This is a genomic window from Kitasatospora sp. NPDC101183 (assembly GCF_044767945.1).
In the GTDB taxonomy this organism is placed as follows: domain Bacteria; phylum Actinomycetota; class Actinomycetes; order Streptomycetales; family Streptomycetaceae; genus Kitasatospora.
Window position 1 is genome coordinate 1 of the sequence record NZ_JBIWOW010000001.1, and the last position, 111821, is coordinate 111821.

Annotated in this window: 102 protein-coding genes and 2 pseudogenes (1 of these 104 running past the window's edge); 43 read left to right on the forward strand and 61 right to left on the reverse strand. The window is 73.4% G+C overall.

Going from position 1 to position 111821, the window contains the following annotated elements:
• Nucleotides 1-130 precede the first annotated feature (130 nt).
• Nucleotides 131-1567 carry an MFS transporter gene (locus ACIRRS_RS00005; protein WP_402962394.1) on the reverse strand — a complete coding sequence of 479 codons (1437 nt, stop codon included), beginning with the start codon at nt 1565-1567 and terminating at the stop codon, nt 131-133.
• 276 nt (nt 1568-1843) lie between these two features.
• Nucleotides 1844-2602 (reverse strand): class I SAM-dependent methyltransferase, encoded by a 759-nt coding sequence (locus tag ACIRRS_RS00010; RefSeq protein ID WP_402962397.1) that lies wholly within the window; start codon nt 2600-2602, stop codon nt 1844-1846.
• 211 nt (nt 2603-2813) lie between these two features.
• On the opposite strand from ACIRRS_RS00010, the gene ACIRRS_RS00015 reads away from it, so the two are divergent.
• The 3 genes from ACIRRS_RS00015 (at nt 2814) to ACIRRS_RS00025 (ending at nt 8576) form a co-directional block, all read left to right on the forward strand.
• Nucleotides 2814-3842 carry a tetratricopeptide repeat protein gene (locus tag ACIRRS_RS00015; RefSeq protein ID WP_402962400.1) on the forward strand — a complete coding sequence of 343 codons (1029 nt, stop codon included), beginning with the start codon at nt 2814-2816 and terminating at the stop codon, nt 3840-3842.
• A 135-nt stretch (nt 3843-3977) separates the two neighbouring features.
• Nucleotides 3978-5711, forward strand: a complete 1734-nt coding sequence (locus ACIRRS_RS00020) for an RNA ligase family protein (protein ID WP_402962402.1) — start codon at nt 3978-3980, stop codon at nt 5709-5711.
• 36 nt (nt 5712-5747) lie between these two features.
• Entirely contained in the window at nt 5748-8576 is a 2829-nt protein-coding gene (locus ACIRRS_RS00025) for an RNA repair domain-containing protein (RefSeq protein WP_402962405.1), read from the forward strand.
• Between the two features lie 28 nt (nt 8577-8604).
• Here the strand turns inward: ACIRRS_RS00025 and ACIRRS_RS00030 are convergent, their stop codons facing one another.
• Nucleotides 8605-9402 (reverse strand): hypothetical protein, encoded by a 798-nt coding sequence (locus tag ACIRRS_RS00030; RefSeq protein ID WP_402962407.1) that lies wholly within the window; start codon nt 9400-9402, stop codon nt 8605-8607.
• A 105-nt stretch (nt 9403-9507) separates the two neighbouring features.
• On the opposite strand from ACIRRS_RS00030, the gene ACIRRS_RS00035 reads away from it, so the two are divergent.
• The 3 genes from ACIRRS_RS00035 (at nt 9508) to ACIRRS_RS00045 (ending at nt 12993) form a co-directional block, all read left to right on the forward strand.
• Nucleotides 9508-10149, forward strand: coding sequence for an ArsR/SmtB family transcription factor (locus ACIRRS_RS00035; RefSeq protein ID WP_402962410.1), 642 nt, complete (start codon nt 9508-9510; stop codon nt 10147-10149).
• Nucleotides 10150-10319: 170 nt separating this feature from the next.
• Complete coding sequence (locus tag ACIRRS_RS00040) at nt 10320-11594, forward strand: MFS transporter (RefSeq protein ID WP_402962412.1); 1275 nt, start codon at nt 10320-10322, stop codon at nt 11592-11594.
• Between the two features lie 91 nt (nt 11595-11685).
• Nucleotides 11686-12993, forward strand: coding sequence for a hypothetical protein (locus ACIRRS_RS00045; protein WP_402962415.1), 1308 nt, complete (start codon nt 11686-11688; stop codon nt 12991-12993).
• 113 nt (nt 12994-13106) lie between these two features.
• On the opposite strand, the gene ACIRRS_RS00050 is transcribed toward ACIRRS_RS00045, so the two are convergent.
• From ACIRRS_RS00050 to ACIRRS_RS00075, 6 genes are all read right to left on the reverse strand, one after another.
• Nucleotides 13107-13859: a maleylpyruvate isomerase family mycothiol-dependent enzyme gene (locus tag ACIRRS_RS00050; protein WP_402962417.1), complete on the reverse strand. Its 753-nt coding sequence runs from the start codon at nt 13857-13859 to the stop codon at nt 13107-13109.
• 126 nt (nt 13860-13985) lie between these two features.
• On the reverse strand, nt 13986-14780 hold the full coding sequence (locus ACIRRS_RS00055) for a putative protein N(5)-glutamine methyltransferase (protein WP_402962420.1): 795 nt from the start codon (nt 14778-14780) through the stop codon (nt 13986-13988).
• Nucleotides 14781-15073: 293 nt separating this feature from the next.
• Nucleotides 15074-17143, reverse strand: coding sequence for an NAD-dependent DNA ligase LigA (ligA, locus tag ACIRRS_RS00060; protein ID WP_402962422.1), 2070 nt, complete (start codon nt 17141-17143; stop codon nt 15074-15076).
• A 266-nt stretch (nt 17144-17409) separates the two neighbouring features.
• A complete protein-coding gene (locus tag ACIRRS_RS00065; RefSeq protein WP_402962425.1) occupies nt 17410-18234 on the reverse strand; it encodes a BTAD domain-containing putative transcriptional regulator in 825 nt (274 codons plus the stop codon).
• A 207-nt stretch (nt 18235-18441) separates the two neighbouring features.
• Nucleotides 18442-19110, reverse strand: a complete 669-nt coding sequence (locus tag ACIRRS_RS00070) for a ScbR family autoregulator-binding transcription factor (RefSeq protein ID WP_402962427.1) — start codon at nt 19108-19110, stop codon at nt 18442-18444.
• Between the two features lie 313 nt (nt 19111-19423).
• Nucleotides 19424-19900 (reverse strand): RidA family protein, encoded by a 477-nt coding sequence (locus tag ACIRRS_RS00075; protein ID WP_402962430.1) that lies wholly within the window; start codon nt 19898-19900, stop codon nt 19424-19426.
• Between the two features lie 204 nt (nt 19901-20104).
• Here ACIRRS_RS00075 and ACIRRS_RS00080 point away from each other — a divergent pair, with 204 nt between their 5' ends.
• Nucleotides 20105-20758 (forward strand): C40 family peptidase, encoded by a 654-nt coding sequence (locus tag ACIRRS_RS00080; protein WP_402962432.1) that lies wholly within the window; start codon nt 20105-20107, stop codon nt 20756-20758.
• Nucleotides 20759-20761: 3 nt separating this feature from the next.
• Here ACIRRS_RS00080 and ACIRRS_RS00085 read toward each other — a convergent pair whose 3' ends face one another.
• Nucleotides 20762-21241, reverse strand: coding sequence for a MarR family winged helix-turn-helix transcriptional regulator (locus ACIRRS_RS00085; RefSeq protein WP_402962435.1), 480 nt, complete (start codon nt 21239-21241; stop codon nt 20762-20764).
• Nucleotides 21242-21334: 93 nt separating this feature from the next.
• On the opposite strand from ACIRRS_RS00085, the gene ACIRRS_RS00090 reads away from it, so the two are divergent.
• Nucleotides 21335-21745: a VOC family protein gene (locus tag ACIRRS_RS00090; RefSeq protein ID WP_402962437.1), complete on the forward strand. Its 411-nt coding sequence runs from the start codon at nt 21335-21337 to the stop codon at nt 21743-21745.
• On the opposite strand, the gene thrS is transcribed toward ACIRRS_RS00090, so the two are convergent.
• Nucleotides 21739-23016 (reverse strand): threonine--tRNA ligase, encoded by a 1278-nt coding sequence (gene thrS / locus ACIRRS_RS00095; protein ID WP_402962440.1) that lies wholly within the window; start codon nt 23014-23016, stop codon nt 21739-21741. The two genes, ACIRRS_RS00090 and thrS, sit on opposite strands and share 7 nt — an antisense overlap.
• Nucleotides 23017-23217: 201 nt before the next feature.
• Entirely contained in the window at nt 23218-23958 is a 741-nt protein-coding gene (locus ACIRRS_RS00100) for a leucine-rich repeat domain-containing protein (RefSeq protein ID WP_402962442.1), read from the reverse strand.
• Between the two features lie 153 nt (nt 23959-24111).
• Between ACIRRS_RS00100 and ACIRRS_RS00105 the strand changes: the two genes are divergently transcribed.
• Complete coding sequence (locus ACIRRS_RS00105) at nt 24112-24885, forward strand: alpha/beta fold hydrolase (protein ID WP_402962445.1); 774 nt, start codon at nt 24112-24114, stop codon at nt 24883-24885.
• Between the two features lie 45 nt (nt 24886-24930).
• On the opposite strand, the gene ACIRRS_RS00110 is transcribed toward ACIRRS_RS00105, so the two are convergent.
• Nucleotides 24931-26292 carry a serine hydrolase domain-containing protein gene (locus ACIRRS_RS00110; RefSeq protein WP_402962447.1) on the reverse strand — a complete coding sequence of 454 codons (1362 nt, stop codon included), beginning with the start codon at nt 26290-26292 and terminating at the stop codon, nt 24931-24933.
• A gap of 266 nt (nt 26293-26558) precedes the next feature.
• Here ACIRRS_RS00110 and ACIRRS_RS00115 point away from each other — a divergent pair, with 266 nt between their 5' ends.
• The 4 genes from ACIRRS_RS00115 (at nt 26559) to ACIRRS_RS00130 (ending at nt 31826) form a co-directional block, all read left to right on the forward strand.
• Nucleotides 26559-29282, forward strand: a complete 2724-nt coding sequence (locus ACIRRS_RS00115; RefSeq protein ID WP_402962449.1) for a DUF6493 family protein — start codon at nt 26559-26561, stop codon at nt 29280-29282.
• A 121-nt stretch (nt 29283-29403) separates the two neighbouring features.
• Nucleotides 29404-30432, forward strand: a complete 1029-nt coding sequence (locus ACIRRS_RS00120; protein WP_402962452.1) for a hypothetical protein — start codon at nt 29404-29406, stop codon at nt 30430-30432.
• A 10-nt stretch (nt 30433-30442) separates the two neighbouring features.
• Nucleotides 30443-30748, forward strand: coding sequence for an antibiotic biosynthesis monooxygenase family protein (locus tag ACIRRS_RS00125; RefSeq protein ID WP_402962454.1), 306 nt, complete (start codon nt 30443-30445; stop codon nt 30746-30748).
• A 127-nt stretch (nt 30749-30875) separates the two neighbouring features.
• The gene (locus ACIRRS_RS00130) at nt 30876-31826 is read left to right on the forward strand and encodes an SDR family NAD(P)-dependent oxidoreductase (protein ID WP_402962457.1); all 951 of its coding nucleotides are present in this window, start codon (nt 30876-30878) and stop codon (nt 31824-31826) included.
• 39 nt (nt 31827-31865) lie between these two features.
• Here ACIRRS_RS00130 and ACIRRS_RS00135 read toward each other — a convergent pair whose 3' ends face one another.
• Complete coding sequence (locus ACIRRS_RS00135) at nt 31866-32354, reverse strand: carboxymuconolactone decarboxylase family protein (protein WP_402962459.1); 489 nt, start codon at nt 32352-32354, stop codon at nt 31866-31868.
• Between the two features lie 98 nt (nt 32355-32452).
• Here ACIRRS_RS00135 and ACIRRS_RS00140 point away from each other — a divergent pair, with 98 nt between their 5' ends.
• From ACIRRS_RS00140 to ACIRRS_RS00150, 3 genes are all read left to right on the forward strand, one after another.
• Nucleotides 32453-33397, forward strand: coding sequence for a pirin family protein (locus ACIRRS_RS00140; protein WP_402962462.1), 945 nt, complete (start codon nt 32453-32455; stop codon nt 33395-33397).
• Nucleotides 33398-34032: 635 nt separating this feature from the next.
• A complete protein-coding gene (locus ACIRRS_RS00145; protein ID WP_402962464.1) occupies nt 34033-34539 on the forward strand; it encodes a hypothetical protein in 507 nt (168 codons plus the stop codon).
• Nucleotides 34540-35023: 484 nt separating this feature from the next.
• Nucleotides 35024-35521, forward strand: coding sequence for a DUF6000 family protein (locus ACIRRS_RS00150; RefSeq protein WP_402962467.1), 498 nt, complete (start codon nt 35024-35026; stop codon nt 35519-35521).
• Here ACIRRS_RS00150 and ACIRRS_RS00155 read toward each other — a convergent pair.
• A pseudogene (locus ACIRRS_RS00155) lies at nt 35474-35860 on the reverse strand (IS701 family transposase); the annotation flags it as partial. The gene ACIRRS_RS00150 and the pseudogene ACIRRS_RS00155 sit on opposite strands and share 48 nt — an antisense overlap.
• Nucleotides 35861-36017: 157 nt before the next feature.
• Here ACIRRS_RS00155 and ACIRRS_RS00160 point away from each other — a divergent pair.
• The 3 genes from ACIRRS_RS00160 (at nt 36018) to ACIRRS_RS00170 (ending at nt 37317) form a co-directional block, all read left to right on the forward strand.
• Nucleotides 36018-36362, forward strand: coding sequence for a hypothetical protein (locus ACIRRS_RS00160; RefSeq protein ID WP_402962469.1), 345 nt, complete (start codon nt 36018-36020; stop codon nt 36360-36362).
• Nucleotides 36363-36615: 253 nt separating this feature from the next.
• Nucleotides 36616-37044 carry a DUF5959 family protein gene (locus ACIRRS_RS00165; RefSeq protein ID WP_402962472.1) on the forward strand — a complete coding sequence of 143 codons (429 nt, stop codon included), beginning with the start codon at nt 36616-36618 and terminating at the stop codon, nt 37042-37044.
• Nucleotides 37045-37098: 54 nt separating this feature from the next.
• Nucleotides 37099-37317 carry a PQQ-binding-like beta-propeller repeat protein gene (locus ACIRRS_RS00170; RefSeq protein WP_402962474.1) on the forward strand — a complete coding sequence of 73 codons (219 nt, stop codon included), beginning with the start codon at nt 37099-37101 and terminating at the stop codon, nt 37315-37317.
• 137 nt (nt 37318-37454) lie between these two features.
• Here the strand turns inward: ACIRRS_RS00170 and ACIRRS_RS00175 are convergent, their stop codons facing one another.
• Nucleotides 37455-37832 carry a beta/gamma crystallin domain-containing protein gene (locus tag ACIRRS_RS00175; protein ID WP_402962477.1) on the reverse strand — a complete coding sequence of 126 codons (378 nt, stop codon included), beginning with the start codon at nt 37830-37832 and terminating at the stop codon, nt 37455-37457.
• 231 nt (nt 37833-38063) lie between these two features.
• Between ACIRRS_RS00175 and ACIRRS_RS00180 the strand changes: the two genes are divergently transcribed.
• Nucleotides 38064-38486 (forward strand): DUF5959 family protein, encoded by a 423-nt coding sequence (locus tag ACIRRS_RS00180; protein WP_402963521.1) that lies wholly within the window; start codon nt 38064-38066, stop codon nt 38484-38486.
• A gap of 306 nt (nt 38487-38792) precedes the next feature.
• On the opposite strand, the gene ACIRRS_RS00185 is transcribed toward ACIRRS_RS00180, so the two are convergent.
• The 4 genes from ACIRRS_RS00185 to ACIRRS_RS00200 all read right to left on the reverse strand — a co-directional run bounded on the left by ACIRRS_RS00185 (nt 38793) and on the right by ACIRRS_RS00200 (nt 43337).
• Nucleotides 38793-41030, reverse strand: coding sequence for a serine/threonine-protein kinase (locus ACIRRS_RS00185; protein ID WP_402962479.1), 2238 nt, complete (start codon nt 41028-41030; stop codon nt 38793-38795).
• A 195-nt stretch (nt 41031-41225) separates the two neighbouring features.
• Complete coding sequence (locus tag ACIRRS_RS00190; protein WP_402962482.1) at nt 41226-42263, reverse strand: hypothetical protein; 1038 nt, start codon at nt 42261-42263, stop codon at nt 41226-41228.
• The gene (locus ACIRRS_RS00195) at nt 42239-42628 is read right to left on the reverse strand and encodes a hypothetical protein (protein WP_402962485.1); all 390 of its coding nucleotides are present in this window, start codon (nt 42626-42628) and stop codon (nt 42239-42241) included. Before ACIRRS_RS00195 ends, ACIRRS_RS00190 begins: the two co-directional genes overlap by 25 nt.
• A 121-nt stretch (nt 42629-42749) precedes the next feature.
• Nucleotides 42750-43337, reverse strand: a complete 588-nt coding sequence (locus ACIRRS_RS00200; RefSeq protein ID WP_402962488.1) for a hypothetical protein — start codon at nt 43335-43337, stop codon at nt 42750-42752.
• Nucleotides 43338-43407: 70 nt separating this feature from the next.
• Here ACIRRS_RS00200 and ACIRRS_RS00205 point away from each other — a divergent pair, with 70 nt between their 5' ends.
• On the forward strand, nt 43408-43710 hold the full coding sequence (locus tag ACIRRS_RS00205) for a hypothetical protein (RefSeq protein WP_402962491.1): 303 nt from the start codon (nt 43408-43410) through the stop codon (nt 43708-43710).
• A gap of 438 nt (nt 43711-44148) precedes the next feature.
• Here ACIRRS_RS00205 and ACIRRS_RS00210 read toward each other — a convergent pair whose 3' ends face one another.
• Entirely contained in the window at nt 44149-45033 is an 885-nt protein-coding gene (locus ACIRRS_RS00210; RefSeq protein WP_402962494.1) for an LLM class flavin-dependent oxidoreductase, read from the reverse strand.
• A 378-nt stretch (nt 45034-45411) separates the two neighbouring features.
• On the opposite strand from ACIRRS_RS00210, the gene ACIRRS_RS00215 reads away from it, so the two are divergent.
• The gene (locus ACIRRS_RS00215; RefSeq protein WP_402962496.1) at nt 45412-47409 is read left to right on the forward strand and encodes an alkyl/aryl-sulfatase; all 1998 of its coding nucleotides are present in this window, start codon (nt 45412-45414) and stop codon (nt 47407-47409) included.
• Nucleotides 47410-47717: 308 nt separating this feature from the next.
• Here the strand turns inward: ACIRRS_RS00215 and ACIRRS_RS00220 are convergent, their stop codons facing one another.
• Nucleotides 47718-48347: an SDR family oxidoreductase gene (locus tag ACIRRS_RS00220; protein ID WP_402962499.1), complete on the reverse strand. Its 630-nt coding sequence runs from the start codon at nt 48345-48347 to the stop codon at nt 47718-47720.
• Nucleotides 48348-48515: 168 nt separating this feature from the next.
• Nucleotides 48516-48944 carry a hypothetical protein gene (locus tag ACIRRS_RS00225; RefSeq protein ID WP_402962502.1) on the reverse strand — a complete coding sequence of 143 codons (429 nt, stop codon included), beginning with the start codon at nt 48942-48944 and terminating at the stop codon, nt 48516-48518.
• 37 nt (nt 48945-48981) lie between these two features.
• On the opposite strand from ACIRRS_RS00225, the gene ACIRRS_RS00230 reads away from it, so the two are divergent.
• The 4 genes from ACIRRS_RS00230 (at nt 48982) to ACIRRS_RS00245 (ending at nt 53133) form a co-directional block, all read left to right on the forward strand.
• Nucleotides 48982-49815, forward strand: coding sequence for a helix-turn-helix domain-containing protein (locus ACIRRS_RS00230; RefSeq protein WP_402962505.1), 834 nt, complete (start codon nt 48982-48984; stop codon nt 49813-49815).
• Between the two features lie 89 nt (nt 49816-49904).
• Nucleotides 49905-50264 carry an ArsR/SmtB family transcription factor gene (locus ACIRRS_RS00235; protein WP_402962508.1) on the forward strand — a complete coding sequence of 120 codons (360 nt, stop codon included), beginning with the start codon at nt 49905-49907 and terminating at the stop codon, nt 50262-50264.
• 110 nt (nt 50265-50374) lie between these two features.
• Nucleotides 50375-51745 carry an MFS transporter gene (locus ACIRRS_RS00240; protein WP_402962511.1) on the forward strand — a complete coding sequence of 457 codons (1371 nt, stop codon included), beginning with the start codon at nt 50375-50377 and terminating at the stop codon, nt 51743-51745.
• 230 nt (nt 51746-51975) lie between these two features.
• Nucleotides 51976-53133 carry a hypothetical protein gene (locus ACIRRS_RS00245; RefSeq protein ID WP_402962514.1) on the forward strand — a complete coding sequence of 386 codons (1158 nt, stop codon included), beginning with the start codon at nt 51976-51978 and terminating at the stop codon, nt 53131-53133.
• 265 nt (nt 53134-53398) lie between these two features.
• On the opposite strand, the gene ACIRRS_RS00250 is transcribed toward ACIRRS_RS00245, so the two are convergent.
• Both ACIRRS_RS00250 and ACIRRS_RS00255 read right to left on the reverse strand, forming a co-directional pair.
• Nucleotides 53399-54298 carry a siderophore-interacting protein gene (locus ACIRRS_RS00250; RefSeq protein WP_402962517.1) on the reverse strand — a complete coding sequence of 300 codons (900 nt, stop codon included), beginning with the start codon at nt 54296-54298 and terminating at the stop codon, nt 53399-53401.
• A gap of 59 nt (nt 54299-54357) precedes the next feature.
• Nucleotides 54358-55200 carry a helix-turn-helix domain-containing protein gene (locus tag ACIRRS_RS00255; protein WP_402962520.1) on the reverse strand — a complete coding sequence of 281 codons (843 nt, stop codon included), beginning with the start codon at nt 55198-55200 and terminating at the stop codon, nt 54358-54360.
• A gap of 210 nt (nt 55201-55410) precedes the next feature.
• Between ACIRRS_RS00255 and ACIRRS_RS00260 the strand changes: the two genes are divergently transcribed.
• Nucleotides 55411-56874, forward strand: coding sequence for an MFS transporter (locus ACIRRS_RS00260; RefSeq protein ID WP_402962523.1), 1464 nt, complete (start codon nt 55411-55413; stop codon nt 56872-56874).
• A 120-nt stretch (nt 56875-56994) separates the two neighbouring features.
• On the opposite strand, the gene ACIRRS_RS00265 is transcribed toward ACIRRS_RS00260, so the two are convergent.
• The 8 genes from ACIRRS_RS00265 to ACIRRS_RS00300 form a co-directional block, all read right to left on the reverse strand.
• A complete protein-coding gene (locus tag ACIRRS_RS00265) occupies nt 56995-58578 on the reverse strand; it encodes an AMP-binding protein (RefSeq protein ID WP_402962526.1) in 1584 nt (527 codons plus the stop codon).
• A 144-nt stretch (nt 58579-58722) separates the two neighbouring features.
• Nucleotides 58723-60576 (reverse strand): gamma-glutamyltransferase family protein, encoded by a 1854-nt coding sequence (locus ACIRRS_RS00270; protein ID WP_402962529.1) that lies wholly within the window; start codon nt 60574-60576, stop codon nt 58723-58725.
• A 40-nt stretch (nt 60577-60616) separates the two neighbouring features.
• A complete protein-coding gene (locus ACIRRS_RS00275; protein ID WP_402962532.1) occupies nt 60617-61120 on the reverse strand; it encodes an NUDIX domain-containing protein in 504 nt (167 codons plus the stop codon).
• Between the two features lie 163 nt (nt 61121-61283).
• Nucleotides 61284-61979, reverse strand: coding sequence for a DUF1062 domain-containing protein (locus tag ACIRRS_RS00280; protein ID WP_402962535.1), 696 nt, complete (start codon nt 61977-61979; stop codon nt 61284-61286).
• Nucleotides 61980-62242: 263 nt separating this feature from the next.
• Nucleotides 62243-62476, reverse strand: coding sequence for a serine protease inhibitor (locus tag ACIRRS_RS00285; RefSeq protein ID WP_402962538.1), 234 nt, complete (start codon nt 62474-62476; stop codon nt 62243-62245).
• A 112-nt stretch (nt 62477-62588) separates the two neighbouring features.
• A complete protein-coding gene (locus ACIRRS_RS00290) occupies nt 62589-64577 on the reverse strand; it encodes a LamG-like jellyroll fold domain-containing protein (protein WP_402962541.1) in 1989 nt (662 codons plus the stop codon).
• Nucleotides 64578-64737: 160 nt separating this feature from the next.
• Nucleotides 64738-66270, reverse strand: coding sequence for a DEAD/DEAH box helicase (locus ACIRRS_RS00295; RefSeq protein WP_402962544.1), 1533 nt, complete (start codon nt 66268-66270; stop codon nt 64738-64740).
• A 372-nt stretch (nt 66271-66642) separates the two neighbouring features.
• Nucleotides 66643-66846, reverse strand: coding sequence for a cold-shock protein (locus ACIRRS_RS00300; RefSeq protein WP_030918248.1), 204 nt, complete (start codon nt 66844-66846; stop codon nt 66643-66645).
• 508 nt (nt 66847-67354) lie between these two features.
• Between ACIRRS_RS00300 and ACIRRS_RS00305 the strand changes: the two genes are divergently transcribed.
• From ACIRRS_RS00305 to ACIRRS_RS00315, 3 genes are all read left to right on the forward strand, one after another.
• Nucleotides 67355-67588, forward strand: coding sequence for a hypothetical protein (locus ACIRRS_RS00305; RefSeq protein ID WP_402962546.1), 234 nt, complete (start codon nt 67355-67357; stop codon nt 67586-67588).
• A gap of 500 nt (nt 67589-68088) precedes the next feature.
• The gene (locus ACIRRS_RS00310) at nt 68089-69726 is read left to right on the forward strand and encodes an alkaline phosphatase family protein (protein WP_402962549.1); all 1638 of its coding nucleotides are present in this window, start codon (nt 68089-68091) and stop codon (nt 69724-69726) included.
• Nucleotides 69727-70068: 342 nt separating this feature from the next.
• Nucleotides 70069-70578, forward strand: a complete 510-nt coding sequence (locus ACIRRS_RS00315) for a hypothetical protein (RefSeq protein WP_402962552.1) — start codon at nt 70069-70071, stop codon at nt 70576-70578.
• Here the strand turns inward: ACIRRS_RS00315 and ACIRRS_RS00320 are convergent.
• Genes ACIRRS_RS00320 through ACIRRS_RS00335 form a run of 4 tightly spaced genes read right to left on the reverse strand, consistent with a single transcriptional unit; the run spans nt 70547 to nt 75304 of the window.
• The gene (locus ACIRRS_RS00320) at nt 70547-72034 is read right to left on the reverse strand and encodes a GMC family oxidoreductase N-terminal domain-containing protein (protein ID WP_402962554.1); all 1488 of its coding nucleotides are present in this window, start codon (nt 72032-72034) and stop codon (nt 70547-70549) included. The two genes, ACIRRS_RS00315 and ACIRRS_RS00320, sit on opposite strands and share 32 nt — an antisense overlap.
• Complete coding sequence (locus ACIRRS_RS00325; protein WP_402962557.1) at nt 72031-72432, reverse strand: hypothetical protein; 402 nt, start codon at nt 72430-72432, stop codon at nt 72031-72033. The genes ACIRRS_RS00320 and ACIRRS_RS00325 overlap by 4 nt, the downstream gene beginning before the upstream one ends.
• A complete protein-coding gene (locus tag ACIRRS_RS00330) occupies nt 72429-73847 on the reverse strand; it encodes an aspartate aminotransferase family protein (RefSeq protein WP_402962560.1) in 1419 nt (472 codons plus the stop codon). Before ACIRRS_RS00330 ends, ACIRRS_RS00325 begins: the two co-directional genes overlap by 4 nt.
• Nucleotides 73844-75304 (reverse strand): NAD(P)/FAD-dependent oxidoreductase, encoded by a 1461-nt coding sequence (locus tag ACIRRS_RS00335; protein ID WP_402962562.1) that lies wholly within the window; start codon nt 75302-75304, stop codon nt 73844-73846. Before ACIRRS_RS00335 ends, ACIRRS_RS00330 begins: the two co-directional genes overlap by 4 nt.
• A gap of 312 nt (nt 75305-75616) precedes the next feature.
• Between ACIRRS_RS00335 and ACIRRS_RS00340 the strand changes: the two genes are divergently transcribed.
• The 3 genes from ACIRRS_RS00340 to ACIRRS_RS00350 all read left to right on the forward strand — a co-directional run bounded on the left by ACIRRS_RS00340 (nt 75617) and on the right by ACIRRS_RS00350 (nt 78749).
• Nucleotides 75617-76516 (forward strand): LLM class flavin-dependent oxidoreductase, encoded by a 900-nt coding sequence (locus ACIRRS_RS00340; RefSeq protein ID WP_402962565.1) that lies wholly within the window; start codon nt 75617-75619, stop codon nt 76514-76516.
• A gap of 149 nt (nt 76517-76665) precedes the next feature.
• Nucleotides 76666-77994: a hypothetical protein gene (locus ACIRRS_RS00345; RefSeq protein ID WP_402962568.1), complete on the forward strand. Its 1329-nt coding sequence runs from the start codon at nt 76666-76668 to the stop codon at nt 77992-77994.
• 302 nt (nt 77995-78296) lie between these two features.
• Nucleotides 78297-78749 (forward strand): hypothetical protein, encoded by a 453-nt coding sequence (locus ACIRRS_RS00350; RefSeq protein ID WP_402962570.1) that lies wholly within the window; start codon nt 78297-78299, stop codon nt 78747-78749.
• Nucleotides 78750-78812: 63 nt separating this feature from the next.
• Here ACIRRS_RS00350 and ACIRRS_RS00355 read toward each other — a convergent pair whose 3' ends face one another.
• The 7 genes from ACIRRS_RS00355 to ACIRRS_RS00385 form a co-directional block, all read right to left on the reverse strand.
• On the reverse strand, nt 78813-79523 hold the full coding sequence (locus ACIRRS_RS00355) for an alpha-ketoglutarate-dependent dioxygenase AlkB family protein (RefSeq protein WP_402962573.1): 711 nt from the start codon (nt 79521-79523) through the stop codon (nt 78813-78815).
• Entirely contained in the window at nt 79520-80071 is a 552-nt protein-coding gene (locus tag ACIRRS_RS00360; protein WP_402962576.1) for a hypothetical protein, read from the reverse strand. Before ACIRRS_RS00360 ends, ACIRRS_RS00355 begins: the two co-directional genes overlap by 4 nt.
• Nucleotides 80068-80370 carry an Ada metal-binding domain-containing protein gene (locus tag ACIRRS_RS00365; RefSeq protein ID WP_402962578.1) on the reverse strand — a complete coding sequence of 101 codons (303 nt, stop codon included), beginning with the start codon at nt 80368-80370 and terminating at the stop codon, nt 80068-80070. The genes ACIRRS_RS00360 and ACIRRS_RS00365 overlap by 4 nt, the downstream gene beginning before the upstream one ends.
• A 9-nt stretch (nt 80371-80379) precedes the next feature.
• Nucleotides 80380-81090: a 2OG-Fe(II) oxygenase gene (locus ACIRRS_RS00370; protein WP_402962581.1), complete on the reverse strand. Its 711-nt coding sequence runs from the start codon at nt 81088-81090 to the stop codon at nt 80380-80382.
• A 375-nt stretch (nt 81091-81465) separates the two neighbouring features.
• On the reverse strand, nt 81466-81834 hold the full coding sequence (locus tag ACIRRS_RS00375; protein ID WP_402962584.1) for an SgcJ/EcaC family oxidoreductase: 369 nt from the start codon (nt 81832-81834) through the stop codon (nt 81466-81468).
• Nucleotides 81835-81883: 49 nt separating this feature from the next.
• Nucleotides 81884-82591, reverse strand: coding sequence for an SDR family NAD(P)-dependent oxidoreductase (locus ACIRRS_RS00380; RefSeq protein WP_402963524.1), 708 nt, complete (start codon nt 82589-82591; stop codon nt 81884-81886).
• A gap of 237 nt (nt 82592-82828) precedes the next feature.
• Nucleotides 82829-83725: a LysR family transcriptional regulator gene (locus ACIRRS_RS00385; protein WP_402963527.1), complete on the reverse strand. Its 897-nt coding sequence runs from the start codon at nt 83723-83725 to the stop codon at nt 82829-82831.
• Between the two features lie 121 nt (nt 83726-83846).
• Here ACIRRS_RS00385 and ACIRRS_RS00390 point away from each other — a divergent pair, with 121 nt between their 5' ends.
• The gene (locus ACIRRS_RS00390; protein WP_402963530.1) at nt 83847-84137 is read left to right on the forward strand and encodes a muconolactone Delta-isomerase family protein; all 291 of its coding nucleotides are present in this window, start codon (nt 83847-83849) and stop codon (nt 84135-84137) included.
• Nucleotides 84138-84181: 44 nt separating this feature from the next.
• Here the strand turns inward: ACIRRS_RS00390 and ACIRRS_RS00395 are convergent.
• Nucleotides 84182-84349 (reverse strand): annotated as a pseudogene (locus tag ACIRRS_RS00395) (Ada metal-binding domain-containing protein); the annotation flags it as partial.
• 32 nt (nt 84350-84381) lie between these two features.
• Nucleotides 84382-85107 (reverse strand): 2OG-Fe(II) oxygenase, encoded by a 726-nt coding sequence (locus ACIRRS_RS00400; protein WP_402962586.1) that lies wholly within the window; start codon nt 85105-85107, stop codon nt 84382-84384.
• A 320-nt stretch (nt 85108-85427) separates the two neighbouring features.
• Between ACIRRS_RS00400 and ACIRRS_RS00405 the strand changes: the two genes are divergently transcribed.
• A complete protein-coding gene (locus tag ACIRRS_RS00405) occupies nt 85428-85568 on the forward strand; it encodes a hypothetical protein (RefSeq protein ID WP_402962589.1) in 141 nt (46 codons plus the stop codon).
• Between the two features lie 148 nt (nt 85569-85716).
• Here ACIRRS_RS00405 and ACIRRS_RS00410 read toward each other — a convergent pair whose 3' ends face one another.
• The 3 genes from ACIRRS_RS00410 to ACIRRS_RS00420 form a co-directional block, all read right to left on the reverse strand.
• Nucleotides 85717-86229, reverse strand: coding sequence for a hypothetical protein (locus ACIRRS_RS00410; RefSeq protein ID WP_402962591.1), 513 nt, complete (start codon nt 86227-86229; stop codon nt 85717-85719).
• 14 nt (nt 86230-86243) lie between these two features.
• Nucleotides 86244-86453: a hypothetical protein gene (locus ACIRRS_RS00415; protein WP_402962594.1), complete on the reverse strand. Its 210-nt coding sequence runs from the start codon at nt 86451-86453 to the stop codon at nt 86244-86246.
• Between the two features lie 189 nt (nt 86454-86642).
• Nucleotides 86643-87368, reverse strand: coding sequence for a class I SAM-dependent methyltransferase (locus tag ACIRRS_RS00420; RefSeq protein WP_402962597.1), 726 nt, complete (start codon nt 87366-87368; stop codon nt 86643-86645).
• A 235-nt stretch (nt 87369-87603) separates the two neighbouring features.
• On the opposite strand from ACIRRS_RS00420, the gene ACIRRS_RS00425 reads away from it, so the two are divergent.
• Nucleotides 87604-88938, forward strand: coding sequence for a lipase family protein (locus tag ACIRRS_RS00425; protein WP_402962599.1), 1335 nt, complete (start codon nt 87604-87606; stop codon nt 88936-88938).
• Between the two features lie 23 nt (nt 88939-88961).
• Here the strand turns inward: ACIRRS_RS00425 and ACIRRS_RS00430 are convergent, their stop codons facing one another.
• From ACIRRS_RS00430 to ACIRRS_RS00450, 5 genes are all read right to left on the reverse strand, one after another.
• On the reverse strand, nt 88962-89636 hold the full coding sequence (locus ACIRRS_RS00430) for a polysaccharide pyruvyl transferase family protein (RefSeq protein WP_402962602.1): 675 nt from the start codon (nt 89634-89636) through the stop codon (nt 88962-88964).
• Nucleotides 89637-89875: 239 nt separating this feature from the next.
• Nucleotides 89876-90583 (reverse strand): DUF4232 domain-containing protein, encoded by a 708-nt coding sequence (locus tag ACIRRS_RS00435; RefSeq protein WP_402962605.1) that lies wholly within the window; start codon nt 90581-90583, stop codon nt 89876-89878.
• 174 nt (nt 90584-90757) lie between these two features.
• On the reverse strand, nt 90758-91786 hold the full coding sequence (locus ACIRRS_RS00440) for an alpha/beta fold hydrolase (protein WP_402962607.1): 1029 nt from the start codon (nt 91784-91786) through the stop codon (nt 90758-90760).
• An 11-nt stretch (nt 91787-91797) separates the two neighbouring features.
• On the reverse strand, nt 91798-93078 hold the full coding sequence (locus ACIRRS_RS00445; protein WP_402962610.1) for an esterase/lipase family protein: 1281 nt from the start codon (nt 93076-93078) through the stop codon (nt 91798-91800).
• A gap of 129 nt (nt 93079-93207) precedes the next feature.
• A complete protein-coding gene (locus ACIRRS_RS00450) occupies nt 93208-94677 on the reverse strand; it encodes an MFS transporter (protein WP_402962613.1) in 1470 nt (489 codons plus the stop codon).
• 136 nt (nt 94678-94813) lie between these two features.
• Between ACIRRS_RS00450 and ACIRRS_RS00455 the strand changes: the two genes are divergently transcribed.
• From ACIRRS_RS00455 to ACIRRS_RS00475, 5 genes are all read left to right on the forward strand, one after another.
• The gene (locus ACIRRS_RS00455; protein ID WP_402962615.1) at nt 94814-95785 is read left to right on the forward strand and encodes an Lrp/AsnC family transcriptional regulator; all 972 of its coding nucleotides are present in this window, start codon (nt 94814-94816) and stop codon (nt 95783-95785) included.
• Nucleotides 95786-95908: 123 nt separating this feature from the next.
• Nucleotides 95909-96304 (forward strand): hypothetical protein, encoded by a 396-nt coding sequence (locus ACIRRS_RS00460; protein WP_402962618.1) that lies wholly within the window; start codon nt 95909-95911, stop codon nt 96302-96304.
• 77 nt (nt 96305-96381) lie between these two features.
• Nucleotides 96382-97098, forward strand: coding sequence for a hypothetical protein (locus ACIRRS_RS00465; protein ID WP_402962621.1), 717 nt, complete (start codon nt 96382-96384; stop codon nt 97096-97098).
• Nucleotides 97099-97138: 40 nt separating this feature from the next.
• Nucleotides 97139-97450 carry a hypothetical protein gene (locus ACIRRS_RS00470; RefSeq protein WP_402962623.1) on the forward strand — a complete coding sequence of 104 codons (312 nt, stop codon included), beginning with the start codon at nt 97139-97141 and terminating at the stop codon, nt 97448-97450.
• Between the two features lie 14 nt (nt 97451-97464).
• Nucleotides 97465-98202 (forward strand): hypothetical protein, encoded by a 738-nt coding sequence (locus ACIRRS_RS00475; protein ID WP_402962626.1) that lies wholly within the window; start codon nt 97465-97467, stop codon nt 98200-98202.
• Between the two features lie 21 nt (nt 98203-98223).
• On the opposite strand, the gene ACIRRS_RS00480 is transcribed toward ACIRRS_RS00475, so the two are convergent.
• Together ACIRRS_RS00480 and ACIRRS_RS00485 are read right to left on the reverse strand one after the other, a co-directional pair.
• Nucleotides 98224-101040 carry a tetratricopeptide repeat protein gene (locus ACIRRS_RS00480; protein ID WP_402962629.1) on the reverse strand — a complete coding sequence of 939 codons (2817 nt, stop codon included), beginning with the start codon at nt 101038-101040 and terminating at the stop codon, nt 98224-98226.
• Between the two features lie 11 nt (nt 101041-101051).
• Nucleotides 101052-101369 carry a trypco2 family protein gene (locus tag ACIRRS_RS00485; protein ID WP_402963533.1) on the reverse strand — a complete coding sequence of 106 codons (318 nt, stop codon included), beginning with the start codon at nt 101367-101369 and terminating at the stop codon, nt 101052-101054.
• A gap of 174 nt (nt 101370-101543) precedes the next feature.
• Between ACIRRS_RS00485 and ACIRRS_RS00490 the strand changes: the two genes are divergently transcribed.
• The gene (locus ACIRRS_RS00490; protein ID WP_402962631.1) at nt 101544-102455 is read left to right on the forward strand and encodes an aminoglycoside phosphotransferase family protein; all 912 of its coding nucleotides are present in this window, start codon (nt 101544-101546) and stop codon (nt 102453-102455) included.
• A gap of 14 nt (nt 102456-102469) precedes the next feature.
• Here ACIRRS_RS00490 and ACIRRS_RS00495 read toward each other — a convergent pair whose 3' ends face one another.
• From ACIRRS_RS00495 to ACIRRS_RS00505, 3 genes are all read right to left on the reverse strand, one after another.
• Nucleotides 102470-103159: a hypothetical protein gene (locus tag ACIRRS_RS00495; protein ID WP_402962633.1), complete on the reverse strand. Its 690-nt coding sequence runs from the start codon at nt 103157-103159 to the stop codon at nt 102470-102472.
• Nucleotides 103156-105321 carry a hypothetical protein gene (locus tag ACIRRS_RS00500; protein ID WP_402962636.1) on the reverse strand — a complete coding sequence of 722 codons (2166 nt, stop codon included), beginning with the start codon at nt 105319-105321 and terminating at the stop codon, nt 103156-103158. The genes ACIRRS_RS00495 and ACIRRS_RS00500 overlap by 4 nt, the downstream gene beginning before the upstream one ends.
• A 70-nt stretch (nt 105322-105391) precedes the next feature.
• A complete protein-coding gene (locus ACIRRS_RS00505; RefSeq protein ID WP_402962638.1) occupies nt 105392-106240 on the reverse strand; it encodes a hypothetical protein in 849 nt (282 codons plus the stop codon).
• 310 nt (nt 106241-106550) lie between these two features.
• Here ACIRRS_RS00505 and ACIRRS_RS00510 point away from each other — a divergent pair, with 310 nt between their 5' ends.
• Entirely contained in the window at nt 106551-107942 is a 1392-nt protein-coding gene (locus ACIRRS_RS00510) for an FAD-dependent oxidoreductase (protein WP_402962641.1), read from the forward strand.
• A gap of 44 nt (nt 107943-107986) precedes the next feature.
• On the opposite strand, the gene ACIRRS_RS00515 is transcribed toward ACIRRS_RS00510, so the two are convergent.
• Complete coding sequence (locus ACIRRS_RS00515) at nt 107987-110800, reverse strand: hypothetical protein (RefSeq protein WP_402962644.1); 2814 nt, start codon at nt 110798-110800, stop codon at nt 107987-107989.
• A gap of 459 nt (nt 110801-111259) precedes the next feature.
• Nucleotides 111260-111821: the 3' portion of a response regulator gene (locus tag ACIRRS_RS00520; RefSeq protein ID WP_402962646.1), read on the reverse strand. The gene runs 98 nt beyond the window's last position; 562 of the gene's 660 nt are visible here — the last part of the coding sequence; its start codon lies off the right edge, out of view; it ends in the stop codon at nt 111260-111262.

A 111821-nucleotide genomic window follows, 5' to 3' on the forward strand; every position in this document is an offset into this window, starting at 1 on the left:
CGCGCGGCCCCCCGGGGGGTCTTTTAATGTGTTATCCCCCCCCCCCCCCCCCCCCACCCCCCCGGGGGGGGGGGGGGCCCCGGCCCCCGCCCCCCCCCCGGGGGGGGGCGCCCCCCCCCCGCCGCGGCGGTCAGACACCCGCGGGCTGCTGGGCCTCTGCGGCAGCGGGAGCCTTCGCCGAGCGGATGGTGACCGCCGCGGCGAGCGCACCGACCAGGGCGAGGGCGGCTGCTCCGAGGAAGGCGGCCGAGAATCCGTCGGTGAGGGCGGCGGCGTCCCCGGTCTCCCGGGAGCCGTGGGCGGCGGCGAGGGCGGTCATGGCGGCCAGGCCGAGCGCGGAGCCCACCTGGTAGCCGGTGTTGACGATGCCGGAGGCCAGGCCGCCCTCCTCGGGCCGGGCGCTGGAGAGTGTCATGCCGAGCGAGGGGATGAAGGCCAGCGACATGCCGACGGCCGCGAGCAGTGAGGCGGGCAGGACGTCGACGGCGAAGCTGCCGTCCGGCCGGGCGAAGGAGAGCCAGAGCATCCCGCCCGCCAGGGCCGCCAGTCCGGCGACGATCAGCGGCTTGGGCCCGAAGCGGGCGATCAGCCTCGGCGCCAGCACGATCATCATCACCATGATCGCGGCGGTCATCGGCAGCAGCGCCGCGCCGGAGGCGAAGGCCTTCAGGCCGAGCACCTGCTGGAGGTAGAGGTTGAGGAAGAACCACATCGGGATCCACGCCGCGGCCATCAGGAACTGGGCGAGGTTCGCACCGGCCAGCCCCGGGCTGCGCCAGATGCCCGGGCGCATCAGCGGCTCGCTCCGCCGGGTCTGGATCGCGACGAAGGCGGCGATCAGCAGCACGCCGACGGCGAGGACGAGCCAGGTGCTCGCGGAGCCCCAACCCGTCTCCGGGGCGCGGACGATGGCGTAGACGGAGGTGGCGAGCCCGGCGGTGACGGTGATCGCGCCGAGCCAGTCGACCGAGCCCCGGCGGGCCTCGGCAGCGGGCATCACCCCGGGCGACATGATCAGCACGGCCAGCGCCACCGGGATGTTGACGAAGAACACCCACTCCCAGCTCAGGTACTGGGTGATGACACCGCCGAGGAACACCCCGGCCGTACCGCCGGCGGGCGCGGCGGCGCCGTACAGGGCGAAGGCCTTGCCCAACTCCTGCGGCCTGCCGCCGAAGAGCGTCATCAGCAGAGTGAGCGCGGAGGGCGCGATCAGCGCGGACCCGGCGCCCTGGAGGGCGCGGCCGGCGAGTTCGACCCAGGCGGTTCCGGCGAGGCCGGCGGCGAGCGAGCCGATCCCGAGGACGATCCAGCCCGCCGCGAAGACCCGCTTGGCGCCGAGGAGGTCGGAGAGGCGACCGCCGAGGAGCAGCAGCCCGCCGAAAGCGACCACGTAGGCGTTGAAGACCCAGGACAGGTTCTCCGGCGAGAAGCCGAGCGCGGTCTGCATCTTCGGCAGCGCCACGCCGATGATCGAGGTGTCCATGATCACCATGAACTGGGCGAGCGCGATCAGCCCGAGCGCCGTCCAACGGCGCGGTGAAGGGGGTGCACTGAGGTCGGACACGGCGGACTCCTCCATCTGACGTGATACCGGGGTGGGGTATCTCCTCGACGCCAGGAAACATACCCCCAAGGGGTATGCCGCACAACCCTTCTCGACTACCCCATGGGGGTATCTGCAGGAGGCGGGACCGGCCGGGAACGCCGAAGCGGCCGGTGACCGGTCGTCACCTGGTCACCGGCCGCTTCGCCACGCCGGAGTCCCCCGCCTCAGCGGCGGCGGGAGCGGCGACCGAGCTCGGAAGGGTCTCCGGGCGGTCCTCGTCAGGTCCTCACGGCTTCAGTCCGTCCGGCCGGCCCCGCCCGCGTCGCGCAGGGCGGACGCACCGAGCACCACCCAGCGGCCCGGCAGCTCGATCCGGTCGCCGTCCGAGGTGAACTCCGTGGTGAGCAGCGGCATTTCGCCGGATGCGAGGACGGTGAGCCCCGCCGCGCGGAAGAGGCCGGCGAAGGCCGTGTCGGCGACCTCCGCCGGGGCCAGGCCGTGGGCGAGGACGGGGCGCAGCTTCGGGGGCGGTCCCGCCGGGCCCCGGGCGAGGCCTCCCAGGACGGCCTTGGCCGACTCGGCCAGCTCGAAGACGAAGGCCCGGCCGCGCTCTCCGAGCAGGTGGGCGACGGCGTCCGCGACGGGCTGCCGATCGGCAGGATCGCTCTGGTGGATCACCCCGCGCACGTACACGTTGGCGTCGCCCAGCCGCCCGTGCAGGGCGCGGACGGCCTCGGGGTCGGTGGCGTCCAACTGGGCGAACTCGGCCCGCCCGGGCCCGTCCGCGCGCCGGGACAGTTCGACGGCGGCGGCGGAGAGGTCGACGCCGACGGCGCGCGGGAACCGTTCGGCGAGGAAGCGGGTCTGGCTGCCGTTCCCGCATCCCAGGTCGACGAACGGAAGTTGACGGTCCGTCAGATACGGTACGAGCAGGGCGAGATGGCGCCGCACGGTGAGCTCCGGCTCCGCGTCCCAGATCACCGATCCGGGCTCCTCGGGCGCGTCGCGCCAGAAGCCCTCCCAGGCGTCCCTGTACCGATTCGTCACGCTCATGGCCGAAACCTCCGGATGTCGCGGGCAGTGTCGGTTTCGTGCCTATCGGCACCGGCCCCGCAGGGCAAGCACCCCCGCCCGGGCGAGGAGAGGTTTTCAACACCGTTCGCAGCCGGGCGGGTTACGCTACGACCTCGCCGAACGGGTGAGTTCACCAACTGATCCCGCGCCCTGGGGCGTTCGGCGCCGTCGACCTTCGGGAGGGAAGCCCGTGCAGGACCGCACCACCTCGGACGAGCAGTTCGCCAAGGACCTCGCCGGTCTGCTGGCCGCGCCGCACACCGTGCCGTTGGGGCTCAAGCCCGGCATCCCGTGGTTCGACTTCGACCTCGCCTTCGAACTCGGTCTCGGCTATGCCAACCGGGGCGAGATCGCCGCCGCCGAGGCCGTCGCCGCTGCTGCGCTGGCCTCCCCCGGGGCGAAGCTCCAGGCGGCGGGCCATCTGCTGACCGCCGTGGTGCACATGAGCCGGGGCCGGTTCCGCCGGGCCTGGTCGGCGGCGGGGAAGGCCGCGAAGGTCACCGACCCGGATGTGGCCGCCGAGGTGGCCTTCGTCCGGGGGTGCTACCACGAAGGGCGCGGGAACCACCGGGACGCGAGCCGCCAGTACGTGCTGGTCACCGACTCCGGGCGGCCCCGGACCTTCGCCCGGGCCGCGCTCGCCATGGGCGGGATGCTGGCGCGCGAGACCCAGGGCTGGGACCAGGACGCCTTCGACACCCTCGACACCGCCGTCGCCACCGGCTTCGCCGAGGTCGTCGGCCCGGCCCTGCTCACCCAGGCGCTGATGGCCGACCGCGTCGGCGACAAGGACCTCGCGGAATCCCGCTACCGCGAGGCCACCCGCTCCCCGGTGCCGCAGACGGCGGCGCAGGCCGCCTTCCACCTCGGCGACATGCTCCGGGCCCGCGGGGAGACGGACGGGGCCCGGGCGCAGTTCGCCGCCGCCGCCCGGTCGAGCTCCCCGGAGTTCTCCGGGAAGGCCGCGCTGGGCCTGGGCATCCTGCTCATGGAGGCGGGCGAGAGCGCCGACGCCCTCGAGGTCTTCACCTTCGCCTCGAACTCCGCCTACGAGCCCGCAGCGGCGCGGGGCCACTGCCACCTCGGCCTGCTGGCGATCGACGCGGGGGACCTCGTGGGCGGCGAGCGCCACCTCAAGATCGCGCTCAAGCACAAGGACCCGCAGGTCAAGGCCGCGGCCGAGACCGGGCTCACCCAGATCCGCGCCGCCCGCCGGTAGCGCCGCGCCCACCCCGGCGCCCCGCCCGACGCCCGCCACGGCGCCCCGACCGGCGCCCCGGGTAATTCGCTGGTGGGGCCACTCGGGCGGCTCCTACAGTGACGGCGGATCACCAAGCCGACCGGGGAGCGGACCATGCGCGTGCAGTACCCGCGGACGCCACACCTGCCCTGGTCCCCGGGCGCCGCGGCCGACGACGTACGGGCGGGGGACGTCACCGGTCTCGCCGGCGCCGAGGTCGTCGTCACGCTCAAGCTGGACGGCGAGAACACCACCCTCTACCGCGACGGCCTGCACGCCCGCTCCCTGGACTCGGCGCACCACCCCTCCCGTGCCTGGGTGAAGTCCCTCCAGGGCCGCATCGCCCCGCGGATCCCCGCCGGCTGGCGGATCTGCGGCGAGAACCTGTTCGCCCGGCACTCCATCGCCCACGACGACCTGGAGAGCTGGTTCTACGGCTTCTCGGTCTGGACGGAGCGCGACACCTGCCTGGGCTGGGACGACACCGTGCGCCTCCTGCGCCGCGTCGGCGTCCCCGCTCCCCCGGTGCTCTGGCGCGGCCGCTACGACGAGAAGGCGCTGCGCGCGCTCACCGCCGCCCTGGACCGGGAGCGGCAGGAGGGGGTCGTCGTCCGCACCGTCGACGGCTTTCCCCGGGCCGAGTTCGGCCGGCGCGTCGCCAAGTGGGTGCGCCCGGACCACGTCCGCACCGACACCCACTGGATGCACGCAGGCGTGGTGCCCAACGGGCTCGCCCCGGCCGCCGCCCTGTGGGCCGTACGCTCCGGCGCGCGGCCCGATCCGGCGGCGCTGGCCGAGGCGCTCGACTGCCCGGAACTCCCCTTCTCCGGCGCAGAGTTGGACGAGGCCTCGGACCGGCTCGACGAGCTCGGCCGCACCGGCGACGCCCGCCTGGCCGGAGTGCTCGCCACCGGGCTGCGCACCGCCCGGCGCCCGCAGCTGGCGGCCCGGCTCGCCGGCCCGCTCGGCCTGCCGCTCGCCCGCCGGGTCGCCGACCTGGTCGCGCTCCATCCGGGCCTGCACCAGCCGTACCCGGACGAGGAGCGCCGCGCCGGGCTGGCCCGCCTCGCCGAGGCCGCCGACCTCGGGGTGCTGCACGCCCTCGCCGCGACCGCCGCCGACGGCGAGGAGCAGCGCGAGCTGGTCGCCTGGTCGCGGCTGCACGCGGAGGACGCCGGGCTGCTCGACCCCGACGGCGGCCCGCCCGAGCGCCTGCGCGCGCACCTGCGCGAGGCGCTGGCCGGCCTCGCCCCCGAGGCCGCCGACCGCTGCCTGGCCCAGGCCCGCGAGGCGTTCGGCCTCGGCCGCGTCTCCACCGGGGAGGAGGCCGTGGCCGCCACCTGGCGCTGGCGCGAGGGCGCCTTCCCCCGGCTGGTCCACCTCACCGGCCCGGCGGGCAGCGGCAAGAGCACCTTCACCGCCTCGCTCGCCGGGGTCGACGCCGTCGTGTCGCTGGACGAGCTGCGCGGCGGCCGGGGCTCGCGCTCCGACCAGCGCGACAACGCCGAGGTGCTGCACGAGGGCCTGGAGCGGCTCTCCGCCGCACTCGTCCCCGGCGCGACCGTCGTCTGGGACGCCACCTCGCTGACCCACCAGCAGCGCTCACTGGTGCACGGCGTCGCCCGGCGCCGAGACGCCCTGGTGACCCAGGCCGTCCTGGTCGTCGACGAGGCCGAGTTGCGGCGCCGCAACGCCGTCCGGCCGCATCCCGTCCCGCCGGACCTCCTACTCGCCCAGACCCGCCGCCACCAGCCGCCCTACCCCGGCGACGCCCACCGCACCTGGTACGTCGGCGCCGGTGGCACCGTGGAGGACACGGCGGGGTCGCTGGACGCCGAGCCCGCCTGAGCCGCACCCGAACCCGTCCGACCCCCAGGAGCAGCGATGCGTCCCATCGAACAGATCTGCCGGCGCATCCGCTGGGACGCCCGCTTCGACCCGGCGCGCTTCGTCCTCGGCGTGCTGCAGCGCGGCGGCGGCGTCAAGCGCGCCCCGCTGGAGGCCTTCACCGCCGCCGGGGACATCCCCTGGCACCGGGTGCGGTTCGTCGAGGCGGACGACGTCCGGGTGTGGGACCGCGACACCGGCGTGGACGACCTCGACCGCACGGAGGCCGGGCGGTGCACCGACCCGCACGGGCTGCCCTCGCCCTTCTTCACCGCGACCGCCCCGCACGCCTGGCGGCCCCGCGTCGGCTGGGGCCCGGCCGCCGACGCCGCCGACTCCTCCGACGCCTCAGATTCCTCCGACGCCGGTCACGGCCACCGGCTGCGGGTGGTCACCTGGAACACCCTGTGGGACCGCTACGACGCCGAGCGGATCGCCACCGCCCGCCGACGGCCGCTGCTGCTCGCCGCGCTGGAGGCGGCCGACGCCGACGTGATCGCCCTCCAGGAGGTCGAACCGGCGCTGGCCTCCGCGCTGTCGGCCGCGCCCTGGGTCCGGGCGGGGTACGTCCTGCACCTGGGCCCACTGGAGCCGGACGTCGACCGGTACGGCCTGCTGCTGCTCAGCCGCCTGCCCGTGCTGGCCGCCGGGCAGCACGCGCTGGGCCCGCACAAGGCGGTGGCCGCCGTCACCGTCCGGGCCGCAGGGGCACCGCTGACCGTCGCCGCCGTCCACCTCAGCAGCGACCACTCGCCGAACGGCGCGGCCCGGCGGCAGGCCGAACTCGCCCGGCTCGCCGAGGGGTTCGCCGGGGTGGAGGGCGAGCTTCTGCTGCTCGGGGACTTCAACGACGGCCGCTCCGGCCCCGAGGGCCCCGCCGCCGCCCTCGGCCTGCTCGACGCCTGGTCGCAGGCCCACGGCCCCGGGGACGACACCCCGACCTTCGACCCCTCGCGCAACCCGCTGGCCGCCGTCTCCTCCCTCAGCGGCCGCGCCGCCCGGCTGGACCGGGTGCTGCACCGCGCGTCACGCACCCGCGTCACCTCGGCCGTCCTGCTCGGCGACCACCCGGACGAGGACCGGCTGCACCCCTCGGACCACTACGGAGTGGCCGTCGACCTCGCCTTCGACGACGGCCCGGGCGCGGAGGCGCTCGACGCCGCGCCGAGCGCCCGTACGGCCGTCGCCTGGCTGCCGCCCGAGGAGCCGTGGCCGCCGATCCAGCGCCTGCGCGCCGCCCACGACCCGCAGGTGCGGCGCTGGCCGCCGCACGTGAACCTGCTGTTCGGCTTCGTCCCCGAAGCGGATTTCGACCGCGCCGTTGCTCTGCTGGGCCGGGCCGCCGCCGAGGTGGCGCCGTTCACGGCCCGGCTCGACGGGGTGCACAGCTTCGGCCACCGCGAGGACGCCACCGTCTGGCTGGACCCGGCCGCCGACTCCGCCGAGCCGTGGGCCGCGCTGCGGCGGGCGCTGGAGCGCCGCTTCCCCCGCTGCCGGGGCCGTGCCGAGGGCTTCACCCCGCATCTGACGCTCGGCCGCAGTGCCGACCCGCAGCGCGCGGCCGCCGAGTGCGCGGCGGCGCTCGGGGCGGTGACGGCCCGGGTCGGCGAACTCGTGGTGCTCTCGCGCCGGGGCGAGGAGCCGATGCGCCCGCGCGCCGTGGTCTCCCTGGGCACCGGCGAGGTCCGGACACTCGACGGGGAGTCGGGCACCCCTCCGGACCGTGAGGCCCCCGAACGCACGGCCGCCGCCCGGGAGTTGGCCGAGCGGATCGCGGCGGCGCTGCCGGAGGGCATGGTCCGTACGGTCGGCTCGCGGCGGCTGGGCTGCCAGCTGGACGGCGGCGACATCGACCTGGTCGCGGCGCTGCCCGGCACCGTCGACCTGCCCGCCCTCCGCGCCCGGGTGGCGGCGGCGCTTCCGCAGGCCCGGGAGCCGAGGGAGGTGCGCGGCGCCCGGGTGCCGGGGCTGCGGCTGGAGGCGGAGGGCCTGACGGTGGACCTCGCGGTGGTCCCCACCGGCGCGCTCGACCCTGCCCTGGCCGTCGAGCGGCGCTCGGAGCTGGGCGAGGCGGCGGCCGTGGCGCTGAGCGCCGTCTCGGACGCGGAGGCGATCCTGACGGCCGTCGGGGAGCGGCACGCGGCCTTCGTCCGGCTGGCCCGCCAGGTGAAGGCCTGGGCGCGGGCACGCGGCCTGGACTCGGCCCCGTTCGGCCAACTCCCCTCCCTGGCCTGGTCGGTGCTGGCCGCCCGGACGGTGCTGGACGCGGACTCGCCCCACGGGGACCTGTTCGCCGCCTTCGCGGAGACCTGGGCGGGCTGCGACTGGCGCCGTCCGGTCGGCCTGGACGGCGACGCGGCGGAGCGGGAGGCCGACGGCCTGACCGTCCTCACCCCCTCCGCGCCCGTCCGCAGCTGCACAGCGCAGGTCGGCGCCGACCTGAGGGAGCTGCTCGCCGAGGAGCTGTACCGGGCCTGGCTGCTGGCCACCGAACACCCCGACCCCTGGCCCGAGTTGCTCACCCCACCGCCGTTGCACCGGCGACACGCCGCCTGGGCCGTGGTCGCCGCCGACCCGGAGTCGGTCGGCCCGGCCCGGGGCCGGATGCGGGCCCTGCTCACCGCCCTGGAGGAGGCCGGCACACGCCACCTGCACGCCTGGCCCCGCCCGTACCACTCCGGCGGCCGGGCGCACTTCGCGATCGGCCTCGGCCCCGACCCACTCACGCCGCACCGCCTCGCGCCGATCGCCCGCGCCTGGTCGCGCGGCCTGCCCGGCGTCGACGTCACCCACGCCCCTGGCGGCTCGGTGCCGACCCTCGCCTGACTCGACGCGGGACCGGTCCGGTCCGTCGTCAGGGCGCCCAGGGCAGCCGTACCGCCTCGATCTCGGGGTCGTTCAGCAGCGCTTCGGCGAGGGCCGGGGGTCCGGCGACCTTGGTCGCCCACAGGTCGTAGTCGGTGCACGCGACCCAGGAGCGGTCCTCCGCCCAGAGGTTGGACGGGCTGAACGGGGCCTCGGGATTGTCGTAGAGAGCCGCGGCATCGCCGAGGCGGCCGGCCCGCACATGGAGGTTGTCGAAGTCGAAGGCCCCGAGCATCAGCGGGTTGTAGTAGGCCAGGCAGCGGGTGTCCGGCCCTGCGGGGGCGCGCTCGGCGAGGATGCCGACCAGGCGGTTCCAGGTCTCACGGTCCAGGCTTCCCTCGGTGGGCGGGACGATGCCGAGCGGCCAACTGCCCTCCTTCTTCGCCGAGGGGAAGCAGCGGTACGAGGGCAACAACCCGTCGGGCACGACGGGATCGCCGGTCCGCCGGGCGAGTTCCGCCCACCGCAGCCGCCGCCAGCCGGGGCCGGGGTGCTCGGCCCGGCCGAGGCCGCCTCCTGTGGCGATCCCCACTTCGAGGTCGATGCCCGCCACGGTGTCGGGCTGGATGCTGCCGTCCGCCAGACCCGCCTGGCGGTACTCGTGGTACGAGACCTCGGCCGGCCCCCGCTCGTGCTCGTACATGGCGTTGAGCACCCAGACGGCGTCGGGCAGCGCGGGCGGCATGAACCCGGTCGTGCCGTCGCCGCACAGCTCCACCAGCCAGTCGGTCGCACCGGACGGCGCGAGCGGCCACAGATCTGACAGCGGATTCGGCTCCTCGGACATGCGGTCATGATCCCATTCGGGTCGGCCGGCCTCCGTGCGGGGGCCACTCCCGAAAACTCTGAAAATTATATTGCGCAACTTTTCTTTCGGACCTACGGTTGTGCCATGCCCGCCGAGCCGAACCCGCAGCCCGAACCACAGCTCGATCCGAAACCGGACCCCCGGCCCGATCCGCAGCGGATCACCGACCTGACCCGACTCAAGGCCTTCACCAACCCCCTGCGGATGCAGCTCTACCGGCTGCTCTTCGCCGCCGGCTCCGCGACCGCCTCCCAGCTCGCCGAACAGATCGACCAGGCGCCCTCACTGGTCAGCTACCACCTGCGCAAGCTCGCCGAACTCGGCTTCGTCACCGAGGCCCCCGGGCGCAGCGGCGACGGCCGCGAGCGCTGGTGGCGGCTCCCCGACGAGGAGGGCTGGAGCTTCCGCGACTCGGACTTCCGGGGCTCCCCCGAGGGCCAGGCCGCCGTGGAGGCGGTCGGCCTCGCCCTCCTGGACACCCGCATCGCCCAGTACCGCGCCTACCTCTCCCAGGCCCCGGCCTGGAGCGCCGAGTGGACGGACGCGGCCTTCGCCTCCGAGTGGATGGCCGAGCTCACCGCCGCCGAACTCGACGAGATGGGCGCCGAGTTGAACGCCCTCGCCCGGCGCTGGCGCGAACGCGGCCAGGCCGCCCGGGAGTCCGGGGACACCGAAGGCCGCGAACACGTCTCCCTCCACCTGTACGGCTTCCCGTTCCGCCCCTGACCAGCCCCCGCTCCTGACCAGCCCCGCTCCTTCACGGCCGCCGGAAGGCCGTCCCCCGCGCCGCGTGACGCCCCCGCGTGCCCGGACGGCCTCCGGCCGCGCCCTTCCGCACACCGCACGGCACAGCACCTCCCCCTGCCCGGTCCCGCCCCGACCACCCGGAGTCCGCCATGCCCGCCATACCCGCCACGGCCGCCGACACGGAGACCGCCGCACCCCTCGCCCCGCCCGCCCACCGCGACGGCAACGTCCTGCGCTGGCTCGCCGCCTACACCGTCTCCCTCGTCGGCGACGGCATCTACTTCCTCGCTCTCGGCTGGTCCGCCCAGCGCGCCGGGAGCCCGGCCGAGGTCGGCCTGGTGATGGCCGCCGGAGGCGTCCCCCGGGCCGTCCTGATGCTCGGCGGCGGCGTGATCGCCGACCGCTTCGACCCGCGCCGGGTCATCCTCGGCAGCGACGCGCTGCGCTGCGCCCTCATCCTCTCGGTGGCCGCCGCCGTCGCCCTGACCACGCCCGCGCTCTGGCTGCTGGTCGCGGTGGCGCTGGTCTTCGGCGCCGTCGACGCCCTGTTCGTCCCGGCCGTCGGCGCCCTGCCCGCCCGGGTCACCAGCCCCGACCAGCTGGCCCGCGTCACGGCCCTGCGCTCGCTCGCCATGCGCATCGGCCAGATCGCGGGCCCCCCGATCGGCGGACTGGCCATGGGCCTCGGCGGCCCGTCCGCCGCCTTCACCACCGCCGGCGTGCTGTTCGCGCTCTCCCTGCCGCTGCTGCTGACCGTCCGGATCCGCCCGCTCGACGCCCCCGCCGAGGCCGCCCGCGCCACCGGCACCGTGCGCTCGGACCTCGTCGACGGGCTGCGCTACCTGCGCGGCCACCGTCTGATCGGTCCGCTGATGCTGGCCGGCGGCATCTCCGAGCTCTGCCTCAACGGCACCCTGAACGTCGGCATGGTGCTGCTCAACGCCGAGCGCGGCTGGGGCCCGTCCGGGTACGGCTGGATCATCGCCGGGTTCGGCGTCGGCGCCTCCGCGAGCGCGGCCCTGCTGGCGCTGGCGGGCTGGGTGCCGCGGGCGGGGCTGTCCCTGTCCGTCTCGCTGCTGGTCGCCAGCGCCTCGGCGGCCGGGCTGGGCCTGGTGCCGAGCCTGTGGGCCGCGGTGGCCCTCGCGGTGACGGCGGGCCTGGCGGCGGGCACCTTCGGCAGCCTGTCCAACACCCTCGTCCAGACCTCGGCCGACCCCGCCTACCTGGGCCGCGTCGTCTCCGTCCTGATGCTGAGCTCGCTCGGCCTGGCCCCGCTCGCCTACCCGGTGGTCGGTGCGGCCATCGGCGCCTGGGGCTCCGCGCCGGTCTTCCTCGCCTGCGGGGCCTGCGGCTGCCTGGGCCTGGTCTTCCTGCTGGCCTCCCCGGCCGTACGCCGCGCCGAACTCCCCCGCCGCGCCCGATGATGGAAGAAGAGAGCGCCGTCGGCACGGATTCAGGTGGCTCTCCTCCAGACTCCGCGTCGGGCGCGCCGGCGAGATGAGAGGAGAAGATCTCATGGGTGCGACCCTCTTCCAGATACCGGTCGATTCACTACCGGACGGTGCAGGTGCCCTCGCGGCGAAACAGAACGAGGCCCAGGTCCTCGCGGACAAGCTGCTCACCGCCACTCAGGCCGCCGGTGATCCCGGAGTGTCCGGCATCGGGTCCGCCGCGCACGAGGTGGTGGCCGCGATCGGGCAGGGGGACTCGATGCAGAGTGTGCAGCAAGCGGCGAGCAACCTGCACGACCGGCTGGGGCAGAACACCGCGACTCTCGGCACCCAGGCCACCCAGGTGATCAACAGGTCGGAGAACGTCCTGTCGTCCATCTCCGACGCCGTCACGTCGATCGGCGCCGTGCACGACAGCACGAGCGCGGCGGTCGCGCTGAACAAGACCTCGACCGCGCTGGACGGGACAGCCGCCCTGTCAGGCATCATCGGCCTCATCGTGGTCGCGGCGGGGTTCCCGCCCGCAGGTGTGGCCATCGGCTCCGTCACCGGTGTCATCGCGGGCATCAGCTTCGTCGTGCGGAAGGTCTCCGACGCCATCGCGCCTTCCGCCCAGGACGGCTCCGGGCCCAGCTCGGCCGAGGTCCAGCAGCTGGACGCCGAGGTCATGGCCGCGGTCGCGGACGCCAAGGCGGCGGGCGACAAACTGACCACGGACATCGGTGAGCTGTCGGCACAGATCGACGCGATCGAGAAAGCGGTGAAGGACGCGGCCGCGGGCACGAACCCGGACGGGACCGGCAGCAGTGGCAGCGACGGCCCTGGCGGAGGCGGCAGCAATGCCCCCGGCGGAGGCGGAGACGACACCGGAGGCAACAACCCCTCCGACGACGGCAGCAACACCGGCGCCTCCACCGATTCGCCGGCGCCGACCAGTGACAGCGCTCCCACCGGTGGCGGGGACACGGGCGGCACCACCGGCGCCGGTGACACCCCCGGCGGCGAGCCCACCGGCACCGGCGGGAGCGACAGCGGCGGGAGCGCCGGGGGCGAAGGAGAAGCCGGCGGGGGCGGGGCCGGAAGCGAAGGCGCGGGAGGAGGCGCCGAAGCCGGAGGCGGAGGTGAAGGCGCGGGCAGCGGAGGAGGCGCCGAAGCCGGAGGCGGAGGGAGCGGCGGAGGGGGCGGCGGCGGAGGGAGCGGCGGAGGGGGCGGCGGCGAAGGCGGCGGCGGAGGGAGCGGCGGAGGGGGCGGCGGCGAAGGCGGCGGCGGCGAAGGCGGCGGCGGCGAAGGCGGCGAAGGGGGCGGCGGCGGCGGGATTATCGAGCCCGGATTCGGCTCGACGATCACCCCCATTGAGGAGCATCCCGAATAGACCAGGTCAAACAGCCGGACGGCCGACACCAGCCTCGCCCGGCAAGGCCGCCGGATTCCTCATCCTGCGCAGGAAGTCGGCCGGGCCGACCTCCTGCGCACCGTCAGCGCGTCCTAGAACGCCGAGTTGGCGAACCACAGGTCCAGCAGTTCCCCGTCACCGGACACGGTGACCCCCTGCGCCGAGCGGTCGAGGCGGCCGTAGAGGAGGAGCAGCAGGTCGGCGGCAGTGGCCGCGACGGTGGCGGCGGCGGCTCCGTCGCTCGTGTCCAGGCCGAAGCCGTCCGGGCGCAGGCGGACCAGCCAGTCGCCGTCCCCGTCCGTGCGGGTGAAGCGGATCGCGCGGTGCTCTGCGCGCAGTTCGGCCGTGCGCGGGGCGAAGGAGGCCGCGTTGGGCAGGTTCGTCAGGAACTCGTCGACGCCGTCGGCCGCGAGGGCCGGGTCGATGTCGGCCTGCAGGCCGAGCGCGAGTTCGCCGTCGACGCGGTGGACGAGGGTTTCGAAGAGCATCCGGCGTACCCAGAACCGGGCGTGCTGGTCGACGCCCCAGGCCCACATCGGCGCGTCGAGGTCGATCGCGGCGAACGCCGTGTCGGCCTCCGCCGCAGCCTCGGCGAGCCACGCCGGGTAGTCCTCGGCCTGCTCGGGCAGCTTCAGCTCGACGCGGCGTTCGGTGGGCGGCTGCTGGATGCGCTGGAGCAGCAGGGCGGTGAACCAGCGCTGGACGCTGCCGGCGTGGCGGACGAGGTCGATGAGGGTCCAGCCGGGGCAGGTGGGGACCGAGGTGGCCGGGTCGGCCGACCGTACGGCGGCGACGAACCGGGCGGTCTCGGCGGACACGGCGGCGACGTGCTCGTTCTGGTGCATGTGAGGGCGCTCCTGGGCGGGCGTGGTGTGCGCTTGCACGCATGGACGTTTCATGACGTGAAGCAACGGCGACGCTAGGGCTCAAAGGTTGAGCCTGTCAAACATCCACCCACGCCCGCCCCCGGCTCACGGCTTCCGGGCGACGACCACCGTGGCGTCCAGCTCCTCCTCCTGGGCGGCCTCCGCGCTCAGCCCGGCCTCCCGGGCCACCGACAGCGCCCACGGCAGCTGCCGCTCGCTGGTCTCGAACAGCAGCGCCCCGCCCGGGGCGAGCCAGCGCGGCGCGTCGGCCGCCACCCGGCGCAGCACGTCCAGCCCGTCCGCCCCGCCGTCCAGCGCCGGGCGGGCCTCGTACAGCCGGGCCTCGGGCGGCAGCAGCTCGATGTCCCCGGTGGGGACGTACGGGACGTTGGCGAGCAGCACGTCGACGCGACCGAGCAGGTCGTCGGCGGGCAGGGCGTCGAAGAGGTCCCCCTCGTACGCCCGGCCGGCGACGGCGGCGAGGTTGCGCCGGGCGCAGCGGACGGCCGCCGGGTCGACGTCGGCCGCGTACAGCCGTACGGGGTGCGGTGCGGCGTGGGCGACGGCCGCGCCGAGGGCGCCGGTGCCGCAGCACAGGTCGACGACCACGGCGCCGGGGGTGGTGAGCGCGGTGGCGGTGGCGGCGAGGAACTCGCTGCGGCGGCGCGGTACGAAGACGCCCGGGTCGACGGCGATCCGCAGACCCGCGAACTCGGCCCAGCCGACGACGTGTTCGAGCGGCCGCCCGGCGGCGCGGTCGCGGACCATGGCGGCCAGTTCGGCCGGGGTGGAGGCGGAGGAGAGCAGGATGCGCGCCTCGTCCTCGGCGAAGACGCACCCGGCGGCGCGCAGGCGGGAGACCACGGAGGATCGGAGGGCGGAGGAGGAGAAGACCGGCACAGAGGACCCCTTGGGGAGATCGGGAGGAGGCGATGTGGAATCCGCCAGGGCTCCCGTCAGGGCCGTCGACGCGTCGGCGCGCGCACGCTAGGCGTGTACGTCGCCCACGCGGCCGCGCTCCGGGAGCACCCGCTCGGACGTTCCGTTGATGGGGCTCACCTCCTTCGGTCGCGGTCGTACTCGGCGCCGGACACCTTACCTCATGTCCGGCGCCGATGATCAAGCCCTCGAACGGGCCCGATCGAACGAGCCGATCGGACGGGCTGCTCGGGCGAGCCGCTCAGGCCAGCTGCTCAGGCCAGCTGCTCGGCGACCAGCTCAGCGAACTCCTCCGGGCTCATGACCTGTACGCCCAGCTCCTCCGCCTTGGCCCGCTTGGATCCCGCCTTCTCGCCCGCGACCAGCAGGCTGGTCTTCTTGGACACCGAGGAGGAGGCCTTGCCGCCCGCGCGTTCGATCAGCTCGTTCATCGCGTTGCGGGAGAGCTCGGCGAGGGCGCCGGTCATGCTGCCGGTGACGACGACGCTCCGGCCGGCCAGCGGACCGCCTCCGGTCTCCTCCGTGGGTACGGTGGCGGCGGAAGCGGAAGGGGCCGGGGCCGGGGCGGCCGGCTCGGTGACCTGGGTGCCCACGCCCTGCTCCGCGAGGCGGTCCAACAGCGGCGCCACCTCGGTGAGTTCGGCCAGGACCATGGCCGCCTTCTCGGGGCCGATGCCGTCCACCCCGGCGAGCCCCTCGGCGTCGGCGGCGCGGATGGCGGCCATGCTGCCGAAGTGCGCGGTGATCCGGCGCGACATCGTGCGGCCCGTACCGCGGATGCCGAGAGCGCAGAAGACCCGGTTGAGCGGCCGGGTGCGGGCCGTCTCGATGGCGGCGAGCAGCTTGTCGGCGCTGGTCTCGCCCATCCGGTCCAGGGTGAGCAGCTGCTCCCGGGTGAGGGTGAAGATGTCGGCGAGGTCCGCGACCAGGCCGGTCTCGACGAGCTGGACGGCCCGGGTGCCGCCGAGGCCCTCGATGTCCAGCTGGTCGCGCCCGGCCGCGTAGATCACCGAGGCGACGGCCTGGCAGCCGCGCCCGCGCACGCAGCGCCAGCGCTGCTCGGAGGTGTCGATGGCGTCCCCGCAGCGGGGGCAGACCTCGGGGAAGGCGATGGGCTCCTCGGCGCCGGTGCGCTCCTCGACCAGCGGCGCCTCCACCCGCGGGATCACGTCACCCGCCCGGTAGACGAAGACCTGGTCGCCGATCATCAGGCCGCGCCGCTCGATGTCGGCGGGGTTGTGGAGCGTCGCGTAGGTGACGGTGACGCCGTCGATGACGACCGGTTCGAGGACGGCGCGGGGCGCGATGATGCCGGTGCGGCCGACGTTCCACTCCACGCCGAGCAGCCGGGTGACCTTGTGCTGGGCCTGGAGCTTGCGGGCCACGGCCCAGCGCGGCGCCCGGGAGCCGGAGCCGGCCGCCTCCTGGTCGGCCACCGCGTCCGCCTTGATCACGACGCCGTCGATGCCGAAGGGCAGCGCGGCGCGCAGGGCGGCGATATCGTCGACGCGCTGCTGCACCTCGGCGAGGGTGGCGCAGCGCAGGGGCGCGGCCTCGGTGGTGGCGGCGGTGTTGGCGCCGAGTTCGGCGATCCGCGAGAGCAGGGCGGCGTGGTCGAGGCCGGGCAGGCCGTGGGCGTCGTAGCCGAAGAAGGTGAGCTCGACGCGGTAGGCGCGGTCCTTGGCGCGGAGCGTCCCGGCGGCGCCGCTGCGCGGGTGGGCGAAGGGGGTGGCGCCGTGGGCGGTGCGGGCGGCGTTGGCCTGCTCGAACTGCTCCTGGGTGAGGAGGACCTCGCCGCGCAGTTCGACGTCCACCGGTTCGGCCAGTTCGGCGGGCAGGCCGAGCACCGCGTCGGCGGCGGCGGTGATGTCCTCGCCGGCCAGGCCGTCGCCTCGCGTGAGCACCTGGGCGAGGCGGCCGGCGCGGTAACGGGCGGCGACGGCGAGGCCGTCCAGCTTCGGCTCGACGCACCAGGCGGCGACGGGGCGGCCGAGGCGGCGCTCCAGGCCGGCGGCCCAGGACTCCAGCTCCTCAGCGGAGAAGACGTTGTCGAGCGAGAGCATCGGGGTGCTGTGCGGGACGTCGCCGACCGCCGCGCCCCCGGCCACCTTGCCGGTGGGCGACTCGGGCAGCACCTCGCCGGGGTGGGCCTGCTCGTAGGCCTCGACGGCCCGCACCAGGGCGTCGTACTCGTCGTCCCCGAGCGGCGTGGAGCCGTCGCCGTAGTACGCCGCGGCCGCCCGTACGGCGGTGGCGACGGCGTCGGCGTACGCCTCGGGGGAGGACAGGACTGCGGTGGCCACCTGGGCGGATGCGTCGTTCATACCGTCATCATGACGACCGCCACCGACAATTCCGCCCGAGCGCGGCCGGACCGCCGCGCCGGCCGCCCCGGGCTCTCCGGGCTCTCCGGGCTCTCCGGGCTCTCCGGGGCGGCTGGTGTCAGGCGGGCCGGGGTGACGGGAGCGGGTGCGGTAGGCGCCGACACGGTCGAAGTGCGCAGCCCCCGACTCCGACCTGCCCCCGTGACGACCGGCGGACGTCCTGTCCCCTGTCCCCCGCTCCCCCACGCGCCCGGGTCGACCGGCTGCTACCCGACCCGGCTCAGCCCGTCCGCCCGACCCGCCCGGGCGGCGGGTTCGCGCTCGGGCCCGGCGAGCAGGATCGCCCGCTGGAGGCGCCGCAGCCCGTTGCCCGGCTCCATGCCCAACTCCCGCACCAGGGTGGAGCGCAGGCGCTGGTACGCCTCCAGGGCCTCGCCGCGCCGACCGGAGCGGTGCAGGGCGACCATGTACTGGCCGTGCAGGCTCTCGTGGGTGCGGTAGCGGTCGACGAGGACGGTGAGCTCGGCGATCAGGGCGCGGTGGCGGCCGAGTCTCAGGTCCGCCTCGATCCGCTGGTCCAGCGCGTACAGCCGGGACTCCTCCAACCGCTTGGCCTCGACGGCGAGTCGGCCGCCGGTCGGCAGGTCGGCGAAGGCCGGGCCGCGCCAGACGGCCAGGGCCTCGGCCAGCAGGCTCGCGGCCCGGGCGTGGTCCTCGTCGTCCATGGCGCGGTAGCCGAGCCCGGCCAGGCGCTCGAACTCGGCGACGTCCGCCGCTCCCCCGCTGCCGAGCAGCCGGTAGCCCCCGGGCGAGGTGACCAGGACGTCCTTGGCGCAGCCGCCCTCTCCCGGGCCCAACGCCAGTGCCCGGTGGATCAGTTCGCGCAACTGGAGGACGTACGTCTGCACGGTGGTGCGGGCACTGCGCGGCGGCCGGCCGGACCACAGCTCCTCCGCCAGTTGCCCGGCGGGCACCACCTCGCCGGCCCGCAGCGCCAGCAGGCCGAGCACCTGCCGGGGCTTGGGCGCCGACGGCACCACCGAGACCCCGCCCACCCGGACGTCCAGCGCCCCGAGCACCCGAATGTCCACGTTGACCACCCCGACCACCCCCACCTCACACGGAACGCCGCAGGCGCCCATGCCGCGGCCGGCACCCGGGTCGACACTCCTGGGGCACCTGCGACCAGTCAAAAACAGGTCATGCGGTTTGTCAACGGAAAACCGAACGTGCTGTTTTTTTGTGAGAGTGAACGATGGGCGGGTCGCACGGGCACCCGTGGCGGTGGCGCGCCCTGCTCAGGCCGCGCCGGCTTCGCCCTCGGCTCCCTTGCGGGCCGCCGCGACCTCGGCCACCACCTGGGCACCGCGCTCCGGCCCCATCCGCAGGGCGCCGAGCACGCCCGGCACCGCGATGCTCGGCATCAGGTGCTGGTACAGCCCCGCCACCCGCTCCTCCAGGTCCGCGCGGCCGGACAGCTTCTGGGACTGGATCTGCACGCCCGTCCAGGCCGCGGTCAGCAGCCAGGCCGTGTCCGCCGGGACGACGTGCGGCAGCAGTTCGCCGCGCTCGCCGGCCGCGACCAGCAGCCCCTCCATCCGCCCGATCCAGCCGGGGATCGCGCCTCCGAGGTCGTCCAGCACGTCCTGGCCGAGCGAGAGCCGGGCGCCCGCACTGAGCAGCGGATCGCGCGGCATCAGGTGGGCCACCACCATTCCCGTGTCCACGAATTCCTGGAGCTTGCAGGTGCGTTCGGGAACGCCGTCCTGGGTGAACTGCTCCTCCACCACACCCTGGGCGAGATCCCGCTTGGAGGCGAAATGGAAATAGACCGCGCCGCGCGTCACACCGGCCCGGGCGACCACCTCGCCGATGGTGGCACCCTCGTACCCGTGCTCGTCGAAGACCGACGCCGCGGCCTCCAGGATCAGCCGACGCGTACGAACCGCCCGCTCCTGCCGCACCACCGCAACCACCCGCCCTGAGCCGTCCCTCAAACAAAACCAAACCAACCACCCCGTATCTTAGCGATCACCCGCCCGAGGGCGACAGGACGAACCCCGACTTCCGCCCCACCTGTTTCTCCTCCCCCACCCAACCCCTTTCGCATCGGCCTCTCATGGCCTTCTCATTCGGCCCGCACCGGCCGAACCATCGGGACATCACAGGACACGCGCCCCTCGGCCGCCATCGGGTGCCCGTTGGACGACCGACCCGAATCCGACGCCAAAACCGAACGATCGGTTTCCTTCATCGGATTCAGGCCGCCCAGTCGGTTTCTCAGCCCAGCACCGCCACGGCCTCCACCTCCACCAACTGGTCGTGGTAACCGAGCACCGCCACCCCGAGCAGCGTGCTCGGGGCGTCGTGCTCGCCCATGTACGCGCGGTACACGTTCCACACCGCGACCAGGTCGGCCTGGTCCGAGGAGGCCACGTACACCGTCGTCCTGGCGATGTCGGTCAGCCCCGCGCCGGCGTCCTCCAGGGCGGTTATCAGATTGCGCATCACCTGATGGGCCTGCGCCTCGAAATCACCGACCGCCACCGTCCTCCCCTCCTCGTCCAGCGGGCAGGCGCCGGCCAGCCAGAGCGTACGGACCGGGGCCTCGACCAGTGCCGCGTACGCGTAGTCGACGGCGGGGGTCAGACGGGAATTGCGGATCAGCTTCACGGACGTTTTCACAGGCGCGTTCCCGACCGTGTTCTCAGCCGTGTTCTCAGCCGTCTTCTCGGGCGCGTTCTCGGTCGTGCTCATGGGGCCTCCGATGCTTCGAGGGACTGCGGAACCGAACGTTCGCGCCCATGGTTGGCCCGACCGGCTGGACGGTCAATCGGTTTTCGGGCGAACTCCCGTTCCCCGTAGGGCCCGTGCGTTTGCGATTCACCTGCACGGGTGATGGCGGCCGGGCCCGCCGACCCGGAATCCTGGTCTCTTCCGCACCGAGCCCGGGAGACCGCCATGGCCATGGAGTCACCGATGGAGTCCGAGCGGCCCGACCACGGCCGGTCCCCCGGAGTCGCCCGCCGCCGCATGCTCGGCCTGGCCCTCGGCGCCGGGCTCGCCCCCGCCCTGACCGGCGCCGCGCAGGCCGAGCCCGCCGAAGCCACCGCCGCCGGGCACACCGCTGACACCGCGCCCGCCGCCGCCCTGGGCCGCCGCGTCGCCGCCGTGGCCGCCTCCCAGCTCGGCGTCCCCTACGCCTGGGGCGGCGGCGACCGGCTCGGCGCGAGCCTCGGCTTCTGCGACGAGGACAACGGCTACCTCGACGGCGTCTGCCTCGGCGAGAGCACCGTCGGCTTCGACTGCAGCGGCCTCTCCCTCTACTGCTGGTACCGCGCCAGCCACGGCACCGTCGAGCTCGGCCACTACACCGTCGCCCAGTTCCACCGCAGCGCCCCGGTCGAGCGGCCCGACCTCGCCCCCGGCGACCTGCTGTTCTTCTCCCGCCCGGACGCCCCGCTGCACCACGTCGGCGTCTACGCGGGCGAGGGCGCCATGATCCACGCCGAGCGCACCGGCACCCTGGTCGCCCGCGTCGAGCACGTCCTCGACGTCCCGCGCTGGGCGGGCGAGTTCGCGGGCGCCCGCCGCCCCGGCCCGCCGTCCGCCTGATCCCTACGAGCCCCGCCCGGCCCGCTCCCCCAGCCCCTGGTGCACCCGCAGCAGCAGCGCCTGGAGCGCCTCCCGCTCGCCCGCGTCCAGCGGCGCCAGCACCTCCTCCTGCACGGCCCGCGCCAGCCCGTCCAGCTCCGCCAGCAGCGCCCGCCCGGCCGGGGTGACGGACACCGACACCCGCCGCCGGTCCGCCGCGTCCCGGGCCCGCTCGACGTACCCGGCCACGGCGAGCTGGTCGGCCACCTTCGCCAGGTCGCTCGGGTCGATCCCCAGCCGCCCGACCAGGTCCCGCTGCGCCTGCGGCCCGAAGTCGGCGAGGGCGGCCAGCACGGCCATGTCCCACAGCCGCAGCCCGCGTTCGGCCAGCCGCTCGGCGAGCCGGCCGCGCGCCGCCTTGCCCACCTTGGAGAGCAGATAGGTGCTCAGGTCCAACAGCGTGGGCGGCAGGGAGCGACCGGGGGGAGGGGCGTCGGAAACCATGGCGGCAGTCTAGGGTCTTTCCCTATAGTGGGTTGAGACCCACTAATTCGAGAGGGCGGACGCAACCGCCCCTCCCGCCCCAGGAGTTCGCCCGTGGACGCCCTCTACCCCCGCCTGCTCGTCACCCGCTTCGCCGAGTGCTTCGCCTTCTACCGCGCCGTCCTGCCCGCCCTCACCGGCGCCGTCCTCGACAAGGGAACACCCGAGGGCCCGTACGCCAACTGGGACGTCGACGAGCAGGCCGTCCTCGCGCTCTACGACCGCGCCGCGATGGCCGCCGACCTCGGCACCGCCCACCTCCCGGCCCGCCCGGCGGCCGACGCGCAGGACGCCGCGATGATCGTCCTGCGCGTCGACGACGTGGACGCCGCACTCGCCCTGTGCCTGAGCAGCGGCGGCGCCCTCCTCGCCCCGGCCACCGACCGCCCGCAGTGGGGCCCCACCCTGCGCAGCGCCCATCTGCGGGACCCGGAGGGCCATCTGATCGAGCTCCAGTCCTACTGACCGGCGCCGGCCCCCTCCTCCCACAGGTTCGGCGAGCAGTCCGCCACCAGCGCGCCGATCCGCGCGAGGGCGTCCTCGGCCGGCATCGGGTCGAGCCGCCGGCCGTCCCGCAGCCGCAGCGCGACCCGGTCGTCCACGGCCTCCTTCGCCCCGACCACCGCCTGGTACGGCACCAGCCGGGCCTCCCGGATCCGCGCGCCGAGGCTCCCGTACTCCGGCCCGGCCAGTTCCGCCCGCAGCCCGAGCTCCAGACAGCGCGCCCGCAGCCGCTCGGCCTGCGGCACCTCCGCCTCGGAGACCGGCAGCAGCACGACCTGCACGGGCGCCAGCCAGGCCGGGAACGCGCCGCCGTACAGCTCGATCAGGTGGGCGACGACCCGCTCCACGCTGCCGATCACGCTGCGGTGCACCATCACCGGCCGGTGCCTGCCGCCGTCCGGGCCGATGTAGTGCAGGCCGAACCGCTCCGGCTGGTGGAAGTCGATCTGGACGGTGGAGAGGGTGAACTCGCGCCCGGCTCCGTCGGCGATCTGCACGTCGATCTTGGGCCCGTAGAAGGCGGCCTCGCCCTCCGCCGCCTCGAACGGCACCCCGGAGCGCTCCAGGACCTCGGTGAGCAGCGCCACCGCCCGCTCCCACAGGGCGGGGTCGGCCACGTACTTGCCGCCCTCGCCGGGCAGCGAGAGCCGGTAGCGCACGGGCACGATGCCGAGCGCCCGGTGCGCCTCGCGGATCAACTCCAGTGCGGCCACGGCCTCGTCGGCCGCCTGCTCCGGGGTGCAGAACACGTGCGCGTCGTTCAGCTGGATCGCCCGGACCCTGGTCAGCCCGCCCAGCACCCCGGACAGTTCGGAGCGGTACATGCCGCCCAACTCGGCCATGCGCAGCGGCAGTTCGCGGTAGCTGTGCGGCCGGGCGCGGTAGATCAGGGCGTGGTGCGGGCACAGGCTCGGCCGCAGCACCATCTCCTCGGCGCCGAGCCGCATGGGCGGGAACATGTCCTCGCGGTAGTGCTGCCAGTGGCCGGAGATCTCGTAGAGCTCGCGTTTGCCGAGCACCGGGGAGTAGACGTGCCGGTAGCCGGCCAGGCGTTCGCGCTCGCGGATGAACTCCTCGAGCGCGTGCCGGATCGCGGCGCCGTCGGGCAGCCAGTACGGCAGGCCGGAGCCCATCAGGGGGTCGGTGTCGAAGAGGTCCAGCTCGCGGCCGAGCTTGCGGTGGTCGTGGCGGTCGCGCTGGTCATGCTGGTCGTGCTGGTCGTGCTGGTTCACGGGGTTCTCCACTCGGGTGTGCCGCGCGGGCGAGTGGGAGCCGGGAACGCCGAAGCCCCGGGGCACTCGCCCCGGGGCTTCGGACTAGGTCAGCAGTCAGCGCACCGGGACTCTCTCCGGCGTCGTCGTGGCGAGTGCAGCGCGCTTCATGCCCTCCACGCTAGCAGGCCTCGTGCCTGATCGGCGAGCTTTTCTCCCAGGTCAGCGGAGGACGACACAGCCGCGCGCCGCCAGCGCGTCCAGCAGGTCGGGGGACGGCCGCACCTCGTTCCAGCGCAGGTCCAGCTTCTCCAACGCCGGGAGCGCGCCCGGGTCGGCCAGCCAGCCCGGCAGTTCGGTGATCCGGTTGGACCGCAGGTCGATGCGGCGCAGCCTGGGCAACCCCGCCAGCACGGACGGGAGTTCGGTGAGGGCGTTGCCGCGCAGCTCCAGCTCCCGCAGTTCGGTGAGCGCGGCCAACGACTCCGGCAGGGCGGTCAACGCGTTGTCGCGCAGCCACAGTTCGCGCAGTGCGCCCAGGCGGCCGAGGGATTCGGGCAGGACGGTGAGCCCGGCATTCTGCGCGCGCAGTTCGACCAGGGCGGTCATCCCGCGGATGGCGTCGGGGAGTTGGGCCAGCGGATTGTCCCCGACGTTGAGGTAGCGCAGGGCGGTGAGCCGTCCGAGGGTCTCCGGCAGGGTGGTCAGCGCGTTGTCGTGCAGGTAGAGGAAGTCGCGCAGCCCGGTGAGGTCGCCGAGCTCGTCGGGGAGCCGCGAGAGCCGGTTGTGCCCGAGGTCGATGGTCCGCAGGTTCCGCAACCGGCCGATGTGGAGCGGCAGTTCCTCGAGGCCGGTGTCGGCCAGGATGAGGACGGTCAGATCCGTACGGTCCCACGCCTCGGCGGGCACGGCGTCCAGAGGCTGCCGCCAGAGGTTGAGCACCACGTCCGTACCGTCGTCCATGTCGGTTCCTCGTTCGCTCCCGTACCGCCGGGCGGCGGCCCGCCCACTGTACGGACCCACGGTCGGGTGGTCCCCGGCGGTCCGCGTTTGGCGGCGGGCCCGGCGAGGCAGGAGCACTGCCGTGCCCGACAACCCGACCGAGGAGACCCGACCTTGACCGCCGCCCCGCTGCCGCACACCCTCATCGGCCACGGCCCGCACCGCGTGATCGCCGTCCACGGCTGGTTCGCCGACCGCGCCGCGTACGAGCGGCTGCTGCCCGACCTCGACCTCGACGCCTTCACCTACGCCTTCGTCGACCTGCGCGGCTACGGCGAGGCCCGCGACCTGCCCGGCCGGTACACCACCGCCGAGGGCGGGGCGGACCTGCTGGCGACGGCGGACGCGCTCGGCTGGGAACGGTTCTCCCTCATCGGGCACTCGATGGGCGGCGCCGTGGTGCAGCGCGTGCTCACCCTCGCGCCGGAGCGCGTACGGCGGCTGATCGGCATCTCCGCCGTCCCGGCCTCCGGCGTCCCGTTCCCGCCGGAGCAGTGGGAGCTGTTCGCCGGCGCCGCCGACCTGCCGCAGAACCGGGCGGCCATCATCGACATCACCACCAGCGGTGTCCGGCCCCGCGCCTGGGTGGCGCGGATGCTCGCGCAGTCGCTGGGGCGCAGCGACGCCAAGGCGTTCCGCGCCTGGCTGGACTCCTGGGCGCTGGAGGACTTCCGGGAGGAGGTCGCGGGACTGCCGCTGCCGGTGCGGGTGTTCGCCGGCGAGCTGGACCAGGCGCTGACGGGCGACTTCCTGCGGGGGACGTGGCTGCGGGACTACCCGAACGCCACGGTCGTGGACCTGCCCGCGACGGGGCACTACCCGATGGAGGAGACGCCGCTGCAACTGATCAGCGCCGTCGAGGAGTTCCTGGGCGAGGACGAGGGCTGAGCCGCGGGGCCGCCGCGCCCGCTGCCGGGCGCGGCGGCGCCGCCGTCAGCCCTGGCCGCCCTTGCTTCCCTGACTGCCCTGGCCGCCCTTGCCGTCCTTGCCGCAGAACACGTCCTCGAGCATCCCGAACTGCGCGCCCAACTGCGCGTAGAGCTGCTGCGGGTCGCCCTTCGAGGTCGTCGATACGGCCAGCCAGCGGTTGCCCGAGGACCACAGCTGGGACTGGTACCCGGGCATCGAGCCGTCGTGCCCGTACACCGGACCGCAGCTGAGGTCGAACCTGGCCAGCCCCAGCCCGTAGCCCGCCTTGCTCGGCGAGCCGTCCGGGGTCATCGGGATGGTGGCCTTCATCGCCGCCATCTGCTCGGGCTTCAGCAGCCGCCCGCCCAGCAGGGCCTTCTCGAAGCGGATGAGGTCGTCGGTGGTGGAGATCAGCTCGCCGGCGGTGGTGGCCCAGGTGACGCTCTGCTCGCTGATGTCGTAGTCGGTGCGCAAGGCGTCCGGGCCGGGGCCGTCGATCAACGTCGCGTAGCCGTGGGCGTGCGGGCCGCGGATGTCGGTCGAGGCGCCGGGGAGGTACGTCCTGGTCAGCCCGAGCGGGCGCAGGATGCGGGCCTCGATCTCGTGGGCGTAGGTGTTCCCGGTGACCTTCTCGATGACCATGCCGAGCAGGACGTAGTTGGTGTTGGAGTAGTGGAAGGAGGTGCCGGGCGCGAAGTACGGCGCGTGCGCCGTCGCGGCGGCCACCACCTTCTCGCGCGGGACGCTCTCCTTGAAGCCGCCGCCCTCGATCCACTTGCGGGCGTCGGCGACGTTGGTGAAGGTCGGGAAGAGGCCGCCGTCGGGCTCGTTGGTCGGGTCCCAGATGCCGGAGCTGTGGTTGAGCAGCTGGCGGACGGTGATGTGCGCGCCGTTGGGGACGAGCCCGGGCAGGTAGCTCTCCAGCGGGTCGTCCAGGCCGATGCGGTGCTCGCCGACGAGCTGAAGCACGGTCGTCGAGGTGAACACCTTGGTGATGCTGCCGACCCGGAACCGGCCGTCCGTGCGCACCGGCGCGCCCGTCCTGAGGTCGGAGACGCCCGAGCCGGCCCGCCGCACCCCGTCCTCGTCGAGCACCTCACCGAAGGAGGCCACCGCCCCGGCCGCCGTCACCTTCCGCAGGCCGGCCCGCAGCCGGGCCCCGAGATCGCCCTGGCCGTTGCTGCCCCGGTCGTTGCCGGCCAGGCTGTCGGCCCCCTGGCTGTACCCGTCCGGACCGAGCAGGGCGTCCTGCCCGGAGCCGGTCAGCCTCGGCGGCGCCTGCACCGACCCGGGAGACGGCACCGGAGCCGCCGACGCCGAGGCGACGGGCGCTGCCAGCGCCACACAGATCGCCGCCACCAGCACGGACACCCTACGACGCGCCATGAATCCCCCCATCACTGCGGCAGGCTCGCCGCCCGCCGTCTCCGCCCACCCTCTCCGTTCGATTCCCGGGGAACATCCGTCGCCGGGAGGAGGCGCCTCTCCGACCTCTTGCCGACCCCCGCGTACGCCGCACGGACGAGACAGCGGCCCCCAAACCCCCCTGACGGTCAGTTGGCCGACCGCACCCCCGGGCACCTGCCGGTCCGGTTGTCAGTGGAGGGCGCTATGTTCACGAACGTCAACCGGACCGGGCGGAGAAGGCGACCATGACGGATCTCAGGAACGAGGCGATCAGCTGGGAGGAGCTGCGGGCGCTCATCGCCGCGCGGGTGCCCCAGGGGGTCGTCGAGCGGCTCTCCGGCGTGCCCGCCGCCGAGTTGGGCCATGTCCGCGTGCCGCTGCGCAAGCTCCGCACGGAACTCGTGCGCGAGCTCTCCTCGGAGGACACCGGCCGGTACGTCGCCGCGTACGACCAGCTCGCCGCGCTGCAGTTCGCCGGGGTCTTCTCCGCCGGGACGGCCGCCCAGGCGCTGGACTGGCTGACGGCCCGCAGACTCCTCGACGTCACCTGGCCCAAGCCCGGCGGCGGTTCCACCAACGCGGACGACCACGCCCTCCTGCTGGCCCTGCTCCCGCCGCACCGCGAGAATGCGTTCCACCGCGAACTCGCCGTCCGGCTCGCCGAGTGGCTGCCCGCCCGGGGCGACCGCTCCCGCTGGCTCCTCGCGCACGGCCTCGCCGTCTGGTCGGGCGCCGAGCCCCCGGCGACCGACGGGTACGTGATCGGCTGGGTCCGCGAGGGCCACCTGATGCGTTCCTCCTTCCACCTCGAGATCGGCGAGTGGTTCGCCGAGCAGCGCCTGCGCGAGCCCGTGCCGCACCACGGCAGCCTGCTCGCCTGGCTCCGTGTCCAGCCCCGGCTCGGGGAGTTCGTCCGCCGGCTGTTCGAAGTGCCCGACGTCGGCACCGAGTTCACCTACTTCTCCGACCCCGGGTTCGAGCCGGAGAACGCCTGGCCGACGGCGCTCACCGCGCTCGCGGGCGAGGGCCTGCTCGACCGCGGCGAGTTGATCGACCTCTGCCTCGGCAAGCTCCTGCGCGGGGACCGTCCCGGGAACCTGCGCGGATTCCTCCAGCTGTACGCGGCGTTGGCCCTCGGCCCCGAGGAGGTCCTCGCCCGCGCCCGGGACCACGTGCGGCTGGCCGCCGACGGAGCACCGACCGCCGCCAAGTCCGCCCAGGCCGCGCTGGCCGCCGTCGATGACCTGCTCCCCGTCGAGGTGCTCGTCGAGCTGACGGCGGCGGTCCTGTCCCGCCCGGAGAAGGGCCTCGCCACCACCCAGCTCAGCCGTTCCGCCGCCGCTCTGCGCCGCGACCCCGCCGTGGCGGGCGAGCTGCTGCCCGCCGTCGGCGTGGCCTTCGCCCACCCCGCCCCAGCCGTTCAGGAACGCGCTCTGCGCCTCTCCGCCCAGTACCTGCCCGGCCTCGCCCCGGCCACGGCGGAGGCCCTGCGCGCCGCCGCCTCCGCCCTCGACCCGGCCCTCCGGCCCGAGGCCCACCGCCTGCTGGCCGCCCCGGCTCCGGCACCCGAACCGCAAGCCGTCACCCTGCGGACGGACGAAGGCTCACTCCCCGCCGCTCCCCCGGGCCCGTACGAGCTCGCCGAACGGCTGGGAGCCGTACTCGCCGACCGTGCGCCCGACCCGGGCGAGTTCGAGGTGGTGTTCGCCGCCCTCGTCGCCGAGCACCACCGCGACGCGACCGCCCTGCGCTCCGCCCTCGCCCCGCTCGTCGCGCACCGCGACGGGGAACCGGTGATGGGCTGGGAGGCCGGCCGGGTCGACGGGGCACTCGACTGCCTGCTGGAGGCACTGGCCGACCCCGAGCTCCGGGCGGACGGGTTCACGGCCGGGATCCTCGACCGGCCCGCCCACCTCCGGACCCCGGCCGCGATCCCCGCGCTGCGCGTGCTGGAGGCCGCCTCCCGGATCACCGACGCGCCCGTACCGCTCCTGCTCGCCACCCCGACCACCGCCGACGGCGCTCTCGATCCGGCAACCTTCGCCGACCGCCTCGCGGCGCACCGGGCCGCCGGGGCGCGCCCCTGGCCCGCCGACCTCGCCCAGGCCCTGCTCCGGCTGCCCCCGCACGCCCTGCCGGCCGCCCGCACAGCGGCCGCCGAGTTCGGCTGCGACCTGCCCTCCGACACCCCGCCTCCCACCCCGGACGCCTTCCACACCCAACGGCCGGAGCAACCCGAGCAGGAGGGCCAGTTCACGTGGACCTGGACGCCTCCGACGATCCCGCGCATCGCCCCGTACGTCCGCGCGCCCAGGCCCACCCCCGCAGGTGTCACCGGCCTGCTCCACGCGCTCCCCGACCCGGCGGACACCCACCGCTTCGCCCGCACGCTGACGCCCGGCGAACTCGCCCACCTGCCCTGGACGGCCCCCTGGCACCCGGAGACGGTCGCCTCGCACGCCCTCCCCTCCCTGGCCCACCAGGCGGACGCCTCCGCGAACCGCGCCCCCAACCCCCTGCTCCCCCTCCTCGCGGAACTCCCCGGTGAGCAGGCGTCCGTGTCCCACCTTCTGCTCGCCTACGGCCTGACGGCCTCCCGCCCCGAGGGCCGTACCGCCGCGCTCGACGCCCTGCTCACCCTCCACGCCCGGGGCCGGCTGCGCCCCGCCCTCCTCGGCCACTGGACAGCGGCGCTGTGGCGGCTGACGATCGCCAAGCCGGACCGCTTCCTGCCCGTCCTCGCCGACGCCGCCCTCCCCGCCTGGGAGGTCCTGGCCGCCCTCGTCACCGAACTCGCCCCCACCCCCGCCCTCCGGGGCCTGGCCAACCTCCTGTCCACGGCCGCCACCTGCGCAGCGGCCAACGGCATCCACACCTCCCTGCCTGCCCTCGACACCCTCACCGCCGCGCCAACCCCACCGCGCGTCCGAACGGAGGCCGCCCGGCTGGGCCTGCTCCTCACCCCGTGACGCCCGGAGCGCCCCGGGCCCGAACTCGGCCGGAGAACCCCAGGGTTGACATCGCACCGAGCGGGCAGAGAAGCTCCCAAGGCCACACGACCGGGGGGACGGGGAACCTATGCCGACAGCCATGCCATCAGACGGATACGGCAGACAGGCTCCGCTCCCGGCCCGCCCACCGACGACGTCCACGGCGTCCACGACGTCCACGGCGCCCGCCGACCAGGTGGCTCCGCGGCGCTCGCGGGTCGGCCTGGCGGCACAGTTCGTCCTGCAGTTCCTCTACATCCCGCTGGGGTTCCTGCTGGTGCTCGGCTTCGCGGTCCTCCTGCTCTGGGCGTCCTCCGACGCCGGCGGAGGCACCCCCGTGTCGGGCGGCGGAGGTCCGGGCGGGGCCCTCGGCGGGGTGGCGGCGACCGGGATCTCGTGGCGCCGGCTGCGCATCGAGTGGAACGGTCGGCCCGAGGAGTGGGAGCCCTTCACCGAGGCGCTGCTGGTGAGTCGCTTCGACTCCGCCCGGAAGTCCAGCGGCTGGGCGCCCTTCGAACTACCGCCCGGCGGCGTGCGCCGGGCGGTCACGGGCCTGAGCCGCCGCGACTACCGAGGCCTGGCCCCGACGGAGGTCGAGCAGCTGGCCCGGCGCCACGGCTGGTCCGTGGACTGGGAGAAGAGCAGGCTCGCAGAGGGGGACCTGCACTTCTTCCGCCTCATCCCGCCCCCGAGGCACCACGGCGTCCCCGACCTGTCCGGCCCGCCACCCGCCGCAGGGACGCCCTGGGGCCCGATGCGGGCCCGCATCCTGCTGCCGCTGCTCACGCTCCCCTTCCTGCCCCGGGTGCGCTTCCTGGAGCTGCGCCGCAGCCCCGAGGCGTACGTCCGCCACCTGCGCCGGTACCTGACGAGACGTCTCCGGGCCGAGCTGACCCGGGAGCGCAAGGCGGACGTCTACCGGTCCGACCCGGCGGGCCCCTTCCTGCGCCGTGTCCGCGTCCACCCCCGGCACTTCCGGGGCGCGGGCGCCGCCGCCCTCCTCCGGGTGGCCGCCGAACAGGGCTGGAAGCTCGACCACTCCTACCCCGCCGACCCGCAGGGCACCGTCCACCTCTGCTTCCCGGACGAGAGCCACGCGCCGCTGATCCGGGCGGGCAAGCCCCTCTAAGCTGCGTTCCATGATCCTCGAAAGCGCGCTGCTCGATGTCCTGCCCGGGCGGGAGGAGGAGTTCCTCGCCGCCTTCGCGCAGGCCCGGCCGTTGATCTCCGTCCAGAAGGGTTTCCGCTCCCTGGAGTTGCGGCGGTGCCTGGACGAGGGCGGCGGTTCGCGGTTCCTGCTCCAGGTGGAGTGGGAGACGCTGGCCGACCACACCGAGGGCTTCCGCCGCTCCGCCGAGTACGAGCAGTGGCGGGCCCTGCTGCACCACTTCTACGCGCCGTTCCCCACGGTCGAGCACTACGGGGAACCGCTGCTGACCGCCTGAGACCGTGCCGTCAGCGATGTGCGGGCGAGCTGCCGGTGAGCTGCAGGTGATCCGACGGCAGCGCCTGCGAGCCTCGACGGCAGACCGCTCGACCACGGGCGGCCCTGCCGCAGAGGAGCCCCCGCCCGTGCCGCCCGTCGCACCACCCACCACCCCCTGGAACCACCGCCACCTGCCGCGTGCGGACGGCAGCACCGTCCTCGTCACCGGCGGCAACGCGGGCATCGGCTACTTCGTCGCCGAGCAGCTGTCCACCACCGGAGCGACCGTCGTCCTGGGCAGCCGGAGCCTCGCGAGGGCGGAGGCGGCCCTCGCCTCCGTCCGCGCCCGTGTGCCCGACGCCCGCGTCCGCGCCGTGCGGATGGATCTCGCCGACCTGTCCTCGCTCACGACCGTCGCCGAGTCCCTGGGAACGGCGTCCCTCGACGCCGTCGTCCTCAACGCCGGGGTCGCGCTGGACGACCCGCCGCGCCAGGAGACCGCCGACGGCCACGAGTTGATGTTCGGCACGAACCACCTCGGCCACTTCGCGCTGGCCCGGTGGCTGATGCCCCTCCTCGAAGCCGCACCGGCGGGTCGCATCGTCACCATGGGCAGCTTCGCCGCGAAGTCCGAGCGCCTGGACCTGAACGACCTGCAGTCCCGGGACGGCTACCGCCCCAAGCGCACCTACGGACGGTCCAAGCTGGCCCAGATGCACTTCGGGCTCGAACTCGACCGCCGCCTGCGGGCCGCCGACAGCACGGTCGCGAGCATCGTGGTCCATCCCGGCGGCGCCCTGGACGGCCTCACCCCCTCGCGCCCGCCCGTGCACACCCGCACACCGGGCGCCCACCTGCGCGCGGCTCCCGCCGGCGCCTTCGTCCAGGGCAAGGACGCGGGCGCGTGGCCGGCGGTGCGAGCCGTCCTCGACCCGGCCGTCCGGGGAGGGGACCTGTGGGCGCCGCGCGTCCTCGGCCTGCGCGGCAGGCCCCGGCGCGAGCCGGTGTGGGCCCACCTCGCGGACACCGTGGCCGCCGCGCACCTCTGGGAGGCCAGTTGCGGCCTCACCGGTGTCGACCCGGTACCCTCCCGCTGAGGCCCCTGATGCCCCCGCCGCCACTGACGCCCCTGACGGTCAGTGGGAGGCCGGGCGCCTCACCGGGTGCTTGCTCAGGATCGACACCCGGTTGAAGGAGTTGATCGTGATCGCGACCCAGATCGCCGCCGACAGCTCGTCCTCCGTCAGCACCTCGCGCGCCACGGCGTACGCGGACTCCTGCAGCGCCGCGTCGGCGGGCGAGGTGGTCGCCTCCGCCAGCTCCAGGGCCGCCCGCTCCCGCGCCGTGAACACCTCGGTGTCCCGCCAGGCCGCCAGCACCCCGAGCCGCTGGGTGGTCTCCCCGGCCCGCAGCGCGGCGCGGGTGTGGACGTCCAGACAGAAGGCGCAGCCGTTGATCTGCGACACCCGCAGGTTGACGAGCTCGACGAGCACCCGGTCCAGCCCGGCCTCGGCCGCCGCCGTCCGCGCCGCCTCGGCGGCGGCCAGCAGGGCCTTGTAGGCTCCCGGGGTCTGCTTGTCGATGAACACCCGCCACTTCGCCGGGACCACCGTCACCTCGTCCACGAACCGCTCCTCCACGACTGGATTGCTTCCACCGGTCAGCCTGCCCGTGCATAATAGTTGAAACTCGAACGATCTGCAGGCGGAAGGACACACCGGCGATGAGCACCCCCGGCGACCTCACCATAGAGCCCACCGAGGCCATCGAGATCCTCACGCCCCGGGACGTGCCCCTCGGCGGCCCCCGCGCGATGACCGTCCGCCGCACCCTCCCCCAGCGCTCCCGCAGCCTGATCGGCGCCTGGTGCTTCGTCGACCACTACGGCCCCGACGACGTCTCCCGCAGCGGCGGCATGGACGTCGCCCCGCACCCGCACATCGGCCTGCAGACCGTCAGCTGGCTCTTCAGCGGCGAGATCGAGCACCGCGACAGCCTCGGCGTCCACGCCTACGTGCGCCCCGGCGAGATCAACCTGATGACGGCCGGCCACGGCATCTGCCACTCCGAGGTCTCCACCCCGGCCACCACTCAGCTCCACGGCGTCCAGCTCTGGGTCGCCCTCCCCGAGCAACACCGCGACACCGCACGGGACTTCCACCACCACACCCCCCACCCCGTCCCCCTCGAAGGCGGCGGCGAGGCCCGCGTCTTCCTCGGCACCCTCGCCGGGGACACCTCCCCCGTCCCCACCTTCACCCCCCTCCTCGGCGCCGAGCTCACCCTCGCCCCCCACGCCACCGTCACCCTCGACGTCGACCCCTCCTACGAGCACGCCCTCCTCGTCGACCACGGCGAACCCCACCTCGCAGGCACCCCCGTCCCCGCCGCCCACCTCGCCTACGCCACCCCCGGCCGCCCCACCCTCACCCTCACCAACCCCTCCCCCACCCCGGCCCGCGCCATCCTCCTCGGCGGCACCCCCTTCGACGAACAGATCGTCATGTGGTGGAACTTCATCGCCCGATCCGGCGAGGAGATCGCACAAGCACGGCTTGACTGGGAGAAGGGCTCCCGTTTCGGCGAAGTGCACGGCTACCCGGGCGACCGCCTCCCGGCCCCGGAGCTCCCGTCGATCCCCCTGAAGCCGCGCGGACGCGTGCGCTGACCTGCAAGAACGCAGCCCCGCACCGATAGGTACCGCCGCTCCCCGGGGCACGAACGTCCGGCCGCCTGGAAGACCGGGGCGGCAGGGTGGCGGAGCTCCAGTCGGTTCGCACGTATGGGCAGATGTGACAGTCTCCGGTCGGATCGATGCTGACTTTTTGCTGACTCATATGACGACCCATCAGGCATCGAGGAGGTCACACAAACGCAGAAACCCGTTCAACGAAACCTGGAGCGAGACCCGCCTGCGGACACACAAGCGAACCGGCAACCGGGGAGGCATGGGCGAGCACCGAACACGTCCAGTCGCTGTAGCCCGCCCCCGGCGTCACCGCCGGCCGGGCTCTCTCGGGCATCGTCGACCCGCCGATCAAGGTCTCCGCCCCCGTCACACTGGAGTACGTAGCCCTCGCCGACGCAGGAGGCTCACCGCCGTGGAGTCCCCACGCTGCCCCAGGCCACCCGATCAGCCCGCCACGATGCACGAGCCTCACAGGCTGAGTACCTGTGTCTAAAAGGTCCGGTGCATTTGCGCGAGTTTGAGATCGCGGCCGATGAGGCGGATACCGGGGACGGCGGTGCTAGCCAGCCCGCTTCGGACTACCCGCGCCGCCCGTTCACTCGGGTGGATAGCGAGTGATCGTTTCTGCTTGCGACGTTGGTGTGAACCAGGGGATGGAGGAGCCGGCCGAAGGAAATTGGACGTCCGACACATCGGCCGTCCGAAAGGTCATCATGAAACGACTCCGCGTTCCCGCGTTGGTGCTGGGTGCTCTTGCGCTTGGCTCCACTCTGGCCTTCGCCCAGGACCACCATGAACCCGCCACCGAAAAGAGGGCCGCTCAGGCAGCCGTCAACTACCAGTACGTATTCGGCGACAACATCTCGATTCCCCCCGGGCAGGAAACAGGCACCAGCGTCGATTGCCCAGAAGGCCAGGTACCCACGGGTGGCGGCATGGGGACAAACACAACGGGCAACGTCAACCCTGACTTCATGTACGCCGTCGGCCGAGAATGGATTGTGCGGGCGAAGAACTGGGGCAGCCTGGCTGAGAACATGAGGCCCTTCGTGATCTGCGCCCCGGGCACCTCGACAGGACCGTACCTGCAGGACGGAATGACGCTACCGGGCAGAAACTGACAGCGCGGGCCGACGAGCAGCACGGTGACCAAGCCGCCGTCTGCTCGTCGCCGAGTGTTCTTGCGGGCGGCTTCCCAAACCTCCCTGACTCGGCGGGCTGACGCGGGGTCGGGACCGCGGCAGAGTGGCTACTGGACGGCGCCGTGGGCGGGACCAGGCCAGGGTGGTGGCGGTGACCGTGAGAACGATCAGTCCCGCTGGGCTTCGCGGGAGGCCGGTTGTCCCGAGCGTTTGGACTACCGCTGGGTGATGCGCCTGGCCATCAGGGTGATCGCGGCCCAGGTGATCAGCGACTCGGATTCTCTGAAACTATGGACCGGAGCTTCTGGGGCCCCGCTGGTGGGGGTGTCTCCTGGGTAGGTCATGATGCGGCGATGAGCATGCAGCATCCTCAGGAAGTCGGCCAGGGGCACGTCGTGGCCCGGTATGTCGCTGGCGAACGGCGATACCTCGAACTGCTGGGGGTAATTTCCTCCGCCTTGGAGTGGAGGCGAGAGCTGCCTTCGTAGACTCGCTGCAAGCCGATTCTCTCCAGGCGAGCGACCAGGAGATCAGGGCACTCCTTGGATATGAATGGCGTTCCCGACTGACCGCAGCGCGGTTGGTTGGTGTCGCCCGGCGGGTTGAATGGCGCGAACGCATCGGGGACCTCCTCCTGGCCAGCGAACTCACCTATGCAGGTCAGGGCTACTGCTTTGCGCTCGCTCGGTTCGGCGGCCAGGACGATGCAGACATCCTTGTGTCCTATTTGAACCGTTATCTTCCACAGTTGGAATGCCGGTATGGCCAGGAACCCGCCCTTGGGGCTCTCATGAGAATGGATTCCCAGTTGGGCACACGTCACGCCGAGCGATTCGCTTCTCCGGACGGCCTCTGGGAGCGCTGGGTCGATGCGCTTCCGCATACGCGCGGGACCGCGACCGCCTGGGCGGACAGCTCCGGAGCAGCGATCGACGCATGGTGCGGGCCCTGGGACGCTTGAGTAGCAGCGGTAGTAGGCGAGTTCGCCGGTGGTGCGGTTGCGGTGGATGAGCAGGTGACGGTGGCCCAGTTGGGGGTCGGGCAGGTCGATCACCGCCCAGTCGTAGAAACGCTGCCCCTTGGCTCCAGTCCCGGCGGACAGCTTCTGCCAGGCCCGCTTGGGGAGCTTCTTGGCCAGGGTGTCCGCGCGGAACTTCCCCGCCTGGGTGGTGACTTCATGGGAGCGGGCCACCGCCAGCACATACCCGGTGCCACGTTCCTCCAGGGCGGTGCGCAGTTTCGGGTTGCCGCCGTAGACCTCGTCGCCGACTACCCAGGGGGCGCGGTGGCCGACGGGCAGGGTCTACGGTGTGACCTGCGGCCACCGCCTGATCGTTTGTCTTCACACACTGATGATCAACGGTGGCCGCACCCATGTCCCCGCCCGGCCCCGATCGGCGAGATCACGAGCCACGGCCCGCGACACCAGCCGAAGATCTGAGGAGAGACACCACGCCATGTCGGACCTCCCCTCTGCCACGCGCGCGCTCCTGGCAGGCGAAAGCAGCGCGATCGCGATCGGCGACGCCGAGCGGACATTCATCGAGACGATCACCTTCGCCGGCCCAGACGAGATCCTCGACGCAGTGCACCAAGTGCTCTCGGACGACTGGATGGGACTTCCCGTCTGGGCCCGGAACCTGGCGTTCCGGCTGGCCTGCCTCCAGCGCCCGGACGACCCGGCACTCCACCGCGAAGCCGCCGCAGACCTCCTGTCCTTCGGGCCGGACTGGGACGACAAGGCCAATGCCATGTTCCAGCAGGCAGAAGCGCTGGAAGCCCGGCCGCCCATCGACGGGTGAGCAACGCCGACCACGGCTCAGCTGTCCGGCAAGCAGCCGCAGTGCACCATCGCTGGCCAGGTCAGCCCGACACCGACTCCCGTCGGAGGTGACTACCAGCCACCCCCGAGCACTCGCCAAGATCACGATCTACCGCTGGAGTATTAAGGAACATCGGAACGGCAACCGGCGCTAAGAGCTCCTAACAAAATGAGGTGAGGGATGCCCCCGATCGGGCGAGGATGTCTCAGTACTCGCCGATGAAAGGGCAGTTATGGGCGACAGTGCTCCGCGGGAGCTCATCTCCCTCGCTGATGACGAGGGGAACGGCGTCACCGTCAACGTTCTGGGACCGAGCGCCAGCTGGAGTGCTGGCCTCGACGCCGAGATCGTCGTCAAGACGCCCTTCGTGGCCGGCCGCATCGACCTCGCGTTGTCCGTCTCGAAGCTGGAAAGCTGGGCGAACGCGCTGGACAGGCTCGACGCCGGCGAAGATGTCGCCTGGATGGAGATGAGCAGAGGGCCGTCGATCTTCATCCAGCTCACGGGCGAGCGTGACTGCCCGGAGGTGGTCGTTGAGGACGAGTCGGGGTCCATGGTCACCGTGCGCGTCCCGCTCGTTCCGCCGGACGACTGGATTGCCGACCACCGGCAACGCCTGCACCGGGCGATGAACTACTGGGTGCCGTTGCTGTCAGGGTAGGGAGACAAGCCGCCGCCGGCAGATGAGCGCACAGCCGAGGGACAGGAAGGCTGCGTGGATGTCGTCGACGCGGCCACCGGCGACACCCGCTGGACGGCCGAGGTGCCGGTCGGCCTGGGGCGCGGGGTGAGTTCGCTGGCCGCCGCGGACGGCGGCGTGTACGTGGGGACCAACGACGAATACGCCCGGGTGCCCGTGGCGGCCGCCGGTTCGGCGGTGTTCCGGGGCAGCGGCAGCGGGCTGCACGCGCTGGGCGCGCTCCCGTCGGCGTGAGGGCGCCCGGGGCCTGACCGGATGGGGCCTGGCTGGGTGACGCGCGGAGTGGGAAGTCGGCCGGCCCGACTTCCCACTCCGTTCTCATGCCTGTGCGGTCATCCCGGGCGTGCCGGGTGTCCGGGGGTTCCCGGTCGTCAGTAGATCTTGATCCAGATGATCTTGTGGATGGACGGCTGGCCCGGGTTCCACTGGCTCCACTTGTTGAGGGTCACGCTTTCCAGTCGCGGGTCGTCGAGATTGCGCTGGAACTGGAACGTCACCGTGTTGTTCCCGGACTGGACCCAGTTCACGCCGTAGATGGCGACGGGGACCTCGCCGGCGTTCGCGAAGCACAGGGTTTCGCGGCCGTCGCCGTTGTGGATTTCCAGGTAGTCCCGCTGGTTGCAGTCCGTACGGTTGATGGACAGGCTGTCGGCCGTGGTCGGCGCGGCCAGGGCGGGTGCGGCGGCGGCCAGCAGGGCGGCGGCCGCGACGGCGGCGACGCCGAGGGTACGGCGCGTGGACAGGCTCATGGAGCTCTCCTTCTCGCTGCTTCTCCGTATTCGGGCGCATGGTCGGGTCCCGTCGCTTTCCCCGGAACCCGAATCAACCGTCGCGTACATGACATATCGAACGGGAGGGCATTCTCGGCCAACTTCGTTCACCTATGGACCGTACAAAGAGGAGGACTCTCCACTTCCGCAAAGAGCAATTCCCGGCAAATCCCTGACAAATACGGGGAATCACAATCCCCGCGCCGCCACATCGACCTCGCGTTGTACGTCTCGAAGCTGGAAAGCTGGGCGAACGCGCTGGACAGGCTCGACGCCGGCGAAGATATCGCCTGGATGGAGATGAGCAGAGGGCCGTCGATCTTCATCCAGCTCACCCACCAGAAGCAGCGTTCCGCCGACTCCCCGGGTGCACGGGAATACCTGGACAGCTTGCTCGGCCGCCCGTGCGACCGCACCCCAATGAGCGTCGTCGCGAACCTCGTTGTCCTGGACCCGGGCCCGACCGCCCCGGACTTCTACGGCGACGTGGAAGCCGTGCTCTACGGGCTACGCTACGCCCACTCGGAGGCGGCCCCGGAGGAGAACTTCGGGCACCTGCCCGAGTCGATCGCCCGCCGGGCCCGGCGGATCGCCGAGGTCCTGGCCGAGGAGTACCAGCCGCAGCAGGTCTGACCTGCCATGACCTTCACCGGCAGAGGCGGCCGATCCTACGGGTCGCCCCTGCCGCCCATCCCGCTGGCCAGCGCCGCCCCGCGCCGCACGACCGTCAGCGTCTCGACGAGAACATCGTGCTTCTGAGGGGCACTGGGCGGCGACGACATGCCTGTCAGCCTTCACCCTACGTCGGGCTCCGCCTCATTTCGGTTTTCCCGGCGGGCTGCGCCCATGGCCGAGGACGTCTCACCCTCCCTCCGTAGGCCAGTTCAGAACGAACGATCGCCTCCACCTGCCCGCCGGTCCGAGGGAAGCGGTACGGCTTCACCCACCGTTGACCGGCTTCCTCGCGGCCCAGTTGCCGCCGTCGTCAGTCACGTACCACTTGCCGTCGCCGACGACGTCCACCGCCACACGGGCGCCGCTTCCTTCCGCCAAGGCCGTCGGGCGCGTGCCGGAGGCCACCGGCGGACACCCGACCGGTGACTCGAACAGGTCCTGCCTGCGGCTCCACAGGCCGCGGGGATCCCCCAGGCTCGTCACCTGGAGGTGCCGGCTGCCACGGTCGACAGCGAAGACGCTGACACCGGCGCTGCGCACAAGCACGGTCGGCGTCTCCGCCGAGGTGATCCCGCACGCCGCCGTCAGATCAACGCTGCTCGGCGCCGTAACCATGCCGCCCGACGCCTTATCCGAGCGCGCGGCCCACAGGTGGCCGTCCTCCTTGTCCACCGTGAACAGCAAGGTGACCCCCTGGAAGACCGCCACCGTCGGCGCCGTCCCGGCCGCAGGCCGGTGAACCGTGTCGGACAGGCGGGTGCTGGACCACGCGTCGCCCCTGGCCCCGCTGTTCCACTCCCGGAGGCCGCCGTCGGCGTCCACCGTGTAGATCCGGGTCGTACCAGTCAGTGGGTCGTAGACCGCCGCCGGCGCCACGTTCGGATCGACCGGTATCCCGGGATCCGTCCTGGGCAGGTCCTGGGTCATCCAGTGCTGCTCCGGGCCGTCCATCAGGTACGTCTCCTTCAGGCGCTTGGTGTCCCGGTCGACGGTGAAGACACTGACCCTCTGGCCACGAACCACTACCGCAGGAGTGCTGTTCGACACCGGCGCCTTGTTGTCCCCGGTGAGGTCGTACGCGTCCCAGCTCTCGCCGATCTTCCGCAGGCTCACCTCCAGCAGATGTCCTGCACCATCCACCACGTACACCCTGGTGATCCCGCCGTGAGAGACAGCAACCGGCTGCGTCCCCTTGGCAACGGACGGGACCAGCGCCGTTCCGCCCTTCTCAATGGTGTACGCGGGATCCCACTGCCACCGCTTGAATGTGGTGTCGTAATAGAACTCCTTCATCGGGCCACCGTCCGCCGCCGAGTAGAAGCTGATGTGCTCGGCATTGACCACCGCCGAGCCTGCCTGTGTACCGGCTATGGCCGCATCCGCACCCACCTGTGGCTGCGCCGTGGCGGCCCTGGCCAAGCAGTCGCCGTCGCTCTGGCGGAGCAGGGCCCAGGACAGCCCCGCGGCCGCCACCGCCGTCGCGGTGCCGATCGCGATCAACGACCTCCGGCGGCTCCTTGCTGTTCCCCGCTGGACGGGGCTGGGGACGACCGCACCGTCGGGCACGGTGGGCGGGTGGGGTACAACCTCGCCATCGGGCACGGTCGGCGGATACGCCGCGACCGCACCGTCGGGCCCCACCGACCGGCCCTCCGCCGGACGGTAGGCCGCCCCCTGCCCGACCCCGTCCCCGAGGAAGGCCAGCGCCCGCACCGCGTCCGGCCGCGCCTCCGGCGCCTTGGCCAGCAGAGCGGCGAGCAGCGGCGCCAGCCGACCGGCCCGAAGTGGCGGGGGAACCTCTCCCAGCGTGATCGCGGCCATGATGGCCACCGCCGTGTCGCGCCGGAACGGCGATATCCCCTCCAGCATTTCGTACAGCGTCACCCCCAGGCTGAACACGTCGACGGCCGGGGTGTCCCGGCCTCCGTCGAACCGCTCGGGCGCGACGTACTCCAGCGAGCCGACGAAGGAGCCGGTGGCCGTCAGCTTGGTGTCGGCGTGGTTCTTCGCGATGCCGAAGTCGGTGAGCAGCACGGTGCCGTCATCCGCGAGCATGATGTTCGAGGGCTTGACGTCCCGGTGGATGATCCCGATCCGGTGCGCCGCCGCGAGCGCGCGCAGCACGCCTCCGGCGATCCCGGCCGCCTCTTCGACCGGCAGCACTCTGCGGCTGCGCAGCTCCTGGGCCAGGGAGCGGCCGCGCACCAGGCGCATCACCGTCCACGGGCCACCGTCCTCGGTGACCACGTCGTGCACGGCAACGATGTTCGGGTGGTCGCGCAGAGCGGCCGCGTGACGCGCTTCCGCGATCGCGCGGGCGACTGCCTCCTCGTGCCCTCCTTCGGAGCCGCCCTCGTCGAGCTGCAGTTCCTTGATCGCCACATCGATGTTCAGCACCTCGTCCCGAGCGGCCCACACCTGCCCCATGCCCCCGGCACCCAGCGGGCGGTCGAGCCGGTACCTCCCGCCGACAAGTCGACCCGGCGCGGAAAGCGGCCCCATGTCTTGCCCCCTAAGGGAATTGACGAAACATCAGTTGGGCCGGAAGCCTACAGAACGTACCAGGAGGTAACCTCCGGAACGGCGACCGGCACCATCAACGTCCGAAACGACACGCGGACTCCGAAGCACGCCCCGCTCCGCATCTGCCGAGGGCGGCACTGACGACCGCGAGGCCGTCGACCCCACGGCCAGAGGTCACCGGCACCCGGCGAGCCGGTTGTCGTCCACACCCTGTGCAAGCGCCGCCAGCTGATCCGGGTCGGCCAGCTCGGTCAGCCCGTGCACGGCGGCGTCCATCCGGTCCGGGGAGTCCATCGTCGCCACCCACGTCACCATCTGCCCTTCCAGTTCCGGGAAGTGCCCGACGTGGTGGACGCGGCCCTGCTCGTACAGCTGGGCCACCGGTTCGGCCCTCAGGCGTTTGCCGACCTTGGCGTTGACCTCCAGCAGCATCGGCATCAGCACGCCGCGGGTCCGGCCCTCCCTGGCCAGCTGCTCCCAGGCCTGCCTGACGATCGTCTTGGCCATCGCCCCGCCGTAGTTCGCCTCCACCACGATGGCGTCGGCCTGGAGGTCGAGCGCCAGTTGGCAGGCCCGCAGGCCCCAGTCGTTGGGGCCGAGGGTGCCGGACTCGTCCGCGAGGACGTACAGCTCCTCGTTGAAGTCGGCGGCCAGACCGATGATGCCGGTCTCGTCGTTGACCTCGCTGTCGCCGCCGGAGGGGTCGACGGCGACGACGATCCTGGCCATCTCCAGGCCGCCGAACTGCACGGGGGTGACCCTGGCGGTGTCGATCCACCCGCGCTTCCACGCCCCGCCCTCCTCCGGGCGGGGCTTCTGCATGTACAGCGACCACCACACCCGCTCGCCGACGGCGCGCCGGATCGCCGCCAGTGCCTTGCGCCCGTACCGGGCAGGCCACAGCAGTTCGCCGATCTTCCGGCCGAGGGCGTCGCCCGGGCTGTCCGCGACAGCGGGCAGGTCGATGATCGTCCAGTCGGAGGCGGTCTCCCCCGTGAGGATGCGTCCGGCGAGATCGTCCTCGTCCCAGCGGGTCTGGATGACGATCACGCTGCCGCCGGGCTCGACGCGGGTGAGGAGGACGGCCTGCCACCACTCCCACAACCTGCGCCGCATCGTCGGGCTTTGGGCGTCGGCGGCGTCCTTGATCGGGTCGTCGATGATGGCGAGGTTCGCGCCCTTGCCGGTCAGACCGCCGCCGGCCGCGAACATGCCGCCTCCTTCGAGAGGATGTCGAACCTGTTCGCCGCCTTCGACCCCGGGTGCAGGTACAGGCCGAGCTGTTCGCCCCACGTCGTGATCGCGTCCCTGATCCACCGGCCGTGGTCATCCGCGAGGTCGGAGGAGTACGAGGCGATCATCACCCGGTGGTCCGGGCGCTGCAGCAGGTACCACAGCGGCGCCCACCGTGCGGCCCTTCGCGACTTGCCGTGCCGGGGCGGCATGGTGAGCAGCAGCCGGATCGACTCCCCGGCGGCGATCCGGCGGAACGCGTCGTCGATCAGGTCCAAGTGCGCGGCCTGCATCTCCCGCCCGTCGGTGAGCAGGGCGGCCAGCGAACCGGGCGAGTGCCGCATCGCTATCTCGCGCTCGACCTCGGCGAGTTGGGCCCGGAGCTTCGGCGTCGCCCACCGGGCGATCTCCCGACGCCGGTCGGCGGGCAGTCGCCGTACTGCTCGACCAGGCCTGCCCGGGCACTCACTCCTGTCCCCCGGCGCCGGCCGGGTCGGTGATCGCGATGAGCCGGGCAAGTTCGTCGGCGGTGACCTCGACCTCGATCGGCCCGCCGTCCTGGCCGGTGATCTCCACCCGCGGCGGCAGGCTGATCCCGCGCAGCTTGTCCTGGCGCTCCATGATGCGCAACGCCCGGTCGATTGCGGGGAGTTCGCCGTCCCGTACGGCCTTGCGGTAGGCGACCATGAACAACCGGTCGAGGCGGGCCTCGTGGAGTGCCCGAGGTTCCTCGGTGTCGTCCTGCGAGGAACTGATCCGGTGCTCCAGGGCCGCGCCGACGTCCCGGTTGACTGAACGGATCAGCGTCTCGTCGTCCGGGCTTGGACGACCCCGGGAGTACAGCTCGTGCCCGTACCCGCACGGGTAGGCGACGCGGTCGGTGTTGACGGCCGGGTCGGCGGCAAGCTTGCGGCCGACCGTCAGCGGGTCAGGGCCGGCGAGGCGCAGTTCGACGCCATTGGCGCGCCGCCGGGCGATGGCGGCGCGCTGCGCCTTGGTAGGGCGAGGCGTGGGCGCAGGTCCTTCGTGGTGCGCCCCCGCGCCACCACCCATGATCCCCTACTACGCGCCGTCCTCCCGAAGCTCGGCACCTCGCCAACCAGTCACGGAGTAGAGTGCGCCCATGCAGCCGATCGAGCTGGACGGCATCAAGTCCGGTGCCATGCAGTCAGTCCAGGCCGCAGCACAGTTGCGGGTGAAGGAGCAGCGCGAACTCCCCATCAGCGCGGCGCGCCCGTTCGAGTTGTGGGGCGAGCCACGTCCCACCGGAGCAGTGCCCGGCGGCGACCCCCAGGGGCTTGGAGAGACCTTCGCCCGCGTTACCCAGGATGTTCAACGCATCTATGACTTCCTGCAAGACGTCCTGGACCTGGATATTCATCACGTGGTCGCAACGGTGCTCGCCGCCCACCACGACCTCGGATAGGTCTCTCCACGCTTCCAGGCGAACAACACCGGGATCACCAAGCTGTATGTTCCAACCGGAGGCGGGAAGACAGAGACCTACCTTGACCTGCTACTGGCCGCTTCTCTGACCGGTGTTGTTGGAGAAATTGCCCAGCGAGCGGGCCGGACTCTCCGGCACACCTTCATCAATACCCTGTGTCAAGTCGAGTCCGGGTACCTTCTCGCGGCGAACTCCCGCGCCCTCGACCAACTTCGCGACCTCACCGGCCCCGTGCGACTTCACCACCGACCGGGACGACCGGAACCCAGCCGGGCTGACCCAGCCGTCGCCGCGCGCCTTGGGCCCGTCCTGTCGCAGCTCGTCGTGAGGGCCGACGGTTCCGAACACTCCACGATTGCAACGGAGTTCGCCTTCCAGGAGGCGCCCCTGTGCATCGCGCGAGTCCACGCCAACCCCTCAGTCCAGTTGTGCCAGTCCCTCGGTGGCGATCTGCTCGAACACGGTGGGATCGGCCGCGAAGGGCGAGTCCGGGACCGGCCAGTGCACGACCAGCTCGGTGATCCCCAACTCCCGGTACGTACCCGCCCATTGGACGAAGGCGTCGAGTGACGCGAGCGGGCGTTCACCGGTGAAGCCCTGGACGAGCAGCTTGTCGAGCGAGCCCGGGTCGCGCCCCTCAGCCTCACAGGCGGCGGCCAGCGCCGCCGCCTGCGCTGCCACGACACCCGGGGCCCGGGCCGCCGGAACGTCCGGGTCGGCCGGGTCCCCGCATGTGACCCACCCCTGGCCGTACCGTGCCGCCGTCCTCAGTCCGCGCGGGCCGGTCGCCGCCACGCAGAACGGCACGCGCGGACGCTGGAGGCGGCCGGGGACGCTGCGGGCCTCGACTGCCGTGCAGTGGCGGCCGGCCCGCGTCGTCGCGTCCCGGCGCAGCAGTTCGTCCAGCAGGGGTACGAACTCGGCGAAACGGTCGGCCCGTTGCCTCGACGTCCAGGCCCCGCCGCCGAGGACCTGGGCGTCGAAGCCCGTGCCCCCGGCGCCGACACCGACCGTCAGCCGCCCGCCCGCTATGTCGTCGAGCGCCGTCAACTCCTGTGCGAGGGACACGGGGTGGCGGAAGTTGGGACTGGTGACGAGAGGCCCGAGGCGGATGCGTTCGGTGGCGGTGGCGGCGGCCGTGAGCGTCGGGACGGCACCGAACCAGGGCTCCTCGCGGAACGACTCCCAGGACAGGTGGTCATAGGTGTAGGCGGCGTGGAAACCGAGTTCCTCGGCCCGCCGCCAGAGCTTCTGTCCCTCACTCCACCGGTGGACAGGGAGGATCACGGTGCTGAGGCGCATGCGCCGACTGTAGCGAGGCGCTCCCCAGGGCCGTGCTTCGCCGACCGGACCGGCCTCGAGGTGGACGGGCCTGCCCGAGCGACGCCCGGCGCACGGCGCCCGACACCCGTACTCGAACGCCGTCGCCACGAGGGCTGTCGCGGTCGTGCACCCCGTCGTGCGCTCGTCGTGCGCCGATGGAGAACAGGCCAGGGCCGACGGGTGCGGCGGGGCGTGGCCTGTTCTCGCTCTGGTGACGGCCGTCACAGGCTGGCATGCTCTGTGCGCGGAGCGATCACGGCCTGCGTTCGTACGACTTCCATCCGTGAGCAGGCCTGCCCGCGATCATCGGGAGACCCAGTCCGTGCCGGCACGCCCGGCCGTACGAAGGGAAAGACCTTGACCGGTTCCGTACACCGCGAGCCCCGGCCCGCGACCTCGCTGACGGCGGATCTGAACGCCGCGATTCCCGTGCCGTCGCCGGACCAGGACCCGGAGGCGGCGCTCGCCGCCCGCGGGCTCATCCAGGCGCTGCCCGCCGATCTCACCGTCGACCGGGCCGGCAGCGAGGTTCCCGCGTGGCGCCTGGGCCCGTACGCGTTCCTGACGGGGCAGGCGCCGGACACCGTCAACCCCAGTCTGTGGCGCAACGCGCTGCTGAACATGAACACCGGCCTGTTCGAGGTCGTCGAGAACGCCGTCTACCAGGTCCGCGGGATGGACCTGTCCAACATCAGCTTCCTGGAGGACCCCACCGGCGCCTCCCGGGACATCGTGGTGGTGGACCCGCTGATCAGCGAGGAGTGCGCCAAGGTCGCCCTCGACCTCTACCGGGCGCACCGCGGCGAGGACCGCAGGATCTGTGCGGTGATCTTCACGCACTCCCACCTCGACCACTACGGCGGCGTGCTCGGCCTCTTCGAGGACGGCGTCCTGCCGGCCGAGGTCGACGTCATCGCCCCCGACGGGTTCCTGGAGCACGCGGTCAGCGAGAACGTCTACGCCGGGAACGCCATGCAGCGCCGGGCGCTGTTCATGTACGGCACGCTCCTGGAGCGCTCCGCCCAGGGGCAGGTTGACGCCGGCCTGGGCAAGACCAACTCGGCCGGTGCCTCGGGGCTGCTGGCCCCGACGGTCACCATCACCTCGGACACCGCCGTGAGGGGCAACGTCCTCACCTTCGGGCCGATCAACCTGGAGTTCCAGCTCACCCCCGGCACCGAGGCCCCGGCGGAGCTCAACTTCTACCTGCCCGACGTGCAGACCCTCTGCATGGCCGAGAACGCCACGCCCACCCTGCACAACCTCTACAGTCTGCGCGGCGCCCAGGTCCGCGACGCCAAGGCGTGGTCCCAGTACCTCAACCAGTCGATCGAGTGGTACGGCGAGCGCTCGACGACGCTCTTCGCCAGCCACTTCTGGCCCCGCTGGAACACCGCGGAGACCCCGGACGCGATCGTCTCCTTCCTCACCAGCCAGGCCGACCTCTACCGCTACCTCCACGACCAGTCGCTGCGCCTGGCCAACCACGGCCGGACGATCACCGAGATCGGCGAGGACCTCGACGGCGACATGCCCGACAGCCTGACCGGGCAGTGGTTCAACCGCGGCTACTACGGCACCGTCAACCACGACAGCAAGGCCGTCTACCAGCGCTACCTCGGCTGGTACGACGGCAACGCCGCCCACCTCCACACCCTGCCCCCCGAGCAGGCCGGCTCCCGCTACGTCGACGCGCTGGGCGGCACGGCGAAGGTCGTCGAGCTCGCCCGGCAGGCCTTCGACGACGCCAAGAGCGCCGAGGACTACCGCTGGGCGGCAGAACTGCTCAGCCACGCCGTCTTCGCCGACCCCACCCACGTCGAGGCCCGGCTGCTGGAGGCCGACGTCCTGGAACAGCTCGGCTACCAGGCCGAGAGCGGCCCCTGGCGCAACTTCTACCTCGCCGCCGCCCACGAACTGCGCACCCGGCCCGCCGACGGCACCCCCGGGCTGCCCTCCCCGCAAATCATCACCGAGCCCGTCCTGGCGGCCATGACGCTGGAAATGCTCTTCGACTACGTCGGCATCCGCCTCAACGGACCCGAGGCCGCCGACCACCCCCTCACCCTCGGCTTCACCATCACCGACGGACTGCACGGCGACCCGCACCGATGCACCGTCCGGGTGCGCAACGGTGTCCTCGTCTACACCCCCCGGGAGGTGTCCGACACCGCCGACGCCACCTACACCGTCACCCGTGCCGGCCTGAACAACCTCGCCGTCGGCACCGCCACCCCCGAGCAGCTCCAGGCCGACGGCGACCTCACCGTCACCGCCGGCACCCTCGAACCCCTCGACACCCTCACCGGGCTGCTCGACACCTTCGAGTACTGGTTCGGCCTCACCACCCCCTGAGTCCTCCGCCGCACCACGAACCCGTACGCCCGGCCGGCGGCTCGCTGGGCCACCGCGTTCGTGGGCGGCGACGGCGGATTCAACCGGGACAGGACCCGAGAGCCTGCTCCGGCGACGGCCCGTGCCGCTCCGCTCGGCGGCACGGGCCGTCGCATCCGCACCCACCCCAGCAGCTCCACCGATGCCGCCCACGTGCTGCGACGAAGCCGCTTCGTCGTGTCGACGGTGAACGGTGACGGCGCGGGGCCCGCGCCTTGATCTCACGCTCGGGGGCGAGGACGGCCTCGGTGAGGGCGGCTCGGTCACTCCTACCAGACGAGGCGGTCGCCGTCGGTGCCGGGCTTGTTCACGCCGAGGTTCTCGCGCACGTGCTCGCCGGGGTGGGCGACGAGGTCGGCGACGAGCGCGGCGACGCTCTTGCGGGAGACCGTGGTGCCCTTGAACGGCTCGTCGCGCTGGGTGAGTTCGTAGGAGACCTCGTCGGCGTCGGAGAGCCAGGCCGGGCGCAGCACGGTGTAGTCGAGCGACGATGCTTCGACCGTGTCGGAGGCGGCCGCGTAGGTGTCGAGCGTGGAGGCGCCGATGGTGGCGCGGTTCCAGCGGCCGAACTCTCCGGGCACCTCTTGGTGGATGCCCAGCGCGGTCACGAAGATCAGGCGCTTGACGTCCTCGGCTTCCATGGCGGCGACGATGGCCCGGGCCTGTTCGTCGATGTTTCCGGCGAGGTTCGCGTAGACGACGTCCTGTCCGCGCACTGCTTCGGCGAGTGCCGCACGGTTGGTCGCGTCACCCTCGATCACGGTCGCACCGGCGGGAACGGTGCCGATGTGGTTCTTGTTGCGGGCGAAGAGCGTCAGCGTTGCGCCCTGGTCGGCGAGCATGTCGATGGCCCAGGAGGCGATCTGCCCGGACGCACCGAGCACGAGGACGTTGGTCATGATGATCCCTTTCGCGGGCAGTGGGTCAGGCGAGGTGGGAGGTGAACCAGCCCTCCAGCGGGGTGCCGTCCTGGGAGGGAAAGGTGACGTCCTCGTAGGCGAGGCCGTACTCGTCGGGTCGGCGCAGTACGGGGACGCGACCGGGCCTGTGCGGAGGACAGGCCTTGCTCAGAGGTGCTTGCTGAAGAACGGGATGAGGGCCTCCAGCGCGGGCCCGACCGCCTCGGGCTTGTCGTAGAGGTCGTAGTGCGAGACGTCGGGGATGATGAGCAGTTCCTTGTCCTTGGACGCGGCGAGGTCGAAGACCGTGTGCGCGTCGCGGTAGGCGCCGAACTCGCCCGGCTTGTTGCCGACGACGAGCAGCAGCGGCTGGGTCAGCAGCTTGTCCGCCAGGTGGTAGGCGTCGAACCAGACGGTGGACGCCATCGAGGAGAACGACCACAGGTTGGTCCCGTGCGGGTGGGCGCCACGCGGCGTCTTGTAGTACTCGGTGGCTTCCGCGACGTCGATGTGCAGCGGCGGGACGAGGCCGAGCTCCCCGGCCTTGTGGGCCCATGGGCACGGACGCGAACCGCAACGACTCGGCCAGTTCCTCAAGGCGCGGCGCGCCGAACTGAGCCCCGAGACGCTCGGGTTGCCCTCCGACGGCCGGCACCGGCGCGTTCCCGGCCTGCGCCGCGAGGAGGTCGCCCAGCTCGCCTCCATCAGCGTCGAGTACTACACCCGGGTCGAGCAGGGCCGCCTCAAGGCGTCCGCCCCCGTCCTGGCGACCCTGGCGACAGTGCTGCGCCTGAACCAGGACCAGCGGTCCTACCTCCTCGAACTGGCCGGCAAGGACGCTCCGCGCCCGCGCCGCCCGCACACGCAGAAGGTCAGGCCGCAGACCCTGCGCCTCCTCGACCTGCTCGGCGCACCCGCGATCATCCTCGGCCGCCGGATGGACATCCTGGCCTGGAACCCGCTCGCCGCGGCCCTGCTGACCGACTTCTCCCGGCTTCCCGACAAGCAGCGCAACTACGCCCGGCTCGTCTTCTCCGATTCCGAGATCAGGGAGCGCTACGGGAACTGGGAGGCCATGGCGCCGGACTGTGTCGCCTTCCTGCGGATGGAAGCCGCACGCCATCCGGACGACCCGCGGCTGAGCGAACTGGTCGGCGACCTGGCCATCAAGGACAGCCACTTCCGTCAGTGGTGGGCCGCCCACAACGTCGCCGCCCAGACCGCCGGCGTCAAGAAGCTCAACCACCCGCTCGTCGGAGAACTGACCCTGGACTGGGAGACGCTCGCCTGCGCCACCGATCCGGACCAGCAGATCGTCGTCTGGACGGCGGAACCGGGCACCCCCAGTCACGAAGCCCTGGCCTTCCTGGCCTCCTGGGTCACCACCCAGCCCTCCACACCCGCTCCCCCGGACGCCGGAGAGCCCGCCCGTTCGGCCCAGCCCGGCCGGCACCACGACCGCCGCTGAGGTTCGCCCGCTCTGCCACCTGATACTCCGAGGCCGGCTCTCGGTCATGTGCGCACGCGCGCACCCCCGAAGCCCTCTACGATGCTCTGGTGAGCACCAGCACGCAGGCCGCATCTGCACATCCCTCGCAGCAGTCGCCCGAGGGTGGCGAGCGCCTGGAGGTTGCCGCCGCCGTCCTGGGACTGCTCGCCGACCGCACCCGGCTGGCCCTGCTGGAGCGGCTCGGCCGCGGCGAGGCCGACGTGACCACCCTGGTCCGGTCGACGGGCGCCGCCCGCACCTCGGTCAGCCAGCACCTGGCCAAGCTGCGGCTGGCCGGCCTGGTCACCACCCGCAAGGAAGGCCGCCACGTCGTCTACGCACTGCGCCACGGCCACCTGCGCCGCCTGGTCGACGAGGCCCTGAACGTCGCCGACCACCAGATCGGCTCCCTGCCGCCGCACGACTGACCCCACCCGCACCCCGTCCGCCGCCGACTCCTCCTCAACATGTGCAGATGTGTGCACATGTTGCCTATGCTGGAGGTGTCGACCGCACGCCGAACCAAGGACGGGGCCCGATGCTGTCCGTACTGCGCAACCGCACCTACCGCCACCTGTTCACCGCCCAGGTCGTCGCCCTGGTCGGCACGGGCCTGGCCACGGTGGCCCTGTCGCTGCTCGCCTACGACCTCGCGGGCGCCAACGCCTCGGCGGTGCTGGGCACCGCGCTGGCGATCAAGATGGTCGCCTACGTGACGATCGCCCCGCTCGCGGGCGCGGTGGCCGGACGCATACCGCGGCGGGCGCTGCTGGTGGCGATGGACCTCACCCGGGCCGGTGTCGCCGTCGCCCTGCCGTTCGTCGACCAGGTCTGGCAGATCTACGTCACGGTCTTCCTGCTCCAGGCCGCCTCCGCCGCCTTCACCCCGACCTTCCAGGCCACCATCCCCGAGGTGCTGCCCGCCGAGAAGGACTACACGCAGGCGCTGTCGATGTCCCGGCTCGCCTACGACCTGGAGTCGCTGTTCAGCCCGGCCCTGGCCGCCGTGCTGCTGAGCGTGGTGTCGTACGGCTGGCTGTTCACCGGGACCACGCTCGGCTTCCTCGCCTCCGCCGCCCTGGTCGTCTCGTCGGTTCTGCCCAAGGCGGCCCCGGCCGAGCGCGGCGGCGGTGTGTACGCCAAGGCCGCTTTCGGCTCCCGGCTGTTCTGGGCCACACCCCGGCTGCGGGCACTGCTCGCGCTCGACCTGGCGGTGGCCGCCGCCGGCGCGATCGTGTTCGTGAACACGGTCGTCGTGGTGCGCGAGCACTTCCACCGTCCGGCCGGGGCGGTCTCGCTGGCCCTGGGCGCCTACGGCGCGGGCTCGATGATCACCGCGCTGCTGCTGCCCCGGCTGCTGGCGAAGGCGAGCGACCGCCGGGTGATGCTGCCCGCCGCCCTGGCCCTGCCCGCGATCCTCGCCGCCGTCACCGCGATCACCGCCGCGCCGGCGGGCACGGGCACGTGGATCGCCCTGCTGGCGGCCTGGGCGCTGATCGGGGCGGCCGGCTCCGCAGTGCTCACCCCCGGCGGGCGGGTGATCCGCCGCTCGGCCGCCGACGCCGATCTGCCTGCCGCGTTCGCCGCCCAGTTCTCGCTCTCCCACGCCTGCTGGCTGCTGACCTACCCGCTGGCAGGCTGGGTCGCCGCCGCGGCCGGGCTGCCGGTCACCGCCCTCGTTCTCGGTGTCATCGCGCTCGCCGCGGCCCTCGGCGCGGTGGTGCTGTGGCCCAGGCACGACCCTCAGGCCTTCGAGCACGTGCACACCGACCTGCCCGCCGACCACCCGCACCTCGCGGGCGCCCACCAGGCCCGCGGCGGCTTTGAGCACGGCCACCGCTACGTCATCGACCAGCACCACAGCGCCTGGCCGCACGCCGCCCGCGGCCGCGCGGCCGCGGGCCACTGACAGCCCGAGCGCTTCCTGCTCAGGCGGGTTCGCGGCCCGGCAGCAGAGCCCGTTCGACGTACCCGTGGAGGCCAGGTGCCACCCTCCGGCGCACCGGCATTCGGCCGACTCCGCCGGGCGAGCGGCGCCGGTGCGCGCCTAGCGTGGCCTCCTGGGGGGCCGCTGAGCGTTCTCTCGGGTCCGCCGGTCCCGTCCCGGGCGTCCGGACCCGCCCCTCCAGGAGGCAGTACATGAGACTTCGGGCATGTCCGAGCGCGCTGGCCACCGCCGCGCTGACCATCGGCCTCACCGCCGCCGCACCGCCCGCGCACGCGGCGGACCACCCGCCGTTCCTGGACCGGTTGACCACCGTGTCGCCCGTCGCGTCCACCGTCCCGGCCAACGGCGACGTGAACCCGTACGGCACGTTCACCCTCCGGGAGAGCATCGGCGACCTGCACCGGGGCTCCGTCCTGGTCAGCAACTTCAACAACTCGGCGAACCCGCCCGCCGGCGAGCAGGGCCGGGGCACCACCCTGGTCCAGATCGCCCCGGACGGCACCGCGAGCACCTTCGCCACCATCGACCCGAACAACCTGCCCGGCCCCTGCCCCGGCGGCGTCGGCCTGACCACCGCACTGACCGTGCTGCCCGGAGGCTGGGTCGTGGTGGGCAGCCTGCCCACCACCGACGGCACCTCCGCCACCGCCCAGGCCGGCTGCCTGCTGGTGCTCGACAAGCACGGCACGGTGCGCGAGACGTTCGCCGGTGATGGCATCAACGGGCCGTGGGACATGACCGCGGTCAGCTTCGACCGGCGCGGGGAACACGGCGAACACCGGACCCAGAGCGAACTGTTCGTCACCAACGTGCTCAACGGCACGGTCGCCGGCGGCGGCGCGGAGGTCGACCGGGGCACCGTGCTGCGGATCACCCTGTGCACCGAGGGCGACGCCCCGCCCGCCCGCGTGGCCACCACCGAGATCGGCTCCGGCTTCCCGGAACGCACCGACCCGGCCGCGCTGGTGGTGGGCCCGACCGGTGTCGGCCTCGGCCGGGACGGCACGCTCTTCGTCGCCGACACCGTCCTGAGCCGGATCACCGCGCTGCCGCACGCACTGACCCGCACCGACAGCGCCGGCCTGGGGCGGATCGTCAGCACCGGCGGCAACCTGAACGGCCCGCTGGGCCTGGTCGTCGCCCCCGGTGGCGACATCCTCACGGTCAACGCGGGCGACGGGAACATCGTCGAGACCACCGAAGCCGGCGAACAGGTGGCGGTCAAGCAGATCAACAGCGAGGGCACCCCGCCGGGTGCGGGCGCACTGTTCGGCCTGGCCCTCGACCCCGATCACGACGCGGTCTACTTCGTCAACAACGTCGACAACACGCTCGAACTCCTGCACTGACCCGGTCGGACGGGAGACGGGTGACGCCCCGGGCACTGACGTGGCCGGGGCGTCGCCGTTGTCACCGGAGCAGCACAGTGAAACGGACCCACCTCGGATGGTTCGGCCCGGTCGCGCTCGACCCCAGCTCGAACGTCGGCTACGAGGCCCGGACCAGCACGCTCGGCTCCAGCGGCACCGGCTTCACCGAGACGTTCCTCCAGGAGTGGCCGCCCCGGCGCCGGGGCGGGTGTGCGCCCGCCCCGGCCCGTGCCGGGGACCGGGCTCAGTCGCCCGTATCGTCGCCCGCGCCGTCCTCGGCCCGCTGGTCCTCGCTGCTCCCGGCCCTCCAGTACCCCATGAAGCAGACCGCGCGCCGGTCCATGCCCCGCTCCCGTACCAGGTGCCGACGGATTTCCCGTACGGCGGACGCCTCCCCGGCGATCCACGCGTACGGCTCCCCGTCCGGCAGGGCGGCGGCGCCCACCGCCTCCGGGAGACTCGGCGCGCCGTCACGGCGGTGCAGCCACACCGTCTCGCTGTCCGGACGCCCGGCCGGGAGGTAGCCCTCCTCCTCCGGCCCGTCCACCTCGGCGAAGACCCGGACCGGCAGGCCCTCGGGCAGGTCCTCCAGGATGGCGGCGATGGCCGGCAGCGCGGACTCGTCCCCGGCCAGCAGGAGCCAGTCGGCCCCGGCGGGGAGCCTGAACTCGACGCCGCCCGCCTGCTCGACGGCCGGCCCGTAGACCACGACCCGGTCGCCCGGCGCGGCCTTGGCGGCCCAGGCCGAGCCCGGGCCGAGGTCGCCGTGCACGGCGATGTCGATGTCGATCTCGTCGGGGTCGTGGCGCTGGCCTCGCACGGTGTAGGTGCGCAGCACCGGGCGTTCGTCCAGCGGCATCTCCCGCCAGCTGTGGTACCAGCCGAACTCGCCGTCGCCCGGCGGGATCACGGGCTCGGACTGGCCGGGGAGCGGCAGCAGCAGCTTGATCCGCTGGTCGAGGCCGCCGTTGACGAACCCGGTGAGGCTCTCGCCGGTGAGCGTGATCCGGACGAGGTGCGGGGTGAGCGCCGTGGTGCGGGCGACGCGCAGGGGGAAGAGCGCGAAGCGGGCGGGGGCGGTGACGGTGGACAGGGTGGCCTCCTTCGGGCGTGCGGGCGGGTGCCGTGAGCGTGACGGGCGCACGCCGCCGACACCTTCGACCTTAGGTGAGGCTAACCTAATTTCAGCCCGGAGTGCGGCCCTCAGCGTTCCGCCGCGGCCTGCTTCAGCGCCTCGTGGGTGGGCGAGTCCTCCTCCGCGGTCAGGACGACGAGTTCGAGGCCATCGGTGCCGGGGATGACGTAGGCGGTGTAGTCCAGGTCGAGCCGTCCTGCCCGTGGATGGCGGAATCCGTGGCTTCCGGTGGCCGGTCCACGGACGTCGTGCTCCTCCCAGATCTGGGCGAAACGGCTGCTGCGCGCGGTGAGGTCGGCCACCAGCCGCCTGCCGCGTTCGTTGCGCGGATCGGCGGCCAGCGCGTGGCGCAGGCGGTGCACGTTGCCGCGCGCCGTCTTCTCCCAGTCCGTGAGGAGTCGGGGCGCCCGGGGGTCGCAGAAGACGAACCACGCGAAGTTCCGGTGCGCGGACGGGAGTTCGGCGTAGTCGAGGAGCAGCCAGGCCTCGGCGTCGTTCCACGCGAGGATGTCGCGCATGGGGGTGACCACGTGTGCGGGCCACGGGGTGAGGGAGTCGAGGAGCCGCAGGGTCGCTTCCGGGACGCCCGGGACCGTACGGGCGACCGGGCCGGCCTGGTGTGTCGGGCCGCCGGTGGCGAGGCGGTGGAGGTGTCGGCGAGCGTCGGCGTCGAGTTGCAGGGCGCCGGCGAGGGCATCCAGGACATCGGGGGAAGGCCGCCGCTGACGGCCCTGTTCGAGCCGGGTGTAGTACTCCGGGCTGATGCCCGCGAGGGTGGCGACCTCGGCTCTGCGCAGTCCGTTCAGGCGGCGGGAGCTGGTCCGGGGCAGTCCGGCGGCTTCCGGGGTCAGCCGGGCCCGGCGTGTACGGAGGAAGTGGGCCAGTTCGGGGAGTGCCGCGGACGGTGCCATGCGTCGAGTATCGGCCCGCTCCCACGACCGGGGGTAGCCCTGGCAGGGCCACCCCCGGCGGTGCCTGCCCGCGGCGGTGTCTCGTCGGGGTGCGCGCCGCCGCTCAGACTGGCTGCCGCTGGTGCCGCACGACGCGGGCGGCCCCGGTCACCGGCGGGCCGGATCGGCCGCGCCGGTGGGTCCGCGCGTCCTCGTCCCTGGAGCCCGCACATGCCCGCACGTCCCGGTGAACCGTCCTCGCCCGCCCTGTCCTCGCCCGCCCTGTCCTCGCCCGTTTCGTCCTCGTCGGTGTCCGGCGCTCCGGCGCCCGTCCGGTACGCGCCCCTGGCGGTGCTGAGCGCGGCGGCCGGCCTGGACGCCGGCGGCGTCGCCGTACTCAACAGTGCTCTTCCCTCGGTGGGCGCGCGGTTCGGTACGTCGGCGCAGAACCTGTCCTGGGCGGTGACCGGCTACGCACTCGCGTTCGCGGGTCTGCTGCTGTGCGGCGGGGCCATGGCGGACCGGCTCCGGCGCCGGCGGGTGCTCGTCGCCGGCCTGGCGACGGTGGCGGCGGGCGCCGCGCTGGCGTTCGCCGCACCCGAGTTCTGGGTGGTCGTGGTGGGACGCGTCCTCCAGGGAGCGGGGGCGGCGATCACCATGCCCGCGGCCACCGCGCTGCTGACCTCCGTGTATCCCGACGGACCGGCGCGCGCACGGGCGTTGGGCGTGTTCTCCGCCGCGCAGGCGGGCTGCTACGGAGCCGGCCTGGTCCTCGGCGGTGTGGTCACCAGCGCCTTCGGCTGGCGCTGGGTGTTCGCCCTGCAGGCCCTGGCGGCGGCCCTCACCGCCGCGGCCGCCGTGCGGTGGCTGCCACCGGGCGCACACCGGCGCCGGGGCCCCCTGGACCTGGTGGGGGCCACCGCGCTGGTGGCAGCGATCACCCTGACCGTCTTCAGCGCGGACACGGGCTCCCGCCCCGGAGGCGGCCCGCTCGCGATCGCGATGCTGGCGGCCGCCGCGGCCACCGCCTACGCGTGGTGGAACCGCGTCCGCACCCGCGGCGGGGCCGCCGTCCTGCTGGACCGGGACCTGCTGCGCACGCGCGGCGTGCGAACCGCCGCCGTGGTGGCCTGCGCGTTCTACTTCTGCGTCACCGGCTCGCTGTTCCTGCTGCCGCTCTACCTCCAGCAGGTGCGCGGCCTGTCCCCCGCCTCCTCGGGCCTCGCGGTCCTTCCCGTCAGTGTGGCCGTCGCCGCCGCCGCGCTGGTCTCCGGGCGGCTGATGAAGACCCGCGGACCACGCCCGCTCCTGGCATCGGGCCTCCTGCTCACCGCCGGCGGGGTGCTGATGTGGTGCGCGGCGGGGGAACACAGCCCTTACGGCGGCCCGGTCCTGGCCGGCCTGATCGTCACCGGCATCGGGCAGGGCCTGGCCTTCCCCGCCATCACCGTCACCGGCCTGCGCAACGTGCCGGACCGGGCCCACGGCACCGCCTCGGCCGTCACGGCCACCGCGCTGCAGATCGGCAGCGGCATCGGCCCCACCGTCCTCGCCGGGATCGCCCAGACCGTCGGCGCGGCGGGGCACAGCGACCTGCCGCTGCGCGGCCACCACCTCGCCTACGCCGCGGCGGCCGGACTCCTGCTGCTCGTCGGCCTCCCCGCCACGGCCCGTCTCGCGAAGCGGGGCGGCTGACGCGGCCGCGCCGGGGGCCGTCCGTGACGCCTGCGGGCTCGTACGGGGGCGGCGCGCGCTCGCGCCGCCCCCGTAACGGCTCGTGGGCCGTACGGACCGTACGGCCCGTACGGTCCGGGCCTACGAGGTCGCCGGGGTGGCGAGGCGGCGGAGTTCCTTCTTGTCGGGCTTGCCGGTGTCGGTGAGGGGCAGCACATCGGCGAAGTCGACGACGTCGGGCACGTACATCTCGCCCCGGCCGTCGCGGACCAGGGTCCGCAGCTCCTGCGCCGTCACGTCCGCCCCGGGGTCGGGCACCACGGTGGCGTGGATGCGTTCGTGGCCGCCCTCACCGCGCACCCCGTAGACGGCGCACTGCCGTACACCGGGGTGGGTGTGGAGGAAGTCCTCGAGTTCGGAGGTGTACACGTGACCACCGACGACGGCGATCATGTCCTTGATCCGGTCGACGACGGCGAGGTAGCCGTGCTCGTCGAGCCGTCCGAGGTCGCCGGTGTGCACCCAGCCGCCCCGCAGGACCTCGGCGGTCAGCTCCGGGTTCTTCCAGTAGCCCTCCATCGCGTACTCGGACCGGACGCAGATCTCGCCGATCTGCCCGGCCGGGACCGCGCGGTCGGCCTCGTCGCGGATCTCCACCTCGACGCCGTCGGCCGGCGAGCCGGCCGTGCGCAGCAGGTCGAGGCGGTCCGGGTCGTGCTCGGCGGCGGGCAGAACGCTGACGATGCCCGCCTCGAACTGGCCGTAGGCGTGCTGGAACACCCGGCCGAAGCGGCGGACCGCCTCGGCGATGCGCACCGGCGAGGAGGGCGTGCCCCCGTACGTGATCTGGCGGAGGCTGGAGAGGTCGGTGGATCCGGCGTCGGGGTGGTCCAGCACCTGGTAGAGCAGCGGGGGCAGCAGGAAGATGTCGGTGATGCGCTCGCGGGCGACGGTGGCCAGGATCTCGCCGGGGTCGAAGCCGTAGTGGAGCACGACCGTGCCGCCGTTGGCGAGGGTGCCGTCGGCGATGAATCCGGCCGCGTGCGACAGAGGCGTGCACACCAGGTCCCGCCGCCGCTCACCGGTGATCAGGGCGTTGAGCCAGTTCCCCTGCATCCGGGCGAAGGAGCTGAGGATGCCCTTGGGGTGGCCGGTGGTGCCGCCGGAGTGGCGGATGAAGCACAGGTCGCCCGGCCGGGCGGCGCTGGCCAGTGGCTCGTCCGGCTGGGACGCGGCCAGGGCGAGAAGGTCGTCGCCCAACTCCGCCTCCCCGTCGCCGGTTTCGCCGAGGACCAGGACGTGCTTGACCGGCACCGCGGCCGCGAGGAGCGCGGCGCGCTCGGCGAGGCGGGGGTCGACGATGAAGGCGTAGGTCTCGACGTCGGCCATGATCCGGGCCTGGACGTCGGTGCCCAGCCGGATGTACAGGTGGTTGAAGTGCGCGCCCAACAGGTTGACGGCGTAGCGGACCGCGACGGTCTCCGGGATGTTGCCGCACAGCAGGGTCACGGTGCGGCCGCGCTCCACGCCCCGCTCGCGCAGCGCACGGGCGAGCCGGTGGACGAGGGAGCGGAACTCCGCGGCGCCGAGCCGTCGTTCGCCGCTGACCAGGACCGCCTGCCCCGGTTCGTCCGCCAGTCCGTCGAGGACGGTCTCCACGTAGTTGCGGAACTCGGGTTCGCCGTCGCCGGCGGGGTCGGCCGGGCGCGCCTCGGACGTGTTCATCGCTGCTGGTCTCCTTGTGACGAGGAGGCACGCGTCGCCCCGGCTCCGGGGCGACTCGTGCACGGAGGGCTTGTTCGCCCTCCGTCAACTACCCACACCGAGGCGGGTTGTACGCGTGGCCGGGCGCACCCACCGCCCGCCGGGTCACCGCCCGGCCGCGTAGCCCTGCATGCCGCGCGGGTCCGCGGCGGCCGACAGGAGCCCGGTGCGCGGATCGCGGGCCACCGCGCAGACGCGGCCCTCGCTCCACGGCCCGGAGATCCGCAACCGGTGCCGACGCCGACGCAGTTCGGCGATGACGGCGGCGCCGACCCGCTCCTCGACGACGACCCGGGCCGGGTCCGTGGCGTGCGGGTGGAACGAGGACGGGAAGCCCTCCTGATGCCAGTTCGGGGCGTCGACGGCGCCCTGAAGGTCGAGGCCGCCACGCACCGACGGGCGCAGGGCGACGGCCAGGAAGAAGTGCAGGCCCCACTGGTCCTGGGCGTCCCCACCCGGAGTGCCGAACGCCAGCACGGGCTCGCCGTCCCGCAGCGCCAGCGAGGGGGACAGGGTCGTGCGTGGACGGCGGCCGGGGGTGAGGGAGTTGGGCAGTCCCGGTTCGAGGTGGGCCATCTGGAGGCGCGTCCCGAGCGGGAAGCCCAGCTCGGGGACGACGGGGCTGGACTGCAGCCAGCCGCCGCTGGGCGTGGCGGAGACCATGTTGCCCCAGCGGTCGACCACGTCGACGTGGCAGGTGTCGCCGTTGGTGGCCCCGTCGGCGGCGACGGTGGGAGTGCCCGGGTCGCTGGAGGTGCTCGGACCGGTGGTGGCGGTCGGCTCGCCCGCACCGAGCGCCATCGCCCAGTCACCCGCCTCCGGGGCCGCGACCGCGTGTCGGCCGAGCCGTGGCAGCCGCCCGCCGGGCATGCCCGGGCGCAGCTCGGCCGAGGCGAACTCGCCGATCAGCATGCGGCGTTCGGCGTTGTAGGCGGGATCGAGCAGGTCGGCCACCGTGACGTCGGCGTGTTCGGTGTTGTCCCCGTACCAGGCCTCCCGGTCCGCCATCGCCAGCTTGCCGCCCTCGATCAGCGCGTGCAGGTACTCCGGGCTGCCGTACTCCGGGGCGGACCGTCCGAACTCATCCGGGAGCAGCGCGAGTTGCTGGAGGAGGACCGGCCCCTGGCTCCACAGCCCCGGCTTGCACACCGTCCAACCGCCCCACTCGTAACCGACCGGTTCCTCGTACGTCGCCTCGAAGGCCGCCAGATCGCCGCCCGTGAGCACCCCCGCGTGCGGCACGCCCGAGGTGTCCATCGCCGGCCGCGCGGCGAACCCGGCCAGCGCGGCCGCGACGAACCCCTCCCGCCAGACCCGCCGCGCCGCCTCGATCTGCTGCTCACGCGCCGCTCCGGCGGCCTCCGCCTCCGCCAGCAACCGCCTCCAGGTGTCGGCGAGGCGGGGGTTGCGCATCAGCGCGCCCGCTGCGGGCGGGCGGCCGTCCGGCAGGTAGAGCGCCGCCGAGCTCGGCCAGTGCCGCTCGAACTGCTCGCGCACCACCGAGACCGCCGCCCCGATGGCCGGCAGCGCCGGATACCCGTGCGCCGCATAGCCGATGGCGTACTGCAGCACCTCGGACAGGCGCTTGGTGCCGTGGTCGCGGAGCAGCAGCATCCAGGCGTCGAACGCACCGGGGACGGTGGCGGCCAACGGCCCGGTGCCGGGCACCTCGTCGAGGCCGAGCGAGGCGAAGTGCCCGATGGTCGCCCCGGCGGGTGCCCCGCCCTGGCCGCAGAGCACCTGCGGGCGTCCCCCCGCCGGGGCGAGGATGATCGGCACCTCACCGGCCGGACCGTTCATGTGCGGCTCGACGACCTGGAGCGTGAAGCCCGCGGCCACGGCGGCGTCGAAGGCGTTCCCGCCGTCCTCCAGCACCGCCATCGCCGCCGCGGTGGCCAGCCAGTGGGACGAGGCCGCCATACCGAAGGTGCCCTGCAGGGTGGGGCGGGTGGTGAACATGCGCGTCCTCCTTGGGTTCGACCCGTGCTGCCCGGAGTTACTACCCCGCGACTCCCGGCTCTGAAAGCCCGACCCGCCCGAACCCGTCCGCGAGGCGCGGCCGTGCGGGAATCATCCCGAGGAAGCCGTCCTGGCCGTCCACGAGTGTGGGGCCCACCTCCCCGAGGGGGGCGAAGCGGCAGTCGAAGACCATCCCGTCGTCGGCACCGACGCCACCGTTGCCGTCGCTGCCGACGACATGGCGCCACTGATCGGGCGCCGCCCGGCCGAGTTCGGCGTGGAAGAACACCGTGACCCGCTCGACCCCCGTCTCCGGATGCGGCGACTGGTCGACCCCGAGGGCGTACAGGTCGCGGATCTCCGCGATCCCCGTCTCCTCCAGGCACTCGCGCCGCACCGCACTCTCCAGGTCCTCCCCCGGCTCGACTCCCCCCGCCGGCACCTGGATCCCGGCACCGGGGAAGTCCCGGTGAGCGAACGACAGCAGTTCCGGCCCACCCGCCCCGGGCCTCGTGACGTACACCGCGACTCGTACGCGAGCCATGGTCCTCCCCTTCCGTCTCAGCGCCGTCACGAGGATATCGGCCGGTCACCGCGAAGATCGCGGTCGATCGGAATCTGCAGAAGGGCGCCATCCGGGCCGCCCGCCTGCGCAGAAGTTCACGCGGCGGGCGGCCCGGCTTCGCGCATGAGCCGCCTGACCGCTCCTACTGCGCCGTGGCCCGGCGCGGGAGCTCACGGCCGGGTGCGGGCGGCAGCCCGATCCGGGCCAGGGCGGTGCGTTCGGCGGCGGGCGCGTCGGGGGACTTCGCGTGCCTGGCCGCATCGACGGAGCCGGGTCCGTGGATGGTGAGGTCGAAGTCCTGGTGCGCCTTGGCGTCCGGGGCGAACGGCAGGCGGATCCGCCCGTCCGCGACCAGACGGCGCACCTCGGCCCGGCTCAGGCCGAGACCGAGCTGGAGCAGCCGCTCCACCCGGACCGGCACGGGCAGTTCGAAGCGCACCTGCACCGTGAGCGGGTTGGGGTCGTCGAGCGCGTACAGCGGCATCCGGGTCTCCAGATCCCACGTCCCGGTCCAGTCGAGCCGGTACCGGTTCTTCGCCGCGAGTGACGCGCTCGTCACCAACTCTCGTACGGCTGCGGGGCTGTTGGTCTCGTACGCCACCAGTCGGGCCGGCTCCAGCCGCGAGACGTGGACGCGTTCGTGGACGGGCACCTTCGAGGTCCGGTCGCACGTCGCGCAGCTCAACAGCAGCCAGACGTCGAGCAGCTTGCCGCTCGCGTTGACGCGGATGTTCCCCGAGGCGCGGTGCCGCATGCCCGGGCAGTCCGGGCAGGACCGGGCGACGGTGGGCAGGGCGGACTGACGCACGGCCCACAGGGCCTTGCGGTCGGTATTCATGTGTTGGGTTGCTTTCAGGACTCAGCAGGAGGGCATGCCGAACTCACTCGGCGGCTCCCGCTCTCTGACGGATGCTCACGAGGGGCGCGACCGATCGCCCCGGGGCCGGATCGTCAGGCCCCGAGGTCGATCGCGCGACAGGTACGTACTACGTGGCAGTCATCAAAAGTCCATGCGGGCGATCATGATCGAGACGGCGGCCCACGGCAACCGGTTTTCCCCGCACCCGGACACCCGGACACCCGGGCCGCCGGCCAGGTGGGTCAGCCGACCCACGGCACCCGTGTGACCAGGCGGGTGTCCGCGTCATGGCGCAGCCACACCCGGTCCAGTCTGAGGTCGCACGGGATGTCGTAGCCCGGTGGCAGGAGCTGAACCGACAGGTCCGGATTCTCGGCCTCGATCACGGCCTTCGCCTCGTCGGCGTCGACACCGACGAGGTGCGGCCAGGAGCGCAGGAGTTCAGGGCTGAAGGGGTCGATCTCGTCGTCGGTCATGGCCGCAGACTTCCCGCGTGCGGAGATCGACAAGCCCCGCGCCCCGCGCGGCGGGCGTCCAACCGCCGGCGGTGGTTGGACGCCCGCGTACCCGAGGCGGGCGGCGGGGTGGTCAGGCGGTCATGAACTCGCCGACCCGGAGCGCCCGCCGCACGATCCGGACGTCGCCCACGTACCCGTGGAACACCTTGTCCAGCACGCCCGCGTAGGAGTAGCCGCCCAGCATCCACGGCCGCCCCAGCGTCGCCAGCCCGACGGCCGGGGTGGCCGGGTTGCGGGCGACCTCGCAGCCGTCGACGTACATCCGGCTGAGCCGCCCGTCGTTGACCACCGCCACGTGCCACCACCGGTCCAGCGGCATCTGGTGGCCCCAGCAGGTGGACGACCCGGTCTGGTTGACCGGGTAGACGCACCACTGGAGGGCGGGGGCCTCGCTGACGCTGAGCGTGACGACGGGCTCGTCCGCGTCCGTCCCCGGACCGCTGCGGCCCGCCTCGCTCGCCGTCCCCCACCGGCTGAGCAGCGCGGACCAGCGGCTCTGCCCCGAGTCCCAGTCGGCGGGCAGCTTGCAGAAGGCCTCGACGGTGAATCCGCGCTCGAAGGTCTCCCGGTTGATCGGCGCGGTGGGCACGGTCTGCAGGTAGCCGCCGTGGACGGGCGAGCGGGTGCCCTTGAACAGCAGGCTGCCGTGGCCCGGCTGGTCCGGGTGGTGGTCGGCGGACCAGGTGAGCGCGCCGTCCGGGGTGCCCGGGGCGCTCTGCGGGAGCAGGTCGTTGCCCTGCCCCGTCAGGTCCTTGACGACCTGCTGCGGGGAGACGGCCGTGCCGTCGCCACCGCCGCCGTCGAAGCGCCAGTACGCCGCGGTGTCCCGGACCAGCAGCTCGGCCGCCCGACGGGCCGGGCGCTGCGGAACGGGCGCGAAGCCGGCGAAGCGGCGGTCGAAGTCGATGGCGAGCGAGAACCGGTCCACGTCCGAGGTCAGCTCGACCTCCTGCGCGGCCAGGGTGTTGCGCTCCTCGGCCGCGATCTCCTGGATCCACGGCGAGAAGGTCGACACGTCGACGGTGTTCCGGTCGAGGTCGAAGCGGTACGCCCGGATCATCGCGGCGCCGCCGTAGTAGCGGTCCTGGTAGTTGGTGATGTGGACGTGGACGTCGTGGCCCGCCTTGTTCCGCAGCACCGTCCGCCCGGGCGGCCAGTAGTGCCCGTTGACGGTCAGGAAGATCTGGTCGTTGCCGCTGATCAGCCGGTCCCAGAGCTTCTTGCCGTAGTCGGACAGCTCGGCCCGGCCGCCGCCGTCGGCGTACGCCAGGTCGTGGGTGGTCAGGATCACCGGGACCTTCGGGTTGGCGGCGATCACCGCGTTGGCCCAGGCGAAACCGGCGTCCGAGAGCCGCCAGTCCAGCGAGAGCAGCATCCACGGCCGCCCGCCCGCCGTGAAGATGTGACAGGTGTTGTAGCCGTCCGGGCTGGAGGCGTGGTACCCGGAGGTGCGGGCGGCGCGCTCCTTGCCGAAGGTCTCCAGGTACGGGGTGCTGCCGCGCCGGTCGTCGGTCGAGGAGCGGACGTCGTGGTTGCCGGCGAGGACGCCGTAGGCCGCCCCGGCGTCGTCCAGCAGGCCGAACACCTTGGTGACGGCGGCGTACTCGACGGCCAGCCCGTTCTCGGTGACGTCGCCGAGGTGGGCCAGGAAGACGATGTTGTCGTCCGTCCCGTCCTCCCGGTTGACGCCGCCGTCGAGCACGTAGCGGATCGAGGCCTCCAGCGGGGCCGGGTGGATGCGGTCCTGGTCGAACAGGTACTGGGTGTCCGGCATGACGACGACGGTGAACCGCCGGGCGTCCGGGTCGGGCTGCCAACGCCCCCCGCCCTTGGCCTTGTTCCCCTTCTTCTCCTTCTTCGCCTTCTCCGACGCGTCCCCCGGGGCCGCCGACGCCGGCGCCGCGCCGAGCAGGCCCAGCCCTGCCGTCCCGACCCCGGCTCCCACCAGGCCGGCGCCGCGCAGGAACCGGCGCCGGCCGGCCGCGGCCGGTCCGTCCCCGTCGAGGTCGGCCGTCCGCGGGCAGCCGCAGGCCTGCCCGGACTCGTGGATGTCGTGCATGTTCGCTCCCGGAAGTGGTGTGGGCCCTGACGGTACGTACCGGGTCTGTTCGCAGATCATCCGCCGAGCCACGCGCCACTGAACAGCGGCCGAACCGCCGACCGCCGACAGGCCGTGGGCGCCGAACCGTATACCGCCGGGGAGTTCCGGGGCGGCGGTGCTACGCGGCGAGGGCGGCGCGCTTGGGGGCCCGACGGCGGGCGGAGCCCTGGTTCTCCCGGGTGGAGGTGGCGTGAGTGTCGTCGACGGTGCGGGTGGGACGGCCGCGCCGCCCGCGGTTCGCGGTGGAGTTGCGGCGCGGCCGCTCCACGACGGGGTCGGCGATCACGGTGGGGATGCCGGTGGGCACGCGGGCGCCGGTGATGCGGGCCAGTTCCTCGCCGCCGGCGCTGACCTTGGTGGTGACGGGGGTGATGGCCGCCGTGGCCATCATGCGGGCCATCGCGCGGCGCTGGTTGGGCAGCACGAGGGTGACGACGGTGCCGGACTCGCCGGCCCGGGCGGTGCGGCCACCGCGGTGGAGGTAGTCCTTGTGGTCGGTCGGCGGATCCAGGTTGACGACCAGGTCGAGCCCGTCGACGTGGATGCCCCGGGCGGCGACGTTCGTGGCGATCAGCGCGGTGACCTGGCCCGTGCGGAACTGCTCCAGGGTGCGGGTGCGCTGGGGCTGGGACTTGCCGCCGTGCAGGGCGGCGGCCTTGACCCCGTTCGCGAGCAGGTCCTCGACCAGGCGGTCCGCGCCGTGCCTGGTGTCGGTGAACATGATCACCCCGCCGTCGCGGGACGCGATGTGGGCGATGGTGGCGTTCTTGTCGAAGTTCTGCACGTGCAGGACGTGGTGCTCCATGGTGCTGACCGCCCCGGCGGAGGGGTCCACCGAGTGGGTGACGGGGTCCTTGAGGAAGCGGCGCACCAGGCGGTCGACGTTGCGGTCCAGGGTCGCGGAGAACAGCATCGTCTGGCAGCCTTCGGCGACCTGCTCGAGGAGCTCGGTGACCTGGGGCAGGAAGCCCATGTCGGCCATCTGGTCGGCCTCGTCGAGGACGGTGACGGCAACCTCGTCCAGCCGGCAGTCGCCGCGCTGGATCAGGTCCTTGAGCCGACCGGGGGTGGCGACCACGACCTCGGCCCCGCGGTTCAGCGCGTGTGCCTGGCGGCCGATCGACATCCCGCCCACCACGGTCGCCAGCCGCAGCCGCACCGCGTGGGCGTAGGGGGTGAGGGCTTCGGTGACCTGCTGTGCGAGTTCGCGGGTGGGGACCAGCACCAGGGCGAGCGGGCGGCGCGGCTCGGCCCTGCGCCCGGCGGTGCGGGCCAGCACGGCGAGGCCGAAGGCGATGGTCTTGCCCGAGCCGGTGCGGCCTCGTCCCAGGACGTCGCGACCGGCGAGCGAGTTGGGCAGTGTCGCGGCCTGGATGGGGAACGGCGTGGTGACGCCCTGGCGGGTCAGCACCGACAGCAGCGCGGCGGGCATGTCCAGTTCGTCGAAGGACTCGACGGCCGGCAGCGCCGCGGTGGTGCTCACCGGCATCGCGAACTCCGCCTTCGGGGACGGTCCCGAACGGGCGCTCCGCCCGGAGGAGTGCCGGCCGCCGGCAGGCCGGTCGCCGTAGAAGGAGCTGCCACCGGAGCGGGAGCCGGCAGCGGAGCGGGGGTTGGCGTTCTGGTAGGGGGAGCGACTGGAGCGGTTCATGCGGGAGACCTTCCTCGGGGCGGCACGTCACGAGGAAGGCACCGCGGCACAGGGCAGCGCGGAGACCGCAAGGGAACGGGCCGAAAAGTGTGACGGGTGAGGCGTGGACGGTGAAACCGTGCGGCGCGTCACCTACGGTCGGCGCTCACCGCGCGGAGCGGGAGCGAGGAACCTCGAAGCCGTGCGACGGCACGGCAGGGCGCCGATCCGGACGCGGCGCTGTGCGTCTCGCGTGGGGATGGCCGCCGGTGGCGGAGCCAGGGGCCGGAAACGGCCGAAGGATGCGCGGTGGCGCAATGCCGAGGGGCCCGCACCAGGCATGTGTGCGCGGTGCGGGCCCCTCGCTGCTGGGCGGGTGCCGTGGCAGAAGAACTACAGCGGGCGAATGTTCTCGGCCTGCGGGCCCTTCTGGCCCTGCGTGACGTCGAACTCGACCTTCTGGCCCTCGAGCAGCTCACGGAAGCCGTTGGCGTTGATGTTCGAGTAGTGGGCGAAGACGTCGGGGCCGCCACCCTCCTGCTCGATGAAGCCGAAGCCCTTTTCCGCGTTGAACCACTTCACGGTGCCATTAGCCATTAAGAAATCTCCTTCAAGGGGCTGTCCGAAGCACGCACAGCGCGGGCTCCGAGTCGCCGCGATGAGCACCCACCCGGAAAACCGGAAAACAAAAATGCGCCTGCCAAACACCAGCAGGCGCACACAAAGTTCATGGGAACCACTACTGCAACGAGAACCACAGTAACAGGCGGCGGCCCGCCGCGTCGGGTATTTCCGCCCCGGATCGTCGGGGGCCCGTCCCGGGAGCCGCCTGACCGGAGCGAAGGTGGCCGCCAACAGGCATGGAGGGCAAGCTGGTTGGCAGGTCGGATCACCCCGTCGGCCGACCGCCCCACAGTGCGATGACCGCAGGCGCGGCGTGTCCGCCCGCACGGTGGCGGCCGCCGCGTGGACGGATGTGGACGGATCACGCCCACCCGAGCCGCAGGGGAGCCGGCCGGACGAGCGCACGCGTCGTTCAAGATCCCCGGGAATCGAAGGTTCCGGGAAGGTCCCGTCCCGCGCTTTCCGGCGCATACTGAAGCTGATGACAAAATTCGCAGCGGTCCCCCGCCACCTGCCTACCAGCCCGTTCAAGGCCCGCATGGAGGCCCCACGCAAGCACTTCGCCGTCGGTGACCGGGTCACTCATGACACGTACGGCCTCGGCCGGGCCATCGGCGTCGAATTCGAAGGTGACAACGACATCGCCGTGCTCGTCGACTTCGGATCACACCAGGTACGCATCACCCAGCCCTATGCCGCCATGTTCAAACTCTGACCCCGGGCGCCACCGGTCCCGACCGGCCGTCCCGCCCACCTCGCCGCCCCGCGCAGCACTGCCCGGGGCGGCGATCTCATTGTCCGGCGTGTGCGGTCCCAGCAGACCCCCGACGGGCCCGAGCACCGTTCTGGCACTCCCCACCACACAACCGGCGCCGGAGGAGGGCATGCCCGGCGACCGACCCGTCGAGCCGCGAGGGCGCGTGCCGGCGCTCCGGACTCCCGCCTGATCGCATCCCGCGTGGCGGCCTCGACCGGAGGGACTGCGGCGCGCATCGTGGAGGTCGCGGACCGGCAGTCCGCCCGAACTGACCGTGCGCATTCACCAAGTGCCATGGCAGGGCAACGAGTTGGTGGGGGCCAGGTAAAATCCGGGGCCGCCGGCGGAGCGGACCGGTGCTGTTCACGTCCCGGCTGCCGCCGGTACACCGGGGACTCCCACCCTGGGGGCCGCACCGCCGCCGTCACCTCCCCCCTCCCTCTCCCCAGGAGAACTCTGTGACCCGTCGTTATGTCCGCCTGGCCGCCACCCTGGGCGCCGCGGGTGTGCTGGCCGGATCCACCGTCGCCCAGGCTGCCGCCGCCGAGGAGGGCCGCGGCAACCACGCCAGGCACGTCCTGCTGGTGTCGGTCGACGGCCTGCACGAGTCGGACCTCGCCCGGTTCGTGGCCGCGCACCCCCAGTCGGCGCTGGCCCGGCTGGTGCGTGGCGGTGTCGAGTACACCCACGCCAGCACCACCGACCCGTCGGACTCGTTCCCCGGCATGGTCGCGCAGCTGACCGGCGGCGGTCCCGGCACCACCGGCGTCTACTACGACGACACCTACAACGCCGAGCTGCTCCCGGCCGGCACCACCGACTGCCGCAACGCCAAGCCCGGCGTCGAGGTCGACCTCACCGAGGACCTGGACCGCAACAAGGACTCGATCGACGCCGGCCAGGGCCTGCCGGGCCTGCCGGGCTCCATCCTGAAGATGACCGGCAACCCGCAGACCCTGATCGACCCGGCCAAGCTGCCGGTCGACCCGCAGACCTGCAAGCCGGTCTACCCGCACTCCTACCTCCAGGTGAACACCGTCTTCGAGGTGGCCCGCCAGGCCGGCCTGCGCACCGCCTGGTCGGACAAGCACGCCGCGTACGACATCCTCAACGGCCCCTCCGGCGAGGGCATCCAGGACCTCTTCACCCCCGAGGTCAACAGCAGCGCCACCGGTTACAAGGGCGACTGGACGAAGGACAACCAGGCCACCGAGCAGTACGACTCGTACAAGGTGCAGGCCGTCCTCAACGAGATCGACGGCTACGACCACAGCCGCGCGCAGCGGGTCGGCACCCCGGCCGTGTTCGGCCTCAACTTCCAGTCCGTGTCCACCGCGCAGAAGCTCAACAGCTCGGACGGCCTGCAGGGCGGCTACGTCGCCAAGGGCGTGCCCGGCCCCCTGGTGGAGAAGAACCTGGAGTACGTCGACCGCCAGGTCGGCGCGCTGACCGCCGAGTTGCGCAAGCAGCACCTCGACGGCTCGACCACCGTCATCCTCTCCGCGAAGCACGGCCAGTCGCCGACCGACCCGGCCGCGCTCAACCGGATCGACGACGGACCGCTGCTGGACGGTCTCAACGCCGCCTGGAAGGCCGCCCACCCGGGCGCCGGCAACCTCGTCGCCCACGCGGTGGACGACGACGGCGTGCTGCTCTGGCTGAACGACCGCTCCGAGGAGGCCACCGGGTTCGCCAAGTCCTACCTGCTGGCGCAGAACGGCAACGGCGTCGACATCAACGGCAAGCCCCGCCCGTTCACCCACAGCGGCATCGAGAAGGTCTACGCCGGTGACGAGGCCGCCGACCACTTCGGCGTCGACCCGGGCGACGCGCGGGTGCCGGACGTCTTCGGCGTCGCGCAGTACGGCGTCGTCTACACGGGCGGCAGCAAGATCGCCGAGCACGGCGGCGCCCACCCGGACGACCTGAACGTCCCGCTCGTCGTCTCCGGCGCCGGCACCCCGGGCGGCGTCCGCCAGGACGAGGCGGTCGAGACCAAGCAGATCGCGCCGACGATCCTCAAGCTGCTCGGCCTCAAGCCGCACGACCTCGATGCCGTCCGCGAGGAGCACACCAAGGTCCTGCCGGTCCGCTGATCCGACCGGGCGCGGGTCCACCCCGGGCGGCCGTACGCCGAGCGCGTACGGCCGCCCGGCCGTTCGCGGGCGACCCAGCCGGACGGTCCGGTACCGACCCGGTCGATCACGTATCGGATTGGTATCGATGGACCCATAGGGACTGCCCTCGTCCGTCCGCGCCCCCAACACTTGGCCCCGCCGGTCGAATTGGCACGTCAACCACTTCGGGCGGCCCGGGTTCCGCGGGCCCCGCCCCTGGAGGTTCCGCGTCCCTTCTCCTCGTGATCCGCCGTCTGAACGGATCACGAGCGGCCGGAGAAGCCGGCCTGAACAACACTTCATCGCTCAACGGAGAACGACATGGATCTGACCAAGCTCGACACCCGTTCCAAGGTGCTGGCGGCCATCGGCCTCCTGGCCCTCGTCGACTCCTTCCTCCCCTGGTACTCGGTCTCCCAGAAGACGCCCTACCCGGGCGTGGCCTACGGCTACTCCACGGCGGGCAACGCGTGGGACGTCGGCATCGGCGGCTGGCTGCCGATGCTGCTGCTCCTGGCGGTCGGTGTGCTCGTCGCGCTGCCCGTGTTCGGACGCGCCGTGTCCGTCCCCGGCGGCTGGGCCGCGTACGGGGCCCTCTCCCTCCTCGCGACCGTGATCGTGGTGATCCGCTGGGTGTCCTACCCGTCGATCCCGGCCGAGGCGGCCTCGTTCATCACCGCCGGTGCCGACTTCGGCACGTACCTCGGGCTGCTGCTGGGCCTCGGCGGCGTCGTTCTCGGCTACCTGGGCTTCACCGCCGGTGGCGGCACGCTGGACGACATCCGCTCCGGCGCCGCGTTCAAGGAGCCGCAGGACCCCGCCCAGTCCTGAGACCGGGCTGGTCGAGGTAGCGGGCCGTCAGCAGGTGGGAGAAGCCCATGATGGTCTCCTGCGGGCTGACGCCCGTGGCGCCCGGCAGGACGCTCGCGTCGCACAGGCGCAGGTTGGTGAAGCCGTGCGGGCGGCCCTGGGCGTCGCACACGCCGCCCAGGGCGGGTGGGCCCATGCGGCAGGAGGCCATGGCGTGGACGGAGATCAGGTCCCAGGTCTCCGGCCGTCCGTGCCGCGCGAAGTCGGCCGCCCGGGCAGCGGTGGTCAGGCTCGCGGGTGCGGGCGGCAGCAGTTCCACGGCTCCGGCCTCCAGCAGGAGTTCGGCGGTGTGCCGGAAGGCGGAGCGCAGGAGGCCCTGGTCGCTCTCGGTCAGGCGGTGCCGTAGGACGGCGCCGAGGCCGGGCACCGCCAGGAGCCGTGCGGTGCCCTGGACGCTGACCTGGGTGGTGTAGACCGCGATCCGGTCCAGTTGGGCGAGCATCCGGTCGACCGTCCCGGCGGGGTGCGCGGCCAGCGCGGCGGCGAGCGAGCCCGGGGTGAGGTTCCCGGGCATCACCCGCACTCCCCGGTCGGCGAACTCCTGCAGCTGCGCGGTGAAGATGGTGCCCTCGGTGGCGCGGACGGGCTCGTCGAAGCGCGCCACCGTACGGAAGTTGACGTGGAAGGCGATGGCCCGGCCCGGGCCGCGCCCGCCGATGGAGCTGCGGCGCAGCAGCAGCGGGCTGCCGATCGGGCCGGCGGCCAGGAACACCGCCTGCGGGAGGTAGCGCAGCCGCCGGCCGTCGCGCAGGGCGTGCACGGCCGTGACCCGGGTGCCGTCGTGTTCGAGCCGGACGACCCGGGTGTCGGGCTCGACGACCGCCGCGAGCCGTTCGGCGGCGGGCAGGTAGCTGACCAGCATGCTCTGCTTGGCCCCGGTGGGGCAGCCGGTGACGCACCGGTTGGCGTGCCGGCAGCCTCGGACGATCCGGCGGGCCGGTGCCCAGCGCCAGCCGAGCCGGTCCGCCGCCTCGGCGAGCAGCACGGAGTCGCGGTTCCCCCGCCCGGGCGGCTGGTCGACGACGCCGAGGCGCCGCTCGGCCTCCGCCAGGTGGTGGGCGAGGTGGTGGGCCCGGAAGCCGTCGATCCCCGCCGACGCCCAGTGCTCCAGCAGGAGTTCGGGAGGGCGCCAGAACAGCCCGCCGTTGACCACGGTGGTCCCGCCGACGCAACGCCCCTCCCCGAAGGGGATGGTGGGCGCGCCGTGGATGGGCACCAGGCCGCCCTGGCGGTAGAGCCGGCGCAGGTTCTCCGCCGGGGCGGCCGCGGTGATCCGCTCCTGCGGGACGTGCGGGCCCTCCTCCAGGACGCGCACCTCCCGGCCCGCGGCGGCGAGTTCCAGGGCGGCGGCGCTGCCTCCGGCCCCCGAGCCGATCACCAGGGCGTCGCAGCGGACGGTCCGCACGGAGCCGGTCATGCGGGCTCCCGGCCCGGCGTGGTGGAGGGCCCGTCCAGCGCGCCGTGCAGGGCCAGCGCCAGGCTCACCCGGAGCACTTCGGCGAAGCCGGGCACGGCGGACAGCCGGTCGGCGACCCGTTGCGGACGGGCCCGGCCCGCACGCCCCCGGAGCGGGTCCGTGAGGAAGGCGGCGACCGGGAGCGCCCGCATGAGCAGGGCGAACGCCAGCCGGTACGGCCCCGGCAGCGCCGCCAGGGTCGCGGCCGTGTGCCGGACGGCGGCGGCCTGGCGGGCCGGTTCGGACAGGGCCGCGCAGCGGCCCGCCCAGAGCGGCGGGAGCCCGGCGGAGCGTACGCGCCGCTCCCAGGCCCGCTCCCGACGGCGCTCCCCCTCCCCGGTGGAGCGACGGGCCCTCATGCGGTGACCTTCTCCCTGACCAGGCCCGCCAGGAGCCGGGGCATCCCCTTGGCCAGGACGGCGTCCAGGGCCTCCAGGAAGAGGTCGACGTCGGAGTCCTCCGCCACCAGGGGCGGCGCGGCGATCAGCGGGAGGTCCTGGTTGGAGCCGTAGTAGGTGAGCACGCCGTGGTCGCGGTAGAGGGCGGCGACCACGGCGGCGGTGGCGAGCTTGGCCCCGGCCTGCGGGTCGCGCGCGAAGGAGGACGGCAGCAGGTGCAGCACGTGGTCCAGGGCGGCCGGGCCGTGACGCAGGATCACGCCCTGGAGGGCCCCGGCGCCGCGTACTTCCGCGACCGTGCGCGGGTGGCGGGCGGCGAGGGCGGTGAGGCCGGTGCGCAGCCGCTCGCCGAGGCGGCGGGCCCTGGCGGGGTAGTCGTCCTCGACCGCGATCGCCACGGCCTCCAGCGCGGTGGCGGTCTCCTCCCCGAAGCCGTAGTAGGTGGTGCTGTGCAGGGTCGCGTCGGGGAGCGAGTCGTAGGCCCGGCGGAAGACGGGCTCCCGGGCCACGTACCCGGAGATGGAGGCCTTGCCGCCGCCGAAGGACTTGGAGGTGGTCACCACGTCCGGGAGGAGGCCGGGGTGGCGCATGAAGTGGAAGAGCGAACCGGTCCTGCCCCAGGAGGTGTAGACCTCGTCGAAGATCAGGACGATGTCGTGCAGGGTGCACAGCCGGCGCGCCTCGCGCAGGAACTCCTCCGAGCACTCGCGCAGGCTGGAGGCGCTGAAGGGTTCCAGGACCAGCGCGTAGACGTCGCTCCCGCCCTCGGGCGTGGTGTGCCGCTCCAGGGCCAGTTCGAGGGAGCGCAGGTCGTCGAAGGCGAAGCCGTCCGTGCCGGGGATCCTCGGGAAGGTGAAGTGCACCTCCGGCGAGGCGGTGAGGCTTCCGGCGCCGAGCAGCTTGCCGTGGAAGGCGATGTCGGAGTGCAGGACGGTGCCGCGGTGGCCTCGGTGGTACTTGTAGGCCATCTTGAGGGCGCCCTCGACGGCCTCCGCGCCGGAGTTGGGGAAGTAGCTGACGTCGAGGTCCCCCGGGAGCAGCTGGGCCAGGTTGTGTCCGAGCGCGGCGACGTACGGCGAGAGGTAGTTCTTGTGCACCTCCATGCGCCGCAGTTCCTGGAAGCGCCGGCGGGCGGCCAGGATGCGGGGGTGGTTGTGGCCGTGGTTCAGGACGCCGATGCCGCCGGTGAAGTCCAGGACCCGCCGCCCGTCGCGCAGGGTGATCCAGCAGCCCGAGGCGCTGTCCACGGCGTCGTGGCCGAATCCGAAGGCGGAGAGCAGCGTCACCTGGCCCCTGCTGACATGGCGGCGGTAGAGCTCGTGCACCTGCTCGACGGGCATCCGCTCGCAGTCCTCGGTGCTGATCAGGGAGTTCATGGCGTCCCCTTCCGTTCCTCCCGACCGGTGCGGCCGGTGCGGCCGGCGGTGCGGATCCGGTCGGCGATCAGGCGGCCGGCGTTGCGCCCCTGCCGTACGGCGTAGTTGGTGCCCCGGTCCTGGGGGTAGACCTGGGCCATGCTGGCCAGGTAGAGCCCCGGCACGTCGGTCTCCGTCGCCGGGATGCGCTCGGTGTAGTGCGGAGTGATGACGGGCTGGGCGTGGTCGGCCCGCCAGACGTGGTGGTCGCGGACCCAGTCGCGCCGGAACTGCGGGAACATCCGGCGCAGGTGCGGGAGGCTCGCCTCGAACACCGCGTCGTCGTCCATCCGGTACAGCTCGGCGCTGGTCGGGAGGTAGGCGGACAGGTAGACCAGGTGGCGCCCGGCGTAGGCGTCGGCGTCCTCCAGGTTGGTGTGCTCGATGACGCCGACGTAGGGGAACGACGGGTCGGTGACGTTGAGCCAGTAGGTGTCCGACAGGGAGCGGTCGGTCTGCAGCACCAGGCACAGGTTGGCGAGGTAGGGGATGTCGGACAGCCGCCGGCGCACGGCGGGCACGTCCGGGTGGGGCGACGGTCCGGCGGGGGCTCGGGTTTCGGCTCGGGCTTCGGCTCGGGCCTCGGCTCGGGCTTCGGCTTCGGAGAGGAAGCCGGCGAGCAGGTCCGGCGCCGTGGTGGCCAGCACCCGCCGTGCGGGCAGCACGCCGCCGTCCGTACGGACCCCGCGCACCCCCTGGGCGTCGGTCAGCACCTCCCGCACCGGGGTGCCCGTGCAGATCCGCACGCCCAGTTCGGTGAGGCGCGCGACCCACGCGTCCAGGAGGGCGGCGCAGCCACCGCGCAGGTAGTAGAGGACCTCGCGGCCGCTGTGGGACCGGCTGCCGCCGCGCAGGTGGAGCTTGGTCCACATCCAGGTGGCACCGACCTCGGTCGCGTACTCGCCGAACTTGCCCTCCAGCAGCGGGCGCCAGACCGTCTCGTAGACCTGCGGCCCGCTCAGTTCCAGCAGCCACTCCCGGGCCGTGAGGTCCTCCAGGTCCCGCCAGTGCTTGACGTGGTGGGCGCGCACCGCGGACCAGCCCAGCCGGACGCGGTCGGGCAGCGGGAGGGGCGCGAAGCGCAGGACGTCCCACGGGCTCGACAGCCGGTACACCGAGTTCGCGTAGTAGACGCCGGTCCGGGTGCGGTGCGGCTGGAGCAGGTGGCCGCAGCCGAGTTCCTCGCACAGGCCCCGGACCTCCAGGTCGGAGGAGAACCAGTGATGGTAGAAGCGTTCGAGCCGGGCTCCCCCGACCTCGAAGGACCCGGCCAGGCCGCCGACGTACGGATCGCGCTCCAGCACCCGGCAGGGCACCCCGGCCAGGGCGAGCTCGTGGGCGGCGGCCAGGCCGGTGAACCCGCCGCCGATCACCAGGACCTCGTCGCCGGACGGCGGGGCCGCGCTGTTCTCGGTCATCGCTGCTCCCTTCGAGGCCTCCGGCGCTCTTCCGTCCGGAGGCGATGGCTCTGGGAGGTGGGGAGGGTCAGGGCGCGCGGGCCTGCCACAGCTGCGAGGGGAGGGTGGCGTGCCGTCCCGCCTGAGGGGACACCGCCGCGCGGGGAGCGCATCGGAACCGCCACAGGCGACCCACGCTCCCCAAGGACCGTAGCACCGGGCCCGGCCCGCGTCCTGCGGAGGTTCGTCCGCGAAGCTGTCGCTCCGGTTGCCGCGATCCCCGCGCGGCCCACATCATCGAGGCTGGAACGGCGACCAGGGAGGCGACGACCGATGGACGCCACGCCGCAGCAGCCGCTGCGCTACGCCGTTGGGCTGCCCAACAGGCGCGAGTACGCCGACCCCCGCCTGCTCCGCGAGCTGGGAGCGCTGGCGGAGCGGTCCGGCTGGGACGGCTTCTTCCTCTGGGACGGCCAGGTCGGGGAGCACCCGGACGAGCACGTCACCGACTCCTGGACCACCCTGGCCGCGGTCGCCGCCGACACGGAGCGGCTGCGGCTCGGCGTCATGGTGAACGTGCTCGCGCTCAAGCACCCGGCCGAAGTCGCCCGCGCGACCGTCGCGCTGGACCTCCTCAGCGGCGGACGGCTGGTCTTCGGTGCCGGCCTCGGCTCCTCCCCCGACGAGTTCCGGGCGCTGGGCCACGACCCGGACCCGCGGGTGCGGGCGGAGAAGCTGGACGAGGCCCTCCAGGTCCTCGACGGGCTGTGGACGGGCCGCCAATTCTCCTTCCACGGACGCTGGTTCACCGTCGAGAGCCTTGCCTTCCAGCCGGTGAGCCCGCAACGCCCCCGCATCCCGGTGTGGATCGCCGGCACGTGGCCCGCGCGACGCCCCATGCGGCGGGCCGCGCACTGGGACGGCGTGTTCCCCACCCGGGCGGGGGTGGGGCACACCGAGATGATGCCGCCCGCCGACCTGGAGGCCGTGGTCTCCTACGTCCGCGACCAACGGCCCTCCCCCGGGCGGCCGTTCGACGTCGTCATGGAGGGCCGGACCTCGGGGCTCCGGCCGGAGGCCGACGCGGCGGTCGTCGCCCCGTACCGGGCGGCCGGCCTCACCTGGTGGGTCGAGAAGCTCGGCTGGTTCCGGGGCCCGGTCGACCTCGTCCGCGCCCGGATCGCGGCCGGACCGCCCCGGGAGCCGTCCCTCCCCCACGGCCGACCGCGGTGATCCCCGGCCCGCCGTAGCCCGCACGCGGACGGCCGTTCGGCGGAACTTCCGGTCGATCGTCGTCGAACCGGCGATTCGCGGAGCGGCCCGCGCGCGGGCGTCGTCCACGATCTCCGGGCAGATCCCTCTCCCCGTGCCCGGAGGCGCCCGTGTCCCCGTCCCCCGCCCGCCGGTCACCGGCTCCCGCCCGGTGGACGGCGCCGCGCGTCGCCCTCGCGGTCGTCGCCGTGCTGCTGTTCGCCCTCGCCGGGGTGGCGGCGGCCGGGATCGAGAAGCCGGCGCACGAGGTGATGCGGCAGGGCGGGCGGCTGACGGTCGTGCTGGTCTGCTCGGTGCTCGGGCTCCTGCTGGCGGCCTGGGTGCTGCTGCGGCCCCGGCCCTCGAAGCCGTCCTCGCTCGGCTGGTTCAGCGCGACGGTCAGCGCGCTGTGCCTGCTGGCGACGGTGTTCGTCTGGGTCTCGGTCGCCGCCGACGACACCGTCATCGGCACCCCCGGCACCGTGGTCACCACCCCCGCCGCGACGGCCGACTACCTGCGCGCCGAACAGCGCGACGGGATGCAGCAGATCCCCACCGGCCTGATGATCCAGACCGCCCAGTTCACCGACGCCAACAACGTCCGCCTCACCGGCCTGCTCTGGCAGCGCCTGCCCGCCTCCGCCGACACCAAGATCCCGGCCGTCGACCTCCCCGACGCCGTCGACGGCGGCATCGGCGACCAGGTCTACCTCCTCGACAACGGCGACAGCACCAAGACCGTCGGGTGGAAGCTGCGCGCGACCCTGCGCGAGCAGTTCGACTACCAGCACTACCCGCTCGACCGGCAGAACGTCTGGATGACCATGTGGCCCCGGACGGCCAACACCGTCCTGGTCCCCGACTTCGCCGCCTACCCGCCGTGGGAGGCCGAGCAGAACTACGGCCTGTACGCGGACATGGTCACCGGCGACTGGCGCACCCACTTCAGCGCCTTCTCGCTCGGTGACGTCCAGAACCGCACCACCCACGGCGCCGCGGGTGCCTCCCTCGACTCCACCGTCCCCGAACTGCACTTCTCCACCGGCATCACCCGCCGCTTCCTCAGCCCCCTGCTCGACCGGCTCGTCCCGCTGATGGTCATCGCCATGCTGGTCTTCGCCTCGCTGTTCGTCGTCACCAAGGACTCCGACCGGCGTTCCCTGGCCGGCTTCTCCACCTGGACGGTGATCGGCTTCTGCGGCGCCATGATGCTCGTCATCGCCGTCCAGCACAGCTCACTGCGCAGCGCGACCGGGGCCACCGGCATCGTCTACGCCGAGTACTTCTACTTCATCCTCTACCTGGTGATCGCCCTGGTCGCCTTCAACGTCGTCGAGTACACCTCGACCCGCCGCCTCCGGCTCCTGGAGTGGAACGGCAACATGGCGGCCAGGCTGATGTACTGGCCGATCGTCACCGTCCTGCTGTTCGCGGCCACCCTCGGCGCCTTCGTGCTCTGAGTGCCTCGGCCGGTCTCCGAAAGGCCGTCGGCGGAGGCCGCGAGCCGGGCGGCAGGGAGGCGGGGAGGCGGTTCACCCGGCGTTCGGCACGGGTTCGCCCGAGGTGGTCGCCGCATTGGCCCGGCCCGGCGGGTTTACGTCACCGAGGATGCGGTTTCGGACGGGTTGGCACTTCGAAGGCAAAAGTGAGCTGGAGCCTTGGAATCGCATGGCAAAGTTTGGGTCATGGCACATGTGAAATGTCACATGGCCGATAGAGCCTCCTTCCGAACGTTTTCCCACCTTGCCCGTAGGAGAAGACCATGAACCGCATCACCCGCATCGCGGTGGGCGCCGCCGGCGCCGCCACCCTGCTCACGGCGCCCGCGCCGGCCTTCGCCGCCACGGCCGGCGCCGACACCACCACCGCTACGGTCACGACCTGCAAGACCGGCCTCCAGGCCGGCCTGGCGACCACCGCCTGCGCCGACGTCACCGGCAACAGCGTCGTGATCTACGGCAACATCGGCCTGGCCGGCCCGCCCGACGGGCCGGTGTCGTGGCAGACCCTGTACACCAACCTGTCGGCCGAGGTCGTCGGCGGCAGCTCGCTGGGCTCCGTGAACGGGCGCACCCTGTTCCACTCCACCACCGTACGGGTGGAGGGCTTCACCGCCACGGCCCCCTGCGGTTCGACGGTGCGCGCGACCTTCACGGTGCAGGGCAGCGGCCCGTGGGGCGTCCGGCCCGTGCTGGACGTTCCGGTTACCTGCTGACGCTCCGTCCATGTGAAGGCCGGGCCCGGGAGGTCAGAACCTCCTGGGCCCGACCCGTTGCGGTCACCGGCCGGCCCCTTCGGGCTCGTCGGTCAGGCCGGTGACGCGCAGGGTGAGGTTGAGGCGGCCGCGGGTGAGGCCGGTGGCGGGGTCGCCGGTGCCGGGGAGGATCTTCGGGACGGCGTGGTAAGCGAGGCGGGAGGGGCCGCCGAAGACGAGGAGATCGCCGGAGGCGAGGGTGACGTCGTGCCAGGGGCGGTTGCGGTGCTCGGTGGTGCCGAGGCGGAAGACGCAGGAGTCGCCGATGCTGAGGGAGACCACGGGCGCGAGGGAGCGCTCGTCCTTGTCCTGGTGCATGCCGAGCCGGGCGGTCCCGTCGTAGAAGTTGACGAGCGCGGCGTCGGGTTCGTAGGCGGCTGCCTGCTCCTCGTCCTGGTAGGCGTCGGCGACGGCGCGACGGCCGAGGTCGGCGAGCCGGGCGGGGAACGGGGCGACCCGGCGGCCGTTCACGTCGTCGGCGGTGCGGGAGTAGGCGTACGGCTGCCAGTGCCAGCCCAGGCAGACGGTCTGCACGGACATGACGCCCCCGCGCGGCAGCCGGGTGCGGCGGATGGGGACGGGCCCGGCGGCCCAGGCGCGGCAGGCGGTGACGAGGTCGCGCTGCTCGCCCGGGGTGAGCCAGCCGGGCAGGTGGACGGCGCCCGGCGCGATCTCGCGGCGCTCGTAGGCGGCATGCGGCGGGCCGAACAGCGTCGGGGCGGGGTCGGTGTTCATGCGGCGCCGCCCGTCGTGGTCGGCGGGAGGGTCTCGGTCCAGCCGTGCTCGATGCGCCAGGCGCCACCGTCCGGGCTCACGCCGCGCAGGCCGTCCAGCACGCCGTCGCCGGCCAGGGCGGCGGCGGCCGGTTCGGCGAGGGAGGCGAAGCCGAAGGTACGCTCCGGGCGCCAGGGAGTGGAGCGGGCGAGGCGGCGGGCGAGCTGGGCCCAGCCGAGCGGGGCGGCGGCGATGACGAGGGCATCGGGTTCACGGTCGGTGAGACGGTGGGCGGGCCGCAGCCAGGAGGCGGCCCGTTCGGGCCAGTCGGCGACGGCCAGGACCTCGTGGCCGGCGGCGCACCAGGCCTGGGCGAACGCTTCGGCGGCCTCCCGGGAGGCGTCGTCGCGGCTGTGGCCGATCGTCACGGTGTGCAGCCGTGGGCGGCGGTGCCCGGTCAACAGCCCTAGCAGGGCGGTGAGTTCGGCGGCGGTGTGCGGGGCGGGCGCGGGCAGGGGGCCGTAGGCGGCGGCCTCGGGCGGGGTCAGCAGGGGCGAGCGGGGCTTCACGGGGTTCGGGTCCTTCGGGCTTTCCACTGCCGGTACTTCTCGGGCAGGCAGACGGCGCAGGGCCGGTAGCCGGCGGCGGTGGCGGTGGCTTCGTCGGGGAAGAAGACGCGGTGGCGTACGTAGTGGCCGGCGGCGATGGCGCGCAGCGCGCTGGGGCAGTCGAGGCGCCCGTAGCGGCGTCCGGGGCGGTGGCCGCCGAGGGTGCCGGGGGTGGCGCTGGCGTAGGGGCGGCCCTCGGGCCCGGTGAGGGTGTAGGTGCGCGGCGGCCCCGGGGCGGCGGGTATCGGTGCGGTGGTCACGGCGGGCTGTCAGGCGTCGTGGAAGACGAGGCCGAGGGCGTGGCGGCGGCCGCTGCGCACGGTGCTGACGCCGTGGCGCACGGGTGCGGCGTAGTGGCCGCGCGCGGAGGGGACGGGGCGGTCGCGGGTGGTGAAGACCAGGCCGTGGCCCTGCGGGAGAGCGGTGGCGGTGGCACGGGACTGGGCGCGGGGGCGCTGCTCGACGAGGAGGAACTCGCCGCCGGTGCAGTCGGTGCCGTGGGCGTCGAGGCCGATGACGACCTGGAGGGGGAAGACGAGGTCGCCGAAGAGGTCGCGGTGCAGGGCGTTCCAGTCGCCGGGGCCGTAGCGCAGCAGGATCTGGGAGCTCTTCCCCTGCCCGGCGGCGTGGCACATCGCGGTCCACTCGGCGAGGGTGTCGGGCCAGGGCGCGGGGCGGCCCAGCGTCTGCGCCCAGGTGCGGGCGATGGGGAGCAGGCGGGGGTAGAGGGCCTCGCGCAGGACGTGGACGGGCTCGGGGAGGTCGTGGGTGAAGTAGCGGTACCGGCCGGAGCCGAACCGGTGGCGGGCCATGTCGACGGTGCTGCGGAAGCGGGCCGGCTCCTCGTAGAGGGCGGCGAGGCGCCGGCACTGGTCGTCGTCGAGGAGGCGGGGGGTCAACGCGCAGCCGTAGGTGTCGAGTTCGGCCGCCAGGGCGGTCCAGTCGGCGGCCCGGACGGCGTCAGCGGCGGGGTCGTTCACGGGTGGTCCTTCAGTGCTTCGGAGGGGCGCGGGGGTTCAGGGTGGTTTCGATCGTGGCCCGGGGCGGGACCGGGTGCTGGCGGCATTCGGACGTCGCGTCCGGTGGCGGGCGCAGCGCCACCGCGCGGTCGGCGCACCGTCGTCAACAGCCGGCTCGGCGCGGTCACCCTCGTCACCCTCGTCGCCGACGGCGACGCCGTCAGGCCGTCGGCGCCGACCCCTTGCGTATCCTGCTGGTCGGCGCCGACGGCTCCCTCACCGGCTGTGCCGGCGGCCTCGATCCCAGGGCCGCCCACCTTCCCCTCGAAGCGACCGCCCGGCACAGCCCCGGCCCGGCCGCACCACCGCGCCGCGGCCTGGCCGCTTCGGGCGTGTTCAGGGCAGCAGGGAGACCTGGTAGTGGGCGATGGCCCAGCCCTGGTCGGTGCGGCGGAGCAGGACGGAGAGGTTGACGTCGAGGGTGGGGCGGTCGGTGAAGGAGAAGGCGACGCCGAGGTAGCCGAGGATCAGGTCGTCGGCGAGGCGACGGGTCTCCAGGAGCCGGTAGTTCGCGCTCAGGCCGGCCGGCTGGGAGTCGTAGTAGGCGGCGATGCCGGGGCGTCCGGTGGTGTAGGGGTGGAGGCCCTGGAAGATCGCGTCCTCGGTGAACAGGGCGGCGGCCGACTCGGGTCGGTGTTCGTCGACGGCGCCCTTCCAGGCGTCGAGGACGGTGCGCAGGGCGTCGGTCGTGTCGGTGGTGTTCATGGCGGCGGCTCCGGGGTCGTGGGGTGGTGGCGGGGTTCAGTGGCGGGGTTCAGTGGCCGGCGCTGACGCCGCCGTCGACGTGCAGGATCTCGCCGGTGACGAAGGGGGCGTTCTCCAGGTAGAGGACGGCGTCGACGATGTCGCCGATCTCGCCGAGGCGGCGCACAGGCTGGAGCGCGGCGAGGAAGTCATGGGTCTCGGGGGCGTGCATGGGGGTGCGGACGGTGCCCGGGGAGACGGCGTTGACCCGGATGCCGCGGGTGGCGTACTCGATGGCGAGGGACTTGGTGGCGGCCTGCAGGCCGCCCTTGGTGAGCGAGGCGAGGACGGAGGGGACGCGGGCGTCGGCGTTGTCGACCAGGCTGGTGGTGATGTTGACGACGTGTCCGCCACCCTGGCCGAGCATCTGGCCGACGGCGAGCTGGGTGAGCCGGAAGAAGCCGGCGAGGTTGACGCCGGTGACGGCGGCGTAGTCGTCGACGGTGTAGTCGGTGAAGGGCTTGGCGACGAACAGGCCGGCGTTGTTGACCAGGGTGTCGATCCGGCCGAAGCGTTCGATCGCGGCCGTGACCAGGCGTTCGGCGGTGGCGGGGTCGGCGATGTCGCCGGGGACGGCGAGCACGCCCGGGTCGTCGGAGGGGGCGATGGTGCGCGAGGTGGCGACGACGGCGTGACCGAGCTTGCGGTAGGCGTCGACGAGGGCGGCGCCGATGCCCTGGGAGGCTCCGGTGACGACGGCGACCCGCTGACTATTCATGGGCATGACATACCTCCGGAGGGTGTCCGTCACCGGACACGGTCGAGTGGATTCTGGGGCGGCACTGCCAGTCACGGCCGGACCAGTTACGGGCCACGGCCGCCGGCTCCTGCCGACACCTCGACGGTAGGCCGCGCGCGCCGACCGGGGCAACGCCGAACCGACCCCGCGCCGCGACCGGCTTCCTCCCTGCTGGAAGGCCCCTCCTCCCAGCGCAGGTCAGCACGGGTCAGCGCATCAGGAGCCGCCAGGCAGCCACACGTCCGCGCCGCCGTCGAACGCGTCGAACGCGTCGACCACCGCCAGCACCGCAGCCCTGGCCTCGTCGGCCCGCCGGACCAGCAGCCAGGGCCAGTGCACCTCCGGCGAGACCACCGGCCGGCGTGTCAGATCGGCCGGCAGCGGAGCGGTCTGACCCTTCGGCGAATTGAGGACCGGCCGCCCGATCCGGCGCACGTGCTCGAAGAACGCCGGACCGGTCACCCCGCCGTCCGAGATCCGCTCCACCCGCGCGCCCGTGGCACTGGCCAGCTCCTGCGCGTACACGTTCCAGGACGCCCAGGAGATGACATCCTCGTCCACCAGCACCACCGCGTCACGGGCCCGCACCGGCCCCGCGCCGCCCGCGGCGCACACCGCGAACAGCCGGTCCGCGCCGATCAGCCGCCCGGCCAGGCCGAGCCGCTCCAGGTCCGCGTCCGGCACCCAGCACACCGCGAGGTCCAGGCTCCCGTCCGCCACCCGCGCGGCCTGGGTGTGCGAGGGCGCCACCCAGGCGTCCACGTGCACGGTCGCCACCCCGGACGTCCGTGCGGCGAAGTCCGGCGGCCACCAGTTGACGTACCCCACCCTCACCGGCTCCGCCGACGACAGCCGCCCGGCCCTCAGTCGCAGGTCCTCCGCCCGCTCCAACAGCGCCCGCACGTGCGGCAGCAGCGCGGTGCCGGCCGGGGTCAGTGCCACCGAACGTCGGTCCCGGTCGAACAGCACCACCCCGAGGTCCCGCTCCAGCGCCTTGATCTGCTGGGACAGCGACGGCCCGGCGATCAGCAGGCGAGCGGCCGCCCGGGCGAAGTTCAACTCCTCGGCGACCGCGACGAAGTACCGCAGTTGGCGCAGTTCCACGCCCCACACCCTACGGCCGGTGGGAGGCTGCGCCTCCCACCCCGGAGGATCCAGGTCGTGGCGCCACGCGGAGCACCGGCGGAGCATGGACGGCAGCAGCACCACGCACACAGCACGAGGGAGCAGCACCATGAGGGACTTCCTGGTCGAGATCACCACCGCCGTCCCCCCGGACGTCCCCGCCGAGGAGGTCGACCGCCGACGCGCCGCCGAAGCCGTCCGCGCCCGCGAACTCGCCGACACCGGAAGACTGTTCCGGCTCTGGCGGCCGGTCGGCGAGAAGCGCAGCATCGGCGTCTGGCGGGCACCGGACGAGGAGCGGCTGCGCTCCGAGGTGCTCGCCACCCTGCCGCTGTGGCCGTGGATGACCGCCACCGTCACGCCGCTGGAACCGCACCCCAACGACCCTGGGACCACCTGACACGGAACAGCGCCGCCCGCCCCCGCGACGGCGGTGGGGGCGGTCGCGGGGGTGGGGCGGAAGGAGGCGTTGCGGCGTTTGGGGGTGGTCGCCGAGCAGTTGGGGCGGCAGAAGATGCCGGTGGCGGCGGCGAAGAAGAACTCGCCGTCGAAGCGCGCGTCGCGGCTGCGCACGGCCTGGCAGCGGACGTCCTCGGTGGTGGCGGTGTTCACGGATCGGGAGCGGGGACGGCGTACGGCGCGGGTCAGCGGGCGTTGTGGAAGATGATGCCCAGGGTGGTGCGCCGTCCGGTCTCGACGGCGCTGGTGCCGTGGCGCATCGGGTGGCGGCGCCAGCCGCGCCGGCCCTGGGCGGGGCGGTGCTGGACGGGGAAGACCAGGGCCTGGCCGAGGCCGGGGCGCACGACGATGGCGCGGGACTGGGAGCGGGGGCGCTGTTCGACGAAGACGTTCTCCCCGCCGGTGAAGTCCTCACCGGGCCGCTCCAGCATGAGGGTTGCCTGGAGGGGGAAGACGAGGTCGCCGTAGACGTCCTGGTGCATGCAGGCGTAGTCGCCGGGGCCGTAGCGCAGCACCAGTGGGGTGGGGCGGTGCTGCCCGGCGGCGGCGCAGCGGTCGTGGAGTTCGGCGAGCGTGGCGGGGAAGGCCGGGCCGTCCAGGCGCCGGGCCCACTCGTTGGCGATTTCGGCCAGCGGCGGGTACAGGCGCTCGCGCAGCTCCCGCAGGACGGGGTGGGCGGCCGGGTCGGCGTAGTAGCGGTAGGTGCCCCGGCCGAAGCCGTAGCGCTGCATCACCACGGTGGAGCGGAACAGGGCGTCGTCGTCGAAGGTCGCGGTGAGCTGGGCGCACTGGTCGGAGGTGAGCAGCGGCGCGGTGAGCGCCACGCCGTCGCGGTCCAGATCGGCGCGCACGTCCTGCCAGTCGACGGCCGCGAGGGCGGGCAGGGAGTCGGGGGCGGAGGCGTCGTTCACGGGGAGGGTCCTTGGGTGTTCCAGGGGGTGGCCCGGGTGGGCGCGAGGGTGGAGGGTTTCGATCCTCGCTCGGGGCGGGGACCGGGTGCTGGCGGCATTCGGACGTCGCGTCCGCAGGACGGGCGCGTGGCGCGGTGCCGGTCAGGGCACCGCGGCGTGCTCCATGCGCGAACGCAGCAGGGTGCTGGAGACGTCCCCGGTGCGGTGCAGCCGAATGGAAGAGCCGGAAGATTTCTTCGGCGCGGATCTCACGTTCCCGGTGCCGGGTCCGTCTACAGGGCGAGAACGCAGCACCAGCGCCACCGACCGCAGGAGCGATCATGGACATCCGGCACACCGTCGTCAGCGCCCGGCTCGGCGCCGACGGCTCCCTGACCGGCTACGCCGGCGGCCCGCGCCGCAAGCAGGAGCTCCTCGCCCTGGAGGAGCCGGCCGAGGTCACCGCCTCGCGCCTGTTCTGACCCCGCCCACGCCGGACCGCCACTCGACCGACGGCACCCTCGGCGGCTACATCGGCGGCCTCGACGCCAAGACCGCCCTCCTCGCCCTCGAATCCGCCGCCTGACACAGCCCCCGGCCGGGCCCCGTACGGCCTCCCGGGGCCGGGCGTCAGGACAGCGGGCCCGCCAGCAACCGGGCGGCCAGGTCGTACAGTTCGGCCACCAGCTCCGCCGTCAGCCCCCTGCGGTACTCCAGTTGGTCCTCCGCCCGGTGCAGCCACCCACGGACCGGCCGCAGCGGCGAGCCGGGGTCGTCGGCGGAGCACAGCCCGAAGCCGACCCGCTCGGCCGCCGCCAGCGGATCGAGCCGGCCGTCCAGCAGGTCCCGAAGGCAGTACCGGGCCAGCGCCAGGTCCCGGCCCTCGGCCGTGACGGGCAGCCGCAGCACCGGCCGCAACTCCTGCTCCACCTCGGCCAGCAGTCGGCGCGCCTCCAGGACCTCCCCGTCGGACAGCACACCGAGCTCCCACAGCCCCGGGGTGTCCGCCCCGCCGGCCAGCGCCGCCCAGGCGGCCTCCACCGCCGCGACGGCCGACTCCGGACAGCCTCCCGGGCCGCGCTCCAGCAGCACCCTGCGCAGCGGTTCCAGTGCCCCGTCCGGTTCCGTGCCGCGACGGACCACGGCACCCGGGCCGGTCAGATCTGCCGCTCCGGATCGGAGAAGGTCAGGCCTCCGGCCGCGAACACCCGCCGAGCCGGTGCGAGCGCGGCGGCGGTCCCGCCGGGCGGCTGACGAAAGTCGGCCCCCTGCTCGACCGGCAGCGGCCGGCCGCCGGACTGGGCGGGCACCGAGGCGTCGGTGGCCGGTTCGGAGAAACGCAGGGAGAGTGCACGGTGGTCAGTCATGCCCGACAGTCTCCCGGCCCGGGCAGGCTCGGCGCACCCGTTTTTCCACCGGCACCCGGCCGAGGGGCTCCGGCAGCCGCGTTCCCCTCAAGCGCCCCGGGCTCGCGGGCGGCGACCGTACGGTGCCTGGCCGGCCTGTCCGCGGCTTCCCGGCAGGGACGTGTGCCGGTGAGGTCGGGACGCCGAGGATCACGGGCGTCGTGCCAGGAAGACGAACTCCCTCCCCGGGCGGTCGGGCGCGTCGCGGACGTCCTCCACCACGTAGCCGTGGGCGACCAGGTCCCTCTCGATCTCCTCCCGCTCTCGGAAGCGCAGCGTCGAATCCGACGTCAGCACCTGTCCGTCCGAAGCGAACACGTAGGTCCACCGGAACGTCACCAGGGGCCCGCTCACGTCGACCGGCTGAACCCAGGTCTCGACGGAGCCGACGCCCGGGATCTCGGTCACGCCGTGGGAGATCTCGCGGGTCCACTCCTCCCAGGCGCGTCGGGCCGGATCACGGGTCTCGAAGACCAGGTGTCCGCCGGGCCGCAGCGCTCCGTGGGCTCCGCGCAGCGTCCCCTGCCACGTCTGCGGATCGGCGATGGCCTGGGCGACGTTCGCCGTCATCGTCGCCAGGTCGACCTGCAGCGGCGGGAGGTCCGTCGCGTCGCCGCAGATCCAGCGCACGCGCTCACTGCCCGGTTTGGCCCGGGCGACGTCGATGGATGCCAGGGCGGGATCGACGCCGACGACCTCGATCCCCCGCTCGGCCAGGAGGAGGGCGAAAACCCCTGTGCCGCAGCCGATGTCCAGGACTCGGCCGGCGTCGAACTCCTCCGCGATCCGCAGGTAGGCGTCGAGGTCACTGCGGTCGGGGTCGAGCGGGTCGTAGAGCGCGGCGAGCCGTGGATGTCCGAAGCCTTCGTCAGCCATGCGGCCGAACCTAGGCAGAGCCGGGCTCGAACGGCCACCGGGTTTCGCCGGTACGGGCCGTGGCCGTGCGGTAGGCCGGGTCGTGAACGGTCACGAGGCGCCCCGAGAAAGTGGGGTCCGGCGCGGGGGCAGTTTGTCGGAGCGCTGTCATGATGTTCTCCGGGACGCCGCCTACTGGTTGGTAACACGGCGTCCTGCGACGGACCGTCAGGAATCCACGAACCTTGGGGGAGTCATGCGCACGCGTACGTCCAGGCTGCTCGCCGCCGCCGTCACCGCCGCCCTGGCCGCCGCCGCGACGGTCGTCACGGCCGGGCCGGCCGCGGCGAGCACCGCTGCCGCGAGCGACCCGTTCTACTCCTACGACGGCGGCACGCCGCTGGCCCTGCTCGCACCGGGCACCGTGCTCAAGACCCGGACCCTGCCGTACCACGTGCTGGGGCTGCCCACCCCGGTGACGGCGATCCAGCTGCTCTACCGCACCACCGACCTGCAGGGTCGCCCCGCGGCCAACGTCACCACCGTGGTGCGCAGCCTGACCGGGGACAGCGGCAGGGCCGTCTCCTACCAGTCCTTCTACGACTCGCTCGACCCGGCGGACAGCCCCTCCCGGGCGGTGGCCGGGGACGTCACCCTCGGCGGGGTGATCCCGAACGCCGAGGCGCTCTTCCTGGTGCCGCTGCTCGCCCAGGGCTACAGCGTGGTGATCCCGGACACCGAGGGCCAGAAGGCCGACCTCGCGGCCGGGCCGGAGTACGGGACCAACACGCTGGACTCGATCCGGGCCGCGACCGCCTCCCCGGCGACCGGCCTGGACTCCGGCACCCGCTTCGGGCTGATGGGCTACTCCGGCGGCGCCGTCGCCACCTCCTGGGCGGCCGCGCTCGCACCGAGCTACGCGCCCGAGGTGAACGCCCGACTGGTCGGCTACACCGAGGGTGGGCTGCTGGTGGACGCGGCGCACAACCTCAAGTACGTGGACGGCTCGCTGGTGTGGAGCGGGATCACCCCGATGGCGCTGATCGGGGTCTCGCGCTCCCTCGGCATCGACCTCATGCCCTACCTGAACGACTACGGCCGCTCGGTCCTCCAGCAGCTGGAGCACGCCTCGATCGTCGACGCCCTGGGCCACTACCCCGGACTGACCTGGAAGGCGATGGCCGAGCCCCGGTACGCCGACCCCAACTCGGTGGCGGACTTCGTCACGGCGGTCAACCGGAACAACCTCGGCTCGGCCCCGGCCCCGACCGTGCCCGGCCAGATCGCCCAGGGCGGCGGCGGCGTTCTGGAGGGCACCTTCAGCAACCCGGCCGGCATCGGCACGGGCGACGGCGTGGCGGTCGCCGGGGACGTGCGGGCGCTCGCCCGGCAGTACTGCGCGACCGGCGCCGGCCCGGTCGCGTACCAGCAGTACGACGCCCTCAGCCACTTCGGCGTCCCCGTCGTCTGGGCCCCGCAGGCCCTCGCCTGGCTGAACGACCGCTTCGCCGGCCGCCCCGCCCCCTCCGACTGCGGCCACATCCCGCCCGGCAACTCCCTCACCCCGGAACAGCCCGCACCGGCCCACTGACCGGGGCAGCGGATCACAGGGGATCACAGCGGGAGAGCGGCCACCAGCTCCCGCTGGATCTCGTCGACGGGCCGGGTGAGGGCCGTCGCGTAGTCGGCCCACTTGAAGTTGCCGCCGACGAGGCGCGCCTCGTGGATGCGCACGGCCGGGATGCCGTAGGACTGGGCGACGATCAGGCCGTGGAGGGAGCTGGAGACGATGGCGGCGCAGCGGCCGATGGCGGTGACGACGTCGTCCACCGGCTCGGTGACGTCGATGACGGTGTCCGCCCAGGAGTACACGCGGTCGTCGACGTAGTGCCGCACGACGCCGACCTGGTGCCGGACCGGCGGCCGTTTCCACAGGGCGGAGACCAGGAGGCCCGGATCGCCCAAGGGGACGGTGACGCCGAGCCGCTGGGCGGTGAGGCGGCCGCGGACCGCTCGTACGTCGAACCGCTCGGCGTCGCAGTGGCCGCCTCTGATGAGGCCCGAGCCCCAGACGACGAGCCCGGGTCGGGCGCTCTGCATGAACTCCAGGACGCTGCCGCAGGTGATCACCTCGGCGTCGGCGATGTCGGGGACGCGTCGGACGCGGTGGCCGAGCCGTTCCAGCAGCACCGGCCCGAGTTCGTCGCCGAAGTTCCGGATCCCGGCGCCGGACCAGTTCCAGACCGCGATCTCGGACGCCCCGATGGTGTGGTGCGAGGTGGTGGCCATGGGTGTCCTTCCCGGGCATTGCGGACATGCGGTGCGTCGAGCGTGTCGAGCGTATGGATCCCGGTCCGGATCGCGCTGCCTCGGACGGGGCCGCGACGCGCCCGTGTTGCGGCCGACCGGACGGTGTGAGTGGCGCGGTCCTGACCGCGCCGGGCCTTCGCGCACGGCTGTGGCCGGCCGCCTCCCGATCACTGGGACGGGCGCCCGGCCGCCGAGTGGCCCGCCCCGCGCCTGCGGGGTCAGGAGGAGAGGGCGTCGTCGAGGCGCTGCTGCCAGTAGGTGACCTTGAGGGAGTCGTCCACGTAGGCGCCCTTGGCGGGGAGGGCGGGGGTGGTGCCGGGGCCGACGCTCTCGGTGTCGGAGGGGCCCTGGAAGTAGACGGTCAGGGTGGTGACGGTGTGGCCGTGGGCGGCGCCGGTGCCGTCGCTGCCGTCGCTGCCGTCGATTCCGTCGGTTCCGTCGCCGGAGGAGAGGTTGACGGAGGCGTAGCCGGACTGGCCGGGCTGGAGGGTGACGACGGCCTGGGGCTTGGAGTCGGGGACGACCGGGGGGACGGCCTGGGCCTCGCCGAAGCGGACGGCGGGGTAGCCGTAGAGGTAGCAGAGGCCGGGGCCGGTGTTGGTGACGGTGAGCAGCATGTGGTTGACGGGGCGGCTGAGCGGGGCCGCGGTCGTGCGGGTGTTGGCGCCCGTGCAGGTGGTGGGTGCGGCGGGCGGCGCCGGCCTGGTGGCCTTCGGGGCCTTCGGGGCGGGCTTGGTCGTCGGGGCCGACGGGGCGGCGCTCGGCACAGCGGGCGCGGCGGGCGCAGCGGGCGCGGGAGGGGCCGCCTCGGGGTCGACGACGGTGCTGCCGCACGCGGTCACGGAGAGGGCGGCGAGCGCGAGGCCCGTGGCGGCGAGCAGGCGAGTGCGGGAGGTGCGAGCGGTGCGAACGGTGCGGGCGGACATGTGGTCGTGCCCCTTTCGGCGGGCGGGTCGGTCGGACGACCGAAGCCTGCGGGGCGATCCGTCCCACCCGCCACGCTTCGCGGCGCAACGGGGAGGACGGGACGCTCGAACGGGTGCTGACCAGCGGGAACGCGGTGGGGTTGGAACGCTGGAACGGGACGGCGTCGGGGGACGTCAGGCGGCGTCCAGGGTGTCGACCAGCGCCGCGAGGAACTCCTCGGGCCGCTCCAGGTGGACGCTGTGCCCGGCCCCGTCGACGACGACCTCGCGGGTGCGGCCGCCGGCGGCGGCGTAGCGGGCCAGGGCGGCGCGGGTCTGGGCGAGCATCGGCTGGGGCGGGCAGACGGAGGGGCCGGGCCAGTCGGGGATCGCGCCGAGGGCGCCGAGGTGGGCGAGGTCGAACAGGGAGGTGTCGGAGACGATGACGTCGGCGGAGCCGCGGATCCACAGGACGGGCGGCTTGGGCTCGACGAGTTCGAGGTCGTCGATGCGGAAGTGGGTGGGGGCCATGGAGTTGAGCACGCCGCGCACGCCGGGCGCGGAGCCGGGCCAGGTGTCGCTGGGCCGGACGTCGCCGGGGTAGTGGTCCTCCCCGGTGCGGGTGGTCAGCATGGCGGCCACGTAGCGGTCCGCGTCGGCGAGGGGCTCCTTGACGTAGGCGCTGTCCAGCACCGAGCGCGGCGCGAACGGCGAGTCGGCGCCGGTCTCGCCCTCGCTCAGCAGACGGACGAACTCGGGGGCCGCGCCGCCGGCGCCGGAGCCCGCGCCGTCCGGGGAGTTGAGCCGGCCGTCCTCGCCGTGGGTGCCGCCGAAGCCGTACGGGGAGACCGGGTTGACCAGGGTGAGGGTGCGGACCGACTCCGGGTGGTCACGCAGCAGTTGGAGGGCGATCCCGCCGCCCATGCTCCAGCCGACGAGGTGCACGGGGCCGAGGCCGAGGGCCCGGAGGTAGGAGAGCAGGTCCTCGCTGTGGTCGCGCAGGCCGCGGGTGGCGTCCACGGGCAGCGGCTCGGTGCGGCCGAAGCCGCGCAGGTCGGGCGCCAGGGGGCGGAAGCGTTCGGGCAGGTCGGCCATGGTGGGGTGCCAGAAGGCGCCGGAGGAGACGTTGCCGTGCACCAGCACGACGGGCTCGCCGGTGCGGCCCTCGATCTCGGCGTGGTGGACGGTCAGCCGGTCGGTGGCGACGAGTCGTTCGGTGATCATCGGGTGGTTCCTCAGTTCAGCCAACTGGCGACCTGCGCGGTCGACGCGCCGTCCCAGCCGAGTTGCAGGTGGTTGGCGAGGGCGATCAGCGCGGTGCCGCCGACGGTGGCGATGCCGGTGGTGTCCAGGGCGCTGGCCACGAAGACCACGCCGTCGCTGGGGCCCCGGTTCTCGTTGTAGATGCCGACGACGCCGGGCGTGCCACCCGCCAGCAGGTAGGTCTTCACGGAGGCGGGCACACCGGCCTGGTGGAGCGGGCCGATCAGCGAGCCCGCGTCGATCGCGGCCTGGATGCCGGCGCCGTCGGTGTAGAAGCCCTGGCCGCCGTAGTAGGTGGTGTACCAGTCCTGCTGGGTCTGGTCGATGCCGAACACCGAGTCCCAGCGGGCGAGCATCTGCCGCTGCCCGGGGTAGACGTCGTAGCCGCTCGTGGGGGCGAAGGAGAACTCCGGGTGCGCGGTGTACGTGCCATAGCAGGTCATCCGCAGGTGCGGCGAGGGGGCGTTGATCTTGCCGCCGCACTGCGGCCAGATGGAGAAGTCGTGCGCCCAGCCGTGCGCGTACGGGTAGTCGTAGCCGCCGTTGGGGCCGCCGAGGGTGATCAGCTTGCGCACGTCGCCCGCGTAGGGGCGGCCCCAGGAGGGCTTGACGGAGGAGACGTACGAGCGGGCCGACATCTCGCCCTTGCTCCAGCCGACCACGTCGACCTGGGGGACGCCGAGCTTGGCGCGGATCAGCGCGACGGCGTCGCCGACCTCCTGGGCCTGCATCAGGTTGTCGCCCTGCTTGTGGGCGAAGCCGACCGCGAAGACCCGGTAGCCCTGCCCGGACAGGGACTGCATCAGGCCGGTGTTCGGGCAGGACAGGGCGCCGCAGCCGTAGCCGCCGGACTCACCGGGGTTGGCCCAGGCGCGGTCGGGGTTGTCGTTGGCGCCGTGCACCAGCAGCACGGGGACCTGGTGGGCCCCGGTGTTCCAGCCGGGGGCCGAGTAGAGGAGGAAGCGGCCGGAGAAGGGCTGCTTGACGCCGCCGAAGAAGGTGAGCCGCTGGCCGTCCTGGTCGCCGCGGCCGTCCGGCGGGTACTGCTCCTGTTTGAAGCCGGGCGTGGTGTCGAGGTAGCGCTCCACGTGGTCCCAGCCGTTGGCGACGCCGCTGTACGTCGCCTCCAGCGTCAGGTTCGCGGGCACCGCCGCCGAGGCCGGTACCGCCGGGACGACCGCGCCGACCAGCGCGAGCACGCTCGCGAGCAGCCAGCCGAAGCCGCTGCGCCTCCCACGTCCGCTTCCCCACATGCCGCGTTCACTCCTCCACGCCGAGGTCCAGTTCGGGACACCCTACGAACGGAGGGGGCGCCTCCCTATGTCGGCGGCAGCCACCTCGGGCGTCGCGGTATGTGTACCGCCCACCTGGCCAGAGGGCCGTCACCGGCCACGCGCGCCCGCCCGGCGGGAGGTCATCGCGGTGGCGGCGACAGCGGCGGCGGCCAGCACCGCCCCGGCCGTGGCCAGGGCCGCCTGCGCGGCTGTGGCCGGGGCGTCCGCTCCGACCGCTCCGACCGCTCTGGTTGTTCCGATTGTTCCGGTTGTTCCGATGAGGTAGACGCCGCCGACGACGGCGACGCCGAGCGTGCCGCCGAGCTGCTGGACGGCGTTGAGGAGCCCGGCCGCGGAGCCCGTCTCCTGCGGTCCGACGCCGCGCAGCGCGCCGGTGAAGAAGGGCGGCGTGAACAGGCCGCTGCCCAGGCCCGCGACGGCGAGCGCGAACGGCAGGGCCGCCGGGTACGCGCCGGGATCGCCCGCCCGGTAGGCGAGGACGGCGGCGGCCAGGCCGAGGGCGAGGACGGCGAGGCCCGCGTGCAGGACGCGGTCCCCGTGGCGCGGGACCAGCTTCGCGCCGGCCACCCACGATCCGAGGGCCAGGCCCGCCGACCAGGGCAGCAGCGTCAGACCGGTGGCCAACGGACCCCGGCCGAGGCCGAGTTCCAGGTGCAGCACCACGGTGATCATGACGGCGTTGACGACGGCGAAGAACAGCAGCGAGGTGGCCAGCGCCGCCGGGAAGGCCCGGCCGCGCAGCAGCGACGGTTCGACCAGCGGGGCCCGGCCACGGCGGGCGGCGCGGCGCTGGTGGGCGACGAACAGCGCGAGGACGGCGCCGCCCCCGGCGGCCGTCGCCCAGGCCGCCGGGCCCGGGGTGCCGGTCGCGAGCGGACACACCACCAGGGCGGTGCCGGCCGCCGCCAGCGCCGTCCCGGCCGGGTCCAGGCGCGGACGGGCGGGGGCGCGGTCCTCGCGCAGCCGTGGCGCGATCGCCAGCACGGCGGCGGCGAGGGGGAGGTTGACGAGGAAGACGGCGCGCCAGGAGGAGCCGAACAGGTCGGCGTGCGTCAGGACCCCGCCGAGGACCGGGCCGAGCACGGCGGACAGGCCCATCACCGGGCCGATCGTGCCGAGGGCCTTGGGCAGTTCGTCGCCGTCGAACATCGCCCGGATCAGCCCGAAGCTCTGCGGGATGACGAGCGCGGCGGCGGCGCCCTGCACCGCGCGCAGCCCGATCAGCGCCCCGGTCGTCGGGGCGAGCGCGCAGGCCAGCGAGGCGACGGCGAAAGCGGCGACGCCGAGACGGAAGACGCGGCGGCGGCCCGCGATGTCGCCCAGCCGGGCGCCGGTCAGCAGGCCGAGGGCGAAGGCGAGGGTGTACGCGGCGCTGAACCACGGGATCGTGGCATCCGCGCCGCCGAGGTCGGCGTGGATGACGGGGCCCGCGACCTGGACGATCGTCGCGTCGAGGAGGTTCATCGCCTCGGCGACCAGGACGGCGGCCAGGGCGGGCCACCGCCACCGGTACGCGGGGGGCGCGGATGCGGTCAAGGTGCCTACGGCCCGGGGCATGCGGTCCTCCTCACGGGGTCCGGGGCGGAGGTTCGCCCCGGTGAGGTGACCACCGTGCCGCCGGTCGCGCCGCTGCTTCCATCTCCGGCGCAGAGATGGGTGATTACTTCCATCCGAGTCGGCTAGTTTGGTGGATGTGCTCGTACTCGACGATCTGGACCGCGCTCTGATCCACGCCCTGCAGGTGGACGCGCGGGCGCCGTTCACCCTCGTCGGCGAGGTCCTCGGCGTCTCCACGCAGACCGTGGTCCGCCGCTACCGCCGCCTGCACGCGCAGGCCGGCCTGCGCGTGGTCGCGCTGCCCGACCCACGCAGCAGCGGCACCCAGCAGTGGTTCGTCCGGCTGACGGCCGCGACGCGCACCGCGCACGACCTCGCCGTCGCGCTCGCGCGCCGCCCGGACACCTCCTGGGTACGGCTGACCTCCGGCGGCACCGAGATCGTGGCGATCATCCACACCTCGCCGACGGGCCCGGACGCCCACGCCCTGCTGCTGCGCGACATCCCGCGCACCGCCGGGATCACCGCCGTCTCCGCGCACTACCTGCTGCACACCTACCTCGGCGGGCCGACCGCCTGGCGCGGCCGCCTCACCGCCCTCGACGCCGCGCAGCAGGCGCGGCTGCGGCCCGAGGGCGGCGCGGGCCCGTGCGAACCCGCGTACCTGCTCACCGACGCCGACCGGCTGCTGCTGGACGCGCTGCGCGAGGACGCCCGCCTCAGCTACGCCGACCTCGCCGCCAGGACCGGCTCGAGCCCGTCCACCGCGACCCGGCGGCTCACCGAACTCCGTGCGCGCGGAGCCCTGTTCTTCGACGTGGACATCGACCCGGCGCTCCTCGGCGTCACCGTCTCCGCGCTGCTGTGGATGCAGGTCGCGCCCGCCCGGCTGGACGAGGTCGCCACCGAACTGGCCGGGCACGAGGAGCTGGCCCTGGTCGGGGCGACGACCGGCCCGACGAACCTGGTCGCGCACGCGCTGTGCGGGAGCGCCGGGGAACTGCACCACTACCTGACCCGGCGGGTGGCACTGGAGGCCGTCGCGCGGATCGAGACCGCGCCCGTGCTGCGCACCTACAAGGCCGCCGCGACGCTGCGCATGCCCTGACACCGACTTCACAGCCAATTCCCAGCTGGAGAAAGGGATGTGACGGAACATCAGTGATTTTGCGCAACCGTACTCCTGAACGCCCCTGCTCGGTATAGTGACCGCCGACGACGGGGGTGTCATGTGAGCAACAAGGCTAGACCCAAGCAGGCCGACCGGACCACGCTCGTGCTGCTCGGGCTGATGGCCGAGTGCCCGTTGCTCTTCTGCCCCCTCGCCATCTGGCGCGACAGGCCGTGGGCGCCCGGCTGGTGGGCGGACGCGGCCCTGTACGCGGCGGCCGCCGCCACGGCGGTGGCCGTGCTGCTCGCGGTGCGCCGCCCCGTACGGGCGAGCGGCGCCCGGTGGGCGTCCGTCCTGGCCGGCGGGGCGACGGGGCTGACGGCGGCGGTCGCCCTCACCTCCCTCCTCGGCGACGCCCACGTCTCCTCCAGCGGCTTCCTGCTGCTCGGCGGGGCCGTGGCCCTCGCCCTGCTGTGCGAGCAGTCGACCCGGACGGCCGCCGCCCTCCGCCCCTGACCCGACCCGACCCGATCAGTCCGACGACCGCCGCCGCGCTCCCACCCGGAGCCCGTACGGCCCGGGAGGCCCGCGCCATGACCGACCCGCTGCACGAACTCCAGGAGATGAGCGCCGCCCTGGGCGACTTCGCCCGGGCGCTCTCCGCGACCCGCGACGTCCTCCCCCGGCGCTCCGAGGGCGCCGACCGCACCGGCTCGGTGACCGTGGTCATCGACGCGGAGGACCTCCCGCAGTCGATCACCGTCACGGCCGGCTGGCGGCAGCGCCTCTCCCCCGAGGCGCTCGGCGGCGCGGCCGTCGAGGCCGGGCAGGCGGCGGCCGTCAACCGGCTGTCGGCCTGGCAGGACGGCGCCGGGCGGGCCGCCTGGGAGTCCGTGCCGGAGCAGCTGCCGGAGGCGGGCACCTCGGTGCCCGGTCTTCCCGCGCTCCTCGGCGACCTGGGCGAGGTGACCCCGCGTCCGCTGGAGCAGCTGGCCGAGGACGTGCTGGCGGCGCTCGACCGGGCCGACGCACCCGTAACCCCCGTGCAGGGGCGCGGCGGTGACGAGGCCGGGCACGTGAGCGTGGTCCTCGCGCGCGGCGGGCTGGTCTCCTGCGAGACGGACGGCCGGTGGGCGGCCGAGGCCGGCACCGCCGCGCTGAACCGCGCACTGGCCGCCGCCCTGGCCCAGGCCCGTACCCGCCTGGCCGCCGCCGTCCGGGCCGCCGAGGAGGAGGGCGCGGGCACGGACGCGATGCTGCGCGAGGCGCTCGCGCTGCTGACGGACCCGGGCCGGCTGCACCACTCGTGAGGCGGCGGGACGAGAACAACGAGAAGGGAGCGACACCACCATGGCCGATGACGGCTACAAGGTCACCACGGACACCCTGCGCACGGAGGCCGGAATCTGGGACCAGCAGAGCGAGCAGTTGGGCAAGATCGCCACGTCCGTGCAGTCGATGACGATGGACCGCTTCCAGGCCGGCGTCTTCCAACTCGTCGTCGGCGCCTACGCGGAGGTCCTGACGGCCGTCCACGACCGCTCCCTGGAGGGGCAGAAGAACCTCAAGGCGGTCGGCGACGGCCTGCGCAAGGTCGCGGACAACTACGACCACCACGAACAGAAGACCTCGGCCGACATCGCGGCCATCGCGGGCAAGTGAGGGGAGCCACCGGCATGGCGTTTCAAGCGGCGCAGTACCAGGCGACGGTCGACAAGCTGACCTCGGGCGTCAGCAGCCTGTCCGCCAAGCTCAACACCGTCCCCGGCAAGGCGAATTCGGCTGCCGACCAGTGGTGGATACCCGGGTGGCTGGCCGACAAGGTGATCTGGTTCGGGAAGAAGCTCTGCGAGATCGGCGCCTGGATCCTCGACAAGATCAAGGAGTGCCTGGAAGGCGCGGCCGCACCGGTCTACATGATGGTCCACGGGTTCCAGTGGCAGACCCTGCGCGGCCTGGCCAACGGCGTCACCGGGCAGCTCCAGCCGGCGGTGCTCGGCGCCACCGGGGAGTGGAAGGGCGCGGCGGCCGACGCGTACGGCAAGGAGATCCCGCGCCAGGCGGCCGCCGCGACCTCGCTGGGCGGGACGTGCGACAAGACGTCCACCTCGCTGGAGACCTGCGCGGCGGCCGGGTTGGCGTTCTACCTCGCGCTGGCGCTCGTGCTGGTCAAGTTCATCGCGGCCACCATCACCGCCATCGCGGCACTCGGGTCGGTGGTGTTCTCGTGGGCGGGGTTCCTGCTCATCATCGAGGAGGCCGGGGTCAATACGGCGGTGATCGTGGCGGCCGTCAGCGCCCTGATGGTGCTGCTCGGCGCACAGGCGAAGGAGATGGCCGCGCTGCACGGCAACGCCGTCGACACGAGCCAGTACCCGGGCGGGCACTGGCCGGTGTCGGTGAAGCCGGCGTAGCGAGTGGGGTCCCCCGCCACCTCACCGCCACCCGCGTGGTCCCCCTCTGCTGTAGACGGCTCCATGCTCCTCCTGCCGTGGCTTCCTCTCGGACCTCATCTGCAGAACCCCGGCTTCCCGGCTCACTGTTCTGGCCTCTTCGGTCAACCCCACCGAGACGAGAGCGCCCGCGAGGATCTTCAGCGAGTTGGCGAGTTCACTCAGATGGGCATCCGGGTTCGTTTCGGCCAATGCTCGACGAATACCGACAGCCCTCCGGATCGCGGTAAGTGCCTCCTGCCACCGTCTTGCCCGCCTCAGGTGAAGGGACAAGTTGTTGAGGGCGACGGCCAGACGAGGTCGATAGGTGCCGGGGTCGGCCTTCGCCAGAATCTCGTAATAGTCGGTGGCTTCCTGGAGCGCGGCCAGACCTTCACTCTGACGTCTCGCCTCCCCCAAACCCGCAGCCAGGTTGATGAGGGTGATCGCGAGGTCGGGTAGATGGACGTTCGGGTTCGTCCTGGCCAGATTACGGCGGATGCCAACGGCCTCCTGGATCGCTGCCAGGGCCGCGTCGTGCCGGTTCGCATCCCGAAGCCGGAGAGACAGGTTGTTCAGGGACACCGCGAGGTACGGCAGATACGTATCCGGGTCCTCCCCGGCCAGGACTCGGCGGATGCGAACCGCTTCCTCGACGGCCGCGAGCCCTTCCTCCCCCTGTCCCACGGAGGCGACGCGGTTCGACAGGCTGTTGAGCGAAGTGGCGAGGTCGGGCAGGTAGGTGGCCGGGTCCTGCTGGGCCAGGGCGGTGTAGCGGTTGGTGAGGTTCTGGGCGAGACGGGCCGCCACATGGAGGAGTCGGAGGCTGGACGGAGGCATTGCGGCGTTCAGGGCCACGAGGTCGTCCAGCCGAGCCGCAGAGTCGTCGGAGATGGCGTGCAAAGCTGTGACGAGTGGGCTTGGGTAACTGGTCTGGACGGCCGTGGCAACGATCTGGCTCGCGAACCGGCCGTGGTATCGAGTGCACAGGTCCGACAGGCGCTGGTCGAGCCGCCCGTCGAGGACGGCGTGGCCGGCCGCACGGCTGTAGACGGACAGCAGCCGGGCCGCCTCCGTGTCGTCCGCGTCGGCCAGAAGACGATCGGCCACCATCGGGTCCGCGTCGAGGACGCGCCCGACGAGGCGCTCGGCGAGGCGGTCGGGCTGAATGCCCTCACAGAGCCGGTCGTCGGAGGCTGCGGGGTACAGCGCGGCGATCCAGGCGGTGACGGCGTTCCGGCGGTCCCGAGTCTGATCCGCCAGGGCAGGTACCCGACGCCACAGCCTGTCGGCCTGCTCTCGGTCGACCACTCCGATCAGCTGTGCGGCGGCCAGTGCGGTCGTGAGGGTGTCGAGGGTCAGCCCGGACATCAGGCCTCGGGCCTCGGCGCTCTGTTCCCAGTAACGGTGCTCGTGTCCGAGCAGGCGATCCTCCACTGCTGGCGACGCTGCAGCCCGGGACGGCACATCGGCCAGCGTGGTTTCGAGGAGATCGGTGAGGGCGGTCATGTGCAGGGTGAGCGTATTGACGCCTGAACGGCACGGTGGCTCGGGCAGTACGGCAGCAGCTGCCGACCAATCGTGATGAGCCAGGCCCTCAACGCTTGGCAGGGCGGCGGCAAAGGCCTGGGCCGCTTGCCGGTAGACCCGGCCGAAGTCGAGCGTGTAGAGGTCCACGGGAGACAGCCAATGGGCCGAAGCGCCCTCAAGGTGGTCCTGGGCGAGCCGCGTGACCGTCCGCGCCCGCTGCCACCAGTCGGCGTCCGTCCGCGCCAGCAGCAGGAGCTTGAGCGGCGTCGCCCCCGCGTGCTCACTCGCCGCCTCGACCAGCGCGGCGAGCTGCTCCGCCCGGGTCTCCGCGTAGTCGAGCACGACCAGCAGCGGCCTGCTCGCGTGCCGGATCTCCCGCACCTGCTCGGCCTCCGCCTCCGGGCGCGGCCACAGCACGGCCCACCCCTCGGCGGCCAGCAGGTCGCTCAGGTGGAGCGCGAGGCGGGTCTTGCCCTGCCCTCCGGGGCCGTACAACAACCGTGCCCCGAAGCCTCCTTGGGCGCACCAGGCCCGCAGCCGCCCGATCAGCTCCTCCCGTCCGTGGAAGGGCACGATCCGCTGTTCGGCCTGGAGCAGCGCGGCGGGTGAGCGCAGGGCTCCGCGTGGGGCGGTGCCCGCCGGGTCGGCGAGGTGCTGGAACTCGACGGCCTCCAGGCCGCTCGCCGTACCGGCGTACCTGGCCAGGGCGGTGCGGAAGCCCCGGTCGTGGTGGAGGACGTACGCGGGCACGGCGTTGAGCCGGCCGTGGCCGGAGTCGGCGCGGTCGGAGGCGACGACGCCGACGAGGAGGCGGTCGCAGAAGACGGCGGCGCCCGAGGCGCCTCCCCACGGGGAGGAGCCCTGCGGCGGGTGCTGGAGCAGGTCCATCACGTACCGGTTGCCGACGTAGCCGCTGCCGGGGTTGATCCGTCCGCTGACCTGGACCGCCTCCACGGCGGCGCCGGGGCGCTGGGCCGTCTCCGGAAGTCCCCAGCTCTCGCAGGCGGCGCCGGGGCGGTCGGTCACCAAGCGGCCCCAGCGGACCGTGCCCGTCACGGGTTGCCAGGTCTCGTCGACCAGGACGAGGGCGGCGTCGTCACGGCCGCCGGGCGTACCGCACCACACCACCGTCCCGCCCGCCGTGCCGTCGACGCCGGGGCGGAAGACCTCCACGCCCTCCCCCGCCCGCCCCACGACGTGGGCCGAGGTCAGCACCAGGCGCCCGCCCAGCACGTACCCCGATCCCGGCCCGCCGGGCCCGGTCACCCCGACCAGTCGCGCCCGCTCCATCCCCTGCTCCCTCAGTCGGGGATGCGGCCCGAGGTGTCGCCGGGGCCGTGCTGCCGGTCGGGCGATCCGCTGACGAGCAGGTCGCCGCCGTGGACGTTCCTCGGCGTGAGGCTGAACGACACCCGGTGCGTGCGGCCGCGCGACAGCCCGGCCTCCGTCTCCGCGCCCACCGCCCAGAGCTTGAACCCGGCCTTCGCCTTCGCGTCGGCGCGCAGCTCGACCTCGAACTCCATCTCCACCGGGCCGACCGCGAACACCACGTCCGGATGCTCCCCGCCCTGCGCGGCCGCCGCGATCAACTCGTCCCGCACCGCCGCGATCGCTTCCACCAAGGGAACATCCACTGCGCCCACCCCACTCGACGAACCGTCTGATCAGCAGGAGAACAGTAGGACCGCCGCCCGGCCGCCCGCAGCCGAACCGATCAACTGCGACGGGTGGGTTCTACTCGTACGGGGCGAACTCCCTCCGCCCGCACGCGAACCCGGACAAAGGGGTACCTGGTGAACGATGTTCCGGATCTCGGGCCCGTGCCCCGGCGGGTCGCCGTCACGGCCATCCAGGCGTCGCGCCTCGTGGCCGAGCAGTTCCCGCAGTGGGCCGCCCTGCCGGTGACGGCCGCGGAGAACGGCGGTTGGGACAACCGGACCTTCCGCCTGGGCGACAGCATGGTGCTCCGCCTGCCCAGCGCGGCGGAATACGCCCTGGCCGTGGAGAAGGAACACCACTGGCTGCCCCGGCTGGCGACCGCTCTCCCCCTTCCGGTCCCGATACCGCTGGCGAAGGGGCGCCCCGGTGCGGGCTACCCGTTCGCGTGGTCGGTCTACGGGTGGATCGAGGGCACACCCGCGACCTTCGAGTCGGTCGTCGATCCGATCCGCTTCGCCGAGGGCCTGGCCGATTTCCTCGCCGCGTTGCGCGGCGTCGACGCCTCGGACGGGCCGCAGCCCGGCACGCACAACTGGTTCCGTGGGGCGACGCTGCGCACGTACGAGGCCGAGGCGCTCGGCGCGCTGGACGCGCTGCGCGGCCACGTCGACGTCGTACGCGCGCACGCCGTGTGGACGCGGGCAGTCGAGGCGCGATGGGACGGGCCCGACGTCTGGTTCCACGGCGACCTCGCCCGGGGGAACCTGCTCCTCCGTCACGGACGGCTCTGCGCCGTCATCGACTTCGGCACCTGCGGCGTCGGGGACCCGGCCTGCGACCTCGCGATCGCGTGGACCCTGCTCACGGCCGAGGGCTGCGAGCGGTTCCGGGAGCGCCTCGGTGTCGACGACGCGGCCTGGGCGCGCGGGCGTGGCTGGGCGCTGTGGAAGACGCTCGTGTCGTGCGCCGGGAGCCTGGGCGAGGACGGCGCCGACGCCCGTGACGCGCGGCGCGTGCTCGCGGGCGTCCTCGCCGATCGGGGCTGAGGCGGCGTGGCCGACTACCCGGGCGGCGGCGGCAGTCCGGGGGTCGGCGGCGTTCCGGGTGGTGGGGGCGGGTAGCGGTGCGGCGGGGGTGGCTGGGTGAGGTAGCCGGGGCGTGGGACCGGGGTGCTCGGGAGCGGGCGGGCCTGGCCGAAGGGCGGCGGCGCCGGCAGGAACGGCGGCGGCGTGGGGCGGGCCCGGCGGCGCGTCAGGCGGTAGTGGCGGTGGGAGGCCGGCAGCGCGAGCAGGGTGAGGGAGACGGCCGTCAGCACCAGCATGCCCGCGGCCGCGAGCCGGATCAGGTCGCTGAGCCAGGACAGCGCGCCGTAGGCGTCCGACCGCAGGACCAGCACCTCCGCGACGGCCGACAGGCCGCCCACCACCCAGGCCAGGACCCGGGCCGTCTGTTGCCCCCGGCCCGCCAGGACGGCGAGGAGCAGGACGGCCGCGGCGACCACGGCCGCCGAGGTGCCGAAGGCGGCCAGGCCGGTCGCGGCGGCGCTGCCGGCCTGGGGGTCGGCGGCCTGTTCCGTCCGGTAGTCGCTGTACTCGGGGATCGCGAAGAAGGCGCCGGTCGCCGCCACCAGGGCGAGTGAGGCCGCCCCGGCGAGCAGGTAGCCCGCCGCGAAGACCGTGCCCGGCGCGCGGGGCCGCCGTGGCGGTGCGGGCGGGAGCGGCGGCGCGGCCGGCCAGGCCGCGGCCGTCATCGCGGACTCCGTTCGGCCGTGCGCCGGCGGCGGATCAGCAACACCCCGCCGGCCGTGAGCCAGAGCAGGAGCGGCAGGGCCGCGAGCGGGTAGAAGAGCCGGTTCGAGGTCGCCTGCGGCGGGGCGGCGAAGGCCTCGGCCGGGGGGACGGCGGTGGTCTGGCCGCCGAGCCAGAGCCCCTTCCCGTCGCCGCTGGGTCCGTTCAGCGCGTCCCGTGCGGCCGTGGCGAGTTCGGGGTGGTCCTTGGCGAACTGCTCGGCGCTGACCCGGTTCTCGTTGATCCGGCTGAAGTTCACGCCGCCGTAGACGTACGTGTAGGTGTAGACGGTGTCGCCCTTGGTGGTGGTGTGGCTGACGTTGAACTCGCCGTTCCTGTACGACTGGACGTAGCGGTCGAACACCTCGCGCGGCGACCAGGGTTCGCGGGAGGTCCAGTGGCTGATGTCGCCCTTGCCGACGAGGTCGGAGTACGCGGTGTGCTTGGTGGCGCCGCGCTGGCGGAACCATTCGGCGGCGACCCGGCTGGCGTAGACCCGGCGCAGGTCGGCGTACTCGGGCGCGTGGTTCACGGCGTCCTGGACCTGGGGGAGGATCGTCTGCCGGTAGACGTCCTCGTTGTGCTTCGTGGTCGCCTTGTCCTGCTGGGTGCAGCCGTTGGAGCCGCCGACGCCCTGGGCCTTGACGACGTCCGACTCCATCTTGACCAGCAACGGCGCGTCCAGGATGTACAGTTCGTCGCCCGTGTCGCGGACGGTGGCGGTGTCGGGCACGATCCACTGGCGCATCGAGATGCACTTGGTGTCGCCCTGGAGGGAGTCCCAGAACGTCTGGCCCGCCGGGGTGTCCGGGTGGATGAACTTGGCGACGACCTTCTTCATCGCCAGGTCCGCCTCCAGCAGGACACGGCCGGCGTCGGTCTTCCCGAACTTGGCGTCGATGATCCGGTCCGGCTCGTCCGGGTTGAGGTTCACGGTGAAGGAGGAGGGCGGGAGTTCCATCCAGACGAAGAAGGAGTCGGAGGCGAGGCGGGCGTTGCGCGCGCCGCCGAAGGAGTCCTGGTCGGGGTCGAGGGAGTCGGCCTTGAAGGCGTACTGGACGCCGGGGCCGTGGTGGTAGGTGTCGGAGACGTAGCGGAGTTCGAGGGTGGAGAAGTCGACGCCGCCGAGGTCGTCGGTCGCACCGGGCTGGCCGGCCTCCTCGTCCAACTCCGCGTTGTCCGCCCGCAGTTCGGCTGCCTCTTCGGCGGTGTTCGCGGAGCCGGTGATCTCGCTCGGGGCGGCGCCCTGGGCCTGGAACTGGTCGGGGGCGCGCATGGTGTCGTCCGGTACGGCGGGGCCGGTCTTGGCGCCGTTGGGGCTGCTGCCGGGGATGACCGGCTGCTTCTTCGCGGGCACGACGAAGTAGGAGATGCCCGCCCCCTGGAGGGCGGCCTTGGCCGCCTTGGTGGGCTCGCCGGGGAAGATGTAGACCAGCTTGCGGGGGCTGGCCTTCCCCTTCTCCCCCTCGACGAAGGCCTTGTCCTCCGGGAACTCCTTCTTCATGTCGATGCCCAGGCCGGACTTGACCTCGTAGTACAGACCGAGGGCCTCGTTGGCGAAGTCGTACTGGCGGTTCGCCTCCGGCACCTTGACCTCGGTCTTCCAGCCAAAGTTGGCGCCGAGGCGCAGCCGGTCGGCGACGTGCAGTTGGAAGGCCTTCCCCTGGGCGTCGTTGCCCTCGCGCGGGATCTGCCCGTTGAGCCAGGTCGTCCAGGGCTGGGTGCGGGAGGGGCGCTTGGTGTTCGCGGGGTCCTTGGCGTAGGCGGCCTGTTCGGCGGCCTTGCGGAGTTGGTAGTCCCGCCACCGCGTCAGGATGTGCTCCCAGGTGCCGGAGGTCTTGGCCTTGTCGCTGTACGTCGCGGCCTCGACGTCGGCCTGGTTCGGCTCGGGGCGGCCCCGGAACGCCTCGGAGGCGTTCTCGTAGTGGTAGACCTGGATCCCGCCGGGCGACACGGGGTGGGCGCCGCCCGGGAGTTCGTCGGCGGTGGGCGCCGTGCCGCCGAAGGTGGGCAGGGGTATCGGTTTGGGCGCGGCCTCGCCCGTGCCCGGCAGGCCGGCGACCCCGATCAGGGCCGTGAGTAAGAGCCCGAGCGACAACGGCAGGACCCGGCGACGTCCACCCATGATCCGGCTTTCCCCCTCCACAGGTGCTTCGGCCCCTGACGGTAACCGGACGCACCGATTTGTGGAAGGCTCATGCCAAACGATCGCGGATGCGCCGGAGCACGCCCGGCGCACGGTCGTTGAGCGCGATCTGCAGGATCAGGAAGGGCACGGCGGTCTTCCCCTCGGGGAGGAGCTGGTCCAGGAACGGGCACCCGATGAACATCCCGTCGGCCGGATCACCCGGGTAGTAGTTCCATCGCGCGCGCATCCCCGGGCGGATCACCTCGCCCAGGTACCAGGCGGCGCCGTCCGCGAACTCCGCGTGGGAGGCCAACTCGTCGGCGCTACTGATCAGTTGCCGGAGGGTCTCCTCCAGCTCGCCCAGCGAGTCCGGCGAGAAGTCCCACCGCTCGGGCCGATGGGCGTACTTGGCGAGCCACGCCTCGTGCTGCGCCGCGCGCTCGGGCAGCCAGTGGGCGAGGAAGTCCTCGCCGTACAGGGTGAGGTCGCGGTCCAGCCCTGGCGTGGGCTCCTTCACCGGCTCCCAGCCGGGCTCCGCCGAGCGCCTCTCGGCGACGGCGGCCTCCAGGCGCCCGTACGCACGGCCGAACTCGCCGCCGTCGCCCGACTCCCTGGCCTGGTCCACGAGTTGGCCAGGGCGCAGCGGCGCCAGGCCGAGGGCCGCGTCCGGTACGACGACCGGCAGGCCGTCCCACTCCCAGTGCCCGCCCGCCACCGTCAGCAGGGCCTCCCCCACGAAGGCCGCGGCCCGCTCCCGGAACTCGGCGGTCGGAGCGCTGCGAGCGAGGAGTTCCGCCTCCAGCCGGGCCAGCGAGGCCGCCGAGTAGTCCGGCAGGGCGCCCTCCGGCAGCTCGTGGTCGACCAGGCCGGTGACCCGGGGGTGCATGCCCTCCAGCCAGTCCTCCAACGGGTCCATCACGCCTCCTGCCGACCGCCCCCGCGTTCCACGGGCTCGCGGTCCATCCTCCGGGCACGGCCCCGCGGGCGCAACGGTCGGATGCGGCGCGGCGGTTCGGCGCCTTGGTGGGCGGCCCGGACGGCCGGCTCGGCGACGGCCGTCCTCAGAACCCTCCGAGGGGGCGGCAGCGCCAACTGCGCGCTGCGGCGCGCCCCTACGCGCTCCCCCGGGCGTCTTGATCGTTCCCGGGGTCACGCGATGAGGTGTGGTGCACGGACGGCCGTCCGACCGACCGGGCCGTCCCCGGGACGAAACGCTGGGAGAGAGCATGGTTGAGGCTGGCGGCACGGGAGCGGGCAGACCGGGCCGGGAACGGGCGGTGGTGATCGGCGGCGGCTACGCGGGCCTGCTCGCGGCCCGGGTGCTGTCCGACCACTTCGCCGAGGTCCTGGTGCTGGAGCGGGACGCGGTGAGCAGGGAGACCGGCGCCCACCCGAGCGCGCCGCAGTCCTACCACGCGCACGCGATGCTCGCCAAGGGCGGGGAGACGCTGGAGAAGCTCTTCCCGGGCCTGCGCGCGGAGTTGGAGCAGATCGGCTCCCCCGTCTTCGACTACGGGGAGCGGATCAGCTTCCTCCTGCCCTCCGGCTACGCGACGCGCACCACCACCGGGGTCCACATCCAGACCTTCACCCGGGACGAGTTGGAGCGGCGCCTGCGCGGCCGGGTGCTCGACCTGGCGCCGGTCCGGATGGTGGGCGGTGCCCGCTGCCGGGGCCTCCTGACCGCGCCCGGCGAGAGGAACGGCCGGGCGGTCACCGGTGTGCGGTACCGAATCGGGGACGGCGCCGAGGAGGAGGTGGCCGCCGACCTGGTGGTGGACGCCTCGGGCCGGTCCGGCGCGATCGACGACTGGCTGATCGAGGCCGGGCTCCCGGTCTCGGCGAAGAGCACGGTGAGGGCGCGGATCACCTACACCACGATGGTCTTCGACCGCACCGGGGAGCAGGACTACGACGTCGCGTACCAGATGACCTTCGCCCCGTCGGTGCGCCGCGGCGGCGTCATGATGGGGATCGAGCACGGCCGTTGGGTCTGCTCGCTGTTCGGCTTCGAGCAGCACCCGCCCACCGACACGGACGCCTACCTGGAGTTCGCGCGGGACCTGGACAACCCGCGGCTGGCCGAGGAGATCGCCCGGCGCAGCCGACAGGAGGAGGTGCACCGGTACACCAACCCCGGCAGCACCTGGCGCCTGCACCACCGCAACCCCGGCTGGCCGGACCGGCTGGTCGCGATCGGCGACGCGCTCTGCGTCTTCAACCCGGTCTACGGGCAGGGGCTGACCGTCGCGGCCATCGAGGCCGACGCGCTCGGCACGCTGCTGCGCCGCCGCTCGGCGGACGCGGACCTGACCGGCCTGAGCCGGGACTACCTGCGCGCGGCCGCCGGGATCGTCAAGGCGCCCTGGACGCTGTCCACCACCTCGGACCTGATGTGGTCACCGGAGGGGCAGCCGCTGGGCGCCCGCTTCGCGCACTGGTTCAACCGGCACGTCTTCGCCCTGGCCCTGCACGACGCCGACGTCTGGACCCGTTTCGTCAAGGTGGCCAACATGACCGCCCCGCCGTCGCTGCTGATGCACCCCTCGGTCCTCGCCAAGGTCGTCCGCCGCGCCGTCACGAGGCAGCCGGCGCCGACACCCGTGCCCGCCGCCTGAGGTACGGCTCCCCCTGCGGGCGGGCCCGCAGGGGGAGCCGTACCTCACGCCTGTTCGCCCGCGCGGAGCTCGGTGGCGATCTGGCGGCGGCCCGCGACGAGGGTCTCCGCGACCACGGCGAGGCCGACGAGGAGGGCGAGCCCCGCGGTGGGCAGGAGGACCGGCAGGAGGACGGGGGTGATGACCTCGCCGACCTTGGCGCCGACCAGGGTGGAGATGTCGAAGGCGCCGCCCAGGAGCGCGACCGCCGCCGTGGCGACGAGGCCTCCGCCGACGGCCGCCGCGGCGGTCTGCGGCAGCGCCTCGGTGACGATCAGCGCCAGGCCCTGACGGGGGCGCAGGCCCATGGTGCGCAGCCGCGCGAGCAGGGCCGTGCGGTCGGGGGCGGCGCGGAGCAGGGTGAGCAGGACGGCGAGGAGGGCGTACCCGGCGCCGGCGGCGGCCGCGTACCAGAACAGCCGCTCGGCGGCGTGCTGGAGCGGGTCGTCGCCGAGCGCGGCGGCGGTCTCCCGGCTGCTGTGCACGGTGTACCCGGCGGGCAGGCCGTGGGTGTCCTTGCCGGTGGCGGCGGCGCCGTCCGCGACGAGCTTGGCCAGGCCGACGGGCTGGGCGCCGCCGTTGTTCCGCAGCGCCGCCCGGACGCCCTCGGGGTCGACGTCGCCGACGGCGAACCACTGGTTCACCTTCCGGGTGTCGGGCAGCCGCTCCCAGGCGGGCCCGGCGGGGACGACGACGAAGGGCTTGCCCGGGTCGGGCAGCGCGGGGGTGGCGCCGACGGCGGCGGTGACGGTCAGGCGCAGGTCGTTGCCGCTGGGGGTGCGGATCTGGGACGGCCCGGAGGCCAGGCTCTTGGCCAGGTCGCTGCTGACCAGCGCGGGCACGGGGGTGTCCCGGCCGCCGGAGGTCCCGGCCAGGCCGGCCGCGTCGAACGCGCCGACGCCGAGGGTGCGGGCGATCTCGGCGTAGGCCGCCGGGTCGACGACCATCACCAGGTAGGCCTCGGTGTAGTTCTGGTCGGCGCCGAGGACGCGGGCCTTGGGCTCGACGGAGACGGCCGTCGAGGCCCGGACGCCCGGCAGGCCGGAGGCGGCCTTCGTGAAGGGGTCGGTCAGGGTGGCGTAGCCCGGGAGGGAGACGCCGATGTCGCCGCCGGTGGCGATGCGCGCGGCGCGGGTGCGCACGCTGTCGACGGTGTCGAGCACGGTGGCGCCGAAGCCGGTGGTGGTGACGGCGGTGAGCAGGGCGAGCAGGGGCAGGACGGACGGCTTGCGGCGGCCCGTGCTGTCGCGGGCGGCCCGGGCCAGGCCGAGGAAGCCGATCAGGCCGCGGCCCCGGCCGGCGAGGGCGGCCAGCCGGCCGACCACCAGCGGTTCCGTGCGGGCCAGCAGCAGGCCCCCGGCGACGGCGAGCAGGAGCGGGGCGGCGACGAGCAACGGGTCCAGCCCCGCGCCGGTGCCGATGCCCCGGCGGCGGACCTCCGCGACGGCGGCGGCGGTGATCGCCAGGACGGTGAGCTCGCCGACGAGTCGGCGCCGGCCGCCGGCGGGCTTGGGGCGCGACCACAGGGCGGCGGCGCGGACGGGGAAGGCCAGCATCGCGATCAGCGCCACGGCCGCGGCGGCCAGCACCGACGGCACCCAGCGCTGGGTGGGCAGCAGCAGGAGGGCCAGGCCCGTACCGAGGGCCGCTGCGGGCAGGACGGTGACGGCGCCCTCGCCGAGCAGGCGCAGCAGCACCCCGCCGAGGGACCCGCCGCGGGCCCTGAGCAGCCGGATCTCTCCGGCGCGGCGGTCGGTGGCGAGGGCGGCGGCCAGGAGCAGCACGACGGTGGCGACGCCCGCGACGCCGGCCGGGCCGATGGCGCTCAGCGGCAGCGTGGCCCGGTAGCGGGCGTCGGCCCGGGTGAGGAGGTCGGGCAGCGGCGAGGCGGTGTGCAGGTCGGAGCGGATCGTCAGGCGGGCCAGGTTGGTGGCCTCGCCGCCGCTCAGCAGGGACTTGAGGGTGGCGCGGGTCTCCTCGAGCCGGTCGGCGTGCAGGGAGGAGACGTCGACGGGCATCCGCCAGAAGTTCTCGGCGGTCGCGCCCCAGCGGGCGAGCGCGGGCAGGCTGGCGCCGTCGACGAATCCGGTGGTCGCCCAGTGCTCGTGCTCGGGGGGCGTCCGCAGGCAGGCGCGGGCGGGGCAGCCGAGGTCCTCCCAGAACGGGTCCTCGGGGGCGTTGACCTCGTACAGGCCGACCACGACGCTGGTCCGGGCGCCGCCCGAGTTCTCGGTGCCGTTGTCGACGACGTCTCCGACCTTGACGTGGATGGTCTCGGCGGCCTTCCTGCTGATCACGATCGGCAGCGCCCCCAAGCCGTCCCCGGGGGTCGGCCAGGTGCCGTCGGTCAGGGTGACGCGCTCGCGCAGATCGTGCAGGTAGAGCAGGCCGAGGGTGGGGTCGGTGTACTTCTCCGCCATCCGCACGTACTGCGGGTTCGCCATGCCCCGCTCCGTCAGGGCGCGGGCGCCGTACGCCTGGTTCTGCTGGAGAACCGGCACCCGTCCGCCGATCTGCTCGGCGATCTGGCCCTGCACGCGGTCGAGGACGAAGGCGGTGTCGTCGGTCCCCGTCTTCGAAGTGACCATCAGGCTGGTCGAGTTGATGCCCTTCTGGCCGACGAAGTCCTGGAGGGCCGCGTCCGCTCCCCGGTCCGCGACGCGGGGGAAGCCCGCCGCCAGGAAGGCGGTGACGAGGACGAGGGCCGCCGTGAGCAGCGTGGACAGCGGGCTCGCCCGCAGCCTGGTGCGGACCCAGCGCGCGGGGCGGTGGGCGGCGGGGGTGGGGCTGGGCACGGGGGTGCCTTCCTGCGGGGTCACATCTCCTCCACGTGGCGCAGCCGGGCGGCCACGTCGCTACGGCGTCGTCCGGCGGGGAAGGCCGACCGGCATCGCGTACCTCCCCCGGTTGCTTCCCCGCCCCACCGGTCGCCTTTGGTCGCCTTGGTCGCCGGATAGCGGACGATGCTTTCAGATTCGATCCGCAAACGGAAGGACTTGAGCGAATCACGTAAGCAGTGCGCGAATTTCCTGAATCCCTCTCGGGCCGATCTGTCCCCATTTCCGGGAATGCCATGCACACTTCACCGAACGGGCGGCTTTGAAGAGCCGTTGACCAGGGAACTTCCCTTTCACGAATTCTCCGCCCCGGCCGGTGAACCGGCCGGGGCGGCATATCCGTTCCCCTTCGCGAGGGCGCCCGGGAGACGGGCTCCTGTCGCGGCAGACGGCCGTCGGGGCGTCAGGCGGAGGGCGGGGCGTCAGGCGGAGGGCGGGGCGTCAGGCCGAGGGCGGGACGATCCTCGCCTCGTGGGCGGTGATGGCGAGTTGGACGCGGTCGCGGGCGTTGAGTTTGGCGAGGAGGCGGGCCACGTGGCTCTTGGTGGTGGCCGTGCTGATGAAGAGGTGGGCGGAGATCTCGCTGTTGGACATGCCGCGGCCGATGAGGGTCAGGACCTCGAACTCGCGCTCGGTGAGGCCCTCGACCGTCCGTCGGGGCGGGCCGGGGGCGGCTTCGCGGGTGGCGAACTCGGCGATGAGGCGTCGGGTGACACCGGGGGCGAGGAGGGCGTCACCGGCGGCGACCACGCGGATCGCGGCGAGGATCTCCTCCAGCACCGAGTCCTTGACCAGGAATCCGCTGGCACCGGCGCACAGGGCGGCGTAGACGTTCTCGTCGTCGTCGAAGGTGGTGAGGATGACCACCCCGACCTGTGCGGTCTCCGCCTTGATCCGCCGGGTGGCCTCGATGCCGTCCATGACGGGCATCCGGATGTCCATCACCACGACGTCGGGAGCGAGGTCCCCGGCCAGTCGCAGGGCCTCGGCGCCGGTTCCGGCC

Excerpts from the sequence above, each read along its gene's own strand:
- ACIRRS_RS00165 (WP_402962472.1), top strand. The coding sequence starts at position 36,616 with ATGGGCGACAGTGCTCCGCGGGAGCTCATCTCCCTCGCTGATGACGAG.
- ligA (WP_402962422.1), bottom strand. The coding sequence starts at position 17,143 with ATGAACGACGCATCCGCCCAGGTGGCCACCGCAGTCCTGTCCTCCCCC.
- ACIRRS_RS00085 (WP_402962435.1), bottom strand. The coding sequence starts at position 21,241 with ATGGTTTCCGACGCCCCTCCCCCCGGTCGCTCCCTGCCGCCCACGCTG.
- ACIRRS_RS00010 (WP_402962397.1), bottom strand. The coding sequence starts at position 2,602 with ATGAGCGTGACGAATCGGTACAGGGACGCCTGGGAGGGCTTCTGGCGC.
- ACIRRS_RS00255 (WP_402962520.1), bottom strand. The coding sequence starts at position 55,200 with ATGGCACCGTCCGCGGCACTCCCCGAACTGGCCCACTTCCTCCGTACA.
- ACIRRS_RS00510 (WP_402962641.1), top strand. The coding sequence starts at position 106,551 with ATGGTTGAGGCTGGCGGCACGGGAGCGGGCAGACCGGGCCGGGAACGG.
- ACIRRS_RS00075 (WP_402962430.1), bottom strand. The coding sequence starts at position 19,900 with ATGAGCACGACCGAGAACGCGCCCGAGAAGACGGCTGAGAACACGGCT.
- ACIRRS_RS00480 (WP_402962629.1), bottom strand. The coding sequence starts at position 101,040 with ATGGAGCGGGCGCGACTGGTCGGGGTGACCGGGCCCGGCGGGCCGGGA.
- ACIRRS_RS00375 (WP_402962584.1), bottom strand. The coding sequence starts at position 81,834 with ATGAACACCACCGACACGACCGACGCCCTGCGCACCGTCCTCGACGCC.
- ACIRRS_RS00425 (WP_402962599.1), top strand. The coding sequence starts at position 87,604 with ATGCGCACGCGTACGTCCAGGCTGCTCGCCGCCGCCGTCACCGCCGCC.
- ACIRRS_RS00245 (WP_402962514.1), top strand. The coding sequence starts at position 51,976 with ATGAGACTTCGGGCATGTCCGAGCGCGCTGGCCACCGCCGCGCTGACC.
- ACIRRS_RS00140 (WP_402962462.1), top strand. The coding sequence starts at position 32,453 with ATGAGCACCCCCGGCGACCTCACCATAGAGCCCACCGAGGCCATCGAG.
- ACIRRS_RS00030 (WP_402962407.1), bottom strand. The coding sequence starts at position 9,402 with ATGTCCGAGGAGCCGAATCCGCTGTCAGATCTGTGGCCGCTCGCGCCG.
- ACIRRS_RS00160 (WP_402962469.1), top strand. The coding sequence starts at position 36,018 with ATGTCGGACCTCCCCTCTGCCACGCGCGCGCTCCTGGCAGGCGAAAGC.
- ACIRRS_RS00330 (WP_402962560.1), bottom strand. The coding sequence starts at position 73,847 with ATGAACTCCCTGATCAGCACCGAGGACTGCGAGCGGATGCCCGTCGAG.
- ACIRRS_RS00300 (WP_030918248.1), bottom strand. The coding sequence starts at position 66,846 with ATGGCTAATGGCACCGTGAAGTGGTTCAACGCGGAAAAGGGCTTCGGC.
- ACIRRS_RS00440 (WP_402962607.1), bottom strand. The coding sequence starts at position 91,786 with ATGATCACCGAACGACTCGTCGCCACCGACCGGCTGACCGTCCACCAC.
- ACIRRS_RS00100 (WP_402962442.1), bottom strand. The coding sequence starts at position 23,958 with ATGGACGACGGTACGGACGTGGTGCTCAACCTCTGGCGGCAGCCTCTG.
- ACIRRS_RS00120 (WP_402962452.1), top strand. The coding sequence starts at position 29,404 with ATGCCATCAGACGGATACGGCAGACAGGCTCCGCTCCCGGCCCGCCCA.
- ACIRRS_RS00185 (WP_402962479.1), bottom strand. The coding sequence starts at position 41,030 with ATGGGGCCGCTTTCCGCGCCGGGTCGACTTGTCGGCGGGAGGTACCGG.
- ACIRRS_RS00340 (WP_402962565.1), top strand. The coding sequence starts at position 75,617 with ATGGACGCCACGCCGCAGCAGCCGCTGCGCTACGCCGTTGGGCTGCCC.
- ACIRRS_RS00205 (WP_402962491.1), top strand. The coding sequence starts at position 43,408 with ATGCAGCCGATCGAGCTGGACGGCATCAAGTCCGGTGCCATGCAGTCA.
- ACIRRS_RS00220 (WP_402962499.1), bottom strand. The coding sequence starts at position 48,347 with ATGACCAACGTCCTCGTGCTCGGTGCGTCCGGGCAGATCGCCTCCTGG.
- ACIRRS_RS00125 (WP_402962454.1), top strand. The coding sequence starts at position 30,443 with ATGATCCTCGAAAGCGCGCTGCTCGATGTCCTGCCCGGGCGGGAGGAG.
- ACIRRS_RS00110 (WP_402962447.1), bottom strand. The coding sequence starts at position 26,292 with ATGGCGCGTCGTAGGGTGTCCGTGCTGGTGGCGGCGATCTGTGTGGCG.
- ACIRRS_RS00475 (WP_402962626.1), top strand. The coding sequence starts at position 97,465 with ATGGCGTTTCAAGCGGCGCAGTACCAGGCGACGGTCGACAAGCTGACC.
- ACIRRS_RS00335 (WP_402962562.1), bottom strand. The coding sequence starts at position 75,304 with ATGACCGAGAACAGCGCGGCCCCGCCGTCCGGCGACGAGGTCCTGGTG.
- ACIRRS_RS00045 (WP_402962415.1), top strand. The coding sequence starts at position 11,686 with ATGGGTGCGACCCTCTTCCAGATACCGGTCGATTCACTACCGGACGGT.
- ACIRRS_RS00020 (WP_402962402.1), top strand. The coding sequence starts at position 3,978 with ATGCGCGTGCAGTACCCGCGGACGCCACACCTGCCCTGGTCCCCGGGC.
- ACIRRS_RS00190 (WP_402962482.1), bottom strand. The coding sequence starts at position 42,263 with ATGTTCGCGGCCGGCGGCGGTCTGACCGGCAAGGGCGCGAACCTCGCC.
- ACIRRS_RS00035 (WP_402962410.1), top strand. The coding sequence starts at position 9,508 with ATGCCCGCCGAGCCGAACCCGCAGCCCGAACCACAGCTCGATCCGAAA.
- ACIRRS_RS00280 (WP_402962535.1), bottom strand. The coding sequence starts at position 61,979 with ATGAATACCGACCGCAAGGCCCTGTGGGCCGTGCGTCAGTCCGCCCTG.
- ACIRRS_RS00495 (WP_402962633.1), bottom strand. The coding sequence starts at position 103,159 with ATGACGGCCGCGGCCTGGCCGGCCGCGCCGCCGCTCCCGCCCGCACCG.
- ACIRRS_RS00240 (WP_402962511.1), top strand. The coding sequence starts at position 50,375 with ATGCTGTCCGTACTGCGCAACCGCACCTACCGCCACCTGTTCACCGCC.
- ACIRRS_RS00275 (WP_402962532.1), bottom strand. The coding sequence starts at position 61,120 with ATGGCTCGCGTACGAGTCGCGGTGTACGTCACGAGGCCCGGGGCGGGT.
- ACIRRS_RS00265 (WP_402962526.1), bottom strand. The coding sequence starts at position 58,578 with ATGAACACGTCCGAGGCGCGCCCGGCCGACCCCGCCGGCGACGGCGAA.
- ACIRRS_RS00290 (WP_402962541.1), bottom strand. The coding sequence starts at position 64,577 with ATGCACGACATCCACGAGTCCGGGCAGGCCTGCGGCTGCCCGCGGACG.
- ACIRRS_RS00050 (WP_402962417.1), bottom strand. The coding sequence starts at position 13,859 with ATGCACCAGAACGAGCACGTCGCCGCCGTGTCCGCCGAGACCGCCCGG.
- ACIRRS_RS00175 (WP_402962477.1), bottom strand. The coding sequence starts at position 37,832 with ATGAGCCTGTCCACGCGCCGTACCCTCGGCGTCGCCGCCGTCGCGGCC.
- ACIRRS_RS00195 (WP_402962485.1), bottom strand. The coding sequence starts at position 42,628 with ATGCGGCACTCGCCCGGTTCGCTGGCCGCCCTGCTCACCGACGGGCGG.
- ACIRRS_RS00420 (WP_402962597.1), bottom strand. The coding sequence starts at position 87,368 with ATGGCTGACGAAGGCTTCGGACATCCACGGCTCGCCGCGCTCTACGAC.
- ACIRRS_RS00325 (WP_402962557.1), bottom strand. The coding sequence starts at position 72,432 with ATGAGGGCCCGTCGCTCCACCGGGGAGGGGGAGCGCCGTCGGGAGCGG.
- ACIRRS_RS00430 (WP_402962602.1), bottom strand. The coding sequence starts at position 89,636 with ATGGCCACCACCTCGCACCACACCATCGGGGCGTCCGAGATCGCGGTC.
- ACIRRS_RS00415 (WP_402962594.1), bottom strand. The coding sequence starts at position 86,453 with ATGACTGACCACCGTGCACTCTCCCTGCGTTTCTCCGAACCGGCCACC.
- ACIRRS_RS00260 (WP_402962523.1), top strand. The coding sequence starts at position 55,411 with ATGCCCGCACGTCCCGGTGAACCGTCCTCGCCCGCCCTGTCCTCGCCC.
- ACIRRS_RS00505 (WP_402962638.1), bottom strand. The coding sequence starts at position 106,240 with ATGGACCCGTTGGAGGACTGGCTGGAGGGCATGCACCCCCGGGTCACC.
- ACIRRS_RS00405 (WP_402962589.1), top strand. The coding sequence starts at position 85,428 with ATGGACATCCGGCACACCGTCGTCAGCGCCCGGCTCGGCGCCGACGGC.
- ACIRRS_RS00390 (WP_402963530.1), top strand. The coding sequence starts at position 83,847 with ATGAGGGACTTCCTGGTCGAGATCACCACCGCCGTCCCCCCGGACGTC.
- ACIRRS_RS00080 (WP_402962432.1), top strand. The coding sequence starts at position 20,105 with ATGGCCATGGAGTCACCGATGGAGTCCGAGCGGCCCGACCACGGCCGG.
- ACIRRS_RS00025 (WP_402962405.1), top strand. The coding sequence starts at position 5,748 with ATGCGTCCCATCGAACAGATCTGCCGGCGCATCCGCTGGGACGCCCGC.
- ACIRRS_RS00355 (WP_402962573.1), bottom strand. The coding sequence starts at position 79,523 with ATGAACACCGACCCCGCCCCGACGCTGTTCGGCCCGCCGCATGCCGCC.
- ACIRRS_RS00200 (WP_402962488.1), bottom strand. The coding sequence starts at position 43,337 with ATGGGTGGTGGCGCGGGGGCGCACCACGAAGGACCTGCGCCCACGCCT.
- ACIRRS_RS00210 (WP_402962494.1), bottom strand. The coding sequence starts at position 45,033 with ATGCGCCTCAGCACCGTGATCCTCCCTGTCCACCGGTGGAGTGAGGGA.
- ACIRRS_RS00295 (WP_402962544.1), bottom strand. The coding sequence starts at position 66,270 with ATGAACCGCTCCAGTCGCTCCCCCTACCAGAACGCCAACCCCCGCTCC.
- ACIRRS_RS00115 (WP_402962449.1), top strand. The coding sequence starts at position 26,559 with ATGACGGATCTCAGGAACGAGGCGATCAGCTGGGAGGAGCTGCGGGCG.
- ACIRRS_RS00320 (WP_402962554.1), bottom strand. The coding sequence starts at position 72,034 with ATGACCGGCTCCGTGCGGACCGTCCGCTGCGACGCCCTGGTGATCGGC.
- ACIRRS_RS00040 (WP_402962412.1), top strand. The coding sequence starts at position 10,320 with ATGCCCGCCATACCCGCCACGGCCGCCGACACGGAGACCGCCGCACCC.
- ACIRRS_RS00315 (WP_402962552.1), top strand. The coding sequence starts at position 70,069 with ATGGATCTGACCAAGCTCGACACCCGTTCCAAGGTGCTGGCGGCCATC.
- ACIRRS_RS00445 (WP_402962610.1), bottom strand. The coding sequence starts at position 93,078 with ATGTGGGGAAGCGGACGTGGGAGGCGCAGCGGCTTCGGCTGGCTGCTC.
- ACIRRS_RS00350 (WP_402962570.1), top strand. The coding sequence starts at position 78,297 with ATGAACCGCATCACCCGCATCGCGGTGGGCGCCGCCGGCGCCGCCACC.
- ACIRRS_RS00380 (WP_402963524.1), bottom strand. The coding sequence starts at position 82,591 with ATGAATAGTCAGCGGGTCGCCGTCGTCACCGGAGCCTCCCAGGGCATC.
- ACIRRS_RS00500 (WP_402962636.1), bottom strand. The coding sequence starts at position 105,321 with ATGGGTGGACGTCGCCGGGTCCTGCCGTTGTCGCTCGGGCTCTTACTC.
- ACIRRS_RS00465 (WP_402962621.1), top strand. The coding sequence starts at position 96,382 with ATGACCGACCCGCTGCACGAACTCCAGGAGATGAGCGCCGCCCTGGGC.
- ACIRRS_RS00435 (WP_402962605.1), bottom strand. The coding sequence starts at position 90,583 with ATGTCCGCCCGCACCGTTCGCACCGCTCGCACCTCCCGCACTCGCCTG.
- ACIRRS_RS00285 (WP_402962538.1), bottom strand. The coding sequence starts at position 62,476 with ATGACCGACGACGAGATCGACCCCTTCAGCCCTGAACTCCTGCGCTCC.
- ACIRRS_RS00450 (WP_402962613.1), bottom strand. The coding sequence starts at position 94,677 with ATGCCCCGGGCCGTAGGCACCTTGACCGCATCCGCGCCCCCCGCGTAC.
- ACIRRS_RS00470 (WP_402962623.1), top strand. The coding sequence starts at position 97,139 with ATGGCCGATGACGGCTACAAGGTCACCACGGACACCCTGCGCACGGAG.
- ACIRRS_RS00270 (WP_402962529.1), bottom strand. The coding sequence starts at position 60,576 with ATGTTCACCACCCGCCCCACCCTGCAGGGCACCTTCGGTATGGCGGCC.
- ACIRRS_RS00305 (WP_402962546.1), top strand. The coding sequence starts at position 67,355 with ATGACAAAATTCGCAGCGGTCCCCCGCCACCTGCCTACCAGCCCGTTC.